Below are 115,343 nucleotides of genomic sequence, written 5' to 3'. Positions count from 1 at the left end.
TACGAAAAATCAGAATCGTTCGAAACATCTGATACATTCAATTTTAATGAAGTAGATAAAAAAGAATCTAAAGAAAATGCGAAGGGTTTTTCTAACTCTTTTAAAGATAAAGATTTTGAGGAAGCAAAAATCGAAGTTTCTAAAGAATTGGCGCTTGATTCGGAAAAATGGAAAATCAGCCGCGATAAAAAAACGGATTCTTACACGAACTTGAAGACCGTCGCGAAAGAAGAAATTAAAGCAGTTGTACTCAATCAATTTACGGAAAATTCTTTCGGAAAATCAGGACAAGAACAATCCTTTCGATCCGATTCTTACTCTTCTCTTGTAAAAGGGGTCGGAACTCCGGCCGCAAATGGTTCACGAGAAAGCGGAACTTTTAGCAAAGAATTCTTTCCTTCTAAAGAATCCAATGTGCTTTCCAAAAAAGACATTCAACAGAATTTTCAAAACCTGATTCGTTCCGCTCGTGTGCAAATCCTTGAAAACGGAAGAACTGAAGCGAGCATTCGCATGAACCCGAAAGACCTAGGCCAAATGTCTCTTGCGATTTCCACGGATAAAGACGTCGTTCGTGGTAAACTTTTGGTGGAATCGGATACCGTCAAACAACAGTTAGTTGCCGAACTTGCTAATTTAAAGCAGGATCTTAAAGCGAACGGTCTTGAACTTGAATCTCTTGTGATTGAAGTTAAGGAAGAGGTTTTCTCTTTTAATGCGGACTCGGATAAAAATGACAAAGATTCTCATTCTTTCCAAGCCGCGTTTGGAGAAGATTGGAACTCCGATTTCAAAAATTCTTTTTACGAAGAAGACGAACTTTCTTTCGAAGAAAATTTTTCCGAGCCTAATGATTTTCCTAAAAAAACCGATGGGAAATCCGAGAAATTGCTCGATCTGAAAGTATAGGATCGGAGGAAGAAAATCATGGCAGAAGCTACGGGCATTAGCCAACAAGCAAACATAAATCGTTACCTAGAAGGAGACAGAAGTTTTAATATCCGGAACCACATGGAAAATTTGGAGAAGGAAGAAAAAAACGGTCTCAAAGGAATCGAAATCCGTTCTTCGGTTAAGTCTTTAGGCAAAGACGATTTTCTTAAATTACTCATTATTCAACTTTCTTCTCAAGATCCAACGAACCCTGTTAAAGATCAGGACTTTATCGCTCAGATGGCACAGTTTTCTTCTCTTGAACAAATGAATAATATTTCCAACGGAATTCAAAAGATGGGAAATCGTCAGAGTTTTTCTCTTGTTGGAAAACTTGTTTCCGGTCCTGATTTTGTGAACGGTGAAAACATCGCCGGAATTGCAGGAGCACTTTTTTTTGATGGAGAAGGTAAAACTTTTGTTCGAGTCAACGGAAGGTCCATAGACGTGGAACAAATTTCTCTTATCAGCGATCCTGTTGTTTTAAAAGAACAAGAAGCCGCCTATAATCAAAGTCAGTCTGTTCCGGCTCGAACCCCTGCTCATTCTCCTGAAGTTGGAACTAACGTTTCTTCTCAAGAGGCACCTTTTGATATTTCGCCTAACGCTCATGAGATGGCGGCTAAACAAAAATCTATGGAATCTTCAATCAAGAATCAGAAGGAAGTCGAAATTTCTGGTACTGAACAAACTCCGGAATTACAAGAAAAAACAACTTCCGAAAAGCAAATTTCCGATTGGAAGTTTCCTGGTAAAGACAAAAGCAATTCATACGAATAAACAAAGTATAATCGAGGTAACAACTTTATGATGAGGTCACTCTATTCCGGTGTATCCGGACTTAAGAACCACCAGGTCCGAATGGATGTCATTGGAAACAACATCTCTAACGTAAACACTCACGGTTTTAAAACCGAACGGGTTACGTTTCAGGATATGATTTCTCAGGAACTCAGAGGCGCTTCCGAGCCTAAAGAGAATATTGGAGGTGTGAATCCTCAACAAGTCGGTTTGGGTTCTTTGATCGCCGCGATCGATAAAATCATGACTCAAGGTTCCCTTCAAACCACGGGTAAAAATACGGATGTCGCGATTTCAAACGAAGGTTTTTTTATCGTCAAGGATGGTGACAAACAATTTTATACGAGAGCCGGTGCTTTTAACCTCGATAAGAACGGTTACTACGTAAATCCCGCTAACGGTCTTAAGGTTCAAGGTTGGAACTCTAGACTGGACGACAAAGGAAATAAATACATCAATTCGGCGGCTTCTATTGAAGATATTATAATTCCAGTATATTCTAAAGAACCTGCAAGGGCTACTTCTCAGATAGATTTTAAATCCAATTTGAATTCTTCCGCTCCTGCGGTTCCGCCTGACGCGACTCAGGAAGAAATCACCGCAATGATCAACGATCCAGATCCTAAGATGAGAAGGGGTCACGTTACTACGATTAATACATTTGACGATCAAGGGATTCAAAGAGAATTCAAAATGGAATTTTACAAGGTTCGTGATAACACTTGGAAGGCTAGATTGAGTATGACGGATTCGACTCAACTTTCCGTTGACGTTTCCGGAACTGGCGGACAAAACACTCAACTTCCAGGTAACGTTGAATTAGAATTTGGTTTTACTCCGGACGGAAAACTAGTATACGTTTCTGATGGCGTGGATTCGATGAACAGCGGTAAGTTGAACGCAAAAGTTTCCTTTCGGATTCCCGGAAATCCTGCGATTCAAAATTTTGATCTCAACTTAGGAGAAGCAGGAATGGTGAACGGAATCACTCAATTCTCTTCCGACTTTACTACAAAAGCTGTCAAACAAGACGGTTATACAATGGGTTATCTAGAATCTTTTTCGATCGATAATTCCGGGACGATTACAGGAGTGTTTTCGAACGGAGTGCGTCAGCCTCTTGCTAGAATTGCAACTGCGGTTTTTAATAACCCCGCCGGTTTAGATAAAGCGGGTGATACAATGTTTGCGTATTCCATGAACTCAGGAGAACCTAACATCGGTGAGGCGGGAGTCCAAGGAAGAGGTAAAATCAACGCAGGACTTTTAGAGATGTCCAATGTGGATCTTTCCGATCAGTTTACGGATATGATCGTGACTCAGAGAGGTTTTCAAGCCAACTCTAGAACGATTACTACTTCCGATCAGATGATTCAAGAGGTTTTAGGGCTCAAACGTTAGACTTTTTTAAATAATTCACTCTTCGGCTGGCTGACATAATAACTGTTTCAGAATTTCCTTAAGCGATATGTTCGTTACCAATCGTTTAAGAAAATTCAAGGGAAGTTTTGTGATATGCTTTAAGTCGGAGAGGAATTTTAACTTTTCTCGTTTCAAGATATGGATTTCGTTTCCTTTTTGCAAGGTTAGGAAAAAAATTATCTTTCCCATATATTTCCTGTACGGTTTCATTGATTCCTAATCAATGAAGCAGAAATTTCCTAAATACATTGTCACTGATATAGATTCGATTGTTAAAAGATTAGATCCAATCGCTAGTCGTTTAGGAATTGAATTTTTAGATTTTAAGGAATTTTTTCAGTCCGAACTGTTTCGAAATTCTAGCGGATTTTTAAATGTTATTTTTTATTTAACGGTTTCCGATCTCAAAAAAACTCAAAAGGAAATTCATAAACAATTTCAAAGAAATCCTCTCATCTTAAGTCGTTTTATTTTGAACGAAAATTTAGATTACGTTCATTCAGAAGATTTGAAAATTGAAGAGGAATTAATTTTTTCAGTTTTACCTGAATCTTCTTCGGATATGGTTTTTAATAAAACCTTTTTGAATGCTTTCACCCAACTTCAAATGATTACGGATCAGTTTGATCTTCAACACAAGGTGAATACTACGAAGTATGAAATTTCTAAATTGACTCGGATCGGGATCAGCCTTGCCGATGAAAAAGACATTAATAAACTTCTTCGAGAAATTATTTTCAGCGCTAGGGAAATTGCGATCGCTGATTCGGGTTCCTTATATCTCGTTGAAAAAGATGAACTAGGTTTAGTTCGTAATCTTAGATTTAAAATTTCTTCTATGGATATTGATACGGAAGAGTTTTTACTTCCGATTAATAAATCCAGCGTTGCAGGTTATGTTGCAGCAACCGGTAAAATTTTGAATATTCCGGACGTTTACGATTTACCGGAAGATTCGGAATATAAATTCAACAGAAATTTCGACGTTCTTTCTAATTATCATACAAAGTCCATGCTCGTTGTTCCTATGAAAAATCATAGAAACGAAGTTGTAGGTGTCATTCAACTCATCAATAAGAAGAGAAACTTTAATCAAAAACTGACTCTTGAACAAATGAGAGGGAACGACGTATTTTCTTTCGACGATTATTCTGCTCAACTTGTGATGGGTGTGGCGGGACAGGCTGCGGTTGCAATTCAAAATAACCATCTTTTACAGGAGATTGAAGCACTTTTTGAAGGTTTTGTGACCGCGTCCGTAAATGCGATCGAATCCAGAGATCCTACAACGAGCGGGCATTCATTTCGGGTAGCGGTACTTACGGTCGGTTTAGCGGAAACGGTGGATTTAATCGGAGAAGGTAAATATAAAAATACCAAGTTTTCTAAAGAGCAGATCAAAGAAATACGTTATGCTTCATTGCTTCATGATTTTGGAAAGGTGGGGGTTCGGGAAAAAGTTTTGGTCAAATCCAAAAAGTTGGAAGACTACGAACTGGAACTTATCCGTTGGAGATTTGAATATATTAAAAAAGACATAGAATCTAGAATTCTTCAGAAAAAGACTGACTATTTAAAAAAACACGGGACGGTAGGTTTTACCGACTACGAAATTTCCCTCGAATTTGAACTTAAGGTTGAATATCAAAAGTTAGACCAGATGTTTCAGATCGTTGTTGATTCCAACGAGCCTTCTATATTAGAAGAATCTAATTTCCAAAAATTGGAAGAAATTGCAAAAGTAAATTATTCCACTACGGGCGGGGATAAATTGTCTTTAATTTCTCCTTACGAATTCGGATTTTTGACGATCAAAAAAGGATCTTTGGATTTTGCCGAAAGGAAAGAAATTGAATCTCACGTGGAACATACGTTTCAGTTTTTAAGTAAAATTCCTTGGACCGGGGATCTAAAAATGGTTCCTTCCATTGCGCATGCACATCATGAAAAATTAGACGGGACCGGTTATCCTAGAGGACTTACAGCTGACTCTATTCCAATTCAATCTAAAATTATGGCGATCTCTGATATATTTGACGCTCTTACGGATAAAGATCGTCCTTATAAAAGAGCCGTTCCTATAGAAAGAGCTCTAGATATTTTACAAATGGAAGCAAGGGAAAATCACGTAGATCAAGACCTTCTCAAAATTTTTATCGAAGGAAAAGTTTACGATAGGTTGCATTACTCTGGTTATCTTCGTTAGAGAAAGTTTGTCACTGTTTGCTGCAAAATCCATGATTTCAGACTATCATCTCTGATTTTCTAACAAACAAACTTTTCACTAGTTTACATTTTAATAATATGAATTTTGAGTAATAAAATCGCGGCGAATCCGGCTTTATCACAGGCGGCCGACCGGGCTCTTTAGTTCTGGTCAATAAATTGTATGCAGGAAACGTAATGAAACAATTGTCTTAAAACGTTCTCTATGAATCGCGTTAAAGAACTCAGCAAAACGCTTTTTACGAAAGCGTTTTAGGTCGCTCGAAGTAACTCAGTGTCTCACTCCCTAACATAACCTTACCCACAAGTTGAATAGGATTTTAGAATCAGAAGGCTCAAAAACGCACATTTTTCAAGTGTTCCGACAAGAATGAGTCTTTTTACTTGCAAAAAGTATGTTTTTCTGATAAAGAAAAGTCTTCTGAACTTCTCCACCTCCGCCCCCACCCAAAAATAAGGGTGGGAACTCAGTTTTACAGAGGATTTGTCGTAATTCCCACAGATTTAATATTGAGATCCAAATACTTGTGGAGTTAGTTATGATAGAGATTTAATTTTATAGGAATGATAATAATCACCTAACAAATGAGGAATAATAATAAATCCAGATGGAAAAGTTAGTAGTTCCCACAATTTTCAAAATTTTGAGACAAACTCGAATCTTGCTATAACATACCTTAAAACGTACAAAAACGAAAAAATACTCAAAACCATCTAAGAAAATTACTAGATTAACGTGAGCAGGACGTAAAAAGCCTATGATTCTGAAAAAGTTGGAATCCAAACTTTATAGATCGATTCTTAAATGTGGGAACTCACATAAAACTTAGGTTTGTCTGTAAAATGGTGTGGGAGCTACTACAAATCACGATTTTGTAAACAAATTCTGAAATGTAGGAACTCATACTTTTAGAAAATTCTTTCTTATAGAACGAACTTACATTAAAATAGAATTTAAACTTTGATGATGGCCGCAAAACAGCGATTTTGTGCAAAAATCGGATTGGACGATGGCTCATAGTAGTTCCCACAATTTTCAAAATTTAACTGGTCAATTCACGACTTGTAATAGTTCCCACATCTATTTTTTTACGAAAAAATTGACCTAGGATACAATAGATTTCTTACGTCCTACTTTATATTCTTCTATTTTTTATAGATAACTGTATAATAAAAATACAATAGAGTTGTTAAAAAATAAATTCTCCATCTGTTTTCGTCGCATTGAAACGGACAATCGAAGCAATTTTTCTAATCTCCACCATGGAATTTTTCAATAACTCTAATAAATTTTGAACTCACTTTTATAGTGAGATTACTATTTGAACACATAAAAATAGCACAAAAGTTGACGGCCGATTTTACCGAAGATGCAGAAGTTCTCAAAAATTGTGTCTGATCCGGAATCTTAGCTTTTTGAAAAGATCCTACATTCTAAGTTTTTAAACAAGTTTAACGTAGTATTATTTTTATGGAAACGGATAGTAAATTTGTAACTTGTCAAATGTGAAATTCATTAGTACAGGATTTTAAAGAACTGATTATAGCCATAGTTTTTGATTTTATATGTCAATCTATCATAGAAGTTCAATTTGTAAGTTGGGTTTTATGTCAACTAACGCACGTTTTATGTTAAAACTTTACGTTTACAGTATAGTTCATCTTTTTTTAGATTCGAAAGTATACGTGAATACCTGTTTAAAAATTCGAATTGTATTCTAAATACTGAACAAAAATCTAAACCTAGCAAGTTCGTTTTATTGAGAGTTTAGTGGTAAGAGTTTGCATTCGATAGTTGTAGAACTTTTTGTATTCTATTGTTCTTATATATTGCTCAGAACTGTATAAAAGAGCATCGAATATTTTGCTTTGGAATCAGGTTTTACAATAAAAATTTAAGGTTCTCAACTTTATAGAGACTATAAATTTAAAAACAGGCTCCGATTTAGAAATATCGTTTTGAGTAATAGTTTGGGTTTAGATAGTAATTCGTAAAGAGTTGTTCCATTATCTGAAATCGAAGTAAATGATAATCGCATTTTTATTGTTAGGTGCTAAATTGTTTTTTCTTTCTGGTTTTGTCCGAAGAAATTTAGATCTGTAGTTTGAAAATAGGTTATTATTCTTGTACATTTCTAAAAAAACCAAATTACAAACTGCTTTTCGTTTTAGCGAATTGATCTCCATTCTATAAGACTCTAAACGCAGAACTTCTTCAATTTATAATATTCAAAGTTTTAAAGAGAGTTAGAATCCACAAGTTCTATGATTATTGATACGTTCAGCCTGAAAATATCCCATTTTGGTATATTCTATTCCAGAATGTAGAATTTCTTCGTTTTGTTTAAATCACTCCATTCACGCGAAGCGAGAATTTTTTGTAAAAATTTAATCGCTGCCAGAAAAGATGCCCGCCTTACTCAACTCGAAGTTGCCAATCGTTTGGGTGAGCCTCAATCTTATATTTCTAAAATTGAATCCGGAGAACGTAGATTAGACGTTGTTGAATTCTGGAGAATTTTTAAGGTCTTAGGTAAATCTCTCGAGTTTTACTTTCAATTTGATGACAAACATGATGATTTTGAGAAAAAATCTAAAACTTTGAAGGCAGCTAGAAACAAACGTAAGAAAAAATAATTTTTGATTCTCAAAAGATAGAAACTACTTTAGGGTTTATTCATTTAAAAAGTCGGAACTCAAAATCTTTTATTTGTGGTAGTTCCCACATTTTTAGGATTCTTTCAGGAGTGTTTGAATCCTGTTTCTCTGACTCAGTTTTAGTAAGTAGTTAGTGTTTACATATTTTGATATGAATCGTTAAAATTGAATTATATTCAACCGTTTGAGTCGGAACTCAAAATTATAGTCGTTAAATATATCTACCTCGGTAGTTCCCACATTTTAAACTTGAGATCGATTTTTCAAGAGCTAAATCCACAAGCTTCAAAAGAAATTAGAATTTCGAACGAGTTCCGGAATTTTATCTTAACTCAGCGGCACCTTTTCCTACGAGGCGCGGGATTCGAAAAAACATTGAGTTCAAATCTACAAATGTATAAAAGAAAATACTATTAATGATAAATAATGAGTGTCTAATATTTTGCATTCAAACAGACTTGTGTAATTACTTCTAAAGTATAAAAATAGTATCAAAAATCAACAATCGGTTTTACCGAAGATGTGAAAGTTTTCAAAAATTGCGTCTGACTCGAAATCGTTGGCTTTTTTGTGTGAGATTTCCACATTTTACTACTCGGACGCATAAACAGAATACTTGGGTTAGATTGTTTCAAAAATTTGAATGTTTTGGTCCTACTCTAAAATGCCGTAAATCCCGAATTTACGTTATTTTTTAAATGCTGCTATTTTTTTTCGCAAATTCGGCCGTTAATAACTTGGTACTATTTTCATACATTCGAGTAGTAATTAGAATAATTTTTTTTCATTAAAACTCTATTATAATTTCGGAAAAGTATTTAGAGAATTATTGAAAATTCTATATCTATTAATAAAACGATTACATTCATCAGTTATATTAAATAATTAGAATGGAACTGTTGAAAATTAATTCTTTTTTTGTTTTCGTTGTATTGAAATGGACAATTGAAGCAGTTTTCTAGTCTCCGTATAGGATTTTTTAACAGCTTAGTATTTAAAATTCTACTTCTAAAAAAAGTTTGTTTTAAAATATATTATACTTATATAATGAATTTTCTAATACTTTTTGATGAAACAGGATTTTGTAATAAAAATTTATGATGTTCAATTTTGTAGGATCAGTAATAAAGTCTGTCACAATACTTAAAGGAAATTATCTTGAATTTTTCAGAAAGCGTTTTCACGGATAAGTATGTTTTTTGAATATAAGAATGTTTAAAGTTTGATATTTTTGATTCTGCGGGTCAAAGAAACTACTTTTGTATAAAACGTTTTGATTTCTGAATATTAAAAAATATAAAAGTGATCATATTCTTTTATGAGAAATTTTAATTTTATAAAAGTTTAGTTATCAGTAATCTGAATCTACAAGTTACTCAAAACTTTAAAATTGAATGCCAAAATTCGACTTCCCTATTTTTTAAGGTTTTATATTAATCGGACTTTTTTCTGGTATTTTGGCGGTTATTTTAGGTGGATTTGGAGGATTAATTCCTTGTTTATATCTAAGTACACTGCCAAATAATAGCAAAAATAATTAAGTATTCTGTTTTACTATCCAGTAAAATTTAGTTAGTAAGGGTAGAAACTTTGTCTTCATACTTTCTTTCGGAAACTATAACCACGACTCCGAATGATATAAAAATACAAGTCCAATAGAAACAAGATAAGAAATCCAACTTATCCGAATTACGGATAGGGAAAGCCTATGAAAAAAGAAATCTTATTCAAAAATCAGTATCGCACTTTGGAATAAACTTTTGAATCCTTTTTAGCTCCTTGGGTAATATAGGATTTGCGTCTAAAAGTAACCATCGTAGTTTTTTCAGTTGTCCGATTTCTTTAGGTACAGTTGTAAGTTGGTTATGCCTCAAAAGTAACTCTCGCAAATTCTTCAATTGTCCGATTTCTTTAGGAAGAGTTTTGAGTTGGTTATCACCTAAATATAACTCTCGCAAACTCTGTAGTTGTCCAATTTCCTTAGGAAGTGTTGTAAGTTGGTTATAGGTTAAATTCAAACTTAGCAATTTCTTCAGTTGTCCTATTTCGTTAGGAAGAATCGTGAGTAGATTTTTACTCAAATTCAACATTCGCAAATTCTTCAATTGTCCAGTTTCTTTAGGAAGAGTCGTGAGCTTGTTATCATGCAAACTCAAGTCGTATAAATTCTTCAATTGTCCAGTTTCTTTAGGAAGAGTCGTGAGCTTGTTATCATGCAAACTCAAGTCGTATAAATTCTTCAGTTGTCCGACTTCTTTAGGAAGAGTCGTGAGTTGATTATTCCACAAATCCAAATGTTGTAAATTTTTCAGTTTTCCGATTTCGGCAGGAAGAGTTGTGAGTTGGTTATTATTCAATTCGAACACTTGTAAATTCTTCAGTTGTCCGACTTCTTTAGGAAGAGTCGTGAGTTGATTATCACCTAAATATAACTCTCGCAAACTCTGTAGTTGTCCAATTTCGTTAGGAAGAGTTGTGAATTGGTTATTCCACAAATTCAACGTTTGAAGATTCTTTAGTTGTCCGATTTCCTTAGGAAGAATCGTGAGTTTTTGTTTACTCAAATTCAAAACTCGAACATCTAAAGGATTTTTGAGCGCTTTTGTTAAATCCTTATAAGTTCCTGGTTCTTCTGCTTGCACAAAAGTAAAGGAACAAAAAAGAAACAAAGAAAAGAGGAATACTTTTTGTAAATCAGTTTGTGTTGAATTCATTGTTCGTTTTTCAGAATTAGTTGCTTTTAATCAGAGTTAGTTTTAGTTCGCTTTTATAGAAGTTGAATCTATGTTCATCATTTAAAATCTTAAAGAGAATCTAACTCTCTTCGATTTAAATCAGGACGTTCTATCCTATGAAAAAGGGATATTATTCTTCAAAGTAAATTTGGCACTTCGGAAGAAGTTTTCTAATCCTTTCTTTTTTTTCGGATGAGAGTTGATTGTTGTTTAAATTCAACTCTTGCAAATTCTGTAGTTGTCCGATTTCCTTCGGTAGAGTTTTGAGTTGGTTATCTCTCAAACTCAACTTTTTCAAGTTCTTCAGTTGTCCGATTTCAGCAGAAAGTGTTTTAAGTTGGTTATAACTCAAATGCAACTCTCGCAAATTCTTCAATTGTCTGATTTCATTTGGAAGTGTTGTGAGTTGGTTAGCATTTAAACTCAACATTTGTAAATTCTTTAGTTGTCCGGTTTCTTCAGGAACTGTTTTAAATTGGTTATTATTCAAAAACAACATTTGTAAATTCTTTAGTTGTCCGATTTCTTCAGGAACTGTTTTAAATTGGTTATAACCCAAATCCAACACTTGTAAATTCTTTAGTTGTCCGATTTCTTCAGGAACTGTTTTAAATTGGTTATTATTCAAATCCAACATTTGTAAATTCTTTAGTTGTCCGATTTCCTTCGGGAGAGTTTTGAGTTGGTTATCATTTAAATCCAACACTTGCAAATTTTGTAGTTGTCCGATTTCAGCAGAAAGTGTTTTAAGTTGGTTATAACTCAAATGCAACTCTCGCAAATTCTGTAGTTGTCCTATTTCATTTGGAAGAGTTTTGAGTTGGTTAGCATATAAATTCAACTGTTGTAGATTCTTTAGTTGTCCTATTTCCTTAGGAAAGGCTGTGAATTGGTTAGTATTCAAATACAACTCTCGCAAATTCTTCAATTGTCCAATTTCTTTAGGAAGAGTTGTAAGTCGATTTTTACTCAAAACCAACGTTTGAAGATTCTTTAGTTGTCCGATTTCCTTAGGAAATGTTGTGAGTTGATTACCACTCAAATGTAACTCTTGCAAATTTTGTAGTTGTCCAATTTCTTTAGGAAGAGTTGCGAGTTGGTTATTATTCAATTCCAACACTTGTAAATTCTGTAGTTGTCCAATTTCCTTAGGAAGAGTCTTGAGTTTTTGCTCATTCAAATCTAAAACTCGAACATCTAAAGGATTTTTGAGTGCTTTTGTTAAATCTGTATAAGCTTTTGATTTTCCTTCTTCTGCTTGCACAAAAGTAAAGGAACAAAAAAGAAACAAAGAAAAGAGAAATACTTTTCGTAAATTGGTTTGTGCTGAATTCATCGTTCTTTTTTCAGAATTAATTGCTTTTAATCAGAGTTATTTTAGTTCGCTTTTATAGAAGTTGAATCTACGTTCGTCAATTAAAATCAATCTCAAAAGAAATTGAATTCTCTTCGATTTAAAGAGTCAAAAGTATTTCAGTTTAAATCAGAACGTTCTATCTCTTGAAAAAAGAAATATTATTCAAAGTAAATTTGGCACTTTGGAAGAAGCTTTCGAATCCTTTCTTTTTCTTCGGAAGAGAGTTCATTGTTCCTTAAATCCAATTTTTGCAAGTTCTTCAATTGACCAATTCCCTTAGGAAGAGTTTTGAGTTGGTTATCATTTAAATCCAATACTTGCAAATTTTGAAGTTTTTCAATTTCATTTGGAAGAGTTTTGAGTTGGTTATTATTCAAAAACAACACTTGTAAATTCTGTAATTGCCTAATTTCCTTAGGAAGGGCTGTGAATTGGTTATTTCTCAATCTCAAAGTTCGCAAATTTTGTAGTTGTTCGATTTCGTTAGGAATTATTTTAAATTGGTTATAACCCAAATCCAACATTTTTAAATTCTTCAATTGTCCGACTTCTTTAGGAAGAGTTGTGAGTAGATTTTTACCCAAATACAACTCGTATAAATTCTTTAATTGTCCGATTTCATTTGGAAGGGTTGTGAGTTGGTTATCACTTAAATGCAACGTTTGCAAATTCTCTAATTGTCCAATTTCCTTAGGAAGAGTTTTGAGTTGATTACTACTCAAATATAACTCTCGCAAATTCTTCAGTTGTCCTATTTCTTTAGGAAGAATTGTGAGTATATTTTTACTCAAATCCAACGTTTGCAAATTCTTCAGTTGTCCTATTTCATTTGGAAGAGCTTTGAGTTGGTTAGCATATAAATCCAACGTTTGCAAATTCTCTAATTGCCCAATTTCCTTAGGAAGAAATCTTGAGTTGGTTATTACTCAACCCCAACACTCTCAAATTCTGAAGTTGATTGATTTCCTTAGGAAGCGTTACGAGTTGGTTTTCACTCAAATACAACTCTTCCAAATTTTGAAGTTGACTGATTTCCTTTGGAAGAATCTTGAGTTGGTTATGACTCAACCCCAACACTCTCAAATTCTGGAGTTGCCTAATTTCTTTAGGAAGAGTTGTAAGTTGGTTAGCATATAAATTCAACTCGTATAAATTCTTTAATTGTCCGATTTCTTTAGGAAGAGTTTTAAGTTTGTTATCACTTAAATGCAACGTTTGAAGATTCTGTAGTTGCCCGACTTCTTTAGGAAGAGTTGTGAGTTTTTGTTGACTCAAAATTAAATCTTGTAAATTCTTCAGTTGTTCAATTTCTTTAGGAAGAATTTTGAGTTTTTGTTCACTCAAATTTAAAACTCTAACATCCAAATAATTTTGGAGCGCTTTTGTTAAATCTGTATAGGTTCCTGGTTCTTTTGCTTGCACAAAAGTAAAGGAACAAAAGAAAATTAAAGAGAAGAGGAATATTTTTCGTAAATCAGTTTGTGTTGAATTCATCGTTCTTTTTTCAGAATTAATTGCTTTTAATCAGAGTTAGTTTTAGTTCGCTTTTATAGAAGTTGAATCTACGTTCGTCAATTAAAATCAATCTCAAAAGAAATTGAATTCTCTTCGATTTAAAGAGTCAAAAGTATTTCAGTTTAAATCAGAACGTTCTATCCCTTATGATATAAAAATACAAGCCCAATAGAAACAAGATAAGAAATCCAACTTATCCGAATTACGGATAGATTAAAAAAATGCCATATAGTATATGGTGAAAATAGATTTGGCACTTTGGAAGAAGTTTTCGAATCCTTCCTTTTTCTTCGGAAAAGAGTTCATTGTTCCTTAAATCCAATTTTTGCAAGTTCTTCAATTGACCAATTCCCTTAGGAAGTGTTGTGAGCAGGTTATTCCTTAAATCCAACTCTTGCAAATTTTGTAGTTGTTCAATTTCATTTGGAAGTGTTTTAAGTTGGTTATAACTCAAATGCAACCGTTGTAAATTCTTCAGTTGTCCGATTTCGTTAGGGAGTGTTTTAAGTCGGTTACCCCACAAACTTAACGTTCGTAATTTCTTCAATCTCCCGATTTCCTTGGGAAGAGTATAAAGTCGGTTATAATCCAATTCCAACTGTTGTAAATTTTGTAGTTGTCCGATTTCCTTAGGAAGAGTCATGAGTTGACTATTAATCAAATTCAACGTTTGCAAATTCTGTAGTCTTTCGATTTCCTTAGGAAGTGTTGTGAGTAGGTTATTCCTTAAATCCAACGTTTGCAAATTTTGTAATTGTCCAATTTCCTTAGGAAGAGTCTTGAGTTTTTGTTCACTCAAATTCAAAACTCGAACATCTAAAGGACTTTTGAGCGCTTTTGTTAAATCCGTATAGATTTCTGGTTCTACGTTCTCGCAAGAAGAATTAAGGAGAATTAGAAGTCCTATTGTTATTTTTTGTAAGAGAATCAGCGTTATGCGGAAGTTCATAAAGGTTATCCAGATTGGGGTTTTATTTAATTGAAAGATAAGCTTCTAAATAAAAATAAAAAGTCATTCAATTTAAACGTTCTTTTATAAATTTCTATTTGTTTAAAGTTAAAATTGATTCCAGATTTTCTTTTTTAATAAGATTGAATTTTAAATTCTAATAATCTTTTTCTAATTCCTTTCTTAAACTCTTTAAGAATTTGATTATCTTTTTGGTTTTTGTAGAATCGTAAAACTTGAACCTTTGTTTGATTGAATATAAATTTTAAGATTGCGTGGGGGTACCTGTAAACTTAACACAAGCGCTATGAAATGAAGAAGCAGAATTAAAACCACATTCAAGTGCAATATTGAATAAATTAAAATCGGTTGTTTTCTTCATATAATTAATAACTTCTATGATTCGATGATAATTTAAAAAATCAGTAAAACTCATATTTTTGTATTCATTTAGATATTCTACAAACCCTGTGAACAGTAAGATCTAATGCAGCAGTAATAAAATCAGGAAATATATTAATTCTTAATTTCCAAAAAATGAATATGTTTATTTATGAAACATATTTAGTCGTGTATAGGAAGTTGTAAAAGCCGCAATACAAAAAAGGCCTTGTGTTTCTGTTTCCTGGAATAACTGTTTTGCCACTTAATTTTCTTGCTTTGGCGGAAAGGGTAGTCTATCGTTATTAGATCCTAAGATTAACAGTATATTGATATTTTATAAATGGATAGACAGAATTATAATGGAATTCGATGTGATTACCCTAACGGTAGTTTATGCGAAAAATGTGATTTAGATTATACTATCAGAGCGAAAGATGAAAATAATTCCGTATGAAAAATATAGCCTTAAATCCAATCTCACAGTGGAAGAAGCTATTTCAAAATTAAAGGCTAATACAGAACCAAATGAGCTATTTGGAAGTGGAACTAAAATATTTCATGGAAATATATATAACGATACATTTGATATATGTAGAATAATTTCATATCAAAATTCATTTCTACCAAAAATTAAAGGTAATATTAGATCCGAAGCAAATTCAATTATAATTGATATAAAGATGCACTTACATCCATTCGTAATTGTTTTTATGTTTATTTGGTTTTCAGGTCTACTATTAGAGTTTATAGTTTCAACCATCGCACTTATGAATAATTTAAGTGATTTTCTCCGAGAACTTCTTATTTTCTTTGGCATGCTTACTTTTAGTATTGGATTATGTACAATACCATTTTGGATTGAAGTTAAGAAAGCAAAACAAGAGCTTGAAAAAATATTGATTATGGAATAACAAAAGCGAATTCTACGAATGCGAAATTAATACCCCAGATTTCAAAAGACATATTTAATGCAGATTTTATTTTGAAAATCGAAATTGATGATAAGTTCTTTGGGATTGAGTTTGGAGAAGTTATTCGTTAACTAAGATCGGTTTTTAGATAACATTTACTTTCAAGCACGTCAAACGGTACTTATAATTGATAAAAAAACAAAACAGACGAGCCCATCGGAACAAGTATTGTTTTGGCAAAACTCCAATACAAAGATTCCTTGGCACGAAAAAATTAGCTAAGAATAAGTATCTAGACAACTTACAATTTTTGTAATGAATTCAAATAGAGTGTTAAGATCAAGTTCTAACTATTACAAATAATAATTTTTAAATTCTCATAATGAGAAAGATGAAAATAAACTACTATTGTTGTTATCTCACTCAGGCTTAACGAAATTTTCGGTTTCTTTTTTCCACCTTACGCCTAACTCACGTTAATTTAAAATCAAAAGAACTTCCGATTTCTATTAGAGTTGTTGAAAAATAAATTCTCCATCTATTTCTATTTCATGGAAAACGGTCGATTGAATCGGTTTTGTTAATTGAACTATGAAATTTTTCAACAACTCTATTTTACTTATTCAGCCTCAATTTCTTCCGTAAGAAAAAATTAGTAATGTAGCTCTTTTTGAATGAATTTGTATATTTTGAAGAGATTACGATTGTTGTTTGTCTCGAATTTGTACGAAGCGTGAGTGGGCGTATCTAAAGGGACCTCTAAAAACATACTTTATGATTCGGAAAGTAGATGGAAGGCACTTGGATGTTCATGTATTGATAAAAACCTTAAAAAAGGTTGAATACTAAATTTTTCGATTCTTCTCAAATCCATTTTGAATGTTTCAATGGTACATATTTGACTTATATTAGAGTTAATTTTAATTTTTTCGAAGTAAAAAGTGATCTGTTATTGTTATATACTCACAAAGTTTCGATTTGCTTTAAAATACGAATCTTTGAAATCAGGAGAATTTAAATGAAACAATTTTTTAGTATTTGGTTGGTAGTTTTATTGCTATTCAGCGGATGTGGCAACGAAAATGGAGGAAATGAACGTTCTTCCCAGTTGCTTTCCGGAATTGTCAATGAACAGTTGTTAAAGATTGTGGCGGATCCGAAATCATCGGAGTCGGTCATTATCATTCCTGTACTTTACGTGGATTCTATTTCCGGAAGCGATTCCAATGCTGGTACACAATCTGCTCCGTTTAAAACGATTACTAAGGCCACTTTAGTTGCCACGGCGAGCGGTATCAAAGTAATTGCGGTTGCACCAGGTACGTATGACGCTTCTCTTGGAGAAGTTTTTCCGATTTATATTCCCGAAGGCGTTAATCTATATGGGGACAGTAACGGGAAAGGTTTAGCAGGGGGTTCTTCCTCCCTTTATGCAGGACCGCCGGGAACCTCACCTAAGATAGGGCCGACTTTGATTTCTGGAGTTGGAAGTTTTCCGCCGACTATTTATCTTCCTACCGTGGTCCCGGAATCTGGTAGTCAAATCGCAGGGTTTAAAATCAACAACCCTAGATTTTACGACTCTTCTACTGTTAATGCGGGAATTTATTTGAAAAATACAGGAATTACGGTCAAGAATAATACGGTGACTGCAGTAAGAGGAACAGGAGTTAGTATTCATCCTTCCAACGGGATCGGAGGGGGACATGTCATTTCCGGTAATTTCATTACTTCCAATTCTCACGGATTGCATGAAGCGGATTCAAATTCGAATAGCCTAGTGGAAGACAATCTGATCGCTCAAAATTGGATCGGCATTTCCACTTTTAATGGCCTTCTTGATTTGGGAGGTGGAAGCCGTGGAAGTAAGGGAAGGAATACCCTTTCCTGCAATATAATGTATGACTTGGAAGTAGACGTTTCTCAAGGGTTTCATTTCTATGCTTTAAACAATTTCTGGGATCATATCCCCCTTACGATCGCTACATTTCCAGATGGAAGTGTGACGGCGGATCTTGAAAACTACAATCAGTATGCCATTGTGCATCTAAGCGGAAGTAGTGTCGTTTCTAAGCCTTGTAATCCTTGAGGGATTTTCCCCACTTTTGTAGAAAGAGTGGGGTTTTCTTTCGTTCTTTTCTAAAAGAACGAAGATTTTAACAGTAATTGAATTAACGAGTAATATAAGATCAAAATTTTCAATTTGATTGTAAAAAAACTGAATTTGGTACAAGAAAATCTGGGCGAATCCGGCTTACCAACATTATACAACAATTATCTATAGTTTCAATTTATTGCCCCGCATCGATCCTTTCGCGTTATGCGAAACTCACGTTATTTACATCCAATGTAACGAATATAGATTCAGGAAGTTTACGAATTGTAGTAATACCTGATACAAATGCTTGTTATCCAACAAGCACGTATAAGAAAGATAATCGACTTCAATCAAAATTCACAGAATCAAGTAAATTGGAGTTCATCAACCGATCGGGCCCGCTTGTGATTTTAGCACACTTTCTTTCGGAAACATAACCACGACTCCGAATGATATAAAAATACAAGCCTAGTAGAAACAAGATAAGAAATCCACCTTATCCGAATTACGGATAGGGGATACCTATGAAAAAGAAATATTATTCAAAGTAAATTTGGCATTTTGGAAGTAGTTTTCGAATCCTTTCTTTTTCTTCGGATGAGAGTTGGTTGTTGTTTAAATCCAACCATTGCAAATTCTGTAGTTGCTCGATTTCCTTAGGAAGTGTTGTAAGTTGGTTATTACTCAAACTCAACTCTCGCAAATTCTTCAGTTGTCCTATTTCGTTAGGAAGAGTCGTGAGTTGGTTAGCATTTAAATTCAACTTTTTCAAATTCTTCAGTTGTCCTATTTCTTGTGGAAGAATTGTGAACTTATTATTATACAGATCCAACTCTTGCAAATTCTGTAGTTGCTCGATTTCTTCAGGAAGTGCTGTAAGTTGGTTATAACTCAATTCCAACCATTCTAAATTCTTCAATTTACCGATTTCTTTAGAAACCGTTGTGAGTTGATTATTATTCAAATACAACGCTCGCAAATTCTGTAGTTGTCCGATTTCTTTAGGAAGAGTTGTGAGTTGATTATTAAACAAATACAACGTTCGCAAATTCTGTAGTTGTCCGATTACTTTTGGAAGAGTTGTGAGTTGATTATTATTCAAATACAACGTTCGTAAATTTTGTAGTTGTCCAATTTCCTTAGAAAGAGTCGTGAGTTGATTATTATTCAAATACAACGCTCGCAAATTCTGTAGTTGTCCGATTACTTTTGGAAAAGCTCCGAGTGGATTTTCATCCAAATTCAAATCATACAAATTCTTTAATTGTCCAATTTCTTTTGGAAGAATCGTGAGTTTTTGACCATTCAAATCCAAAACTCGAACATCTAAAGGATTTTGGATCGCTTTTGTTAAATCCATGTAAGTTTTTGGTTCTACTTTTTCCGTTTGAATCTTGCAAAAAAGATTAATGAGAAATAAAAGGCCAATTGTTATTTTTTGTAAGTGAATCAACGTTATGCGGAAGTTCATAAAGGTTATCCGGACTGAAATTTATTTAAATTGAAAGATAAGTTTCTAAATAAAAATAAAAAGTCATTCAATTTAAACGTTCTTTTATAAATTTCTGTTTGTTTAAAGTTAAAATTGATTCCGAATTTTCTTTTTTAATAAGATCAAATTTTAAATTCTAATAATCTTTTTCTAATTCTTTTCTTAAACGCTTTAAGAATTTGATTATCTTTTTGGTTTTTGTAGAATTGTAAGACTTGAACCTTCGTAAGATTGAATATAAATTTTAAGATCGCGTGGAGATTTACCGGTAAACTTAATGCAGGCTCTGTGAAATGAATAATGAGAATTGAAACCACATTCAAGTGCAATATTAAATAAATTGAAATTAGATCGAGTACTAATCGTATTGATTACTTCGTTGATTCTATGATAATTCAAGAAATCATTATAACTCATATTAAGAAACTTATTTAAATAGTAAGAAGCTTGATGAGTGGAAATCCCTAAACCAGAGGCAAAATCAGGAAGTCTAATTTCTTCGTCAATAAAACCTTTAGAATCTAAAAAATGATTCAGTTTAGTTTGAACTTTTTCAAAATCGATCCCCTCTAACAAATTTCTAGATGGATATTTAAATTTTTTTGTTTCTTTGGGTTCTGGGATTGTAATGGTCTCTAACTGAATTTCTTTGATTTCCGGAATCGTAACAGTAATCTTACCAAATAAAGAAGTGAAAAAACGTTCTAAAAGAATTGTATAACAAATTACGGAACCCGGAATAATTTCTGCAAAAAGAAAGAAATCCTTCTTATCATAAATTGTACCTAAAAAATCAAAAACAAAACAAATAGAAATAAGGAAAGATAGAAAGGGAAGGTTAAAATATAAAATAGGTTTATTGGATTTTAAAACTTTTCTTAAAGACCAGATAAAAGTAAAAATAGAAATCGCAAATCCTAGAATGTCTATGAAATATATAAAGTAAAGATCGGGAATAAAATAAGAAAATAAAATCGTAATTGGAATGATCCCTAAAAGTCTTTTACAATAAATCCAGGGATTATTAAAAGGTTCTAATAAATATTTGAAACAGACAAATACAGCCAAACTGGAATAAAGAACCAAGCCATAGTAAGAACCGAATAAAATCCTACTATCATTTCGTAAGGTTCCTTGATCGATTAGAATACCGTTATTTAAAATTAGAAAAAACGCGGCGGATTGTAAAACAGAACCGTAGGATTTATTAAAAAAATCACTCGAAAAAAGTTTCGAAAATCCTAAGACAAACCCAAAAATAACACCGGCTGCATGAAAATAAAAAATCCCTAATTCTAGAGTATTTTTATAATTCTCAATTCTGATAGTGTTCATACAAATCTATGAAAAAGAAAACTCTAAAGTAACATGAATACGACGTAATAAAATCAGAGCGAATCCGGCTTGCCTCGGGCAGCCGGACCGGGCTCTTTAGCTCTGGTCAATAAATTGCATACAGGAAACGTAATACAATATTTCACTTTAGAACGCGCCCGTAAAAAGCGTTCTGTTTAAGTTTTATCGTATCGATCCCTTTCGCGTAATACCGAATTCAAGTTCAAGTAGTTTTATCTCATTAGATTCTCTTCATGACTTTCTAAATCGAAATAATCGAGTCTTAATTTATTTTTAATTGCTATTGCCTTACGGAAACCAGTGGATTTTAAAATTGCTTCTCTGTCTTCTTTGTGTAAAGGTATACCTATGTATTTTTCGTATTCGTCTAACTCTGATTCTGTGATGTCTAAGGGTTTTATTTTAAAATAGTTGATTACCATGTTTTTTTACTTATATAGTCGTTGATTAAAATTATTTTTAATAGAGTAAGAAAGCAATTAGTTGACTATTTGAAAGTTGTAATGAATTCAAAACTTAAAGTTGAGGAATCGTAATTTTTCAAAAGATTTGAAAAAGTTAGTAGGTAAAGATTTTGAAAATTGGCTTTGGAAATGGGATCTAAGAGAAAATAAAGAACTAAATATTCTATTATAAAAAATAGCCTTCTTTCTAATGGACTTGGATTTAATTCTAAATTTAATTGTCTGATTTTTCGAATAAAACATTACAATATCCTTTGTTTATAATGAGTTGATTGGTGGGATTGTATGTTGAATTATACAATTTGTCAAATAAAAAATTGATTAATGCAATAAAATGAGTGAAATAGAAATCCGAAATCGAATCAATATTGCCTTAAAATTTCTGAAAGAAATAAGAGGTTTCAATCAAAATCAGATAGCTCAAAAATTAGCTGTTACACCTGGAACAATTACTCGTTTGCGAAATGGCGAAAATACTCTTACAGAATCAATGGCTTTGCTTTTTGAGTATATTTTTGGGATTTCTTCAAAATGGCTCATTTATGAAGAGGGAGAAATGTTGTTCTTTCCTGCAAACATTGGAGAGAAGGAGGACATTGATTTTCTGCATAAGATTTATAATCGAAAGGGAATGAAAATTCTAATCGAAAATCTTCTTCGTTTATCTGATCGAGATCTCGCAGTCATTCAAGTAACGGTTGAAAAATTGAATTCTTAAAAAAGTTTTTTATTTTAAGTCTTACGTAAATTCTAGAATAATTATTGAGTTTTTAAATAATGAGACATAATCTATGTTATGTCATATTTATTAGAACAAATTGAAGTCAAAAAACTCATCGGATTAAACGAGCAAGAAGAACTGAGCAAAATAAAATCTTTTGTTTCTAAAATATATGAAGACGCTGGTTATTCCAATTCACCTTGGAAAAATATAGATCATTATGATCTCTGGTCGACTTGGTTTTATGTGGAAGAGGATGGACAGATCTTTTCAGCAATGAGAATTACTGAAAAAAAACCGTGCAATTTTATTCCTTTGGAAGTTGCTTTATTCAAAGACGAGCAGTTCCCACCGAAACGATATGCGGTCATTGAAGAAAATGTGGCCGATTGGAATAGTGTCGCCTTTACTCAAAATGTAAAAGGAGCCAAAGCGGCAAAGGCTAATTTTATAGCTGTTGCTGATCATTGTGTAAAAAAAGGATACGATACAATTTATGGAATGTACAATCCAAAGTTATCAGGTATTGAAAGAATTTATCTGAGAGAAGGTGCGATGTTATCTGTCAAATACCCTGGTCCTATGTACTTTCCTGGTTTGTATTTAAAAGGTGAAATACCTTGGTTTGAAGTAATAGAAATCGGAAAAGAGTCTTTACAGAAAGTTGCCTCAAAAAAAGAATAACGAACACATTTTTGTTGAAGATTTGTCAACTTGATCGAAACGGGAATTGGATTATTTGTTTTTTCTCTCGGTTGTTATGTTTGGATTTTTGCTTCCAATAAACCGGTTCGAAATTCTTTTTTCTTACTTACAATTTCACTTGCTGTTTGGCTTTTTTGTTTAGGGCTGAGAGTTTACGCTCCTACTGAATACCGATCTATTTTAGTTAATTGGACATTGATACCTGTTATCTTTACGCCGTATTTTCTACATTCTCTTGTATCCTATTTGTTTACTCCACATAAGAAACTTAAAGAAATGAGTTGGAAATCAATTGTTAATATAGTTGTTCTCGTTTATCTTATGATTTCTATTTTAAATTGTAATGTTGTACATCTTACAAAACCAGAAATATTTGCTTATACTCCAACTTGGATTTATCATCTTTTGATAGGATATTGTAGTTTTTACGTATTAATTTCTTCAATTCAGGTTTTAATTTTAATTTTTCAGAAGCGTGGAGATGATCGAGTAAGATCATTTCTATTTTTTTCCGGCATTATCATTGCACTTTTTGTTTCTTTAATATTTGTTTATATTCTTCCATTACACGGATATTTTTTAGCTTCTAATTCTGCTTTTGGTATTATGATTTCTTCTTTGCTCTGGGCCGTAGCAATTTTACATTATGACGCGTTTGAAATTAGGGAACATATCATAGAAGGTGATAGTCATCTTCCTTTGCTGAATCGTATTTCTTCTATCCCTATGCTTAAATTGTTTCAGATTTTAGATCCAGAAGAATACTGTAATAAAATTGTATTGAGTAAAACTAACGTGATTCTAAATGTTACATCCGTTTTTGACGAGCTCAAAAGCAGAGAAGAAGCTAAAAAGTTGAATACTAAAGAAAGAGCGGAATTATTAGCGAGAATTTTCAATCGCCGTATTCGATAATTTTATAATAATCGATTTTCAGTTGATTTCTTTAGAATCGAGATAATGAAATAAGTAATTGATGATTTATAGAAAATATTTTATATAATAGAGTTGTTGAAAAATTCTGTAGTGGAGATTAGCAAAACTGCTTCAATCGATCGTTTCCATGAAATAGAAGCGGATGGAGAATTAATTTTTCAACAACTCTAATATGTCATTTATAATTTAAAAAATCATATATCATATTTATCATTCTCTTTATACTTAAAACGAAATATATATTACCCTGCTTTAAAAATGAAGACATTGTGGGTTGGCATCGCGCCTGATGAAACTCCCAATCAAGCTTTTTAATTTTACATATTATTTTTATTGTATTATCTTTTGCATATATTGAGAAAAAAATTAAATGGCAGGTTATTTTTGATTTCACTTCAAAAACTATTGGTCGAAGTGATATTTCCGAAAAGGACGTTTTTAATGAAATTAAATCCGTTAGAACTAAAAGAAACGCTTCTTAATGTTGAAGGCATTATTAGATACTAATATTTACATCTCTGCTATTTTATTTAAAGGAAAACCTAGATTTGTTTTCCAAGATTTAATTGATGAATTTTTTACAGGATATATTTCGAGAGAAATATTAGATGAAATAGAATCTACTCTTTCTAAAACAAAATTCAAACTCGATGATAATGTATTATCCGAAATTAGAAATGTTACAACGCTCATTAAGAATAAACCTATTCAGGATTATTTGGAATTAAGAGATAGAGATGATTACCATATTTTAGAATCTGCCTTTGTGGTAAAAGTAGATTACTGGAGACAAAGATTTATTGAGTCTTCAGAAGATTAAGAATTTTAACATTATTACTCCAGATAAGTATTAAAGAAGAAAACAAAGCTTAATTTAGTGACGTCTGTGCCGTGAAATTCTGCAATTTCGTATAACTTTGTTTTCTTAATTTATTCGAAATTTCTAATGTATTTTCTGTAGTAGAGTTGTTGCAAAATTCCATAGTGGCGTTTAACAAAACTATTTCAATTGCTCGTTTCCATGAAATAGAAACAGATGGAGAATTCATTTTTCAACAACTCTACTACAGACTAAAATCACATTTGCTTTGTATTTCGACTTGCAAGACGTTCGCCAAAGGCTCGCTCAAGTCCCGCCGCACCTAAACGCTTCGGACTGCAAATTTTTTCGTTAGTTGCAGTAGCCCGGAAATTTATAGAGAAAGTGAAGGATTTATTTTATAAATTTTAACGAAAGAAATTCATATCAAATTTGATTTTAAAAAATTAGTGACAATTTTTCAAAAGTATATACAATGTATATATATAAAATTTATGGAATCAATTATTCAAAAATGGGGTAATAGTTTAGGAATTAGAATTCCAAAATCAATGGCAACGGAATTAGAGTTAAATGACGGAAGCCACGTTGAATTACAATATGAAGGGGATAAAATTGTAATATATCCTACGAAAAAAGTTTCATTAGAAGAAAAACTTTCTAAGATTACGAAACAAAATCTTCATTCTGAAATATCTAGCGGTGACTCGATAGGTAAGGAAGTTTGGTAAAGAGTAGAAAATACACTCCTGGAAAAGGAGATATAGTTTGGTTGAACTTTACTCCTCAAGCAGGTCATGAACAAAAAGGTCGTAGGCCCGCACTTGTTTTATCGCCTAAAGTATATAATTCGAAAACTGGGTTAGCAATATTTTGTCCAATCACTAGCAAGGTTAAAGGTTACCCATTTGAAGTATTCTTTAAATCAAAAAAAATCAATGGCGTAATTCTATCTGATCAAGTGAAAAGTTTAGATTGGACTATTCGTGAAGCAGAGTTTATTGAATCGATAAGTAAAGTTTCTTTGAAAGAAGTTTTAGATAATATTAAGTTATTAGTATTTTAATAAATGGACTGCTACAACTAACTTCATCTTCTTGCTTTATTCTAAATTTCTAATATAATTCTTTACTACAGACTAAAATCACATTTGCTTTGTATTTCGACTTGCAAGACGTTCGCCAAAGGCTCGCTCAAGTCCCGCCGCACCTAAACGCTTCGGACAGAAAACACTGAAAACTCTTTTGTTAGGCGAACATTTTTGTTATGCTATGGATCATTTAGAGTTTCCTGTTTAATAGAAGAAAAGATGAATACTTTTTATTAAGTCCATTCAACAATGTTATCAATCATATAAGCGATCTACGAAATTTATTTGTCTAATCATAAATCAATTTGTAAAGTTCATCAATGCAACTATCTGAACAAGTCTAAGCCATGAAATGTTTGTGCAGAGGACGTCTATCTGACGAAAAATTTGAAATGACTATTTTCATAAAATTTGTAATATAGGCGATCAAATCGCTCTAAAAAAAGGAGAAAAACATGATAAAATCAAAGAAAAAAAACAGTCCGCTGAAACAGAAAGCTGATGGAACGAAAATTAAATTTAGGGGCGCTCCGTCGCATAGCATAACACCTTTTCTCATGTTTAATGCGAACCCCGAAGAAGCGGCGAATTTTTATGTATCGATCTTTAAGAAATCCAAAATTCTTAGTGCGAACTCGATGCAGGCTGATTTCATTTTGAATGGTCAAAAGTTTTTTTCCTATAATGGTGGACCTGATTTTCAGTTTAACTGGGGCGTTTCATTTATGATCAGTGTAGAAACGCAAAAAGAGGTGGATTATTATTGGAACGCCCTTCTCGCAGACGGTGGCAAAGAGGCTATGTGTGGTTGGGTTCAGGATAAATACGGTTTGTGGTGGCAGGTAACGCCTAAGATTCTATTACAACTTGTATTTCATAAAGATCGTGCGAAAGCCGAACGTGCAACACAAGCGATGTTGAAGATGCAGAAAATTGACATCGCCGCTCTTAAAGCCGCAGCCGGCTAAAGCGACATTCCCCACAAGAAAAAATTTCCATTCAGAATTACTAATGCGTTTTTAGTCTGGTCTTTGACACATTCTCTCGGCTTAGGGGCACGCAAATCTTTGCGTTAATTCTTTTGCAAGTTTAGACACGCTTTAGAACCTCGAACTGATGTAGTAGCCGGGATTTTAGGTTTATTGGCAATTATATTGAACGAAATGTACTATTATTCTTACAAAATTGTGTACTGTAAATTTTTATTACAAACACTATCTCAGTGTAAAAAAACTAGGTATTTTATTAACGCTAATAAGCGCGAAATGGATCGATGCGAAGTAACTAAAGCAAAACGCTCTCTTAAACTAAAGCGTCTCACTCCCTGAACTCAGCAAAACGCTTTTTACGAAAGCATTTTAGGTCGTTCGACAGATCGCGTTCTATATTATAACTTAAGATGATTGTTATATAATGTTTCCTGTATGCAATTTATTGACCAGAGCTAAAGGTCGGATTCGCCACGGTCTTTTTAGATCGAACTATAGATCTGAGTAAGGTTGCCTAATGGAGAAAGATATTGTTGTTTGTTTTTGAATCATGCCTGTCTTATCTTTCTTTTTTTATGAAGTGATGATGCGAAATCATTTTTATTTTGTTATGAATTGACCTTTATTCAAAACTTTTATAAATTTATTAGAGGAGCGAGAGAATATGAGAAAAATAATTGTTTCATCATTTATTACATTAGATGGGGTTATGCAAGCACCCGGTGGACCTGAGGAAGATACATCAGGCGGTTTTAAATATGGCGGTTGGACTGCACCGTATCATGACGAAGTTTCTGGTAAGGTCATGGAAAAACAGATGAAACCTGCAGATTATCTTTTGGGCAGAAAAACATTTGAGATTTTCGCCTCTTATTGGCCTGAACATGCAGACTTTTGGCCTGGCATTAATGATGGCACAAAATATGTCATGTCCAAGACCATGAAAAAGTCACATTGGAAAAACTCAGTATTCCTCGAAAGTTTGGCGGATATTGAAAAACTCAAAAATTCAGAAGGTTCCGACATTCAAGTTTGGGGAAGTGGAGAGCTTATTCAATTGTTGCTTAAGAATGATTTAGTGGATGAGTTATGGCTTAAAATATTTCCCGTTACGCTTGATACGGGCAAACGTTTGTTTGGTGACGGGACCGTCCCGGCGGCATTTACATTAATAGAGGGTTCTGTTACACCAAGTGGAGTGATTATTGCTAATTATAAACGAGCCGGAGAAGTCAAAACAGGTACTGTTGGAGTTTAAAAAAACGAAATGAGAAAAATATTTTATTATTAATTTAGAATTATATTAGAATATTATAAAATTAAATAGAGTGAATGAAGAATGGACTCAGGATAATGAAAAGATTATCGAACATTTCAGAGAGCTTTTATTGGATACACCATCCAGTTTGGATTTGTTTCAGAGAATTTTTTCTAAAATCGAAGGTATCGAATATTTGGATGAAAATATTAAAGTAAAACTTGTTAATGATGTTTCAATTGAACTTACCGAACCTGCGGATAAAAAAGAAATAGAACAATGGCCTGAATCAGTTAAAAGAATATTCTCTGAACATGCAACTATGGGTATCTGGAAAGGAGAAAATTTATTCGGCGGACAAATTGCTTTTGATAATAGAATTAACGTCAAAAATCTTGAGGGAACCAAATGGAAGGATGAAGATTATGATTTATATAACATACAATCACCTATAAGTGGCGGTGATGGAAATTTTGTGTTTCATCCCGCTTTTAAAGATACGAGTGGAGAGGTTCTTTGTCAAGTTATTGATGGTAAAATTAACGGACCTTTAGCAATTGGACCAGGTTCCATATTTTTATGGATGATAGCAGGTTATATGGAAATAGATCGAGACATATCATTGCCACTCATATCAAAAGATAAGTTAATAAGTATTACTCCAAAATCAACAAAGTCAGGAGTAATAAAATTAATTATGGAAAAATCCGGTTTATCAAAAGAACGAATCGATGATTTAATTAAAAAACTCGAAAATCTTTATGATTTGGAGAAGAGTTTTAAAAAAGCTAATGATAAAAACCAATTTATAAAATTAGAATTAAAGTATATAGATGATATTGAAGCTTACAAGAATGCTTTACCCGAAAGCCGACAATTAGATTTTATTATGATTCACGGGTATAACATAAGTTGTTATAAAGATGAATTATTAAAAAAGTATAAACAACGCACATAACTGGGGTTTCCCACTTTCGTAAAACCGTAGTCGTTAAGTTAAGCGGACGTTTCTGCAAATTTAAGGAAGGCATCAATTTTTCGATCTAAGAAACTTAAAAAATGATTTAATATAAATTAAATTCAAACAACCAAGCTATCGGAATAAAAATTCAAAATTGGAATGTGCCTAAATTCCCGGAAAAATTGGTAATGGATGGAGAATTTTGTAAATTAGAGCCTTTAGATTCTAAGATACATTCAAAAGAATTATATGAAGCTAATTCCTTGGATAAAAATAGAAAGCAAAAAATTAGTTTATCTAGTTTAACAAAACCACTTTAAGCGTAAAAAGACGATTTTATTTTAATCAGGCAGAAACTTTCGTCTAACATGAGATAGTCGTTTTTGTGTACCAATTTCATGATGATTGAAAATAATTTCGCTTGTAATAACTTCTTGCAAGCTGTTATTCGACAACTAAAAGGTAGGCTATATGGAAGACCCAAACGATCAAGCAGAGAATTCAACTTCACCTATTGACACAACACCAAAGGTGACAGGAATTGGCGGTATTTTCTTTTTTTCCGACAATCCGCAGGAAACCAAAGAATGGTATGCCAAAAATTTAGGACTTGAAACCAATGAATGGGGTTCGACTTTCGAATCCAGAGACGTCAACAAACCAGACGAGATAAACTATCTTCAATGGAGTCTTTTCAAAAAGGGGTCTGAATATTTTTCTCCATCCAAAAAAGATTTTATGATTAACTACCGAGTTCAAAATATTGAAGGGTTTGTGGAGAAACTTAAACAAAACGGAGTAATCATACTTGACAGTATTACGAGTTACGACTATGGAAAATTTGTCCATATCATGGATGCCGAAGGCAACAAGATTGAACTATGGGAGCCTTCTTGACTGTGTTTTAACTTGAATGGACGGTAAAAACAATCAAGTAAGTAATAATTTACTCATGCAAATGCTGGTTCTGACACAACGTTTCTAAATCGTTTTATGTTATCTTTGCTTTGAAATAAAATCTCTTTTGTTAAACGTCATAGTTTAAAAAATATTTTCATTCTAAAAACGAAAAAGAAAATCGAGGAGGAAGTATTCTGGTTTACTATCACTTATCCTACTCAGAATAATAAAATAAAGTGTAATCGTTAGAACTTGATATTACACTTCTTGAAAATTTATTTTACTAATCTCTATAAAATTGAGTACCGTTAATTTTATCACAAAACACTGATTCCACGCAAAATATTAGGTACTCTATTATATAGTTATGATTAATAACCAAAATAAAAACTGACATTCTTTAGAATTTAATTAAGAAAATTTTAAGTTGTCTGAACGCTTTTTCTTAACTAAATCTTAATATAACTTTTACTTTTTCAATTCATTGATGTTTCACTATTGATCGCGAATAGTATTCACAAAACCTAATGATGAATGAACTTTCTGTTTATTATAATAGAGTTGTTGAAAAATTCCATAGTGAAAATTCGTAAAATTGCTTCAATTGTCCATTCAATCCAATACAAACAGATGAAGAATTAATTTTTCAACAACTTTATTGATCAAAAAGTATTTCTTCCGCTTCTTGAAATCTATAAAAGTAATTATATTCCATTTCTCTTTTCAGAGAACCAAAGAAGGGCCTGGCGATTGCGTTGTCCTAAAATTTTCCTTTCTGCATGCTCTTTCAAATTTTGTTGCTGAGCAAATATTTTCGAGCTTCGTTCGGGCCATAATTGGATTCTCTGTTTGAATGAAAAACTAAATCTTTAAGAGGATTTCTGCAATAATCGATTTAGAAAGAACAGTTGCTATTCACTTAACGACTGTTCTACGTAATAATAAAATGGGGGCGAATCCAGCCTTTGCAAACAAAGGCTGGACCGGGCTCTTTAGCTCTGGTCAAGTTATTGTGAGATTTCAGAATCAGATTCAGTTTTTATAAAATACCAATAACTTGTGCTGAGTTTCCAACGCGCCTCATAGGAAGTGTTGTGCTTTAGTTCATTCATCGATCCCTTTCGCATTGTTATACTGAATTTACACTAACTTAGAATCATTAGAATTTGAAATTGACCAACTTACTACTTTCCGAGAATAAAAATCCAGTATTATATAAAGATAAATCCAATCGAAGGAAGATCTTAAAAAAACGTGAATTCGATGTAAGGAACCCATGATTCTAAAAAAGTTGGAATCCGAATTTTACAGATCGTTTTCTTAAATGTGGGAACTACTGCAAAATTTAGGTTTGCCTGTAAAATGCTGTGGGAACTACCACAATTTAAAGAATAGAAGTTTATAAAGATTGAATCTGTCGTGTTCAAGTGTGGGAACTACCACAAATCACGATTTTACGAACAAATTTTAAAATTGTAGGAACTCATACTTTTAGAAAATTCTTTCTTGCTTTCTTATGTCGAATTCACGTTAAAACAAATTTAAATATTGATGATCGCAAAACAGCGGTTTTGTGCAAAAATCAGATTGGACGATGATTCTTTTTGTATCCCAGTAGTATAGTAGTTCCCACAATTCTCAAAGTTTAACTGATAAATCCACGATTTGTGAGAGTTCCCACATTTATCTTTTTACGAAAAAATTGACCTAGGATTTCTCCACGAACTCGTATTAAAAAAGTAATATTTGAAATTAGGATTTATTAGCTTTTCTGTAAGAGTTCCTACATTTTTGTGAATTGAAAGCGTCTCACTCCCTGAACTCAGCAAACGCTCTCTATCATAACCAACCCCACAAGTATTTAGATTTCAATATAGATCTGTCGGAATTACGACAAATCCTCTGTAAAACTTACATCCCACCCTAGATTTTGGGTGGTAACTCAATGAATTGCTTTCCATGGGTCGCAATTCAGGTGGGAGGTGGAAAGGCTTGGAAGACTTTTCTCTATCAGAGAAACATGCTTTTTGCAAGTAAAAAGACTCATTCTTGTCGGAACACTTGAATCATGTGCGTTTTTGAGCCTAAAACGCTTTCGCAAAAAGCGTTTTGCTGAGTTCAATTTTGATTCTAAAATCTTATTCAATTTGTGGGGTTGGTTATGGCTCTCTACGGATCGCGTTTGAAACTCAGTAAAACGCTCTCTACGGATCGCGTTTTAGGTCGTTCGACATAGGCGTTCTAAATTTACGAAACAATAAAAAATACGCGCCTACATAAAATACTAAACAGATCCAAAAAATAATACTGCCGGGAATTTCTAGGTTACGATGAAACGCAAATAGGATCATAGCTGGAAGATTGGCGATCGTAAAAAGAAACGAAACTAAACCTTTGCTTTTAGAACTAACGGCGATTAGCTGATAAAGATGTCTACGATGAGCTTGGAAAATATTTTCACCGTTTTTGAGCCGTAAAAAAATCGTAACCACACCGTCCACGAAAAACACCGGCAACAAAAAGAACGAGGAAGAAATTTCAAACGAACCCCAAAGTTTGTCGTCTATAAAAAACAAAGGAAGAACAGAAATTGTATAACCAAGAGGAAGAGAACCGGAATCGCCTAAAAAAAGTTTTGCCTTGGGCAAGTTAAAGCTTAAAAAACCGAAAACGCCCGCGCAGATCCAAGAATAAAATAAAGGAAGTTGGGAATGAAATAAAAATGAAAACGCTAAAATGGCAAGAAGAAAATGAGAAGAAAGATATGCATCCAGACCATCCATGAAATTACAAACGTTAACGACAAACAAGACGTAAACGATCAAAATCAAGGTGGAAAGACCTGGAATGTTTTCTATACTTAAACTTAGAAAAGAAAATCGAACCGGTTCCAGATAAAAGAAAACGATTAGGAAAAAAATTTCCAAAACGAGACGAATCCCAGCACTCAATGAAAAAAGATCGTCTGCAAGACCGATTAAAAAAAAGAAAAATAAACCCGTAAAAAATAGAAAAATTTTACGATCCGGAATTTCAAAAACACTGAACCAAACGATCGATAGACAAAAAATGGGAAGTAAAATCCAAATACCTCCCGATTTTTTCGTAGTTCCGACGTGCATACTTCTTTCATTCGAGACGTCCGAGATTGCGAACCTTTTGGAATGAAGATAAATCCAAGAGAAAAATGACGTGGCAAAAAAAAGGAGAGCACACGTAAGAACTGGATTCCAGAAAAAAGAAATCTGTTTCACTACCAATCCAGACTAGAAGTAAGAAGTCTCTCTGCAATCAGAAATCGAAACGTTTTTGATTGCCAAATCCGACTCAAATCAAGAACCTAACCCTATGTTCCAGGGCGTTTATACGGCGATCATCACACCATTCAAAAACGATAAAATCGATTACGACAGTTATTTCAAACTACTGGAAAAACAAATCAAAGCCGGAGTCAGCGGAGTTGTTCCTTGTGGAACGACGGGAGAATCTCCGACACTTTCTCACAGTGAACACGCGGAACTTATACGAGAAACCGTCAAAGCAGTACAAGGAAAAATTCAAGTAGTCGCTGGAACCGGGTCCAATTCCACAAAAGAAGCCATCGAATTGACAGAGGCGGCTTGTAAAGACGGAGTGGACGGAATCCTTTCCGTAAATCCTTATTATAATAAACCTACACAAGAAGGACTCTTCCTACATTTTAAATCGATCGCGGAACATTCCACCGTGCCTGTGATGCTCTACAATATTCCGGGAAGAACTTCTGTAAATTTATTACCGGAAACCGTACTCAGACTCAGCGAGGTCAAACAGATTCGATCTATGAAAGAGGCGACGGGAGATCTGGGACAAATGGGGAAATTAATTTCCTTAGTGGGAAATAAAATGACGGTACTTTCCGGAGACGATAATTTGACCCTTCCTTTACTTGCAATCGGAGGAGTAGGGGTTGTGTCTGTGATTTCCAATCTATTTCCAAAAGCATTAGTACAACTTGTAGGATCGTTTCAACAGGGAAAAATCTCCGAGGCCAAAAAAATACATTACGATTTTATTGAGGTCTTTGCGCTTGCATTTATGGAAACCAATCCGATTCCGATCAAGACGGCGATGCACTGGTTTGGTCATTGTGGTTCGGAAATACGGCTGCCGTTGACTCCACTTTCTCAAAACGAGACAAGTTCTAAATTTAAAAAGGTGCTCGAAGGTCTGAAAGAAAAAGGATACGAATAACGAATGAGTCAACCTTCAAAAACTCAAATTGCTTTGATCGGAGCGTCCGGAAGAATGGGACGCGCTATCATCTCCGTACTTTCTACTTCTATCAAATCCACGTTATCTTCATCGATAGTCAGTCAAAGTTCCGTATTTTTAGGAATGGATTCCGGACTACATTCCGGGATCAAACAAAACGGAGTGAATTTTTCATCTGATTTAGAAGTCGCGGTGCGGAGTGCGGATTGTGTGATCGATTTCAGCACACATCAGAACTTGGATTTTACACTTAAGGCGTGTATTCAGCATCAAAAGCCGGTTGTAATCGGAACTACAGGGCTCACAGAACTTCAAAAAGATGCGTTGCAAGTGGCTTCTAAAGAAATCGGAATCGTATATTCACCTAACATGTCTATCGGAGTGAATTTATTATTCAAGTTAACCGAAATTGCGGCCAAGGTAATGGGAGAAATTTCGGATATAGAAATCCAAGACATTCATCATCGTCACAAAAAGGACGCACCTTCTGGAACCGCCGAAAAATTAAAGAACATACTTTTAGAAACGTTAGGCAGAACGTCTAAAAACGTAGTCCACGGAAGACACGGGATTTTAAAAGAAAGAGATTCTAAAGAAATAGGAATTCACACGTTTCGAGCGGGAGAAGTGATTGGAGATCATACCGTATATTTTTTTACTCCCGAAGAAAGAATAGAAATAACACATAAGGCTCAGGATCGAAAAACCTTTGCAGTAGGAAGTGTACGCGCGGCAGAATTTTTAGTAGGTCGCAAGCCGGGACTTTACGATATGTTTGCGGTTTTGGGATTGTAAAGGGAGTCAGGATTGTTTTTTTTCAAGAACATATCCCTATTCCCACTCGGTAAAAATCCGTTCATTATCATCATAGATATACTGATTGTCGGTTTTTTCATTTATCAATTTTATTCTACCATTCGAAGAACCAGAGGGATTCAGCTGTTACTCGGGGTCGCGGTCATTTGGTTTTTAGGAATTTTTGCGAGTACGTTTGAACTCGAATTATTAGATTGGATTATAGAAAGTATTCGTCCTGCACTCGTATTTGCGATTATCGTTTTACTCCAGCCGGAGCTTAGAAAGATTACAGCAGATCTTTCTAAAATGAAAATCTTTCAGCCGTTTCTTTTAAAACAAATGACAGATTTAGAGGAGATTATAGAGGCCGTAAAGGTTATGGCTAAAAATAAAACAGGATCTCTGATTGCGATTGTACGAGAAAATAGTTTGAAGGAAATTATAGATCAATCCGTGCAATTAGACGCGATCATCTCCGCGAGTTTGCTTCTTACTATTTTTAAAAAAAATTCAGCACTTCACGACGGGGCCGTAATCATAGAACAGAATAGAATCGCTTGTGCCGGAGCTTTTCTCCCAATGACTCAGAATTTGGATGACGCAAGGATGGGAGCCAGACACAGAGCCGCGCTTGGAATTTCAGAAGAATCAGATTCTATTGTGATCGTTACGTCGGAAGAAACTGGAGAAATCTCCGTATGTTACGACGGAGAAATGACTCATCCTGTTAAACCGATCGAACTTAAAAATCTAGTCAATACGATCCTTAAAAAAAGAGATAACGTTTCCGAAAAACACAATCCGGTTGTGGAAGAAAAGGCGGAGCGCTGAAGTTGAAATTGATCTTCAATAACTGGCAGGCCAAATTAGGGTCTTTGATTCTGGCGATCGTATTCTATATAAATCTACAAAATTCTAAAATACTCGTAAAAGAAATCCAGATTCCGATCGAATATCCTAAGTTAGGCGGTTCTTTGATCGTTTCTAAAACCTCCGATAAAACGGTTCCTATAAAAGTGGAAGGGGTTCGGGAATACGTAAATTATTATTCCCAGTTTTTAAAAGCTCATATTAATTCTTCCGAACTTAAGACCGGAGAAAATTTAGTTTCCGTTTATAGAATTTCGGGAGCACCCGCGGGGCTTAGAATTACAAGATTACGGGATAAAATTAGGGTAAACGTGGAATCAAATTCCGGTAAAATACTTCCCATCGAAGTGAAGTTTACGGGAGACCTTCCACCTAACTATGTAAAGACGAATCATTTTGTTTCCCCTTCTGTAATTCACGTCAGCGGTCCTCCCGGAGTTTTGGAAGGTTTGGGAAAAATTTCGATTCCTCCTATATCCCTCAAGGATAAAACGGAGTCTTTTTCATATAAACATAAACTTCCCGATTTTCCTGCTTCCGTAAAGATAAGAGATAACGTAAAAGAAGTTACGGTTCGCGTAAATATATTTGCAAGCGCGTCTAACGCAGGTGAAACTCTTCTTCTCGGAATTCCGATCAAATGCCAAAACTTAGATAAAAATTTGGAAGCTGAATTTTCCGAGCCGGAAGTTTCCGTAAAACTTCAATCTAAAACCACTCTCAAAAGTATTCAGGTAATCAAAGGACTTTCAGCGAGTGTAGTATGTTCTCATAAATACGATCCTAAAACTAAAAAAATTCTTCCGGATAATAAACCGGTATTTGCCAAAATCAAACTGAACAAATCTGCTTCTCTAAAATCCGTAGAAGTTTTAGGAGTGTTTCCGGATAGAGTATCTATTCTTTTTAAAGTAAAACCCGATCAAAATCAAAACGATGGTGTAAAAGAATCCGATGGAGAGGATGGTGAAAATACGATCGAGCCGGATTCCAGCCCGGAGATTTTAGAAGAAGAATGAAGATTTCCGTAGGAAACGATATTGTAGAAAACGCAAGGATTCGTGATCTTTTAGAAAAACACGGAGATCGTTTTTTAAAACGAGTTTTTTCAGAATCAGAGCGGGAATACTGTACTAATCGGAAAGATCCAGTTCCACATTTGAGCGGAAGGTTTTGTGTTAAAGAAGCTTTTATCAAAGCCATCGAACCAGGTGACGATGTGATTTTAGATATGAGGGAAATCGAACTTTTCGGAAAAGAATTTGGAAAAAAAGAATTGGTACTGCATGGAAAATCCAAAGAATTGTTTCTTACCAAAGGATACAGCGGTTGTTCGGTTTCGATCAGTCACGCTGAAAATTATTCCACGGCCGTCGTGGTGCTTTACAAGGAGTGATCTATGATTTCGGAAACGATGAAACAAACTCTTCAATTCTATAGCGAAGGTCTGAACTTGTATAAAACTAGAAAGTTTAACGAAGCGCTTGAAAAATTTAAAAAGGCGATCGAGTTGACCCCGGACGACGGCCCTTCTAAAAAATATATCGGTCGTTGTCAGGCATTTATCACAAATCCTCCTCCCGCAGACTGGGATGGAGTTTTTGAAATGAAAACGAAATAAGAGAATCCATGTCTAAGAAAACTGCAACTAGAACTTCTCGCCCCATTACAGAATACGGCGCCATTTCCACGGTTCTCGGAAGAGAAACTTCCTTTTCCGGAATTTTAAATTTTCAAAAACCTCTTGAAATTTCAGGCGAGTTCCAAGGTGAAATTGAATCCGATGGATTTTTACTCATCAGCGAAGGTGCAAAGATACGCGCTAACATCAAAGCAGGTACCGTGATCGTAGGTGGTGAAATTACGGGAAACGTAATCGCGACTGAAAAGTTAGAAATGCTTTCTACCGGAAAGGTAAACGGAAATATCAAAACATCTAAATTACAAATTGCAGACGGAGTGATCTTTGACGGGAACTGTGAAATGATCCAGCCCAATAAAGATTGACCCGCGCTTTCATCCGTAAAAAGTGGTACCTGCTAACCCGAAAAAGCCTAAGGATAGGGCTGAGATTGGCAAGATAGCCCTCATTCTTCTCCTCGGTTTTTTCGCCGGGGCCGTGACGGGAGTTATTCTCGATCGCCTAACAGGCGTTCCTTTTTTCTCTTCCTACCTGCTCCGAGAAGCAATCAAATTTGAACTCTACGTAATCAAGGTCGAAATACAATTTACCCCTGCTAGTCTGATAGGACTCGTAGCGACGTTGTATTTCGTACTAAAAAAGGGGTAAACCATGTCAGTGATCTCAATGAAAAATCTTCTGGAAACCGGAGTACACTTCGGACACCAGACTCGTAAATGGAATCCTAAAATGGCTCCGTATGTTTTTACGGCCAGAAACGGAATCCATATCATAGACCTTCAAAAGACCGTTCAAAAAGCAAAAGAAGCATATGACGCTCTTAAAAAATTAACTTCCGAAGGTAAAAAAGTCCTTTTTGTAGGAACTAAAAAACAGGCCAGAGGTGCGATCGAAAGAGAAGCGATTCGTTCTAACATGTTTTTTATCAATAATCGTTGGCCGGGTGGTCTTTTGACCAACTGGAACACTGTGAAAAAAAGTATCGCTCGTTTAAAAAAACTAGAGTCGATGGAAGCGGATAACAGTTTTGAAAAAGAAGTTAAAACTAAAAAAGAAGTTCTGACTCTAAGAAGAGAGCTGGAAAAACTTCGCAAGACTCTCGGTGGGATCAAGGATATGGCGACCATTCCTGAAATTATGTTTGTGATCGATCCTAAAAAAGAAGAAATTGCGGTTAAAGAAGCTAGAAAACTGGGTCTTAAAATTTTCGCGGTTGTAGATACTAACTGCGATCCTGAGTTGATCGATTATCCGATTCCAGGTAACGATGACGCGATCCGAGCCATTTCCCTCTTCCTCGAAACCATGTCCAACGCGGTGATTGAAGGAACCGGTGGTGTTGTAGAACAACCTAGATTCAGCGAAGATTTGGATTCGGAAGCTTTGGCTTTGGAATACCAAGGTGAATATGATGAAAGTGGAAAGTTCATCATGGACGAAGACGCAGATTCTAAAAAAACTAAAACCGCAGAAGAACCTTCTACTACTACGGTCGAACCTTCTTCCACTACGATCGAAGTGGATCAAAACGAATAAGGATTTCATTCATGGCAGCAGTGACTACGGACTTAATCAGAGAACTCAGAGAGAGAACCAGTGCAGGAATGATGGACTGTAAAAAAGCTCTCGAAGAAAATAACGCAGATATTGAAAAAGCGATTACCTGGCTTCGTGAAAAAGGGATCGCAAAGGCGGCTAAAAAAGCGGGAAGAGAAACCAAAGAAGGCAGAGTGGTTTCTTATATCCACGGTAACGGAAAGATCGGAGTTCTTGTAGAATTGAATTCTGAAACAGATTTCGTTTCTAAAAACGAAGACTTTGAAGCCCTTGGTAAAGAAATCTGTATGCAGATCGCAGCGATGAATCCTTTGTATCTCAACGAAGAATCCATTCCTGCTGCGGATCTAGAAAAAGAAAAAACGATCATGAGATCTCAATTGGAAGCGGAAGGTAAAAAAGCCGATCAGATTGAAAAGATCCTTCCTGGAAAAATCAAAAAATACGTTTCGGAATCTTGTCTTGTAAACCAGGCATTTTTTAAAGACGATTCTAAAACCATAGACGACTTAGTAAAGGAAGCGATCGCGAAATTTGGCGAGAACATTACTATCGCCCGTTTTGTCCGCTTTCAGGTGGGTGGACTCTAAATTTTGGCTACGGAAGCGAAGTATAATAGAATTCTAATTAAACTTTCTGGTGAGGCTCTGGCCGGAGAAGGTGAATTTGGAATTGATACAAACAAAGCCCATTCTCTCGCAGAAGAAATCAAAGAAGTTCATGATCTAGGAGTAGAAATCGCTCTTGTTGTTGGCGGTGGAAATATCATCCGAGGTACAAATCTTGCCAAAGCAGGAATCGATCGAGCTACCGCGGATTATATGGGAATGCTCGCTACGATTCAAAACGCTTTAGCGCTCCAAGACGCTTGCGAAAAAAAAGGTCTTTATACAAGAGTTCAATCTGCGATCGAAATCAATTCTATTGCTGAAAGTTATATCCGTCGCCGAGCCGTTAGACATCTCGAAAAAAGAAGAATCGTAATTTTTGCGGGTGGGACCGGTAATCCTTATTTTACTACTGATACGACCGCAAGTTTAAGAGCCGTAGAAGTGGGTTGTGACGTGATTCTCAAAGCTACTAAAGTGAACGGGGTTTATACCGCAGATCCTAAAAAAGACAACGAAGCCAAACGTTATTCTCAGATTTCTTTTATGGAGTCTATCAATCGTAGACTTAAGGTTATGGATTCTACCGCTCTTAGTTTGTGTATGGAAAATAATATGTCGATCATAGTATTTGACATTTTCAAACGTGGAAATCTGAAAGACCTCATTACCGGTAAAAACATCGGCACATTGATCTCTAATTCGGAGGACATTCAAATCGATGGCAAGTGACGCAATCATTTCTGGAATGAAAACTAAGATGGATAAAACCATCGAATTGGTTAAAAAGGATTTTGGAACCATTCGCACTGGGCGCGCTAATCCTTCCCTTGTAGAAGATATTCGAGTGGATTACTACGGTACACAAACTCCGATCAATCAGCTTGGGAATATTTCCGTTCCGGAACCTAGAATACTGGTCATTTCTCCTTATGATAAGGGAATTATGAAAGACATCGAAAAGGCGATCCAAACCTCCGGTTTAGGGCTTCAGCCTACCAACGACGGGGTAGTCATTCGAATCGTAATTCCGGAACTAACAGGGGAAAGGCGGAAAGAACTTGCAAAAGTTGTAAAGTCTAAGTCCGAAGAAAAAAAGGTCGCTATTCGCAACATTCGTAGGGATGCGATGGAAGATCTTAAAAAACATACCGAAGGAATGTCTCAAGACGAGATCAAATCGGTTCAAGATCAGATTCAAAAAATCACAGATTCTTACATCGATAAAATTTCTTCTCTAACCGCAGAGAAGGAAAAGGAAATTACTACGATCTAAGGTGGGCTTATTCGAGTCCAATCTTCCCAAACATATTGCCGTTATTATGGACGGGAATGGTCGATGGGCAACCGCCAGAGGTAAATCCAGATCCGAAGGTCATAGAGAGGGTGCCCAGGCCATAGATAGACTTATGGATGCAAGCCTGGAACTGGGCTTAAAAAATATTTCCCTTTATGCTTTTTCTACCGAAAATTGGAAACGCCCCGTCACTGAAATCCGTTCTATCTTTAGTCTTTTAATCGAATTTATAGAAACTCGTTTGGATACGATTCATAAAAGAGGTATTCGAATCCTTCATTCCGGAAGCCGAAAAAAATTAACTCGAGGCGTTTTAGACAAGATAGATTTTGCGGTAGATAAGACTCAAAAGAATAAAAATCTAACCGTTAACTTCTGTTTGAATTACGGTTCCAGAGACGAGCTTTTAAGGGCGGCACAGGAGCTTTTTTTAGAAAGAAAACGCTCTAAAGTTTCTTTGGAAAAGCCTTTGAAAGAAAAAGAGTTCGAAAAATTTTTATATACGTCCATCCTTCCTCCCGTAGATTTACTGATCAGAACCGCCGGGGAACAAAGACTCTCTAATTTTCTGCTTTGGCAATCCGCGTATGCGGAGTTGTATTTTACGGATACTCTCTGGCCCGAGTTCGATAAAAATTCTCTGGTGGATTCCCTAAAGTGGTACGAAACCAGAACCCGAAAATTCGGAGGACTTACGAATGGGTGAAACTTCCAAGAGACTCGCTTCTGCGGCCGTGCTCATACTATTTTATCTTTTTATGATATTCTATCCCGGTTTTTATTATCTGCAGACGTATTTGATTCTTCTTTTAGGTGGAGCTATCGGAATCAAGGAATTTTATAATCTTTCCGATCGAGGTGAGGACGGAAGACCGTTTCGAGGAACCGGCGTTTTTTTTATGTTGTTGATCCTCTCGTTTTATTACTTTCGATTTTTGGGTTCTCAAAATCAATTTGAAGCACCTTTGTTCTTTCTGCAAAATATAAAATATTTCATTCCTCCTTTTGATCCGGTTCCAGTTGCTTTTCTTTTATTATTTATCGTTACGTTTACTTTGCAGATCACCAGACGCCCGTTAGACGGTGCTATCTTTTCTGTTTCATCCACTTTTTTAGGTGTGTTCTACGTTGCGGTTCCGTTAGGTCACTTTTTACTTTTGCTCGGAATGGCTCAGGGAATCTATTATATTGTTTTTGTTTCGGTGGTCACCTTTTTGACGGACGCCGGTGCTTATTTTGGGGGAAGGTGGTTCGGAAGACATCCGGCCGGTCTTGCAATTTCTCCTAAAAAAACCTGGGAAGGTTATGTGACCGGAATTTTTACGGCGATCGGTTCCGTTTTTATCTTCAACATAATTTGGGAATATTCTACTGGAACTCTCGCAGCTGTCAGAGGATTGGAAGTTTTTTTGATCTCCGCGATTTTATCTTTTGTCAGCGTGATTGGGGATCTTTTGGAATCCGCAATGAAACGAGACGCAAAAATCAAAGATTCTGGTTCTTTGATTCCGGGTCACGGTGGAATTTTAGATCTTGCGGACGCTCTTTTGATTACCATTCCTGTCTTGTATTACTATCTTCAGATCAAGGGGAATCTTGGAGTCTAATCGGATATGACAACTTCCGTCTGTCTTTTGGGCGCTTCTGGTTCCGTTGGAGAATCTACTCTAAAGGTGCTTCGCGCTTATCCGGAAAAATTTAGACTTCATTCTTTCAGTGTTCATTCTAATCTCGAAAAAGCAAAAGAGATTCAAAAAGAATTTTCTCCCGATTTTATCTGTGTGAGTTCCAACTTTGCAGACGTAGGGGTTCTTGGAAATAAACTGGGTAGGACACAAATTCTTTACGGTGAATCCGCGCTTTGCGAACTCGTACGTGAACCCGAAGTAGAGATCGTGATCACTGCTGTTGTGGGTTCCGTCGGTTTACGTCCTACGATTGCGGCGATCACAGCGGGAAAAAGATTAGGAATTGCTAATAAAGAAACGTTAGTCACATCTGGGCCACTCATTCGATCTCTGATCGTAAAACACAATACAAAAGTAGTCCCCGTGGATTCCGAACACAACGCACTCTTTCAACTTTTGGAATCTTTAAACCCTAACTCTGTGGAAAAAATCATTCTCACCGCTTCCGGAGGTGCGTTTAGGGATTTGTCTGTAGAACAACTTTCCTCTGTTACAAAGGAACAAGCGCTCCATCATCCTACTTGGAACATGGGTCCTAAAATCACGATCGATTCTAACGGTATGATCAATAAAGGACTCGAAGTGATCGAAGCTCATTTTTTGTTCGATGTTGCGTATGATAAAATCGGAGTTGTGATTCATCCTCAGAGCATCGCTCACGGAATTGTAGAATTAAAAGACGGCGCTTCTTTTGTATATGCTTCTTATCCGGATATGATTTTTCCGATCGCACATTCTCTCTTTCATCCGGAACCGGTTCCTAAGGTTTTACGGTCTTATCCTGCTAAGGACTGGGGAAAATTAGAGTTTCGCGAGCCTGATCTCAAACGTTATCCTGGTTTGGGCCTTGCGTTTGAGGCGGGCAAGGTCGGAGGAACGGCACCTTGTATTTTTAACGCGGCCAATGAAGCCGCCGTAGAATTGTTTTTAAGAGATGAAATCCGTTTTATAGAAATTCCGGATTACATTCGAATAACGTTAGACGAAATACAAATTGAGTTTCCGTCGTCTCTGGAAGAATACGAGGAAGCGGATCGGATTGCCCGCGAAACCGTCCGAAATCTGAAAACAAGGAAGGTAGTATCCGCATGTTGATCATGGTATTAGGCGCCATTTTTATGTTGGCGATTTCTATTTTTATACACGAGTTAGGTCATCTTCTTTGTGGTATGCTTGTAGGAGTTAAGGCTAGAATTTTTTCGATTGGTTACGGAAGAGGAATCTGGAAAAAAAAAGTAGGTGAAACTACTTATCAGATTACTGCGATTCCTGTCGGAGGATATGTTCTATTCAAAGGAGACGACTACGGCGGGGATGTAAAAGGAGAACCGGGAGAACTTCTTTCCACACCTCCTTTAAAACGAATGATTCCAGTTTTAGGCGGTCCGCTTTTTAATCTATTTCTTGGTTTTGGAATATTATTAATTTTGAATTTTCTAGGCCACAATCCTCCCGGAAACAGAATTTTTATCGATCCCGCAGATCAGGAATTCTCGGCGGCGTATCAATCTGGACTTCGAACGGGGGATAGAATCCTTTCCATAGACGGAAACAAAACCGAAAAGTTTGAGGACATAGTGACTAACGTTGGTTTGTCTTCGGGTAACTCTCTTAAAATTTTAGGAGAAAGGGAAGGAAAATCGATGGAATGGAACGTGACTCCTAGAATTATCTATAATCCGAAACGTTCTTCCGGAATTCCTACCATAGGAGTTGAACCTTTTGGTGAAAGAAGGGTAGTCGCTACCTTTAGTTATCCGGAACAGTTCCAACACTGGTTGTCTTCTCGTTTAGATAAATCTCACGAAGCCGAAAATTATTATCAAGAACGCCTGAAAAAAGCGGTGGAAGGTAGGGACATTCCCACCGAGGTTCTTTTGGAAAAAGAGAAAGAAGAAAAAGAAAATCTTCTGCGTTCTCGCGCTTTGAGTTATTTGAACGACGGAGACGTAATTCAAACTGTGAACGGTAAAACGATTTCTACTGTGGGAGAACTTCAAAAAATTTTGGGAGAATTCCAAAATCGAAAAGTGAATATAGTAGTCGATCGTAAGTCTTATCCGTTGGTCAATCCTTGGTCTACGGAGGTGGTCTCCGTGGAGGTTCCTGTTTTAGGCGCTAATATATTAGAGTTTAAGAATATTCGAGATCGCAAATATCCTGAGTTGAATTTGGAATCCTATCAGTTTGCAAGTTATGATCCGGAACTTGGTCAAAAACTTTTGAACCTTGCCGTGGACGGGCAGACCTTTCCGAGTTTCGAAGAACTTCTCGCGTATGTTAAAACGAAGAACGGAAATACGGTTACGGTCGATATGGGAAATCTTAAGTTAGAGGCCGAGCCTAAGGTTCGTCCAATCGGACTTTTGGGATTTAGGCCAAATATGAAATTCAATCCGGAACCTATGCAGAGAGATTTAGGTTTTTTAGAATCCTTTGCGGTTGCGGGTAAGGATGTTTATGAAAACGTTGAGACTACTCTTAAAGGAATTGGAATGTTGTTCTCTGGTATTCTTTCCGTTAAAGACAGTTTGTCCGGTCCGGTGGGAATCGTTTCTTATGCTGGGATCAGTTTAGAGATCGGATGGGAAACGTATTTAGAGTTTGTCGCTAGGATCTCGATCGCTTTGATGATTATGAATTTACTTCCCATTCCGATGGCGGACGGTGGACATATCGTATTGTATGCGTATGAAGCGATTACTGGAAGACCACTTCCTGGAAAAGTAATTGAGTCCATCTTTAGAATCGGATTTTTATTCTTACTGGGGCTTGGACTCTACGTCACCTTCAACGATGTAATGCGAATTTTCTAAACGCATGAAAGCATCGAAATATATTCTTCCCACAGAAAAAGAAAATCCTGCGGACGCGGTTGTTGCGTCCCATCGTTTGATGATCCGTGCCGGTTTGGTTCGTAAGTCTTCTGCCGGTCTTTATTTTTATCTTCCTTTGGGTCTGAAGGTTTTGAAAAAAATAGAACAGATCGTTCGTGAAGAAATGAATTCTACTGGGGCTTTGGAATTTGATCTTCCGATTTTAACTCCTTCTGATTTTTGGGAACAAAGTGGAAGATGGTCTGCGATGGGTAAAGAGATGTTTCGTATCCAAGACAGACACGATCTTTCTTATGCCCTTGGTCCCACACACGAAGAATCTTTTAGTTTTTTATTAAAACCTCTTTTGAAGTCTTATAAAGATCTTCCGGTGAACGTATATCAGATTCAAACTAAATTTAGAGACGAGATCCGTCCCCGTTTTGGTGTAATTCGTTCCAGAGAGTTTATTATGAAAGATGCATATTCTTTTCATATCGATGACTCTTCTCTGGATGATACGTATCAGGCGATGAGAGCCGCTTACAGAAAAATTTTCGATCGCTGTGGTCTGAAAACCATTCCGGTTCAAGCGGATTCGGGTAGTATGGGTGGTTCTGCGTCGGAAGAGTTTATGGTGGTTTCTCCGATTGGAGAAGAAACATTACTTTTATGTAATTCTTGCGGTTATAGTTCCAACAGCGAAAAAACTCCTTTTATATTCAAAAAAGAGAATATTTCTCCGAAACTCAAGGATAAAAAAGAAATTTCCACTCCTGGTAAAAAGACGATTTCGGAAGTAAGCGCTTTGTTAGGTGTTTCCGAATCAGAGACGATCAAGGCGGTCGCTCTCAAATCGGAGAAAAAAAAGATTCTCGTTTTTATCAGAGGTGATTTGGAACTTAATCTTCATAAACTTCATTCTCTCTTAAAAATTGCGGATTCGGAACCGATGACAGACTCGGAAGTCCGCGAACTTGGTTTGGTTCCTGGTTTTATTTCTCCGATTGCACCTAACGATAAAATTAAGGTGTTATACGATCGTTCCTTACAAAAAGATTTTCCTTATGTGGTCGGTTCGTCCAAAGAAGATTTTCACACTCAAGGTTTTATTTTGGAAAAGGAAATTTCGGGTCTTCCTGAATTCGCTGATGTTGCATTAGCAAGAGAAGGAGATCTTTGTCCCAACTGTAGTTCTTCCCTAAAAGCGGAAAAAGGGATTGAAGTAGGACATATTTTCAAACTAGGAGATAAATATACAAAAGCTTTTGGTATCCAGGTTTTGGATCAAAATGGTAAATCTAGAACTCTTACAATGGGTTGTTACGGTATCGGAGTCAATCGCACGATGGCTACTGTCATTGAACAGTGTAACGACGAGAAAGGTATTTTTTGGCCGATCAGCATTGCTCCGTTTGAAGTCGCTCTGGTGAGTATTACCAAAGGAGAGGATCAGTATTCTAAAATAGAAGAATTTTATAATGTTCTAATGAATGAGGGAATTGAAGTTTTTTGGGACGATCGGGATCTTGGTCCTGGTTTTAAACTTAAAGATTCCGAATTGATTGGTTTTCCGATTCGAATTACCATCGGTAAAAAGTTCTTTGAAAACGGAGAGATTTCTATCTACAATCGTAAGAAGGATCAAGAAGATTCCTTTGTTTTTTCCGGTTTTGATGATCTGGTTGCAAGAGTGGAATCTATGCGCCAAGAACTCTTTACGGAATTGAGGTAGTTATGGGAAAAGAAAATCAACAAGGCTACTTTGGAGAATTTGGCGGTCGTTATTCTCCTGAAATTCTTCATGATGCTCTTGTCGAACTTGAAACGACTTACAAAAAACTCAAGAAGAACAAACACTTTAAAAAAGAACTCGAATACTACCGTAAGAATTATATCGGTCGTCCTTCTCCTCTTACTTATGCTGAACGTCTTTCTAAGGTTTGGGGCGGCGCTAAGATCTGGCTTAAACGGGAAGACTTAAATCATACAGGAGCGCATAAGATCAATAATACGATCGGCCAGGTTTTGATCGCTAAGGCTATGGGTAAGACTAGAATCATTGCGGAAACCGGAGCCGGTCAACACGGCGTTGCAACTGCAACCGTAGGTGCTATGTTCCAGATGGAAACCGTTGTTTATATGGGAGAAGAAGATTTAAGACGTCAGGAACTCAATGCGATCCGGATGAGAATGTTAGGTGCCAAAGTCGTAGGTGTTTCCAGTGGCACGGCAACTCTCAAAGACGCTACTAGTGAAGCGATGAGAGACTGGGCATTAAATGTTTCTAATACTCATTATATCGTGGGTTCTTCGATTGGCCCACATCCGTTTCCTACGATTGTCAGAGACTTCCAATCTGTGATCGGTATTGAATCTAGAAAACAATTTAAAAAGACAAATGGTAAACTTCCAAACGCAGTGATTGCTTGTGTTGGAGGCGGCTCGAACGCGATCGGTATGTTTTATGGTTTTATTCAGGATAAAAAAGTTAAACTTTTTGGTATAGAAGCCGGCGGTTATTCTTCTAATCCAGGTTCTCATTCTGCCACCATTCAATTTGGTAGAACCGGTTTTTTACACGGTACTAAAACTTTAGTTATCCAAGATGATTTTGGACAGATCGTTCCCGCTCATTCCGTTTCTGCTGGGTTAGATTATCCTGGTGTTGGTCCGGAACACGCTTATTTTCACAAAAGTGGTAGAGTCTCATACGTTAGCGTGGACGACGAAGGAGCGTTAGACGCTTTTATTGAAGTCTGTAGGATTGAAGGAATTATTCCTGCTTTGGAAACTGCGCATGCGTTTCGTTATGCGAAAGACTTGGCTAAATCGATGAGTAAAAAAGAGAATATTCTGATTTGTCTTTCCGGTAGAGGTGACAAGGACGTGGCAGAGGTTTCTAGACTTAGAAAAGGAGAATTTATTTGAACTCCATTTCTTCCGTTTTTTCTTCGGAGCAAAGTGTTTTTATCCCTTACATCTCTTTGGGTGATCCGGATTATGATTCCTGCGTTACTTGGGCGGATGCTTTGATTCGAGGTGGCGCCGGAATTTTAGAATTGGGAATTCCGTTTACCGATCCAGTCGCCGACGGTCCAGTAATTCAAAAAGCTTTTAAACGTTCCTTGGCTCATCCTTTTTCCATGGATAAAATTTTAGATGTTACTTCGGAAATTCATAAACTTCATCCTCAGATTCCCCTGGTCTATCTTACGTATTTTAATCCTTTATTCTCTATGGGTTTGGAATCCTTTACAGAAAGAGCTAAAAATTCTGGCATCCAAGGTCTAATCATTCCGGATCTTCCGTTTGATACCCCGGAAGCAGAGGAGTTTTTTTCGCAACTCGAAAGAAAGAAGATCGATTTTATACATCTTGTGACCCCTGCTACTACGGAAGATAGGATTCGTTCGATGAAATCTCTTGCGTCCGGTTTTATCTACTACGTGACTTCCTACGGCGTTACCGGGGAAAGAGGTTCGATTGCGTCTGGCTTGGAAGATAGGATTCGTTTGGTGCGTAAGATTGTCGGTCTTCCGGTTTGTGCTGGTTTTGGTATTTCTACTTCGGTTCAATCTAAAATCATTTCGGTTTATGCGGATGGCGTGATCATCGGTTCTGCCGTACAAAGGATCATTGAAGAAAACGGGTCCGATCGTAATAACTGTGCAGATAAACTTCTGGCCTACGCTTCTGAGATTCGTGCTTCGATGAGATAAGATTACTTTTGGTAGCGTCGTTAGTTGAAGTGGATTTGGCTTGGATGCGTCCTTACGAGTTGAATTTGGCTCTGTAAAAGTTTCCGTGGAAACAGTAATTTTCTTGTGATAACTAAATATGTTGGATCTCCATTGGATTTTGTCTTACTGGGGACTCCCTCGTTTTCAGTCCATTCTAAAAGAAGGGAAAATAAAAGACAACGGGATATTCCTAAGCCCCAGGCAAGGATTCCTAATTTACACCAATCTTCTTCAAAAGGACGAAAATTCATTTTTTGTAGATTAAGATTTTTCTCTTGATACCTAGCATAAACCAGCCTCTTTCCCAAAAAGCGTTTCCGAATCAAAGTTTCATCCCAGTTGGACAAAAGAAAATGGAGAGTTTTTCTGAGCATTTTAGGATGGAGACGAGAAGACCGGACCAAATTTTCCGGAATTAAGAACGAACAAAGATTACCAGATTTACGGATAGAGCAGAGAGCAAAATCGGACTTTAAAGAAGAATTCCTCATAACCGAAACGGTTCTTGCAAGAATCAAATTGGAGTCGAAAAAGGAACAAAAAAATCAAACGGAAGGCGAACCGGAGCCAGTAAAATCTGGAAAATATTGACGAAACACCGACAAATAGGATACTGATCCCCGGTCCAGATAGGAGGAACGTATGAGCGAAAAAAAAATTAAGATCACTCCACTCCACATACTGTCATTGTTGCTGGGGATAATGGGGATTCTATTCATATCATTTACCGCATTTTTACCTAACTTTTCGCTCAACACCGAATTCTTGCTAGGTGGATTTACGCTACTGTTGATCAGTTCATATCCAATTTATAAATTTTTAGAAGTAAACACAGCGGATAAACAAAAGTCGGGCAGTATCTGGTTGGCCGTAGTAGTATCGCTTGTGATGTTCTTTCTTTATCAGGTATTTACGCCGCTTGCAGAATTGGAAGAATCTTCCGTGTCCTGGAGATTTACATTGCTCAGGGCGGGAGTGAATAAGAGCGAAAAAGAATCCGAAGAGGGAACGATCGAATATACACGATATAATCCCCCGCCAGGAGCGAGACAGGATATACAAATAATAGGAATTACAACAACGTCCTTGGAGAAGTTACAAGGGAAATGGCCGTTACCTTGGAAATATTATGCAAATATAATAGATATATTTAAGAATACATCGAATCAGTTGATGTTCGATATTTTTTTTGTAGATTATAAGCCGGGGCAAACTGAAGAAATGGCGCAAGCCTTGGCAAAAAATCCGCAGGTAATGTTCGATTATCCGATGGAAACGAGTTTAGAATCCAAGAGTTCCATATTAAATTTAGAAAAACGGATTGAAATACTAAGAAAATTTAAACTGGAAAACGTAGAAGATCCGGGAGACGCAGGACGAACTTGGTTGAAATTCCCGCAACCACCGATTGAACCAGTGGCAGAAAAAGCTTCAGGATTAGGATTTGCGAATATTAAAAAAGATGAAAGTGGGCTCAATCGAAGAATGCCATTGGTTGCAAAGTTAATGAACGCAGGGCCGTTAAGAGAAACGGAATATTATCCATCCATTGATTTGATCATAGCGTGTAATTATCTAGGAGTCGACGTAAAAAAAGACGTGGAAGTGGTAATGGGAAAACATGTCAAAATCAAAAATATACCACAAAAAACACTGACTCATTTCGATCGAAAAACCTTGAAGATGGAAACCAAGGATATTATGAATCGACCGAATGAAACGAGGGAGGTCATTATACCGATCGACGCAGATGGACAGATGCAGATTAATTTTCCAGGAGGGCTTTATTCATTTAGGGCGCATGAGATATTTGAAGCGGCAACGGAATGGAACGAAGAAACGGCATCTCAGTTTCAAAACACAATCTTTTTAGTGGCAATGTATTATGCGACTGGAGCGGGAGCAGCCAAGGATACGCACTTGTCACCATTTGGAGATATGTCTGGGATAGAACACCACGCCGCGGCGATCAATACCATACTCAATCAGGATTTTCTATTTGAGTTACCTTTGTGGGGAGAATTTTTGATCATAATCTTCGTAGGAATGTTGGCGGGGGTTGTACAACCTAGGCTAAAGACATGGTTAGCGTTTCTATTTTTCTTAGCGATTGCGTTTATATATTCGGTCGGAACATTAATTAATTTTTCCGAATTCAATTTAGTACATTTATATCCTACGGTGATATTAGAGCAGCTATTTATATTTATTGGTTTAATAGGATTTAGGATATTAACGGAAGAGGAAAACGTAAAGTATATCCGAAGTACATTTTCCAAGTTCGTATCCAAAGACGTAGTGGATGAGTTGCTGAAAAATCCGGATAACTTGAATTTAGGAGGATCTAAACGAGACATCACAATATTCTTTTCTGATATACGAGGATTTACTACGATGTCGGAAAAAATGGGGCCGGAAGAGTTGGTTCAATTTTTGAATCAATACTTATCCGAGATGACCGAGATCATTATTGAGTTTAAGGGAACGATTGATAAATACATGGGGGATGCGATCATGGCATTCTGGGGAGCGCCTGTGCCGTTAGAGGATCATGCCTACTATGGATGTGCGGCTGGGTTGGCTCAGATGAGAAGGCTCGCGACATTAAAAGAAGAGTGGAAAAGTTTAGATCTTCCACAAATGGATATAGGAATCGGATTAAATTCAGGACCGGCGGTAGTAGGAAATATGGGGAGTTCTCACAGAATGGATTATACATGTATGGGAGACACGATCAACCTTGGGTCCAGGTTGGAAGGAACCAATAAAGAATACGGAACTCATATAATCATCTCAGAATACACTTATGAAAAGGTAAAGGACAGAGTTATCGCAAGAGAACTGGACTTAATTAAAGTGAAAGGAAAAACTCAACCCGTTCGGATCTATGAGTTATTGGATTTAGTGAACGAAGAAGACCTAAAACTATTGAGAAAACCTTTGCAGGCGAACTGAGAGATTGAGTGAAATTAGATTAGAAAGTTTGCATGCAACAGGAATCAACTCTGCTTGATAGAATTAACTATCCGGCCGAACTAAGAAACATACCACTGGAACAACTACCTCGAGTTTGTAAGGAGGTTAGAAATTATATCATCGATACACTTTCGGGGATTGGTGGGCATTTTGCGAGTAATCTGGGGGTTGTAGAACTCACGGTCGCCTTACACTACGTATTCGAAACTCCCAAAGATCGATTGGTTTGGGACGTAGGACATCAGACTTACCCGCATAAAATACTCACCGGAAGAAAAGACAAACTCAAGACTGTGCGGAAATTCAATGGGCTTTCCGGGTTTCCTAAAAGAGAAGAATCCCCGTACGATTTATACAATACCGGACACGCGGGAACTTCGATATCCCAGGCATTGGGAGAAGCCGCGGCTAGAGATCTAGTAAAAGAAAATTATAATGTAGTAGCCATCATAGGAGACGCGTCGATTGCCACAGGAATGGCTTTAGAAGCGATGAATCACGCGGGGCATTTGAAAAAGGACATGATCGTGATCTTAAACGATAATTATATGTCTATATCCAAAAACGTAGGGTCTATATCTAATTATCTTAACAACATCATAACGTCTCATTTTTACAATCATTGGAAGAGAGTATTTTATACTTTCTTAAAGTGGTTGCCGATCATCGGGCCCGCAACCGAAAGATTTTTTAAAAAAGTAGAAAAGGGATTTAAGGACGTATTAACTCCGGGTGGGCTGTTTGAGGATTTGGGATTTGGATATATAGGACCTGAAGACGGGCATGACGTGATACGACTCGTAAAGATGCTCGAAAAAGTTAAAAAGATGAAAGGCCCGATTTTATTGCATATCATCACACAAAAAGGAAAAGGATACGATCCGGCGGAGAGGGATCCAATTAAGTATCATGGAGTGACTCCGTTTCGAAAAGAAGACGGAGCGATGGATAGCGGAGATACATCTAAAATCGCATACAGTAAAATTGTGGGAAAGATGTTAACCATTTTAACGGAAACAAATCCTAGGATTGCAGCAATCACACCCGCGATGATAGAAGGAAGTGGGCTCAAGGAATATGCAGAAAAATATCCGGAACATCTATTTGATGTGGGAATTGCGGAACAACATTCGGTAGCGTTTGCGGGAGCGATGACGAACGGAAACATCATACCGTATATGTGTATCTATTCCACCTTTTTGACAAGGGCGATGGATCAACTAGTACAAGACGTATCTCTCATGAATCTACCAGTGCGGTTTGTGATAGATCGAGCAGGATGTGTAGGGCCGGACGGAGAAACTCACCAGGGACTTTTCGATTTAGGATATTTATTAGGACTTCCTAATATGGATGTATTTGTGCCGTCTAACGGACAAGATATGATAGATGCGTTACGATGGATGGAGGAATACGATAAGTCGCCGATTGCGATTCGATTTCCAAAATCGAGCGTAGATTTAAAAACGTTAGATTTTTATAAAAAGACGGAGTTACAACCTGGAACGTTTCGAGTATTAAAAAGAGGAGTGGACGTAGCCCTAATATCGATCGGCTCCATGATTGACGAAGCAAAAAAAACTTCTGAAAGATTAGAAAAAGAAGGGTTTAGTGTTACATTAATCGATCTGGTATGGTTGCGACCTCTTGGGGAGGAGGCGTTTAACGAAGAATTGATGAACGTTAGGCGTTTTGTAATATTAGACGAAAGTTATATAGACTCAGGAGTAACTGGGTATTTACTCAACCGAATGACACGGGAAAATTTATCAAAATACGTAAAAACATTTGGATTCCCACCGGAACCGATTCATCACGGAGAAAGAAAGGAAGTTTTCCAAAAGTATAAATTAGACGGGGAATCGATTGCGGAACAAGTAGCCGAGGTATTGAGGAAAAACTTAATCAAGCCTTAACCGATCCAAACCGAAAATAAAATAAAACGGGTAATGGAATTGGACAACTATACTTCTTCGGATTTTTTAGAAGCGGCAAAATACTTTTACAAAAAAGGCGATTCGGATAGAGCGGAGTATTTGTTTAAACTCTCATTAGAAAACGAAGAAAGTCACGAAGCTTATTTCTTTTTGGGATTAATGGAAAATCAAAAAGGAAATCCAGAAAAGGGATTGATGCATTTTTTTAGATCTGTGGAAATAAATCCAAATTATGGAAATCCGTGTAACGAAATCGGAATTATACTTTTAAGAGCCGGTAAGGAAATAGAAGCGGTCTATTGGTTGAAAAAATCTTTACGTTGCGAGTTAAACGACGCACCTCATATCTCTTTGTATAATCTTGCTACACTTTATAAAATTTGGAATCGCCCGGAAAGATCTTTGCAGTATTTACATAGAGCGATTTCAATCAAACCCGATTTTGAAGAAGCCAAAAAGCTCAAAGAAGAATTAAACTCTGCGTTTTAAGTTATTAAAACGAAACGTTCGTGTAGAAGATTAACTAATCGTAAACATTCTAGTAACCAGTGTAAGCTAAGACAATGAGGAGAGATTATTTTATCATAAGATACTTTCGGATTTGAAAAAACGATATGGCCTGACCAATTGCCAAATCTATCTGGCAAACTCGTTCCTCCTTGCTTGGTCATCACACTTACTATTTTCTTTAGTCGTTTATCTAATCTTTTATCTCCTAAGTTCAGTGACACATATTTTTCTATTTGGTTTTTATGAATGTTAAATAATCTCTTCGTAAGATAACGTGAGTTCGGTATACGAATGCGATTATTATGCTGCGATCTATAGTGAGCAACACCTAAGTTTGAAAAATTCCGAAGGAATTGGAGCGAAAAGAACTCAGTAAAACGCTTTTTACGAAAGCGTTTGAAACTCAGCGTCTCGCTTCTACGGTCGCTCGAAGTAACTCAGCAAAACGCTTTCCTACGGGTCGCGTTTTAGGTTGTGGGCCAGTCCACTATGAAATTTGCGAGCTGCGACGACGACCCTCGTTGCACCTGAGTTTATTATTCGCCCCAATTTTCTTACGTCGAACTCACGTTAACTTATCTTTTTGTCCCCGGAGAATCATCAGGATTTACAGCTGTGATTCAGGGATTAACTGTGAATTAGTGAGGAGCAATGTTTTACATGTTCAAGATGGTAAAGAAATACGTCCCAACAATTTGTCTACTAATCGCGATATCGGTAGGCTCCACAATTTTTTCCAGACCATTATCCATTTCCGAAAAAAATCAAGAAGAAAAAATCAAGAATGATTTTCAGAGAGAATTCAGAATCGAAAACTTCGTATTCATCCCCGCTGGAGAATTTGTCATGGGCTGCGTTGCTGGTGACATACAGTGTGATGATAGGGAGAAACCGCCCAAAGCCATGAAGATCGTCAGACCGTTCTACATGGGCAAATATGAAGTTACACAGACACAATGGCAACTTGTGATGCGTTATGATCAGAGTGATTTCAAGAAGTGTGGTGGTTCTTGCCCAGTGAACAACGTTACGTGGTTTAGTGTCCAGGAATTCTTAAAACAGCTAAATTATACAATGCAAGAGCTTGGAAAGGCGACAATGGTCTTTCGATTACCGAATGAAGCGGAATGGGAATATGCAGCCCGAGCTGGTTCGACTACAAAGTATTATTGGGGGGAAGAAATGGATCCAAATTACTTATGGTATTCCTCAAATTCTGATTATAAAATTCATCCTGCTGGTCAAAAGAAACCTAACTCATTCGGCCTTTTTGACATGAGCGGAAATGTCTCTGAATGGACCGCAGACAGCTTTGTGTATCGCCATTCGAAGCGCAATGTCGAAATGCGCATCGTCCGCGGATGCAGTTGGTTTAGTGAATCTGAGATTTGTCGTATTTCACATAGGAACGCTGGTGTACCAAGCTATGGCTCAAATATGGTTGGTTTTCGGCTTATTCTGGAATTACAGTAAAAAATTGGTCTTTAATGTTTGACTACCCATAACTGGTCATTTTGCCCTCATCATTCACTGTGGCGACGGCTTAGAGATTAACAGTATCTGAGTGAGGCAAATTCCTACATATTTGGGTCTCGGTAGTTGCCGTGCCAACACGAGGTCGGCGGATAACAAAGGCGCAATTATTTCAGATAATGATCTAAGTGATTGTCAACGTTCCGCGAGCCCGAAGAGCCTCCGCAATTGCACCTAACGAAAGAGTCTCCTTCGACGTTTGAACGAACCTTAGTGAACGGCTCGCAAACTGAGCGACAAAGCAAATGTGTCGAAGACCGGACTGAGAAGCGCAGTTAGGTGCCAAACTACTTTTTCTTTTTAATTGTGCTATTAAAAGGATTCGTAATTTGTAAACCTTTGATTTGAAGTCCATCTTGTAAATCTTCACTTAACAATGTTTTACAATTCGCTTCTATCGCAGAACCTATAAGAACAGAATCGTAAAAAGAAAGTTTATATCGGTTTCTGATTTCAATTGCATTCAAAATATTCTCATTAGTATAATAGACACTGCATAATGGAAACATAACTCTTTTCAAATATATTGCTAAGTCTTTTGGTTTGAGAGGTATCTGAAATTTTTTCAAAGCTACATTTGAAAATTCTTGAATCACTTGATAACTAATTACATAATTATTTTCTACTAAAGCCGTTAAAACGATTTCCTTTGATTTCTCATGTTTCGTTTTATTTTCTGTATCAAAATTATAAATAAATAGATTAGTATCTAAGAATACTTTATCTTTCATTCATCTCTTCCCTCGTAAACTTGCGACCAACTTTAACGTAGGCTAGTTTTTGTAATAGATTTTCATAATCAGAAACGTCTTTAACTGAATTTGAATAGTTCTTAAGAAATTCATTAAAAACGTCAGTTAAAGATTTTCGTTCACTGGCCGCACGTAGTCTCGCTTTTTCAAGCAATTGGTCGTCTGCTCTAAAAGTAATATTCTTCATAACTTATTAGAAGCACGATTTTCGTGCATTGTCAAGTGTTTTCAATCTAATACACAAAAAGTCAAATGAGCGAGGGATATGTCGAAGACGCCAGTGAGAGTTTGCGAAGCAAAACTTGAACGAAGCGGAAAGTGTATGTTAAGCGGTGTTCGAGTTTCAAAAGCACAATGCAATGGCTCTATCAATGGCGAGGCAAAAGCGCAAGTAGTAAAAATAATTATTCTCTAAAATGTTTTTATAGAAGAAAGATAAAACAACGAGCCTCTGAGAAATTAAACTCTGAAAAGTCTTTAATCACAACCGAGTCAATGAAACTCTGAGGAACTACGATTTCAAAACAAACTCATTAATTCTCGCACTTTTGCCATGTGCTGGATGTCTCAGGAGAATGACGCTTAATGTTGAATTTACAAGACGTAAAGTGCGCCCGTGTCAACTTTGCATCTCTAAAGCCGGTTCGCATCACTTTAGGTGCCTAGGTCGAGCACGTGACCCAGCCGGAACGGTCACGATGCAGTTGTTGTTTGAAGTAATTGCGCCTGTGAGTCCGTCTAAGAGACATTGCATGGGTTTATAATGAAAATGCCATTTAAATTTAGTACCTCACTTGGAAACTCAAACCTCGTTTCTACGGTCGCTCGGTTATGGGTTGCGTTTAAAACTAAAGCACACGCTCCCTACCATAACCAACCCCACAAGTTAAATAGGATTTTAGAATCAGAAGAATCCAAAACGCACATTAGAGTTGTTGAAAAATTAATTCTTGAGCTGTTTGTATTGGATTGAAATGGACAATTGAAGAAGTTTTTCGAATCTCTACTATGGAATTTTTCAACAACTCTATTATTGAAGTGTAAAAGATTGGATATTTTATTTTAAAGTTCTGGGTAGGTAGATACCTGAAGAAAAAGAAATTTTTAAATTTTAAAAAAGCGGATAACGATTTAAATTATTATGAAATTAAGCAATATACAAGAAAGGATGCTACTTTTTGCGTTGTGTATAATTTTAATATTCGTATTAGAAACTTGTGGTTTAATGGAAATGGATTCAGGTATTTCTGTAAACTCTTGGCGTTCTAAATGTGTGGCTGAGTATTTATTGTTTTCAAATATTGGGGTCGATAATTTGAACAAACCTGATAAAGAATTAAACGACTTACTGCTGACTCAATTGTATTTATGTTGGAGTTTATGCTCTGAAAACTCAGAATTGCAAGAAGTCATTTTTGGAAAAACTCATTGTGGAGAATAATTGTTTTGATAAACGGAACTCTATAAAATTTAAAAAGAAGTATTTTTAAAACAGATTGATGAATAATATTTTTATTATATACTTACCTCTTAATTAAAAATTCGTTTTATAAAACTTCCTTAAAATCATTTTCGATTTATTCAAATTTATTGAGTCCTATTAATTAAATATGTTTTTATTTTTAAACTACTTGCTGTTTACTCTCAACCATCGACTTTAAAGCAGTGCACACCTACCAAAGTGGCAGAGCGCATCTACTATCGCTTATACACTGATTCACAGAACTACTGGATGGATAATCCCCTGTGCCCCTTCTGTCTTCACTTTCTCCAGTACAGTTATTGTTAGAAATTAAGAAGTCAAAAGTATTCTGATAAAGTTCCCCTAACTGTATCGTTGTAAATCTCGTCAGAGTTCTATTTGGTCTTTCCAAGTAAGTAGTAATTACGTGATTGGGATCTGTGCTAGGTATTAAGAATTGTCTGAAGTTTTCAAGTGCGCGTGGACTATTTGTTGGAATTACTACTAACCCCTGAGAGGTTCTAAGAATTGGAACTGCATGTCTTACAAAGGTCCAATCTGGGAGTCGCCATCGCAGTAGTCCCAACCATATGCTTCCGGGAGGAAAATTGATAAGTGAACTAATATGAGATAAGATCTCAGATCGGGTATTGAATGTATTTGACGGAGTCCATTCGAATTGAGGTAACATAGTAATAGCATGTGTTAATACCAAAAGCCGGGCTGTGTTATAAGAAGGACCGAAAATGTCAATTGCATTTACTAACGTACTATCTAAAAGCGGATAACGTTGTCTAAATGATATAAATGGATCGGTATTAGGAGCCGTATCGAAAAAATAACCTCCTGCGGAAAGAGGTCCTTGAGAATGATACTCCTGTAGTTCTGCCATCATCTGGAAAGCATGAAGCAAACAAACTCCACATATTCCACTATATTGAGTTTCAGGTATAGTTGATCTCGCTATATCGTGAAGTCTTTGAATCCAAGCCTCAGTTAATTGAAAATCGGGTGGTAAGGTTCTTTTGACTCTTTTATGTAGAATACTTTCGTGATTACCAGCTGGACAATACTGATCTGTCTTTCCAAGATTAGATGACGTATAACGTGTCCAATCCAGTAAACTTTTATCGACTACAAACAAAGAAGTGGGGCTATTCTTAGTATCCTTTTTGACAAAATCAGGTTTAGCTGCATAGGCAACTCCCCAATTGCTTCCATATCTGGTTACTCTGAGTAAATTGCCTTTATAATCTGTGATGATTCCTCCTTCTTCGGTTTGAAAAGAGACGTTCCAAAAAGTTGGATTCTCTTTACTGATCGCTGCGTCACTACACGATGCCCAAGTCACCCAATCCCAATTCGATTTACCCACGTTAGAATACATACAATAGAGAGAACTACTCACCGGGTCATACTGAGCAATATGTCCACTTTCTGGATTGTAGTAGAGAGGAGTTGTATTCTTATCCGAACCTCCTCGGCGAATAAAATAACGTTCATTTCCCTCGGTAGTTTGCAAATCCCAAGCGATAGAAGTTTGAACGCTGATGTTTCCAGGAGTGGCTATTGTTTGAATCCAATCTTTCATGGAAGGATCTAATGTATGGTTGTATGTATCTTTAGAATTTCTTGATATATAGGCATACCAATTTGTATCCTTCAATCGATAACGCTCATCTGCAGTCCAAAACGAGTTGTCTTTTACGATCCATCTTTGCAGAGGATCGTTGGTTGTACAAGGTCTGAGATGTACATAGTCCCAGTTTTTTTCCCCTCTAATGACTGTCTCCGGTGCAGTGATACATAACCACGTATTATTGACGTTATACGAAATTCTTTGGAACACGTCATATCTTGCATTCATAACGTGCATTTGCCAACACTGTTCAATTACGATGTAACTTTCACCGCCGCTAAAAGTAGGACCATAACAAAATGTTCCTCCGCCACTTACATTGACTTTGATTGGTTTATCTTTTGGTGGATCGGTAGGTTTTTGAATGATCGAGTCAACGGTCTTTGAGGAAGAAGACGCGTGTACAAATGTATGATCCATTTCATACTCCAAGTAAATCATGATAGAGATTAACAGAACCACTATAAAAATTTTCTTCCAATTGTACATTTTCAATTTACCTTCTTTTTCATAAGATTGAATTGTAGAACTATATTTTCTAAAATAGTAATCAATTATATCGTAATACTTTAAATTATTTTCAGAAGACATATTGATTTCTAATAAATTAATATTAGATTTGTTGAAAAATTAATTCTCCATCTGTTTTTTTTTTTTTTTTTTTTTTGGATTGAAATGGACAATTGAAGCAGTTTTGCAAATTTCTACTGTGGAATTTTTCAACAACTCTATTCTGTAATTTTATTATATATATTCTTCTATTGTTTCTCCGAGGTTAAGTTATTGTTGATCTTATATAAAAGTATCATGAATTTTTAGATAAATCCGTATTTAAAAACAGAATTTTAGCGTTCTACTGATCTCTATAAAATTGAGTGCCGTTAATTCTATAACAAAACGCTGATTCTATGTAAGATATTAGGTACTTTATTATATAGTTATGAGTAATAATGGTTCTGAGTAGTAAACTCAGTGTATGTCTTTGATCAGACATTCTAATAAATTAAAATGATAATTTGTTTATTTTAGACTTAAATTTGAATTATAGCTGAATTCTAATCCTTATTTTTTAAGTTTTGAAGATAGATTTGTTTTGATTTTGGCACAGTGTATAAAAAGAAACCTAAAATCGATCTCCTTTTAATCCCCGATAAAATGTGGTAGTTTCCGCAAAAACTGTCGTATTGAATGATTTATGATTTTTTAACATTCTTTTGTTATTAGAGTTGTTGAAAAATTAATTCTTGATCTGTTTGTATTGGATTGAATGGACAATTGAAGCAATTTTACGAATCTTCACTATGGAATTTTTCAACAACTCTATTGTAATTTCTCTATAAGTTACCACATTTTTTGGTTTTGGAACAGATTTATAATCATATATGTGAAATTGTATCTAGTTGATTTTTTGTGATTGTAGGATTTATTCTTTGGTTCTTGTCGATATTAATTGTAAGATCAAATTCCTGAAGCTAACTCTATTGGAATAGTTTAATAATCTTATGTACTAATCAAGGATTCTCTTAGGATGGGAGTATCATTTTCTTTGTTTATGAGTGATGTTAGAAGATTATACAATGAAATATTGCTATAGAGTTTTCTTCGGCGGACGTTTATATCTGGATATGTGATAGGCACTTTCGATCTTAATCGCATCGGTATGTGTAGGTTCAAACAAATATCTTTGATTCGGGTTTTCGGAGATGATATAGGAGCCATCGTTTTATAATTGTATAGTTCTTTTTTTATAGCATATATTGTATTCACATTTATGTAACATTGTTTAATGCGAGCCAGTTGAATCGTTAATAAATATTCTAATTATTTTTTTAAGTAATATCATGGAGTCTGCGTTGAAAAGTGGGGTTCGCCTTTCCTTATCTTCGTACAGATAGACACTCCAAAAAGAGTAATAAGTTTGTCCAATTGGAATTTGTAGTTCCACGAATCTCTCTTGATTATATTGACCTTTATCAAAAAAAAGGGGGACATCTGCTTTATGAATTTGAATATTACTGATTGGGAATTTATTTTTCTTCCAACAGATTCCGATTCCTCGATGCTTACGAAAAGACGTTTGTTTACAAAACAGGAATAGTCTTCCGAAAGAATATTCAAAGCCTCGGCTTCGTTTTTTAAATTCTGGATCGCTAAAATATCTGCATCGATCTGAAGTAAGATGTTCTCGGATTTTTTGAAAGTCTAAATCGGATCTTGGATCTTTCTACTTGAAACTCCGTTTTCGTCTTTGATTTCTTCTATTTTCGTAAGATAAAGTGTTAGTGTGTCATAACTTGCGGTCTTCAGTTTGAAATTTTCCGCATTCAAAGTAGAGATTATAAAAAGCAAAAGAAGATAAATGAATCTTTTAAAGAAGAAATGTATTTCTAGTTTCTATATTCAGAAGTCATTTAGTGATTTATAGTTGGAAAAAATACTATAATTTTTTAACTTCTATATAAGGATCTGTTCCAAAGGCAATTTCAATAGCACTGCTCACTATGGATTACAAAAGAAACTCAATAACGCTACTTCCACACGGGCGTAGAGTTAGGAACAGAACGCCAATAGAAGTGAGACTCTTTAGTTGCCGCAGCTTAATCTTCTGATAAAGTAGAGTAAGTGTTGGTACACGCTATAAAAAATTGGGGAAAGCCGAAGTGCGCTTTTACTGAGTTTTAAATGATTTGAATTCGGTGGTTGAAACAATTTTCTAAAAGTATGAGTTCTTACAATTTAAGAATTTGCTCGTAAAATCGTGATTTGCAGTAGCTCTCACATCATTTGATGGACAAACCTAAGTTTTGTGGTAGTTCCCACACTTGAATACGGCAGATCCAATCGTCTTTACATCGATACTTACTTTATTAAAATTCAATTTCTAAAAAAATTGCAGACTTGAAAGTGTTTTTAAACTTCTAGGTCTGAAATTTTTTTCAAAATTTTAAAAATTAATTTGCTGTTTATGAAACTTTTCTAATTGATATTAATTCTCAAATAGGTTTCAAAAAATAAATGGAACAGAAAAAGCCTTTCTTTTTCGTTTACTTGCAATTTTTCACATAACCAAAAATCCTGTTTCCAATACCAAATTGTAGGGACTTCATACGAATGAATAACAGAGCACTGAAACTTTCGGTAACGCTCATCACAGTCGCGGCCGTTGCGTATCTGATTTTCTCTCCCTCCAAGTATGTTGGGTATGCGCCCGATCAGCCTATACCCTTTAATCACAAGATACATGCCGGAGATAATAAGATAGATTGTAAATACTGTCATACCGGAGTAGAAACCTCGGCACACGCCACAGTCCCGTCCACTTCCACTTGCATGAACTGCCATTCTCTCGTAGCAACCTCTAAACCATTGATCAAAAAACTCACTCAATCGTATAACGATAATAAGCCGATCGAATGGATTAAGGTTCACGATATGCCTGACCACGTTCAGTTTAATCATTCTCGACATATATCGAGAGGAGTGGATTGTTCTCAGTGTCACGGAAACGTAGCGGAGATGGTGAAAGTAAAACAAGTGGCGTCCCTCAATATGGGATACTGCGTGGATTGTCATAGAGAGAACAACGCACCTACAGATTGTTCTACCTGTCACAGATAACCGGGAGTAATACTAAAATATGGATCAAAAAAATTTCCAAAAAGAAAAAAAGGCTCACTGGCTGTCTTACGATCTGAAAGACAAAGACGAAGAAGTCAAAGAGATGCAAAAATCCGAATTCTTTACTTCTCCCGATCCCTTGATCGAGAGAATTAAATCCGGAGAATTCGATCGTAAATCTTTTCTCAAGCTGATGGGCGCGGGAGTCGCTATGACTTCCTTAAATTGTATCCGTAAGCCGGTTGAGAAAATTGTTCCCTATGTGGATCTTAACAAGACGGATGAAAATTCTCAATACGACTTTGTAAAACACGGACATTCTTATTATTACGCATCCGTTGTCGCCGGAACTGGGGTTCTTATAAAAGCAAGAGACGGTAGACCTCTCAAGTTGGAAGGAAATCCGGATCACCCGGTTTCTCAAGGTGCACTAAGCGCTGCCGGACAAGCTTCTATCTTTGATCTTTATGATCCAGATAGAGCTCAAAATCCTGCGACCATTGAAGGTGGAATCGAAGTTAAATCCGATTGGGCTACGATTGACGCTAAAGTAAAATCTGCATTAGCGGCTAACAAGGGCAAGACGGTTGTAGTAACAAAACCTCTCGATTCTCCTTCTACTCAGTCCATCATCGGTGACTTTCTTAGAACCGTAGGTGGAGGAAAACACTACGAAATTTCTCTTACTTCTGCGGAAGAAGTGGTTTCTAAGGGACAAGCCGCTTCTTATGGAAAGGCAATCGTTCCCAATTATCACTTCGATTTGGCGAACGTAATTCTCTCTATTGATTGCGATTTTATGGGCAATTGGTTGTCGGGAGAAGAGCATCAAAAAGATTTTTCAAAACGTAGAAATCTACGCCCGAACGGTTCTATCCATCAAAGTAGTTCTGCGGACGTAAATCTTTTTGTAGCAGCCGAATCTGTTCCTACGATGACTGGTTCCAACGCGGATCTTCGTCTTGCAATTCGTCCAGGAGATCAAACCAAACTTGCACTTGCGGTTGCGGCGGCTCTCGGTGAATTAGGGGCGAACACAAAAGATCTGTTAAACGGAGCTACCCTTTCCGGTCTTGTTTCCGAGTTAGGTGTCAGCGAAGAGAACATCCGTAAAACCGCAAAGGCTCTTTGGTCCAACAAAGGAAAGTCCCTCGTGGTTGCCGGAAGTCTTGCCGCCACTACGAAGGATGCGGTGGATCTTCAAGTTCTCGTAAATCTACTCAATAGCGTATTAGAAAACGACGGTAAAACCGTAGATCATTCTAATCCAAAGAAAGAAGGTCTAGCGGATTCTTCCGGAAACCTAAAGTCTCTCGCGGCGGAATTAAAACAGGGTAAGGTAGGAGTTTTATTTATAAACGACGTAAACCTAGTTTATCAAGCGGGAGAAGAATGGAAAAATCTACTTCATCAAGCGGCTTTGGTAGTTGCATTAAACGATCGTGCCGACGAGACCGCTCTTTCGTCTAACGTTCTTGCTACTACTACACATTTCTTAGAATCCTGGGGAGATGCCGAAGTTACAAAGGGAATTTTCTCGATCCAACAGCCTGCAATTCGTCCGCTTTTTAATTCTAGATCTTTCGAGGATAGTTTGATTGCGTTTGCGGGAGGTTCTCTCGGAGGAGAAGCCAGTTTCTACGAATACGTAAAAAATTCCTGGATTAAAAAATTAGGTTCTAAAAGAAATTGGGAAGATCTGTTAAGAACAGGTACAACCGTAACTGCTTCTGAGCGTAAAAAAGTCGCTGGTCCTTCTAGAAACTTCAATCGTTCTTCTATTAAGAAAATTGAATCTTCTTCTGCGGGTTTAAAACTTTCTTTGTTCGAAACCATTGCAATCGGAGACGGAAAAGCTGCGAATAATGCGCACCTACAAGAACTTCCAGATCCTGTTACCAAACTGACATGGGATAATTGTATTCTACTTTCGCCTGCTTTGGCAAAAGAGAAAGGGATTTCGTCTAACGATGTTTTGGTTCTAAAAACCGCAAAACAGACGATTGAACTTCCGGCGCAGATTCAACCTGGAATGCACAAGGATGCGATCGCGATTGCGGTAGGTTATGGTAGGACTGCAGCGGGTACTGTAGGAACCGGAGTTGGTAAGAACGCATACGTACTTTCCGAAAATGGAGTTTATTCCGGAATTTCTGTAACTTCTCTCGAAAAAACGGGTAAAAAATATAAACTGGCTACTACACAACACCATCATATGTTGTCTCCTGGTTTTAGTTATCCGGATCGTCCAATCGTTCAATCTACTACCATCGAAGAATATCGTAAAGATCCTGCTTCCGGTAAGGCTCCATCTGAAATTCCTAAAATTTTAAAAGATGGTAAACTTGTAAATGCGGTCGGTGCCAATCCTACTTATCCTTACCCAGGTTACAAATGGGGAATGAGTATTGACCTTACTTCCTGTACTGGTTGCGGTTCTTGTGTGATCGCTTGCCAAGTGGAGAATAACGTTCCTGTGGTTGGAAGAGACGAAGTCCGAGTAGGACGTGAAATGCACTGGCTGCGGATCGATCGTTATTACATAGGAGATCCGGATCAGCCAGAAACTTTACAAGTGGCTCATCAACCTATGCTTTGCCAACAGTGCGACAATGCTCCTTGTGAAACCGTTTGTCCGGTTCTTGCTACCGTTCATAGTTCCGAAGGAATCAACGACATGGTTTATAACCGTTGTGTAGGAACTCGTTATTGTTCAAACAACTGTCCTTACAAGGTCAGACGTTTTAACTGGATGCAACACTGGTACAACGATTTTGGTTGGAAGAACAACCAAGCGAAAGAGTCAAAAGCACCTCGTTACTTGGGACTCAATCCGGAAGTTGCGGTTCGTGGTCGTGGAGTAATGGAAAAATGTAATTTCTGTTCTCATAGAATCGCTGCGGCTAAAATCGCTGCGAAAAACGAAGGTCGTGTCCTAAAAGACGGAGAGGTTAAAACCGCGTGTCAACAAAGTTGTGCAGCGGATGCAATCAGCTTCGGAAATACGAACGATAAAGACGCGGAAGTTTCTAAACTTTCTTCGGATCCTAGATCGTTTCGAGTACTCGAATATCTGAACGTCGGACCTCAGGTTGCTTACCTGACCCGGGTTAGAAACTCAATTTAATGGAGTAACGTAAAAAGCTATGTCAATGTCCAACGCAGTCAAAGAAGCCCTGGATATCCAGCCTCTCGTAACCGGTGGTAAATCGGTTCGGGACGTTACCGAGGATATCCTAAGACCCGTAGAAGCGTTTCCTACCTCTCTCTGGTGGAAGGCTTTTCTTTTAGTTCTTACTATAACAGTAGTAGACTTAGGTATCATAGGATACTTAACTTGGGAAGGTCTATATATCCTAGGGATCAACAATCCGGTGGCCTGGGGATTTTTTATTGTAAACTTCGTCTTCTGGATCGGTATCGGTCACGCAGGAACTCTGATTTCTGCCGTTCTATATTTGTTTCGTCAAGAATGGAGAACTGGAATCAACCGTGCTGCAGAAGCGATGACCATCTTTGCGGTGTTAACCGCAGCCTCCAACCTGATCATCCATATCGGAAGACCTTGGGTAGGTTATTGGTTATTCCCTTATCCGAACGAAAGAGGACCACTTTGGGTGAACTTTCGTTCTCCTCTGATTTGGGATACTTTTGCGGTTTCTACTTACTTAACCATTTCTCTCGTTTTCTGGTATATCGGTTTGATTCCGGATATTGCAGCGGTAAGAGATCGTTCTAAAGGAGAATTCAAACGTAAACTTTACGACATACTCGCACTTGGATGGGTCGGTTCCAATAAGGCTTGGTCTCATTTGGAAACGGTGGCAATGATATTGGCAGCACTTTCCACACCACTTGTGCTTTCTGTGCATACGATCGTATCCTTTGACTTTGCGGTTTCCATACTTCCTGGATGGCATACAACGATCTTCCCGCCATACTTCGTAGCAGGGGCGATTTTTTCCGGGTTTGCGATGGTGGTCACTTTGATGGTGATTGCGAGAGAAGTTTTCAATCTTAAAGATTATATTACCATGAAACACTTGGAAAATATGAACAAGGTGATTATGGTAACCGGTTTGATCGTAGGTCTTGCCTATTCCACAGAGTTTTTTATGGCCTGGTATTCCGGAAACGAATACGAAGGTTTTACTTTTGTAAACAGAGCCTTCGGTCCTTATGGTTGGGCTTACTTTATCATGTTCAGTTGTAACGTGTTTTCTCCACAGGTATTTTGGTGGAAAAAACTCAGAACCAACATTCCGGTTATGTTTATCATTTCTATCATTGTAAACATAGGTATGTGGTTTGAAAGATACGTGATCGTGATGACTACCCACGCGGACTTCCTTCCTTCCAGCTGGGATATGTATATCCCAACCGTTTACGACTTTATGATGCTCATCGGAACGTTCGGAATCTTCTTCACGTTGTTCCTTCTGTTCTGTAGAATCATGCCTGTTATCGCGGTAGCGGAAATTAAAACCGTAATGCCTCACAAAGACGGAGGACACCACTGATGTATAAACCACATAAAGAACAATTTCATAAGTTCGAAGAGACAAGTTCTGGAGTATTCGGACTTTTTGATACTCCAGCGGAAATCATTTCGGCTGCGGCTAAAACAAAAGAGAAAAATTATACTGACTTTGATTGTTTTACTCCGTATCCGGTTCACGGATTAGATGACGCGATGGGGCTTCCACGTTCCGGACTTCCTTGGGTAACTTTTTTTATGGGACTTTTTGGGTGTACTGTAGGATTTTCAATGCAGTATCTGACTCATAAGTTTGATTGGTCTTTGAACATTTCCGGAAAGAATCTGAACGCGTGGTTTGCATATATTCCTATTACGTTTGAATTCACTGTATTTATGGCAGGTGTAGGGACTGCCGTCGCCATGTTCTTCCTGGCTAGATTACCAAAATTGAACCGTAAAGTTTTACATCCGGATATAACCACGGATAAATTTGCACTTTGGATTCCTTCTTCATCCAAAGGATACAAAGAAGATGAAGTGTTGAATTTTATCAAGGGACTCGGCGCAAAATACGTCGAGGTTGTAAAATAGGAGCAGGGACAAGAATGAAATATTACAAATCTCTAATTTTCCTTTTGGCCGCTGTTCTTTTTTGGAATTGCGAGTCCAAAACTCCTCCTCTGGAATATTTTCCCGACATGGCTGATTCTCCTGCAAGAGAAGCGCAGGAAGCCGATCCGATCGCACACGACGGGGCAGCTTCTAGAATCCCTCCAAAAGGAGCGGTGCCGGTAGGATATTATCCGTACGAATATTTAGGATTGGATGTATCACAATTACCTAATAAAGGACTTGGAAATCCTTTTAAAGACGATTTAGCAAACCTTCAAAGAGGAGAGGCAAAATATCAGACGTATTGTTCTCCTTGCCACGGTGTGAGAGGAGCGGGGAACGGAACCATCGTAGGTCCGGCTCCAAGAATCGGATTTCCGGTTCCTGCCGTGATTTCTCCTAAAATCCAAGGATATTCCGACGGACAAATTTATCACGTAGTTACAGCCGGATGGGGAAGAATGAAAAGTTACGCTTCTCAGGTTTCTCCCGAAGACCGTTGGAAGATCGTTCTCTACGTGAGAAAACTCCAAGAATACGAAAATAGAACTAAAAAAGACGTGGTTAGGAATTAAGAATCATGGAAGTCAAAATCGAACAAAATCTGATTAACTTCAAACTCGACTCTAAAACTCGAAGTGCCCTTTTTGGGATGATCGGGATCGGAGTTTTGAGTTTACTCATTGGGTATTTTACCTTGTCCCACACACCGCCTAGACATGAAGGTGGGCATTCCAATCCGGCTTGGTCTGCATTTTTAATCGGAACTTTCTTTATCACTGGAATTTCGCTTGCGGGAGTTTTTTTTACCGCGGTCAGTCATATCACTGGAGCACATTGGGCCGTTACAGTTCGTAGAATCGCAGAAGGATACGGATTGTTTTTGCCGGTGGTCGGGGTGTTGTTATTGATCACTGTTGTTGGAATTCATGATCTTTACGAATGGAGTCATTCAGAAGTAGTTGCACATGATCATTTACTTCAGCATAAAAAACCTCTTTTGAATATTCCGTTTTTTGTGGCTAGAATGATTCTTTTCGGAGCGGCTTGGTCCACGTTTGGTTGGTTCTTTTACAAACGTTCCACAAAACAGGACGGGGACAAGGACGTTTCGCATACACAGTTTAACGCTCGTTTGGCGGGAGGATTTATTGTATTCTTCGCGCTTTCTTTTTCACTCGCTTCTTTTGATTTGATCATGTCTTTGACTCCTCACTGGTTTTCTACAATGTTCGGAGTGTATTGTTTTGCAGGAGCGTATCAGACCGGGCTTTCTACTCTTGTAATCATGATCTACTTTCTAAAAAAGAAAGGTTATCTTGGAAATCTGGTAAATGAAAACCATATCCACGATATAGGAAAGTTTATGTTGGGGTTTTGTACCTTCTGGGCTTATGTTGGGTTCTCCCAGTTTATGTTGATCTGGTATGCGAACATTCCGGAAGAAACTTTCTTTTACGAACAAAGATTAACTGGTGGTTGGGAAGTGATTTCTTATTCTCTTCCGTTTATTAAATTTGTATTTCCGTTTTTATTACTTCTCAATCGACCCAATAAGAGAGATATAAACGTTCTCGTAAAAATTGCACTTTGGATCGTGTTTACTCAGGTGATTGAAATTTATTGGTTGGTATTTCCGGCAAACTTTGAAAATTTTCATCTTTCCGGATTGGTTTTGACCTTTGGTACCGTAATTGGATTTATCGGATTGTTCGGGTTCGTGGTTTTAAAAAGATATGAATCCGCTCCTTTGATTCCTGTCGGAGATCCTAGGTTAGATCAGGCTTTGCACCATCACCAATAAGAGGAAGAAGAATGAAAAGAAATATTACACTCATCGTTCTGTCAGTTGGGGCCGCTCTTCTTTTGGGAGCGTGTTCTAAATTAGCCCAGGTAACCAATCATAAAAATTGTGATCCTTCCTTACTCAATGCATCTCTGGAGCCGACGGTTCCCATTTTTGCGGATGCTGATTCTACTTCTGTAGTAAAAGAAAGGGTAACTCCAGGTTCAATTGTAAGGGTTTATGATTATAGAAATCACGAAGCAAACCCAAAACCTTTTGTACGCGTAAAAACTGAAAAAGTAGAAGGATGGATGAATCCTCGTTGTTTAGTAGTAGGACAGGACCCAGAAAAGTCTGTTTTTACTTGGGGTTATCGTAAGGACTATGTTCACTTTTACAGTCCGGATGATCATGAACACTATCCTAATGGATACGAATTTGAGGATTATGCATCTCTTCCAAAGGATAAGGTTCCGTTGGCGGAGCTTGCTCCTGAGTTAAAGAAGTAAGTTTAATTTTTAAGTTAAAAAATCCATGCCGCTTCGAAATGGGGTATGGATTTTTTTTATATTTACGAAACATCATAGAACGTTTCCGTAAAAAATTTAATGGCCGCGTCCCTCCCCGGTTTTTTCTATAAAATATTATATTTCTCTAATGCCAATAACTTGACCTCGAATTGCTCGCGGTTGTATTGAATTTTGAAAGGGATAGGACTTACGAGTTTCCGTTTGATGATTTTCTAAATTACGGAATTTTAACATTATAAAATAACTATATCGATTTTTTGTTCTACTTTGTTTTTTTACTACGTAATTGAGATTTTATCCTAGATGGCAATTTGCAGGAGTTCCCACGTTTCAAATGGTTAGGTTTTAGGACGTTACATTACAAAAGTTTTTCCGATTTTATCATAACGATAACGGCGCGGAAGAAGTTCGAGTTTTACAGTTTGTTTAAAAATGTGGAAGTTCCCACATTTTCAGGTTTTGGGACAAGATCTGAAAATAATACTGATCTCTAAAAAATTGATTACCGTTAATTTTATCACAAAACGCTGGTTCTATACAAAATGATAAGTACTTTATTATATGGTTATAATAATAGGAGTTCATCGTTTATGACGATAAGTTTAAAGATTCAAAGAAAACAACCCATAGTGTTTTTGCTCGTTCTATTTTCTGCGATATTGGTGAGTGCAGAGATCGTTGCACATCCTCCTTGCGGCGATTTTTTAAAACTACATAATAAAAAGCCAAAGTATCTGGAGTTTATCCAATGCAAAAAAACTCAGAATGCTCAAATTCCGACGCTCCAAGCTGCGTATCGTGTAAAAGGAAAATACGCCTCCGAAGTGGAAAAATATTTAATCAATATGTTTGGAATGCAACCTCTTAAATTCGTTTGCTGTATCTGGGAAAGTGTCCCGAATCAGAAAGGAGAACGTTACGGGCATTATAAAAATCTTCATTATAAAAATGATTCGGAATCGTATTATACGGTTAGTATGGGTACTGAAGACACTTTGCACAGTGAACGCGAGGATTGGTACAAAATCGATTGGTTTTATGTTACAGTTGAGTTACTTCTGGAGTCTCCATAAAAATTATACTTTGCGTAAGTTATCAGATTAAAAATTCATTTTATAGAAATTTCTGCAAGTATCTTTAATTGTCGAATGGATTTCGACATGAATACAAGCTTAAGCGGAGTCATCAGTTGGACTTTGATCTGTTTTCCCGGAATTCCGAAGATGTTTTTTATCATTGATGATTATATACAAAAGAATTATGAGAAAAATTTCTTATGTTTAATTTAACGTGAGTTCGGTCATAATTTATTTTTCTGAAAAAAAAGTCGAAATCTGAACTTTATAATCGATTTAGACTATAAAGATTTTATGCTCGTTAAAAAGATGAGCGAAACATACCTTAGATTATAAAATGGCTATTTTATTTATATTCGAGTTATTATAGTCATTGGGATAATTTTAAAAATGATTTATAAATTCGATTTTTTATAAAAACAAAATAGTTGCTTCATTAGAAATTTCTATAAAATGGATTTTTAATTTTGTGACGGTTTTACAAAGCAGATCTTGTTCAAAAAACTTTAGGACGATGATTCTTTTTAGATTTTGCAAAATTATTTTTAGAGAATATTTTGAATCCTTAAATTTCTGCTGATTCTTATCAAATTGAGTGTTCTATACTTTTATTATAAAGTTATGTTTTATTGCAAAATACCGGGTGTTTTATTTTATAGTTTTGAGTGAGATTTATCATAAAAAATGAATATTCTTTCTTTTGAAATCAAGTTGTGGTATTAAACTAAATATATAAATTCCACTTCTTTTCGCAGTTTTTTTTGAAATTTTTGGAAAAGAAACGCGTCTGTCTTTGGTCAAAAATCCTGTATCTAATAAAAAACAAAAGCGTAGATGTTTACAATAATTTGTACAAGGAAAATTTGCAGTATATGGGCAAAGACAAAACAGGAGTTAGTTTGAATCTAATCAATCGTAATTTTATAATTTCTATTTTTATTCTTTTCTATTCTACTTGTTGGGTACAATCCTTATTTTCTAAAACTCCAGTACGTTTAAAAATATCTGCAAATTCTAAAACGGATCAGCCTGTACAACTTTTAGTGAGGGGAAAAAATTTTGAAAAGAATATTACTTTTTCCGATGTTCGGGAAACTACGATAGAGTTACCGGATCAAGGAAATTACGAAACCGTTCTTATTTGGAAAAGCGGGTTTACCGAGAAAAGAACGGTTAATGTAACACAAAATGATTTTAATATAGAATTCACTTCTAATCCTAATAGTTCTGCAGATTCTATCAATGTAACTGCAAAAAGACCGGAGGCTCCTCCAAACTATACGCTGAGTCAAGAAGATGCGGTTAGAATGCCGGGAGGTTTTGGAGACGCTCTTAAGGCGGTTCAATCCATGCCGGGGATTTCTCCTATGTATCAGATGTATACGGGTGCGAGTTTTCAGTCTGCAATTCAAACTTTTAGTCAAGTAACGAATCCGGACAAACCCGATAAACCGAATGGCGAAAAAGGTTTTTTAGTAATGCGCGGAGCTGGGTCCCGTGCAAATCAGTTTTATTTTAACGGTTTACCTATGAGTTATCCATTTCACGCGGACGGGCTCACTTCTGTAATTAACAACAACGCCATTCGTTCCTTGGAGTTGTATTCTGGTTCTTATTCTGCTAGATATGGGTTTGCTACGGGAGGAATCATCAATATAGAAGGGTTTCAAAAAAGAGATTCAAATTTATCGGTCGCTCATTTGAACGCTTTTTTAACCGATGTATACACATATCGTAATATTACAAAAAACTTTAATGTTTCCGTATCTGGTAAAAAGTATTATCCAAACATCGTTTTTGGAAGGGTTCCCAATTTGATTCCTACGGAAACCTTTTTATCGGATTACAACGATTATCAGGCTAGGATTGGTTGGGATATTAATGAAAATCATTCCATATCGTTTCAGACTTTTGGCGCAAAGGATAAACGTTATCCGTTTAAAGAACTCAGTCAATACAATCCTAAGGAAACCGCTCAATCGTTTGCCAATCCTCCTTCTGCTGCGGATGCCGCTAGGCTGGATCGTATTTTTAGAACCGACGGAATTCAGCATATTTGGAAACCTAAAAGTTCCATTACAAATACGTTTAACGTTTCCAGAAACTATTTTAACGAAGTTACTGAAAACGGTTTGGATATGTTGGTTCTAGACATCGCTAAAATAGGTTATCCACCTTCTTTATACAAAAGGGTTCAAACGATTCAAAACGAGTACTTTAACGATTTAAGACAGATAGAGAATGTTTCCGAAGTTGAATTATTAAAACGAAATTGGAAGATTGTTTTCGGTGGTCAGTATAGAGAAGTAGACACTGGTTACAAGGGGAAGGTTTCTCAGATAAATCTGGATCCTACGTATAATTTTATCCATCAACAGTTACTCAATTCTTCAGATGTAAAATCTGTTTTGGAAGGTGATTCCGTTAGAACTAGGCAAATTGGTACTTTTTTTGAAAATAGATTTAAGTTTTATGATTTCAATTTAAATCTAGGAGTAAGAAGGGAATACTACGATAAATCGAGAGAATGGAAAACGGCTCCTCGAGTTGCGATCAGTAAAGAGATTGCTTATACACAATCTAGAATTTTTGCGGGATATGGTAAACACTTTCAAGCTCCCGCGGACGTGAGTCGATATTCCGCCAGAACTGGAAATCCAAATCTAAAAATGGAAGAATCCGATCACGCTGAAATTGGATGGGATCAGAAAATAGACAATTTTTGGAATATTAAAATAGAAGGATATCAGAATACGTTTTCTAATCTTTCCATTGCGGATCCTTATGCAATGGATCCTTTTTCAAGAAATAGGGATCTAATGCGGGAAAGTTTAGATCCTAACGCTGATCTTTCTTTAGTTAGGCGTTCTAATTTAAATTATTCTAATTCGATGACTGGTTATTCCCGCGGGGTGGAAGTTTTTATTAAAAAGGAACCTTCTGCCGAGTCTGGTTTGTATGGATGGATTTCTTATACAAAATCGATTACAAAAAGAAATCGAAACTTGCCTGAGCTTACTAAACAGGAATATTCCTCCTGGCTTTCGGAAAGTTCAGCAAAAGATTTGATTCATCAGGAAAACACGGATCATTATTATGCGAACTTTTATAGAGACGGCAGCTACGACGTTTTATTCAAAAATTCTAAAGAAGAGTTATACGATTTTGATAGAACTCATATGTTTAACATGGTGATCGGTTGGAAATTTGGAGAGAAGGCGCAAATCGGTTTAAGGGGTACGTATTTAACAAATTATGCATATACTCCCGTGGTCGGATCAAAAACTATCACTTCTGAACAGCTTTCTTCTCAGTTATTTCCTTCTGCCGCCCCACCACCTCCTTCTTCGAGTTCGAGCTCCAGTTCCTCCCTTTTTTCTATTTATCAACCGGTTTATTCGGACATGCTTCGTTCCGCTAGACTTCCTCACTATCATCAATTTGATTTAAGATTTGATCGTTTTATTCCTACTAGCTGGGGAAGGATCACTGCTTATTTTGAACTTGTGAACATTACCGGAAGTAGGATTGCGGTAAGCGCAGATACTTTTGTTCTGATTTTTCCCTTTGTGCCTGGAACCAATCCGGAAACTCAATATATTTATTTAAATGGTTTACAGTCTTTAAGAACTGAGAAGAATAAAATTCCCTATCTGAATTTTGGAATTGAATTTAGATTTTAAATTTAACGTTTGGTTTTGAAGTTTTACTGTGAAATTTAGATTTGTTTTAAGTTCCCACATTTTATTTTCTGCGTAAAAATCGGGTTCTATAAAACGAAGACTTTGCATCAAACTCAGATTATTCGGAATTATATAATAAAGCACTCAATTCTCTACACATCTATCCTGTGAATTCAGAGCAATAAAAGTTTGGGCGAATCCGTCGTTGCCGGACCCGCGCTTTCAGCTTCAGTCAATCAATTGCATGAAAAAAACGTAATACGATATTTCGCCTTAAGTTATAATATAGAACGCGACTCGAGAAACTAAAGCGAATGCCTCTCTAGGGATCGCGTTGGAAACTCAACACAACGCTTTCCTATGGGTCGCGTTGTGGGGTGGTTATGATGGGAAGCGATGCATTGAGTTTAGGAAAGAGTTCTGCTGAGGTCTCAATCGCTTTCACGTTGGATTATACCGAAAACGCGTTAACCGATACATAATCGCAGCATTTACGAGTATTCAATTTTGTAGAAATCAGTAGGAGGTAAAAAATTTCCAATCTTTAGTAGTCAGGTTTCGTGAAGAACATAAAAAAAGACGACTTTTCAACGAAAATAAAATAATCGTTCCTAGATTTTAAAAAGTGAATGGAACTAATTTTAAAATTAGTACTTTATTATAATAACAATTAAACAATGGAATGAATTCAAATATTTTTTATATCAAACTAATGTAGGAACTACTGCAATCTCGATCTTGCGGTTAAGTTTTGAAATTGTGGGAACTACTACAATCTTGATCTTGCGGTTAAATTTTGAAATTGTAGGAATTACTACAATCTTGATCTTGCGGTTAAGTTTTGAAATGTGGGAACTACTGCAATCTCGATCTTGCGGTTAAGTTTTGAAATGTGGGAACTACTACAATCTTGATCTTGCGGTTAAGTTTTGAAATGTGGGAACTACTACAATCTTGATCTTGCGGTTAAGTTTTGAAATGTGGGAACTACTACAATCTTGATCTTGCGGTTAAGTTTTGAAATGTGGGAACTACTACAATCTTGATCTTGCGGTTAAGTTTTGAAATGTGGGAACTACTACAATCTTGATCTTGCGGTTAAGTTTTGAAATGTGGGAACTACTACAATCTTGATCTTGCGGTTAAGTTTTGAAATTGTAGGAACTCTCACGTTATTTCCGATCATAGAACTCAGACCGGTTGAAAAAAAACTATGGTTTCAGTAGAAAGTTTTTAAAATAAACTAAAAATTTGCTAAAAAAACAACGTTCTTTGCCATCGAAAAGAAAAAGAATGGAAAATGATTCTACTTTAGAGGATAATCGTTAACCTATGGGTCAAAAGAAAAGTCACTTACCTGAGACTAGAAATCCGGTCGAATTGATGGAATTTCTCTCGAAAGAAATGGAACATCCTTCTTTTGACGAATGGCTTTCTGAACTTGCAGATAAAGCAATCGAAAACGACAAATTCGTGTGGAGTTTTTTATATCAAGTGATGCGTGATGTGGATTCAGGTAGGCTTTCATGGGGTTACCACAAACGATTGCTTTCCGGTGTTGTTCAAATTCTTTCTAGGGTGGGGGACAGCCGTGCTTATCGTGTGATCATCAATTACGTCAAATCTCTGGATCGCCAAATTCCGATTGGAGCGTTAGAATTGATCAGCGATTTGTTGCCTTCGTTTTCGGAAGTGGATCTGGATGAGATTTTAAAAATCGCTACTCATCAGGATTCACTTAAATCCGCATTTGGAATTTTAGCAATTTTGCAACTGATTGTTCAGGGAAAACTTCCGACCGAAAAGGTGGAAGAGACAAAATTGTTTCTTAAAAATTATAAAAACTATGTTTATTATTTGGATTCGGCGATAGAACAGTCTTTGGATTATCTGGAAGCACAAGAGGAACCGAATCTACTTACTTTCTTCAACGAAATCGCAGTATAAGCCACTAAATTTTAAAATTTGTGAGAACTCATACAAAATTCTTATCATACATTTGAAATTTGCCAGGAATTCCAGACTTTTAAAAAGAATCCCTGTTCTATTCGGCAATATGTTCGGTGTAAAAAATCCATAATTCTAAAAAAAAGTTAGAATCTGCACTTTGCAGATCGATTCTTAAAATGTGGGAACTACCACGAATTTATAAAATAGAAGTTTATCATAATTGAATCTGTCGTAGGGAACTTCTCACGAAATTTAAGTTTGTCCGTAAAATGATGTGAGGAATTACTACAAATCACGATTTTACAAACAAATTTTAAAATTGTAGGAACTCATACTTTTAGAAAGTTCTTTCTCATTTCCTTACGCTGCTTGAACTTACGTTATTTACAAATCCGATTGGTTTTTATTTTAACGTGAGTTCGACGCAAGAAAATCAGGGCGAATCCGGCTTGCCATAGGCAGCCGGACCAGGCTCTCAGCTTCGGTCAAGTTATTGTGAAACTACAGAATCAGATTCAATTTTCATAAAATACCAATAACTTGACCACGCATCGATCCCTTTCGCGTTACGCCCTGCTCACGTTATTTTAGTATTTTTTAATATTCTATTTCTAATTTTTGGTCTGTTTATTTATTCGGATGTATGAAAATAATACAACGTTGGGCTTGTTTAAAAACTTAAAATGTAGCCTCTCTTTCAAAATGCCAACGATGCTGGGTCAGACTTAATTTTTGAGAATTTTTGCATCTTTTATAAAATTGACCATTCACTTTTGGTCTTATTTTTATGTGTCCGAATAGTAAATGTTCGCAGATTTTTGAATCATTTACTTTTATTGATTCAATTTTTATAATGCTCTCTAAAGTTTTAGAACAATGATTTAATATAGTTTGTGGAGGAAAAAATTTCACTATAAACTATATTTGTGAGAGTTCCCACAGATTTTGGTGCCTTGCAAATTTTTAAACGTTCATTTTTTGCCAATTGAGTTGTTGAAAAAATCCATATTTACAAACGATTTTCCCCATTCGTTTTCATGAAAAAAACGGAAGAAGATTCATTTTAACAACTTTATTGGAGTTCTTACATTTTATTTTTTGCGGAAAAATTAGGTTTCATAAAACAAAATCTTACGCCCTGCTCACGTTATTTAACGTAGAATAGATGGTCTTTCTAAAACTCTAATTCAGAAAAACGATTGAAGTAAATAAAGGTTTGGATTTAAATTTAGGAAAGAAGGAGCCGATTTTATGTATTCAAAGTTTTTCATTTGGTTTATGACTTTAGGAATTTTTTTTCCATTAGCCGGGGTTTTTGCAAAAGAAAGCTTTTATGATTTTAAAGTAAAAGACATTAAAGGAAACGAAGTGTCTCTTTCTAAATATAAGGGAAAGGTAGTAATGGTGGTGAATGTAGCTTCTAAATGTGGTTATACCTATCAATACGAACATCTCGAAAAGGTTTATAAGAAATATAAGGATCAAGGGTTTGCAGTAGTAGGATTTCCTGCTAATAATTTTGGAGGCCAAGAACCAGGAACTGATCAAGAAATTGAAACGTTTTGCAGAATTCAAAAAGGAGCCAGTTTTGATATGATGTCTAAAATTTCCGTCAAAGGAAAGGACATTCATCCTTTGTATTCTTATCTGATTCAAAACTCTCCGAATCCGGGAGACGTGGAATGGAATTTCGAAAAAATTCTAATATCAAAAAACGGAACGATAGAAGCGAGATACCGTTCTTCTGTTGAACCTGATAGTTCCACAGTGGTTCAAAAAATTGAAACCCTATTAAAATGATCACATTGAGTTTGAAAAAATCTTCTTTAATAAAATTTTTAAATTTAAGATCTTTATAAAGTTCTAAATTACTGAAAACTTTAAAATGAGATCTTTGAGTTTATGTTTAAGATTAAATTATATTTCAAGGTTATAGAATGAGATCTCCAGTATTTTGTATTGAAACAGGGCCTTGCGATTAAAATCCATGATACTTAATTTATAAGTATCTGTATCTACAAAGCAAGTTATTTGATTGTCTTAAAATTTATGGAAAGTCCATTTTATTTAAATTTTTATAAGTTATCTTGGAAAAGATTTAATTTAGAACTTTGGTTTGACAATAAAATAACGTGAATGAACGCGAAAACGATCGATGGTAGGAGACTTAAGCATGCTCTTTCGAACTAAAGCGCTTCACTTTCTGAACTCAAATACATCGCGGGGCGCTCTGGAAACTAAATCAAAACGCTTTCTTAAACTAAAGCCGTCTCGCTTCTTGAACTCAATGTATCGCTCCTACGGATCGCGTTTTAAATTGAAACTATATACGATATGTTGTATCATGTTTCTTATATACAATTTATTGACTATAGCTGAGTTCGGCTTGTTTGTAGCAGCCGGATTTGCTCCGGTTTTCTTACGTTAAAATAAGAGAATTTTAAGATGATACTACGTAAAGTCTTTGTTTGGTGATAGTAGGAGGTTCAGTGGGTGCTACTTTAAAAAAAACTTTCATAGTATTTATGTTCATTACGTTAGGGAATATAAATCCTATATTTTCGGATAAAAAATCGGAGACTAAAGAGATCCCAGTGCCAGTGTCCATCCAAAACGGGTCGACCGGAAAAATTGTAGATCCGGAAACGATTTTTAAAACATTAGAAAATTATGATGTTTTGATATTTGGAGAGGAGCACGATGACGTCGTTGGACATAAAATTCGTCTGGATTGGTTTCAAAAGATCGCTTTAAGAACTCCTATCATTTTATCTTTGGAAATGTTGGAAAGGGATCAGCAAAAAACTTTGGATGAATATCTGACCGGTCAGATCACGGAAACTGCTTATTTAAATTCTCTGACTCTTTGGCCCAATTATATTCGAGATTATCACCCTTTTATCAAATTTGCAAAAGAACATAAAATTCCAGTGCTTGCGTCTAATGTTCCTCGAAAATATGTGAATTTAGTAGCTTCTAATGGACTCGAAGCGTTGTTTCGGATTCGTTCTGTGTTTTTACCTCCTAAATATCTGATCCGCAAGTTTTCCCAAGAAGGTTACGAGATTAAAATTAAAAATGCTCTTAAAAAACATCCAGGAACCGGTTCGGAAAATCGATTTATAGACGCTCAATATCTTTGGGACACAGGAATGGCTGATTCGATCGCGAATATTTCTTTGATGAGAAATAGAAAAGTGATTCATATTAACGGCCGTTTTCACAGTGACGAGGGATTTGGCGTTCCTCATAGGCTTAGAGAGTTCGGTTTGAAGATTCTGTCGATTTCAATGTTTCCTTTGAAGGAAGGTGATGTAGTTCCGACCGAAATACTAAAGGGTTGTGATTTTACAGTGGTTACGGAAAGGAGAGAAAAAGAGAATTAAATTGCTTGTCTGGAATTCGTAAATTTTCCGACAATTATGAGGATGATGGAGACTGGAATTCAGACTCTAAAAACGACTCGATTTTTATGTCCTGAATGTGGAACTACTTCTAGGCTTCCGGAAGGAGTTCCTACCGGTTCTGTTTTTAGACTTACCTGCTATCAATGTGGGCATAAGGTTTTGGTAAGAACGGATATTCCAAAAGTTCCGATTCCAGTTCAGTCATCCGATAAAATTTTACGTCATCCGGAATTACCTAAAAATGTAGGAACTCCTAAATTGCAATCTGCTCCGCGGCTTCAGCCTGAGCCGACGGTTCCCCAAACATCCGGTCCCGGAATTTTTGAAAAACTCTCCGAGATTCAGAATCTACTGCGACAGAAATTGTGGGAACTAACACAAAAATTTAGGGAAATAAAAAGGAATCGAATCGAATCCGATGTGAGTTCACATTCACTTCTTCAAAAAGAAAAGATTACATCCGAAAAAAAACCGTTTTTAACTGTTAGGCGAGAGATCGGGGCAAATGGACAACATACAGTCAAAACACTTGCTGAAAGACTCAAGGAACAAATAGGCAGACGTAGTATTCGGCTTCCGAACGTGATTTTACTTTCTTCAGGAGCGGTTATTTCTCTACTTCTTTTGGGAATGATCCTTTTTTGGGTGGGAGTCATCACTCGAGAATCGGAACTTAAAGAGATGATTTCTCTATTCTATAATCATCAACCTTCAGTGATCTATGATCGGGATGGAAAAAAGGTCTCTGAGATTTTTGCAAAAAAAACGAGTAATCTGGAATGGGATGCTTATCCTGAAAATCTGAAAAAGATCGTGCTATTGGTAGAGGATCGGAAGTTTTTTTCCCACGGCGGAATCAATTATATGTCCTTACTCCGCGCAGTTTTTGTAAACATTACGAGTTTTCGCTTTAAACAAGGAGCTTCTACAATCACACAACAGCTCGCAAGAATTTTGTTAGACGATAGGGAAAAAAGCCTTGTCCGAAAGATCAAAGAGGCGCAGCTCGCCTTTGCGTTAGAATATTCATATGAGAAAAAGCAAATATTCTTATATTATTTAAATAACGTATACTTGGGGCACGGAGCGTTCGGGTTTGCAAGTGCAGCGGAATTTTATTTCAAAAAAACTCCTTCCGAACTCAGTACGGAGGAAATGATTGTACTTGCTTCTTTGGCTTCCGCTCCGAATCGATTTTCACCTTTGAAAAACCCAGATCTTTCTAGACAAAGGGTCAACGCGATCATTCACTCTTTTAGAGAAGACCAGATTTTAAAGGAAAATCCAAAGACAAAACTCGACGAAATTTATCTTTCCTTTCATATGAGATCGCCCGGCGAAACCGTATTCGGAAATCGAAAGGATCATTCTCCTTATGTAACCGAACACGTGCGTAAATTTTTGAACTCTTTATACCCAGATTCCAATATTTATGAAACCGGAGGATTTTCTATTTATACGACTATTTCCGAGCCTGTCCAAGCGGAACTTCCAAAAATCGTGAAAAACTACGTAGATAACGTGCAAAAAAACGGATTGGTTCGAAAGACAAAACTTACGGATAATAAAAATTCCAGTGAAACCGCTGTTTTTAGAAGATATATACAAGATCTTTCGCCGGCGTTGGAATTATTTATAGATACGGATTCTTTCGGCGGTCAAAACGAATCCGGATTGCAAGTTGCGTTAGTCGCTGTTGATCCTTCTACAGGAGAGATTCTATTGATGCACGGTGGTTCCGAATTTAAAGCGGATAATCAATTGGATAGAACTACTGCGATGAAACGTCAGACCGGATCTTCTATCAAACCGATTTTATATTCTGCGGCGATAGAAACCGGAATGATCAACGCTTCTTCTCGAATTTTAGACGCACCGTTAATTTATAGAAATCAAACCGGAAACTGGATGCCTGAAAATATTGGAAATCAATACGACGGAGATATTAGCGTTAGACTTGCATTGGCAAAATCCAAAAATACCGCAGCGGTTCAAATTGCTGAAAAGTTAGGAATATCAAAGATTCAGGATTTTTTTCAGAAGTATTTCTTTCCTGATTTGAAAGTATTATCCTCTCGATTTAGAGGGGATCTTTCATTGGCATTAGGTTCTTTGGAAATTTCACCATTGGAAATGGCGCTTGCGTATTCTGCGTTTGCAAATGATGGAGTGATCAAACGTCCTTATCTGATTCAAAAGATCACGGATCGATCTGGAAAAATTGTATTTGAAAGGAAATCTACGGATGAGTTTGGTTTAAAGGTTCCAGAAGAAAGAAAGGTATTATCCTCACAGGTTGCGGAAATAATGATCGACCTACTTCATGGGAGCGCCAATTCCGCAGGAGTAAGAAGTACTGGATATAGAGGAGAGGTCGCTGGTAAAACAGGAACTACAAACGATAACAGAGATAACTGGTTCGTGGGAGTAAAACCCGGAATGTCGATGGCGATTTGGCTAGGATACGACGATCCTAGTTACGGACTCGGCTCGTCCGCGTTAGGCGGAACTGTTGCCGCTCCTCTTTGGGGAACCGTTGCCAAAATTTTCGAAACGGCAGAAGGTTCGGACGAAAGAAAAAAATATCTTATTAGCGAACATGCGATTAGTGCGACCGTTTGTGAAGAATCCGGTAAACTTCCCGGTCCTTCTTGTAAACATCCTAGAAAGGAACTTTTTAAGAACGGGACTGTACCTTCCGAAGTTTGTCCTCTAAATCACGGAACAGACGTAAAACGGGAAGTCCTTCGTAATGTATTTTAAAATTTATTATTATATTATTATATTCTTAATTTTTATACATAGTTTGCATTCTGTTTCTTACGAAGAAGCATATGCAATGGAAAAAGAAGACCCACTGTTTTCGATTCCTTTATATGAAGAGTTGGTTCGAACCTCTCAGAAATCGGATATACGTAAAACGGCGTCTTCTAGACTTTTTTTCCTTTATGAGAAATATCGCAAATACATCCCCGCTATTTTAATCATGACTCGTTCCGGGAAAATCACGGATAAAAAAGGAAAATATACCACGATCGTAACCGAACTTGCAAACGGTTTGAACGTAAGTCCCTTTGCGCTGGTTTCTGTTGTTTCCGGTTGTAGTAAACCGATTCCAAAACCGGATGTTTTTTTTCAGGAAGTAAAACCGATAGAATCAAAGGAGGAATCCGTCGAGGAAGAAGTATCTTCAACACAGACGCTCGAAATTCCCGAAATGCCACTACTGTTTAAAATCCTTTCAAAAAAGGAGAACTCTTCGCTTTATAAGGTTTGTTATGCGGTAAAAATCAAAACGGGCGATTTTGACGGTTGGGAAAAAATACATGCTTTCGGAGAGATGAAAGAAATTTTATCTCCCGAAACTTCTTTGGCTTTGCGTATCAGTTTTACTCTTCATTCAGGGAGAGGTAGCGCCTATAAAAGAATTTATTCGGGCGGTAAACTGAAAATGTTAAGCGAAGAGGGAAAATCGGATCTTTTGTATCTCTACGGAAAGTTTCTTAGAAATTTAGGAAAATATGATTCTTCTGCGAGATACTTTTGGATGAGCGGTTCTTACGCCAATAAAGAACGAAGTGAAATTGAAACTGCAAAAACCCTTTTGATTTCCGGAAGAAAACAGGAAGCTTGTTCTAATCTTTCGAAAAAATTTTTTCCGGGAGATGAATCGGAAGAACTTTTATCCAGGGTGTGTTTTAAAAATTTTGAAAGTAGTTCTGGACTGTTAAAAGCTATAAGTCTTTTAAACTCTGATACTACCGATCCTGTATTTGAATACTTTTTAGGAAAAAACATTTTAAACAAAACGGAGGAATCCGATTCAGATGAATCGGATTCTAATTACGGTAAACTTTTAGATGAAAAATTGTTTTCCGGAGAAAAAAATCCCACTCCTTTCTGGGATTATCGAAAAATGAGAACTGAGTTTAATATTTCTAGCCCACCTTCATTTATTTGTAAGTATGGAAAAGGTCCTCTATTTCAGAAAAGTTTAATACAACCTCAATATTGTGTTCCTTTTTCGGAATTTTCTTCGGATGCGATTTTGGCGACTCCTTTGTTTACTTCGGATCAAGAAGAGTTAAGTTTGGTTTTTTCTAATTCTTCTTATAATCCGATACCGGTTCAAATTGTTTTTGTAAATTCGGACGGTTCGGAGTTTTCGTTTCAAATGACAAATTTAGTATATCGTAAATCTCTAAATCGTTTTTTTGTAGAAGGATTTTCAAGTGATAAACAGTACAAATTTTACTCAGTCGATTTAAAGAAAATTTCTGTAAACGTATTGGATTTAAAATAGAGTTTTTGAAAAATCCATCTAGTATCGGTAAGACGGCGTTATTCGTTTGTTTTAAAACTTGTTCAAAAAATCATAAAACTAATGTGAGTTCGTGGAGAATAAGGAAGGAATTTTCTAATAGTATGAGTTCCTACAATTTTTAGAATTTGTTCGTAAAATCGTGATTTAAGTGAGCTCCCACAGATTAAGTCTCTTAGAGAGATTTATAGACGTTCGAACAATTTTAGAAATTGTATTAGTTCCTACATGTATAGATTTTGAAACGACCTTGGAGTAAAAATTCAATTTAAAAAATGGAATTCTACTTGAGAAAGTAGAAGAGTTCGATAGGAAGAGACGGAAATTTTTAAAATTAAGGAAAATTCCGAACGTGATCCAATCTAATTTTAATCATCCTAGGTTTAGAGAAAACGATTCAAAAGGACATTATGAAAGTTGGTTTGTCAGGGCAAATCACCCTAACGCTTGTAAGGCGATATGGATTCGTTATACAATTTTTTCTCCAAAAAATATTCCCGAAAAGGCGATCGGAGAACTTTGGGCGATTTATTTTGACGGTGAAAAAAATACCCGGTTCGTTTCTAAGTCTGAATTCCCAATCGATAAATGTAAATTTAATACTACTCCTTTATCTATAATGATAGGAGATTCAGAACTTTCTGATTTTCATCTTAAGGGAAGTGCCGGAAATAAAAAAGGTTCCGAAGATTTTTTCTGGAATTTAAATATTTCAAACGGCAGCCCTCCGCTTTTTCTTTTCCCTGAAAGTTTATACGAGGAATCTTTTCCAAAGGCGAAAGTTTTGGTTGGAAATCCTTTGGTGAGACTTAACGGAAGTTTAAAGTTAGGTTCGCAAATCATACAAATTTCAGATTGGGTTGGAAGTCATAATCATAACTGGGGATCAAAACATACGGATCGATATGCTTGGGGACAGGTTGTAGGTTTTGAAGAGGATGCGGATTCTTTTTTAGAACTCGCCACCGCCAATTTAAAGATAGGGCCTTTTTGGATTCCTGCAATTACTCCTATCGTATTCAGGTTTAGAGGAAAGGACTATAAACTCAATCATCCTTTTACAAGCTTTGGAAGGGCCCGGTATCGTTATTTTGATTGGAGTTTTTCTGCGAGTTCAAAAGAGATTCAACTCAAAGGTAGAATTTTTGCGGAACCAAATGATTTTGCATGTCTGCAATATTGGAATCCTCCCGGTGGTTGGAAATATTGTCTCAATAGTAAGATTGCAAGTGCTGAACTAATCGTGAAGAGAAAAGAAGATCTGACTTTTTTAAAACTGACTTCGAGTCGTAAAACCGCGTTTGAAATTCTTACAGACGATTTTTCTCATGGAATGAAACCGGAAGTTTAGAAATGGAAATCTGTTGATTCGTTTTGTTTTTTCTAAAGTTTAAAAAATGTTTTTTTAATTATAATGATTCCGAGTTAGTGTACTTCACTAATCAATATTATTATTGAGTAAGTATGATTTCTTTTCACTTTATGAAAGTTATGTGTGTTGATATTTCATTTTTCATAAAGTTTATTTTTTTGTTTTTTTACTTAGATGATACGTCAACGCTAAAGAAATGCAAACTTTCAATTCTTTATTTGGAATTGGATCTTTGACGTTTAGCTGAATGGAACGATTTTCCTTCGAACTCAAACTTTTTGGGAAAAAATTCTTTAAAAGTAGAGATTAAATTTGTCTGACAATGAAAATAGATCGCATATTTATCTTCTTTAGATGGAACTTTATCGATTCGAATTGTACTTCCACTTTTGGTTTCCGAAGTTAGATAACTAGGCTGACCCCATTTTAAGGTTTCTTCCAACTTACCAACACCTTCGGTTAAATCCGCAGTGTCGAAAATGAGTTTTCTTAAAAAAAGTAATTTTTCACGAACTTCGTTTAGATAGTTTTTAAATACTTTGGCAACGTTCGGGTCTTTAAATTTTATCTTAGACATTATAATGATTCTCTAAAGAATATAATGAAATATTAATGTATTTCTATTTTACTGAGATCTTTATAATAAAACACCTAGTTTTTTGCATTACTCAGAACTACATAATAGAGTACCTAATATTTTGCACTAAAACAGTGTTTGCAATAAAAATTTACGGTATAAGATCGGTAAGTAAATTCGTCGTAAGAAAATCGGGAGTGAATCCGGCGTTGTCGGACTACGCTTTCAGTTCTGATCAACAAATTGAACTAAAAACAAAATTCTTTCGATATTTCAATTTGTTATAGAACGCGATCTGTCGAATGACCTAAAACGCTTTCGTAAAAAGCGTTTTGCTTTAGTTCAATTTTGATTCTAAAATCCTATTCAACTTGTGTGGTTGGTTATGATGAGAAGTGAGACATTAAATTTGAAATAGAGTTCTGCTAAGTGTCCCGCGCCCCAATTGCTTTCGCATTGGATTATACTGAATTTGTGCTATTTAACGTGAGTTCGGCGTAAGAAATCTATGATTCTGAAAAAAGTTGGAATCTGAACTTTATAGATCGATTCTTTAAATGTGGGAACTCTCACAATTTAAAAGATATAAGTTTATAACAATTGAATCTGTGGTATTCAAGTGTGGGAACTCATACTTTTAAAAAAGTCTTTTTCAACTGAACTCACGTTAAAATAGGATTTAAATTTTGATGATGACCACAAAACAGCGGTTTTGCGCAAAAATCGGATTGGACGATGGTTCTTTTTGTATTTCATAGTAGTTCCTATAATTTTTAAAGTTTAACTGGTAATCCACGATTTGTTTGAGTTCCCACATCTATTTTTTTACGAAAAAATTGACCTAAGATTTTCTTACGTTCCTGCTCACGTTAAATATAATTTTTTGAAAATTTCTGAGTCTTTGTAAAATCGCCCATTCATTTTCGAATACTATTTTTATGTGTCCGAGTAGTAAGTTCTTAAGTAGAATTTACTACAATTGGTTGTTAATTTGAAATCGATAGGACTGTAAAAAACAAAAGAAATATGGCTAATATAGAATATTCTAAAAAACTGAATTTATAAAATAAGTTATAACAAAAGTCCTAAAATTTCCAGATGGTTCTGATCTTTACAGATAAACGATTGAGTTATATTCCTTTATGGGAAGCGGCACGAAAAGTCTAAGCTGGAACTACGTCGGTAGGAGTTAAAGATTCGATATTATGTGTAAATCCTTCTTTGTCGTGAAATAAAACGACTAATTTTTCGTTCTCGAAGGAAATTACTTCTACGATCGTATTTGTATGAACGAAAATTCCGTTATGTAGAAAAGTGCGTTTTACGATTTTAACCTTGTCTCCCGGTTTCATTTGTTTAAGTAAATATCTTTACCTTCTTTTTTCATGACGGAAAAAAGATGAATTTGTTTTTGATCAAGACGGGTTCCAATGTCGTAGATTGCGTCCGTAAAATCAGCGCCTTCTACGTTTGCGCCTGCTAGTTTTGCCCAACGAAGATCGGCGCCTCTGAAATTTGAGTTTCTAAGATCCGCGTTGTTTAAAAAAGAACCTCTGAGTTTGGCTCCGGAGAAGTTAGCTCCTACAAAGGAAGAGTTTTGTAGAAATGCGTGTCCTAAATTGGCGCCTGAAAAATCGACTCCATCAAATTTAAGTTTCTCTAATATAATACTGGAAAGGTCTTCGTCTTTGAGAGAACCTTTTACTTTCAAAATTTCTAATGCTTTTCCGGCGGTGATTCTTTTTTCTTTGGGAATGCCCGCTCCGCTTTCGTAATCTCGCACCGCTTGTAGTAGGGCTGCGACCGCGGATTCTGGATAGTTTTTTCTACGTTCCGGAAATTCGAACATGGATTCGATGTCTGTAGAAGTGATCGATTTGAGTTGTTCGATTGTTTTTCCTTTTGCGAATTCCGTTGCCATCGCAAGAGCCACAATTCCGAACCCGCAACCGGTTGTTGTATAACTTGCGTCCGTGACCGTTTCTGAAGAATCAATTTTTAAATAAATTCGATAACCGTCTCCACAACCAACGTTTCTATAATTAGAAACGACGGTCGCGTCTTCCATTTCACGATAGTTGACTCGATCGTCGTTGATTTGTTTATACCGCGTGAAGTCCATTACACTCATGAAAGTTTTCCTGCTCGGTTTTTAGACGGCATAAAAAGAAAGAAGAGTTTGTAAACTTTTACTGCATCTTATATTTTTTCTTGAACTTATCTACCCGACCAGTGGTATCCACTAGTTTAGACTTTCCCGTAAAGAAAGGATGGCAAGCGGAGCAGATCTCGATATTAATATCGCCGATAGAAGTTCTGGTTTCGTATACGGTTCCACAGGATGCACAGCTGATTTTAGCTGCTCTATAGTTTGGATGAATTTCGGTTTTCATAAATTCCCTTGTTGAAACGTTTACTGTGTGTTCATACTGGCTAAAAAGGCGTCGTTTGTTTTAGAAAGCCTCATTTTTTCCAGCAATAATTCCATGCTTTCCGTGATACTCATAGGAGAAAGTACTTTTCGTAGAACAAACACTTTCTGAAGAACGTCTTTGGTGATTAATAGTTCTTCCTTACGAGTTCCGGATTTATTAATATCGATTGCGGGAAAGATCCGTTTATCGGAAAGTTTTCGGTCCAGATGGATTTCCATATTTCCCGTTCCTTTGAATTCTTCAAAGATCACCTCATCCATTTTGGATCCAGTATCTATCAAAGCAGTGGCGATGATCGTTAGAGAACCGCCTTCTTCAATGTTTCTCGCCGCTCCGAAAAATCGCTTCGGTTTATGAAGTGCATTGGAATCCACTCCACCGGAAAGAATTTTACCGGAAGTAGGAATGACTTGGTTATAGGCTCGAGCCAAACGGGTGATTGAATCTAAAAGTATAACCACGTCTTTTCCGTGTTCCACAAGACGTTTTGCTTTTTCGATGACCATCTCCGCGACTTGAACGTGTCTTTGTGCAGGTTCGTCGAATGTGGAAGAAACTACTTCTCCACGAACGTGTCGGGCCATATCTGTCACTTCTTCGGGACGTTCGTCGATTAGAAGTACAATTAAAGAACATTCCGGATGATTGGATGTAATCGCGTTTGCGATATTCTGCATCAGAATCGTTTTACCGGTTCTAGGAGGTGCTACTATCAAGGCCCTTTGTCCTTTTCCAATCGGACACATCAAATCTAAAATTCTAGTATCCAACATAGATGGATCGTATTCCATCTTGAGTCTTTCGTTTGGATAAAGAGGAGTTAAGTTGTCAAATAAGGCGCGTTTGCCGGCTACGTCCGGAGTATAACCGTTGACGGTTTCCACTCTAAGCATTGCAAAAAATCGCTCCGATTCTTTGGGTGGACGAATCTGACCTTCGACTGTATCTCCGGTTCTAAGACCGAACAATTTGATCTGAGAAGGAGAAACATAAATATCATCTGGACCTGGAACGTAGTTATAATCCGGAGAACGTAAAAATCCATATCCATCCGGAAGTTTTTCCATAACTCCAGCAGCATGAACTTGTCCGTCTCTTTCCGCTTGCGCTTGTAGAATGGCGAAGATCAAATTCTGCTTTTTTAAACCGCCAGTGTTTTCTACTCCTAAACTTTTAGCGACTTCGATCAAATCCGCGATCGCTTTTTTCTTCAGTTCTACAAGGTCGATGGGCACCGGCGCCGGGCCTTCGTACCCCCCTCGTTTGCGTTTACGAGATCTGGGATCTGAATTTTCAGAAGAATCAGATTCTTGAGATTCTTGATTTACGTTTTCTTCTTCGAAAGAATCTCCAGAGTCGTTTTGGTTGTTATGATTGTGGTTTGAATGTTGGTGTCTGTTTTTATTGTCTCGTCTTGCTGTTGCCATATTAAAGAACTACTTGATTTTTAAAAAGGGAGAAGGATTTCGCCTTTTTGAGATTTTATTTTTGAGAATTCAGAGTGGAGAAGAGATCAGTTAGATCGGCTCTAACCATGAGATAACGGATAAGAAGGATGGTTGTCAACGAAATTATTCAACGACGGTTTCTTTTTTTTACAGTGGTTTTAGAAGAATTTTTTTTAGATGCAGAGTTTGTTTTGGGCCCGTTCTTTTTGGATTTTTTAGAGTTAGGCGTCTGAGAGTTATTGTTTTCCGTATTTTTAGGCGACTTTTCTGAAGAACCAGAAGCCGAAGCCTTTTTACGAGGAATCGGATTTTCTCTCGAAAGGGAATAACGATTTTGTAGATCTAAAAATTTGATTCTATTTTGAAGTGTGGTTCTAGGAACTCCTAATTGAAGAGCGGTATGGGATATATTATCTTGGTTTGCTTTTAAAGAATAAAAGATAAACGAACTTTCCACTTCTTTAAGCATAGTTTCTAGTGGAAGTTTTTGTAAAAACGCGTCCCGAATGGAGGGAAATTCCAGTCCATTTTCGTCCTGACGTCCTAATACGGCTTTAGGCGTTATGAAATGATAGAGATATCCTGCTATTTTGGAGTTTTGTTTGAGAACGATAATTCTTACGTTACATTCTAGTTCGGACACATAGGTTTGTAAAGAAAAGGTAGAGTTTCCGTCTAATCGAAGTTCGTTGGTTTTTAGATAATCCGCTAAAAGGTTTTTACTCATTTCCTTAAGTAATCTTTCCGCTTGTTGGATTGAATCCCGAAAATACTTTTTAGGTAGAATGTTTTGTTCAAAGGTTTCGTTGTAAAATAGGGAACTTCCTTCTAAATCGGTTGCTAAAAGTCCGTCCGGAAAGTTCTGAAGTATGAGTTCCATAAACCAAAAACGGGAGTTTTGTTCTTTTTCTTGTTTTTGAGTTTCGGTTGTGGAAGGTAGGCTTGGACGATTGGCTGAGACGAGTTGTCCTAGTTCCGCCATCAATTGCACCTTGTCCCATTCTTCTTTTTTTTCGCCTGTTATAGATAAAACCGGAATTGATTTTTGTCTTTGAAAGTATTGAAAGAAAGATTCTGGAATGTCCGTTTCTAAAAATGATTCTGGAATTTGTGCATATTCTTTTTCGGAATTACTTAAATCAGCCATTTCCATTTGGATCAACTTACGAGATAACAAGCCGATCAGTTTTCCAGAGTCGTCTACAACGGGTAGATGTGTCGAGGGTGTAAGTAGAAAATATTTGTAAATGGTTTCTATCTTCATGCGAGTAAATTCGTGCCGATTTTACGTCAGAATACTTTTATTTTTTGGTCTGTAGGAAAATTCTTCTCTTTTTTGAAGCGGGAAAGCCGGTTCCACGAAAAAGATTTCCGGAGAATGTGGGAGTTCACACATCAACGGAAAAAATCGATGACAAAATCAAGTCTCGATTTAGGATTCACGAGGGGTTCCACTTCGAATTACGGCGGTTAACGGATGAAACGCAAAAACAAAATCTCGATCCCCGAAATTATCATCTTTCTCATTTTCATTCTTGTCCTATCCTTATTCACAGGATTTAGCGCACTCGGTCTTTACGCATTTGGAAAACAAATTCAAAAATCATGGGAAAGTGTTTCCTGGATGCCCTCCACTGCGACGATTATTTCTCATCCTTCGGAAGAAGAAAAGTTAGACGAAATCATAGCAAAAAAAAAAATTTCTCTACGGGTATATCGTAAACGGAACTGACTATAAAAACGATACGATTCGTTTTGGACTGAGTGAAAACGAAATCGAAAGTAGAATTCAAAATTTAAAAAAAAATCAAAATATCTCCATCTACTACAATCCCGATAACCCCAAAGAATCCGTAGTAGAGAACGCATTCGAATTTTCCAATCTCATTTATCCGATCCTATTCTTCGTATTCTGTTTCTTACTCAGCATTTTATTCTTTTCCGTCGAAATCTCTTCGATCCTTTTTCTGTTTGGAAAAGAAAAAATCGCCGGCTCCACGATAAAGATGTTTTTTGGAACACTCCTTGCGATATTTACATTTATACCGCTTTCGTTTGTTTCGTTTTCCGCGCATGAGATTTACAAAGGAATACAAAGTAATACCTGGAAAAAGACGAACGGGAAAATTCTTTCGATAAGGACAATCTACGATAACCATAGCACAAAACATTCGAACACAAAAGTCTTTTATCAATACGCGTCGGGAGGAAAAACATACACCAACTCAAAAATCAGTTATCTCAAAGAATTCCCTTACATAGGAGAAGAATTCGATACGTTCAATCTTTACAATTCTTCCGATTCGGTGTCCGTGTTTTTGAATCCCGATACAAAAGAAGAAAGCGTATTAATACAGGGAACGGGGATCTTTCCTTTTTTTGTTTTGCTTTTAGGCGTTTGTTTTTCGAACATATTCGGATTTTGGTTTGCCATATATATCGATTCCCACAAAACCTTAACGAAAAAAATTTCACCGCAAAAACAAAGGAGTGTGCTCTTCACTTCCTTCTTTCTTCCTTTTTTAGCAGTCGCTTTGCGGATCAGTTTTTTAGGATTTCAAAATGTCTACATTTATCATTTGGCCGAAAACTGGCCGATAACGGAAGCAACAATTATAGGAGCACACGTTCACGTTCAAGACAAAAACGGCGTACACCAAAATATATCGGATAGAACACGTCTCTCCCAATATATTCCTAAAATTGAATATAGCTATCGAATCGAAAATAAGGAATACATCGGCAATCGAATTCAAATCGGAGGAATATGGAGCTCAAGCAACTCTTCCGTTGCGGAAGAAATATTAAAAAAATATGAGAACCGCTCCGTTTGGATCCATTACAACCCTAAAAATCCGACGGAATCCTATCTGGAACGTTCCGGTGTTTTTAGTGCTTACTCAATAGGAATCATTTCCGGCCTTTTTTCCGTTTTCATTTTTCTGATTCTGATTCGAATCTGGAAAATAAAGAAATGAATTTGAAAAATATATTAAGAATATGATATTATGAATCGTTCATTTACTCCTTGAAAAGTCCGATTGTTTTCATTCACAAATCGGAACTCGGCACAAATTCGCCAAAAACAAGGATCATTAGTTTTAGAACCTATCTCAAAAATCCTTTATCTTTTCTTTACTTAAAATGCCGAATCGGTGTCAGAATACTTTTATTTTTTGGTCTGTAGGAAAATTCTTCTCTTTTTTTAATTTATGAACTATAAGTGAGAATGACTTGGATTGATCCAAACTTTCTTATTCAGAATCCACAATATTTACGTCCTCAATTTATAATCTTTCGGATAAAAAGTGATATGACTTTCTAAGTCGTCTGTTATTTTACCGAATACTTTTGATTGAACCGTAATATATGATTTTTAGACCGAAAGACTTTCCAAAAAAGACAATTCCAAAATACTACTCAGACTACTTCGAAAAACTGAATCATTTTGATTTTGAAGGAGCCATAAAACTTCTTGAGAAAATTTTTCAAGACGAACGAAACCAAAATAAAAAGGGAATTTTAAAGGAAGAGAAGAAATACAAAAGTTTATCTGTTCGTTTTCAGGAGATGTTAGATGGATTTCATTTTTCTGAACCGTTATCTAAGAAAGTGGATCTGGTCTTAAAACATTTAGAAGAAAGTTTCAATCCGGAAAATTTAAGAGTTCATCGATTTAAACCTTTCAACGGTTTTCTTTTTAAGATGTCCGATGATGGATTTTCTAGTGCGGTTTTAGAATCGATTCATTTTGATCCGGAAACACAAAGAATTTCGAATGTGTTCGGACTCAATCACGAAATCATCTTTGAAAAAGATTCGTATCCTTCTGGAGAAGATTTGGAGGAAACAGAAGAAAACAGTTCCGAACTCTATGATTTTATCTACGATATGGAAGAGGGGGAATATTCGATTTATTATCAAGAAGAAAAAATCGACGGACGGGATTTACACGTTCATATCAAACTACTTCTATTTACAAAAATGATTCGTGAAATTGTAGATAAACTTTTGTTAGACGAAAGGTTCGCAAAGTTTCCGAAAGTTTTTCCTTTTTACGTTCTAGTAAACTCGGAAGAATGTTACAATTATACTCAGGATTCGTTTTTTTTAGAAATTTTGCCTCCGATTGAATTACAATCTATTCGAGAGAATCCTTATTTCACGTTGTATGAAACATCATCTAAAATCGAAAATTCCATTTCTGCAAAGGAAGAATTTTTATTTCATCTTAAATTTTTAGATCAACAGGATTCCAAAGAATTTCAGACCTTGCTTAAAATCGTAAATTCTAATCCGGAATTTCAATCTATTTTGGAAAAATCTGCCTCAGATTCTCTCAATTATAACTTCGACGAACAAGACGAACAAGACCTTCTTGCAAGAGTAAAGGATTTTGAGCCTCATCTATTTTCTTCGTTTTTTTGGAAACTGGCGCAATTCAATCCCAAATCTCATCTAGAAAACGCGCGCAATTTTCAGAACAAAGTTTTTTTCCGTCTTCCACCTCCGTTGGTTGATTCATACAAAATAGCAATTCCTAATATTAATGATTTTTCATATGTTTTGTTTCATTCTTATTTATCTATTCCGGAGGAATATAGGTCTGAATTTTATAGTTCGTTTGAGGAGACTTTAAATCGAATGAAGTCCTTGGCTCATCCCGGGTTTAAGATCCGAGCTATGGAGATCGAGGCCAGATTTAAATCCAATCAATTCGATTCTAAAGAGAGTCCGATATATTCAAATCCACCAGAAGAATTTATAGATGTGATCATCGATCTGATTCACTGTATGCCGAAAAAATTTCCTTGGTTTGGGGAAGCGTGGGATTTTATTTTTAAAGATAGACTTTTGCCTTTAGGGAAAAAGGCAAAAAGGGCGGTTCCCGCAGTGATTGAAGTGATGGAAAGATATAACTATGAGGACTCTACGCGAGAGCTCGCTACTATTTTGTACACCATCGGATGTGATGATATTCCTTCTCTCGTTCATGAATTGCATAAAGAAAACGAATTTTATATGGAGGAATTTTACGATCAGTGGTCTAAGCAAGCTCCTGTGGTACGTTGGTCATATTTTCTGGATCGGTTCGAACATTTTCCGGAAGATTTTGCGCGTTCTGAAATTTGGGAAGATCTTCTTTATGATAGCGAGCCTGGTTTTTTAGTATATTATGAAAATATTGAAAAGGATATAAATCGAAATCGGATTTTTTACGCGCTTTTAAAAGCTTTAAAAAACGATCCTCAAGACGTACCTTCACGTTTTGCTTTATTTTACGCCGAAAAGTTAAGGAATAAGGCTAAAAAAAATAGAGAAAGTTTTTTTCAAATTATATCCGAAATGACGGAAATTCTAAAGTTATTGAACGTACATGGAAAACTAAACAGTGGACAAAGGGTATATCTTGAATGTGGAATTGCGGCTAAGTCGATCCAAGCGTTTTTATTAGAGAAGACGGATGTGTTGGATATTTTAAATGAAACGTTATCCGAAATATCTATAAATCCTCTGTTGCTTTTTTTGAAAGTAAATTATATAGAAAAAAAAGAAGGGATCAAACGGGGTATGGAAGAATTAAGACAAATTCTTCCGGTTCTTTGGAAAGATGATTTTATACTTTCAAAAGCGTTCTTTTTATATCTTTTATTTCCAGATCAGAACTGGGACGAGATTCCTTCCGGAAAGTTATATGCTTTTTATACAAAAGTTCGTTCCGTTTTTCAAAATCATTTTTTTCGGGACGGTAATTTTGTAACTGATTTAGAATCCTTTGATATGGATTTGTTTATAGATGTATTAAAAAAAGAATATTCAAAACTTGAAATAGAGTCGCATAAGGTATGGATTCAAAATCAAGCCGAAGAATACTTGGTTTTCGAAAAGTTGGGTTCTATTTCCGAAAAGGAACTGGCTACATTTTTAAAACCTGGCAATTTATCTCTCAACCTTTCGATTGCGCCTAAACTTTTAAGAAGTTCTAAAAATTTTTCTAAGGAACTTTTACAACTTTTAGAATGGGAAACTGAGAAAAATTCGGTTTTTCAGATTTTGAAACTGTATTATCCAAATGAGTTTTTAAAAGAAGAACTTTTGCAAAATTCAGTTTTTCATACTCATTTGTCATTTTTTATTAGAGAATACGATGAGGTTTCTTCTAGAGAACTCGCTAAATTCATTTTTTCTAAACTTCAGGAAAAACAAAATTCATTAGTAATTGTAGAGACTGTAAAGGATTTGGATCCGGATGCGATCATATATTGTTTTTTAACTGTTTATTGGGCGTTTCAAAATGAAAATCGTTTAAATGAGTTTGAGTCGATTCTGATTCAATTTCTGAAAGATTCGGATCAGACAAGACCTGAATACGTTTTGATTGCAACTAATTTAGGAGTTTTGCAAATAGAAATAGGCAAGTTAGAAACGGCTAAAATAACTTTTGATTCAATTTTTTCTATGGATTGGAGCCGTTTTGATTATAAAAAAGAATCTGATTTTATGGATAAGATTTTAGGCTATGATTTAGATAAACAATACTCAGATATTTTTCGTAAATATTATGCACATGCAAAGTTTAACGCTGCCTGTTTGTATTCCAAGTTACAAGATCCCGAAAAAAGTGTATCTTATTTAAAAGAAGCAGCGGGTCTTGAGCCAGAAATTTACAATAGAACTAAAATTCTTTCTGAAAAAGATTTTTTATCTATAGAACACCACGAGATATATAAGGAATTTATAAATTCTTTAAATTAAGGATCAAGATGTTAAGTTTTCATTTGGAATTGTTGGATAAAGTTTTCCTAAAGAATGTGAATCAATTTGTAGTTTATAAAGATTATGCGTTCATATACGGAGACTACGGCCGAGCGTATGAAATTCATATTCTTAGTCTTGAAATTCCAGAAAAGCCTACTCATGTTCAATCTATCTCGTTTCAAAACGTGATAGTAAAAGTAGAAATTAAAATGGATACGTTATATGTGGCCGAAGACAAAAGAGCGATTCATACATTTGATTTGTCTAATATATCCGAACCGAAACGTGTAAATTCTTTCGTATTATTAGGCTACGACATTTATGACATGAAGATTATTGGCGAAAATGCAATTCTTGCTATGAATTGGGAAGGAATTGGATTGGTAGATTTGAATTTATCTGATCAAATTCAACCAGTTCAAAAAATAAAAATTGAAAATGGATGTGTGGAATATTTCGTTTCGTTCGGTGATAGATTTTTTACCGTAAGCAGTTTGAAAAACGATCCGTTTTTATATGAAATTTCTATTATAAACGGGTATTTAGAAATCAAAAATAAAAAAGAGTTTTCTGATTTTAATCCATCCAGCGTATTTTGTGGTACGTCCGAAGTCGTTTTATATGGCGAATTTAAAAAGGGAAAGAATAATAGAAGTGGAATTTTGCTTTTGGATGACAACTTACAGCCTTTAGGTGAGCCGATTCGTTTGGAACGTTCTCCGATTGTTTGTTTTCAGCTTTCCGACGGTAATTTTCTTTTTGGTTTCGATTATTCCTACGTTTTATTAGATAAAACACAATGTACAATTGTTCCTCTGTTTGCACAATTTAAACAAAAAAGTTCTAATAAATACATTGAAATTGCGAGCAACTCTGATTCTAGATTGGAGCCTCAGGATACTTCCACGTTAGTTTCTATGGATTCTTTACAAAACGCTCATAAGCAAGGAGATTTCTTTTTTGCTTTACACGGTAACCATTTTACATCCTTTAGAATATTAGAAAATTCTTTATTTCAAGATATTGTTTGAAGATGGGCTGGCTGAGGCCAGTCGTTTTTCTTCGGAAAACAGTTCTTTTGAATGTATCAAGGATTTTTAATGTATTGTACTTGTTGGATATATTGAATGTTTAGTGGTGGGTCGTAACTACGTCTAAATTTGTAAACTGTGGGAACTCTTACAAATCACGAGTTTTTAACAGTTGGGAGTATAGTTGATTTTTTTAGAGAGATTTTAAGAAATTAAAAACTGCATTAACTTGTGCCTACAAACTATTTCATACAGAAATTTGTTTACAAAAAATTTAAAGATAAAATCGAAAATGCCAAGTTTTTAAGAAAGCGTTTGAAACTAAAGTAAAACGCTTTCTCAAACTCAGCGTCTCACTCCCTGAACTAAAGCAAAACGCTTTCCTGAAACTCAATGCATCACTCCCTGAATGCCGATCCTTAGAGAGGTATTCGCTGAGTTTTCTGGGTCGCTCTGCAGGTTGCGTTTTAGGTCGTTCGACAGATCGCGAGTCTTTTTAGATATAAAATTCACGAGCGATTCGCCAAAGTCTTCTCCATAAATTCATCTTATTTATAGAATCGCTCTGGCATAAGAAAAATATAGATTTAAAAAATTATATTATAATAATATTATAACATATAAAATTTATTTTTAAAAACCAAAAAATGAAATTCTCTTTGGTCGCAAAATTAATGATGATAAATTAAATCTTGACTCCAGTCTTTGGGTGGGTTGGGGTCTAGATATAAGTAAAAAATTTCTCTTGCGCTAAGAAAGGATTGTACCCAAAGAAACAAGTATTCCTTCCAACTTCCTCTGTCCCAAACCGTTATGTAATGATAACCACCACCAACCGTATCCCAATCATAAAAGGCTACTCTGCTGCCATTTTTTAGACATCCATTGTCTAAATTTCTAATACCTAAGTTATTAGAAGCGTCGTTAAACTTTGTATGGTAGCCATAGTCGCCGCTGGCTGCGCCAATAAACCAATTCCAATAGTAATTTAAATAATAAGAAGATTCAATTCTGACTGATCCATTATTCATCATACAAGATGGATTAGATTCCGAAACACTCTCTTGCAATAAATTGAATTTAGTAAAATCCGTTTTTGTTGTAGCATCCGCTTTTAGCCAACCGTCTTTTCTATTAGGATCTGCTTGAATGAATTTACCGTTAGCAGTCGATTGAAAAGAAACTTGATCGTATGTTCTTTTATGTCCGGACTTTGTAGGAGTAGAAGAGTCCGCATATACAAAGCCGTATACCGGATAACGATCTGAAAATTCATAACTTGTATATCCGTCGGATCGTTTCCAGGTTGTGCTTGAAATTGGATCGTAAGCTAAATTTTGCCAAACCGAAGGTTGAGCGTGTGATTTTGAAACAAAAATATAATCCAAGTAAATCGGTTCTTGATTTTCGTAATAGTAAGAGGCAATAGCGTTTGTTTTCGTATCTAAAGTAAAAGGGACTCCTACATATTTGGGTTCGTTAACGTTTAACCTGGAAATCATATCGAAATATTCATTACTTCCTTTGACTACGTTTAAATCTCCCGCAATCAAAACGGTTTCATCTTTTGGAATATTTTTAGAATATATGAAATCTTTAATATTCTTAATTTGAAGTTTACGTATAGTTTCTCCAGAATTAAAACAGTCAGATTCACGAGTTTGTAATTGAGTTCCTATGACATGAAATTTTTTTCCATTTTTATTAATTTTCACATATGCGAATCCTTTGTTATAATACTGATCTTGACCACAACTTAAATTATTGAATATATATTGTATTTTTTCTTCGATAGGCCATTTACTAACGATGATTACGCCTCCGTCTTTCATTAAATGATTTGTAAAGGCGCCAAAAGTTGTATTCCAACCATTTTTTGTGCTGCCTACTACGTCGGTTTGATACGGGTATTCGGAACGAATTTTTTCTAAGAGAATTTTTCTTGCGTCATAATGGAATAAGCCTTCAAACACGATAATGTCTTGTTTTTTTATATAGTTTGAACTCGCAATCCTCTGCGCCCTTGCTTCTTGCCCCAAGTCTTCCTGATCTGTAGGTACCATAAATACATTTTGGCTTAAAATTTTAATTCCTACATCTGTAGAATCCAAGTTTACATTTGAATTTGAGGAAGTGGGACTTATAAGATTTTTGTTTGGAGGAAGTGGGCCTGAAGAATCGGAACTCGAAGAAACGTTTACATTTTGGTTAGGATCTGCGTTTATTGAGTTTTCATTTTCCTCGTCGTTAGGATTTGCATTTGTTGAATTTTCGCTTTCCGCATTTATATTTTTGTTATCTAAACTATTAAGCAAGAGCAACAGAAGATTTATGGAGTTTTGTTTGCCCGGTTTACAGCTTGTAAAAAAAAGAAATACGTAACAAACTGTAATCAGTGTTAAACTTATAAATTTTTCTGTATATTCCCAGTTTTTTTTTCGAAGTACGTTTCGCTTTGTGATCATTTCATATCTCCGCTGTTTTTTTATATATATTATTTTAAAAAAAAAGAAAGTCATTTCTAGAAAATATATTTATTTCTATGATTTTGAATGTCATACTTAGGTAATATTCTATATATATAATGTTATACTTTTACTAATCGTTGTTAGCTGATCTATTTTTTGAAATTATATTCTAGAATTAAACACCAAAGAAACTCTATATATATGATTTGAAATTTACCTGAATTGAAACTTGTCGTAAAAATTTTAAATCAATCGATTTTGAAGTTTTATTGATGTACAGTGATTAGAGTGTTTTTAATTTTGAAGAGAACTTTTGTTTTGGATATGAAATGAATAATATTTTTATTGATAATAAACTGTGTTAGTTTCAACAGATGGTTTGGTTTTGGTGATTTGATAGTTTTTGGAGTTGGCTTTTTATTTTTTAAAGTTCCAGTATGAGTTTCCAGATCAAGGTTTTAAGAAACCCTGTTCAATGTTTGTATTGAGATGTCTTTGTTTTTTATTTTGTGGTTTCTAGAAAATATCTTATACACCATTTAAAGCTCTTTTTATGGAAGACGATTTTCTTACTTTTTACTACTCAAAAACTATAGAATAAAGTTTCTAAAAATCCGTCTCTAAATAAGAATTTGTTTCAAAATTTATGGCGTTTATTGTATCGGATTGGGAAAATTTTTTTGAATATATTATTTTTTTAATATTTTTTTTCGAGGAAACCTGGCCTCCGGGTTTAAGAGGCCAGAAAGAGAAATTAGCGATAAATAAGATCTGTATTCCAATTTTTTGCCGGAGTAGAATTTAATCTGAGGTAAAATATTTCCCTCTGGCTGATGGAATCTTTCCAAAGATAAAGATGTTCATTCCAATTTCCTTTGTCCCAAACAGTAAGATAGTAATGGTCTTTAGAATAAGTATCATAATCTTTGAATACGATTTTATTACCGTCTTCCAGACATTCCGTACTCAAATTGATAATTTCAAGTTGGTTGGAAGCGTCATTAAACTTAGGATAGTAGCCATAGTTACCGGAGCCTCCGCCTAACCACCAATTCCAAAAGTAATTTAAGGAATGAGAAGATTCGATTCTAACGAGACCACTTTTTATACAGGAAGGATTTAAATTCCCTTCTTGCAATAAATTGAATTTAGTAAAATCGGTTTCTATTGCTGTATCCGCTCTTAGCCAACCGTTTTTTCTATTAGGATCTGCTTGAATAAATTTACCGTTAGCAGCCGATTGAAAAGAAACTTGATCATATTTTCTTTTATGTCCGGACTTTGTAGGAGTAGAGGAATCTGCATATACAAAACCGTATACCGGATAGTGATCTGAAAATTCGTCGCTTGTATATCCGGATGTTGTCCAGGTTTGTTTAGAGACCGGATCGTAAGCTAAATTTTGCCAAACCGGAGGTTGAGCGTGTAATTTTGAAACAAAGATATAATCCAAGTAAACCGGTTCTTGGTTTTCGTAATAGTATGCGGCAATTTCGTTTGTTTTTGCATCCCAAGTAAAAGGAACTCCCACATATTTAGGTTCGCTAACGTTTAACCTGGAAATCATATCGAAATATTCGTTACTTTTTTTGATAACGTTTAAGTCACCCACGATCAAAACGGTTTCATCTTTTGGAATATTTTTAGAATATATAAAATTTCTAATATCATTGAATTGATTGGCCCTGTTTGGTACTCCTAAATTTGAACAATTCTGATCCTGAGACTGAACGTGGGTTCCGATGACATGAAATTTCTTTCCTTCTTTATTGATTTTTACGTAAACAAATCCTTTATTTGCAAACCAATCGGCTCCACACCCTGAGTCGTTAAAGATATATTGAATCTTTTCTTCGATAGGCCATTTACTTAGGATTACAACTCCTCCGTTAACGAGAGAGTAAGATCTGAAATTGCCTAAGCTTGCGTCCCAATTATTTTTTGTTCTTCCGACCACATCTGTTTGATACGGATATTCTTTTTGAAGATTGTCTAAGAGAATGTTTCTTGCGTTTGTGTCGAAAGCTTCTTCGAACACGATAACGTCCTGATTTTTTACGTAATCCGATTGTGAAATTCGTTTTGCTCTTTCGTCGTGTCCCCAATTTCCCCACCCTGGAAGATTTGTAGGCAACATAAATAGGTTGTGACTTAATACTTTTATTTCTACATTTTTAGAATTTACTTTTGTAGGAATGTTATTTAAGGAATTTTCATTCATCAAACCATTGTTAGCTGGAACTGCATTTGCCTGATTATTATTTGCAGGTGCAGAGTTGGCTAGATTTAGATTTGCGGGTTCGTCATTTACGGGAATAGCATTTACTTGATTGTTATTTGCAGACGCAGGGTTCGCTGGATTTGCATTTGTAGAGTCGTTATTTATAGAAGCCGAATTTACTTGGTTATTATTTGTTTGGTTAGAGAGAAATAATAACGAAATAAATAAATCCTTATATGAGGATTTATTTTCGGGTAAACAACGCATCAGGGAGAGTAATAATAGGCAGTAACCTATAAGTAATTTTAGTTTTGTTATTTTATTTATCATTATTCACTATCTCCATTCTTTATGTTTGTATTTTATGTTATCATATAACATAAAAATGAATAGTATTTTATAAAAAAATACTAATAAAGACAAAATATATAAAAATACTTAGGTAATCGGGCTAAAGACTTAAGGAGCGTTATTTTAGGGATGTTTGAAATTTGGATTTCTACGGATTTTCTGATGATGTTTTATTTGTGTGATTTAGTATTAACAAATAATTATAAATTTATTTTATTATAATATTTTTAATATTAAATATTGTTTTAACCACTTCTGGAGGATTGAGGGAGAAAGTTATTTTTTTATAAATGTTTTTTGTAATGATTGGGTTTTGGGGAGAGTTATGGTAACGCGAAAGGGATCGATGAATGAACTAAAGCACAACGCTTTCCTCAAACTCAATGCATCGCTCCCTGAACTCAGCAAAACGCTCTCTATGGATCGCGTTGTAAACTCAGCAAAACGCTTTTTACGAAAGCGTTTTAGGTTGCTCGAAGTAACTCAGCGTCTCACTCCCCATGGGTCGTTCGACAGGTTGCGTTGGAAACTCAAGTTATTGATATTTTATAAAAATTGAATCTGGTTCTGGAATTTTACAATAACTTGACCAGAGCAAAAGAGCCCGATCCAGCTTGCCTGTAGTAAGCTGGATTCGCCCCGATTTTTTTTATATCGAACTCATTTTATAGTATATATTTCTGTGTTTCGAATCGATTTTGAATTTGGATTAAAAAGAATTATTTTGATCCGAAGGATTTCCTGATCGAATTAGGGATCTTCTATTTCAACATTTTCTAATGTATCAAAAAAGCCGGTTTGAAGAAGAGGGGCAAAGTCGATCATATCTTCGGCGTTGAGTTTAAGACCGTTTTCCATGGAGTAAGCTTGTAAAAGGGAAGCACAGGCCAGATGATTTTCTCCGAGTTGTGCGTGAGCTCTTGCTTTGATTATGAGAATATCCGAATCAGATTCTCCAAAATATTGAATGTATAAGTCTATAAACTTAAGTGCGTTTTTATGGTCGGCTACTTTTAGATAACACTGAGCGATCATGTCGTAGTGAAGAAAGTTTTCGTCGCTGTCCATACGCATGGAAGTTTTGAGAGAAACTAAAGCGGAGTTATAATTTCCCCTTTGATAGTAAAGATGTCCCAGTTCCGCCCAAATATCTTTGCGTAGAATTCCCTTACCTCTCGAAAGTTTTTCCTGAGCCAGTGCTTGTTTTAAAATCGTGATGGCCTCATTGGAACGATCGGTATCTTTCAAAAGAGAAGCCAAGGTGAGATAAAGTTCTAATTGATCTGGATAGAGATCGATTCCTTTTGTGAGAATCTTTTTAGCCTGTTTGAAATTGTTGATCTTAATGAGATAGTTGGAATAATAAAGATAACTTTCCGGTTCTTTTGAATATTTGGAAATGATTTCTTGGAATAGACTCAAAGTTTCTCGAGTGTTTCCTATATGATATTGACACCAGGCTTGGCGATTGAGTATTTTAAGAATCGTTTTAGGATTTTTGGTGAAGGAAAGAGCTTCTTTATATAAATTGAAAGCTTTGGTAAATTCTCTTTGATGCTCCTCTGAATCGCAGATCTGATCAGTGCGGGGAAATTCACAGTTTAGACAGATTAAAAATTTTCAAAAAATAATCAAGTTTTCTATTGATCATCCGAGAATAGAACCGGGGTAAAAAAAAAGAAAACCCCAAATTCTCGGAAGAGGGAATTTATGAATATCAACGGAAATACAAACCAGAGTTTGCTTTTGGAAAGGGTAGCGAATCTGCCTAAAGAAATCTTTCAGATACAAAACGACCTAAATCGAAAAATGCTGAATCTTGCCGTAGAAGCTGGGGTTCAGAATTTAAAAGAAGAAGGTCAGAGAAAGATACTAGACATTTACGCATAAATTAAGATTGGTTATAGACGGGGCGTTTGCGTTCCCGAAAAGATTGTATTGCCCCTCTAAAATCTGCGGAATCTAAAAAGCTAGAATTCCAAAGAGCAACATAATTTAAACCGGCGTCTAACGGTTTTCCTTCGGAATATCTCATCACGTCTTTGATTCCAGAAACGACTATTTTAGGATTTTCGGCGATTTCCTTTGCAGTTGCAAGAGCCGCGTTCATCATTTCTTCTTCGGTTGGAAATACTTTAGTAACGAGTCCGATTCTTTCCGCTTCTGGTCCGTCTATGTCTTTTCCGGTTAAGGCCAATTCTCTTGTATGACCTTGTCCGATGATAGAAGGAAGTCTGTTGATGGAACCCATGTCAGCGACAATCGCAACTTTTGCTTCTCTAAGAGAGATGGAAGCGTCTATGGTAGCGTAACGAATATCGCAGGCGGAGATCGGATCCAAACCGCCGCCGATACAATGTTTTTGAACTGCTGCGATGGAAGGTTTAGGAGAACCGTAAACTGCATTGATTCCTTTTTGCATTTTTAAAATGAGATCAAAGAACTTTCTTCGATCACTACCTAAGGGGGCTTGGATTACCGTTCCGAATTGTTGGATAAATGAATCCAGATCTAAACCGGTGGAGAAGGATTTGCCTCTTGCGGCGATCACGAATGAATGAATGTCCGGGTTCGAATTGATTTCTTCGATTGTATCCGGCAAATCCCTCCAAAAAGGCCAGTTCATTGCGTTTCTTTTTTCGGGTCTATTGAGATAAAGAATAGCGGTTTTGTCTTCTGGTCTTGGAACGATTTCAAAAAATTCAAAATGGGTTTTCATCCCGGCCAGTCTGAGGAGTAAAAAAATTCTTACAAGTCATTCCTGATACAAAGAAATGGTAGACAATTTTCTAATTATGAGAATGATTCTCATAATCTTTGGAGGTAGGAGGTTTGAATTGATCATCAGTTGGGAAAAAATTCGTCATCAGCATCCAAAAGAAGAATGGAAGGAGCTTTTAGAGAGAGTGGAATGTGGTAGTTCCCACATTTTTACAGAAAAACGATTTTGGTATAATTCTACAGACGAAAATCATTCTTATTCGATTTTATACAGAGCAAAGCAGATTCGAAAAAAACCTAAGTAATACGAGTTTCAGCGTAAGAGATTTGTTTTATCTTAAGTCAATTTTTTCGTAAAAAATAAATGTGGGAACTACCACAAATCGTGGATTTACCAGTTAAACTTTAAAAATTGTGGGAATTACTATAAAATACAACAAGAATTATCGTCCATCCGGTTTTTGCACAAAACCGTTGTTTTACGACCATCATCAAAATTTAAATCCCATTTTAACGTGAGCCGACTGAGAAAGAATTTTTTAAAAGTATGAGTTCCTACAATTTTAGGAATTATTTGTAAAATTGTGGTTTGTGAGAGTTCCCACACATAAATACGACAGATTCAATTATTATAAATTTCTATTTTATAAATTGGTGTAGTTCCCACAGATTAAGTCTCTTTCTTGCGATTTTAAATCATACTTTTCCAGATGAAATTTTGCAGTAGTTCCTACATTTTAGAAATTAATCTATAAAGTTCAAATCATAACTTTTTTCAGAATTATGGATTCCTTACGTTAAGTAATACGAGTTTATAGAGAATTTTACTAGGTTGTTTCAAAACTAAAAACTTCGCGAATGTTTACCGACGAGTCAGTCTATTTTGTTGAGTTTAAATTCAATTGTTTTTGAATTGATCCTTTCAAAATCTCTAAAATTCGTAAGGCCTAAAAAACATTTTTTTAAAATTTTGATTTGAGATAATTTCTAAAGAATTCTTCCGTTTCTTTTCTGAAAATTTCAGTTAGGTGAACATTGACTCATTTATAGTTTTAAATCTATTTTTCCTGGAATCCTATTATAAGTTTTTGCCTTTGATTAGCCGATCTTTTACAATGAATTGTTCTTTGCGAACCTGTTTTTCCCGATCAATTGTGGATCTTTCGCGCTCTTGTATAGATTTCGTTGTTTGGCGATGGAATAGATTAGCTTAACAATTGTACAGTATGGTAAAAATAGGTTCGCGATTATTATGTCTAGAAAGCTTAATAAAGTATTTTATAATACATTATTTTCAGTCCTATCAAGCCGCTGTTTCTTCCTCTTCTTTAAGAGGAAGCGGATTGAAACGTGAATACGGTAACTTTTGTTCCGCGTGGGAGTAGTTTCTTCCTCTTGTTTGAGGGAGACCTTGGAATAAAGTGTTTAAAATTTTGTTCCTGAAACGGAGATTTTTTTCAAAAGTTATGATACTCTAATATATGAGAAATGACTAATCGATAGGGATTGATTGCTTGGAACAATGATTTCTAAGTTTTGTGAGAGTTCCCACAATTTTAAAAAATTGGAATGTTTTGTATATCAAACATTACAGGTTTTTATTTAACATAAATTCGAAATAATAGAAATTAGGAAAAATCTATTCTAAAAATAGGAGTTCCTTTTTATTTTTACGGACTCAAGTTTCTCTTTCGGAGAATGCCTGGTTTGGTAAATTCTACCGTGAAAATTGAGTATTCGTGGTGGTAGTTCCCACAGATTAAGTCTCTTTGTGAAGTTTATAGATTTATAAATCGTATTTTCATTGTTAAATTCAGTGGTAGTTCCCACAAATTAAATCACATTGTGAATGTATAGGTTTTAAATGCATTTTAACGTGAGTTCGACGTAATAAAATTAGGGCGAATCCGGCTGCGCTTTCGCGTTAGTTAATAAATTGTATAAAAAAAACATAATATGATATTTCGTCTTAAGTTACAATTGATTATAGAGCCCGCGATCTGTCGAGCGACCGTAGAAGCGAGACGTTTGAGTTACTTCGAACGATTCGTAAAACTCAGCCAATGCCTTTCTAAGGATCAGCATTCAGGGAGCGATGTATTGAGTTCAGTAAAACGTTCTGCTTGAGTTCCTTCACTTTAATCGCTTTTGCATATAATTATAACGAAAACGCGTTAACCGGCACATCATACGACATTTATAAAAACTCGATTTTATAGGGATGAGTATATAAATCACCTAACAGGTGTTTCTTTTTTGACTAGAACAAATTTGAAACAGAAAATTTTTTTAAGCCGAAACGGGAAAACGAAGTTGAACGCAAGCGCCTTCTTGATTGAGAAAATCGATCTTACCGCCGATTTGTTTTGCAAGAGATTCCACAAGGGATAGACCAAGAGAACTTGGATTTCTTTTTCGAATTGATTCTTCGGGAAGACCGTTTCCGCTGTCAGAAACCTCAAGGATTAAAATGTCGTTTTCCTTTGTAAAATGAACTCGAATCGAGCCGGATTCAGAATTAGCCAATCCGTGTTTTAAAGAATTTGTAATGAGTTCATTGATGATCAAAGCGAGATTCATACCAATCTCGGCTTTTACTTTACCTTCTTGAATATTGAGTTCCAGACTAACCTTTTCTCTATTTACTTGATAGATTTGAAAAAGTGCGTCCGTAAGTTTTTTTACATAGAGTTCAAAACTGATCAAAGAAAGGTCCTTACTTTCATAGAGAATTTCGTGAAGAAGAGCCACAGCTCTCAGACGATTTTGACTTTCTCTAAGAACGTCGTTAGATTCTCCAGTTGTTTGACCCGATCTAAGACTAAAAATAGAGGAGATGATCGTAAGATTGTTTTTGATTCTATGATGAATTTCTTTGAGATAAGTATCTTTTTCAGCGTTATTTGTATGTTGTTCTTTGGTTCTAAGAATATTAAAAGTTCCGGTTAATTTTTCTTCTCCCCCAAAGATAGGAGAACTTTGAAATTGAATTTCATGACTACTTCCGTTTTTGGAGACTAAAAATAAATTTCCATTATCTTTGGGAAGCCCGGATTTGAGCACTTCTTCTACTAAGTTTTCGACCGTATTGCCAGATCCATTTCTGAAAAACAAAATTTGTCGAATCGGTTTTCCTAAATAATCTTCATATTTACAACCAATCAATTTTTCAGCAGCCGGATTCATAAAAAGAAGAAGCCCGTTTTCGTCAGTGGTTACAATTCCTGCTCCGAGTTGATCCAGAGCGCCTTTTAATTTTTCTTCTGTTTGTTTTGATCTTTGTTCAATTTCATTTTTATAAAGGGCGACTTCGATGGATGAGCGGAGTTGATCCGATTCAAAAGGTTTTACGATATATCCTAATGGCTCCGTTTTTTTAGCCCTGTCTAAAGTGCTTTCGTCTGCGTATGCGGTTAGATAAATAACGGGTGTATGAAACCGATTTCGAAGTACTTCGGCGGTTTCGATTCCGTCCAAATTTCCTTCTATGTTTATATCCATGAGAACTAAATCCGGATGATTTTCTTCCGCTTTCTGGATTGCTTCTTCGCCAGATGATGTGATTCCTACAAGCTCATAACCTAGTTTTTTTAGCTTTTGTCCTAGATTGACGGCAACGATGATCTCGTCTTCGACCACCAATATTTTGGGTTTATGAAGCATATCCATTAGTTACTAAAAATATTCCCGAATTCAACAAGTTATTTGTCGGAATGTACAAAAAGTCATGGTAACGGTATAATTTTCATTTCGGTTTATGTTCACGTTTACTTTCTATTTTTTTCAACCTTTTTAGTAAAAAATGAAATATTGATAATCGTATTTGCGAAAATACGATTTTAAAAATATTTTTTAGATAAAGAACTTATATTAACGTGAGTTCGACATAAGAAAACCGGGGCGAATCCGGCTTGCCACAGGCAGCCGGCCGGGCTCTCAGCTCTGGTCAATAAATTGCATACAGGAAACATAATACAACAATCGTCTTTAGATTCAATTTATTGACCCTAAAACGCGACCCTTAGGAGAGCGTTTTGCTTTAGTTCATTCATCGATCCCTTTCGCGTTACGCCCTGCTCACGTTACATTAAAATCAATTCCTTACTAATTTCTTAAAATGAAATTTTCATTTCCGAAAGATTTTTGGATAAAAAGTCTCTTTTTGACTTTGATTCCGAGAAATACTTGATAAATGTCCGTTAACAAAGGTCTAGACGAGTAGTATCCATGCCCGATAGAAATTAGGGAAGAATCTATAGGATTTACATTTACCACGTCGAAATCCTCGATGGGAGCACAAGAACCGAGTCTACTTCCTTGATTTAAGGATGCAGAAATTTGAAGTGCGTTATCTCCGGGAGAACAATAGAGAGTGATTCTTTTGGAGGATTTTATTAGAGAATCTGAAATGAGTCTGAATTCCGTAGAATCGAAGTCAGGCGCGTTTAGAATCAGTTCTTGGATTAAGGGTTTGTCCGTTTCTTTTCCAATTTCGGATAACGCAGTAAGTACGAACTGATGTCCCATTGAATGAACAATCAGATGGATTTTTTTTCCGGCGTTCTGTAAATATTTTTAACAAGTGGAAAGATCACTTTCAAATTCCTATCGTCCACATTTTCAGGAGGTTTCATAAATGATAATATTTCACCTCGATCATTTATGATTAAATGCAAGTTAAAGCTGTAAAACCAGCCTGTGCTTGATCTTTCTCACTGTGTAATATCTTTAAATACTTTAATGTTTCTTGCATACAATTTATTCACCAGCTAAAAAGTCTGGTCCGGCTTACTACAGGCAAAGCCGGATTCCCCCAGATTTTTTTTACGTCAAATTCACTTTAAGTAACACTAGTTCGACGTTAGAAAACGAGAAAGATTTTTTTAAAAGTATGAGTTCCTACAATTTTAGAATTAGTTTGTAAAATTGTGGTTTGCAGTAGTTCTTATATTTTAAGAAACTAATCCTCAAAGTTCAAGTCCTAACTTTTTTTAGAAAAATGAATCATGCCAAACTCACGTTAATGAAGGTCGTAAAACAACGATTTCATGCAGAATTAGATTAAACGATCATTCTTTTTGAATTTTATAAATAAAAATTTGATTTTTGCTTTTTATAAAGGTTCTTTTTACTACAAAACCGAAACACTTAAAAATAAAACGATGAATTTTTGCGAAATATAAAAAGCTTTATCGATTGTGTTTATTCCTGAATTTACTGTTTATTTTGAAGGAGGTCTTGCATTCTAACTTTTGAATAAACTCAAGTAGCTCTTTCATGGACTTCTGGGTAATATTTCTTTTAATTAAAAATTTTATTTAAAGAGGTCGGTAGACCGCCCTCTTTAAATAAAAGAAAAGTTTTTATTTTTTTACTAAAGTTATAAGGAAAAATCACTTTTTCAAATCGGTATAAACACCACCCGCTGGAGATTTATAATTGATTTCAAAAATATCATAATCCGATTTCCTCCAACCCGTTGCAAAGGCGACGGAAATACCTATGAAATACTTTGTTCCAAATTTCATCGTGTTCCAAGCAAATTCGGCTACTTGATCGTTCGTAATCGAAAAAGGATGAACTTTTCCACGGACTTCGTCCAGATATAAACCTTCATAAGTTCCAATTGCAGTTCCTTGATAATCCAATTGAAGAATTCTACCTGAAACCGAAAAATTTCTTTTAGATCCTGTTTTATCTACAATGATTTTCTCGGCAGCTTCCTTAGGAATAGTAGGGATTTGTCTTTGAGCAGAAATGATTTCAAAATCGGTTGAAAGCGCGACAGGTTCAATTTTATGGATTTTGTATTGAATCAAAATTTCTTGATTTAAACTATTACTTAAAAAATTTACGGTTTCTGCATTTTCGGGACGAACAGAAAATTCTACTTTTTCTTTTAATGGAGAAAAACATTCGTCCTTGGATGACTCGCATTTTTCGGATTTGTCATAGGTAGTAAATTCTAAAATTCCCTCATAAGAATCAAAAATAAGTCCGCGGCTTTCAAATTGTACCAATTTTACTACTGCCCAACCTTCTGAGTAAGTCCCTAAAGCAAAAACTGAAGAAGAAAACAAGGGACTTATAAGGAAAAATAAAATACTCATTCTTTTTAAATTTTTGAACATTATACACTCCATAACTTTCTTAATTAAGTTCTACTGATTTCTACAGAATAAAATCCATGAATTTTGAGTCAAGTTTCTGATAAACATGCAAAATTTAGGACACTTTCATTATGCAGTAATTAGTAAGATTCAAACACTGTAAGAATTTAATCTTCATTTTCAAGAAATATTTAACCAATTTACTACGAAGGCGTATGAAAGTGGAATCGAAAATTAACTGTCGATTTTGTAAAGATGATTCTGACCCGGATTATGGCTTATTGTGAAGAGGTTTACATTCAAATTTTTGAAACAATCTAACTCAAGCATTCTATTTATGTGTCCGAAGTAGTATCTTATTTTTTTTCTTCGTGGTAAAAAATAAAATTCTTTGCTGAGAGGAATTAACTTTCAAAAATACTACTGATTCCTGTATAGAGAATAAATTTTCAGATGAGTCTATTTTGAAGGAAGAATTTTAAAAATTCTTTTATAGAACTCTGATTCGTAACGGTTTCAAAATCAAAACCTTCTACTCATTCCTATAATAAAGTATTTCAAACAAATTCAAGTTTAAAGGTAGAGTTTTAGCTATTCTATTATAACCTGAAATTGGGCGTAAGAAAATCAGGGCGAATCCGGCTTGCCATTGGAGCCGGACCGGACTCTCCCCTCTGGTCAATAAATTGTATGAAAGAAACTTAATACGATATTTCATCTTAAGTTGCAATTTAAAACGCGATCTGTCGAACGACTCATGGAGAGTGAGACGGCTTTAGTTTGAGAGAGCGTTTTGCTTTAGTTTCCTCGCATCGATCCCTTTCGCACTACCTCGAATTCGTGTTTGTTTAAAAAACTGAGAATGTAGTACCCTCCCGCAAAAAGCAAACAATTCCCAGCCAAGCTCAATTTTTGAGAACTTTGCATTTTTGGTAAAATTGCCCATCCATTTTGAGTAATTTCTCAGTTTTAAATGTTCATTTAGTTTCTAGTTTTTTGAATTAAGGTCGGATCTCCGATATATTCTTTAAATTCATCTAAAATTAGATTTTCCACATATCTAGATTCCGGATAAAGATCTGTCTCCAATAATAGTGTTACAAACATTTTGCACATCGAAACTCCGTGTAGAAAGGCGAGTCTTTTAAGTTCTATCCAATCATTCTCAAATGGCCGAAAAGAATATCTCTGCAATTCGAGCTTTTGTTTTTGGTAACTGATTTTGTTCCTTAAAGTTTGTTTTGGAACCAATATTAGAAATGGTCTTTGATGGATACATTGATTTAAAAGTAATCTCAAAGAACCTGCTCTTTGGATTCTTTTATTCAAATAAGAAACCAACTCCTTAGGAATATTGACATCCGATGGTGACCCCAATTTTTTTAGATTTTTTGGAAAATCTCGGAGTTTCTGCTCGGTTCGATCTTTTCCAAAACGGTTTGGCTTGAATAATTTTAAATGTCTGAATGGTTGTTTTGATTTTTTAATTTTCATACCGTTATCAGTTCCGATAATGGAACCGTCGGCTCTGTTTTTTGAAATTTTTTTCCTTTATCCTTATTTTTTTTGAATATTCATTTTTATATTACAAACAAATATTATAATTTTTTGAAAATTGAATATTTAAATTGCTGAATTTTCTGTAGTTTATGTCTTATTTCGGGTCGGAAGACCGCCATAAAATCAAATTACGGTAGAATTGAAAGAGTTAACATTTTAAGCAGATGATTTTCGTTCGAACCCATGAAAAGTGTTAAACCCGGTGACGATAGAAAAAAATAGAGTATTCCTCTTGGAAGAAATCAATTGGATAAGTAAAATTTCTGAATTTTGGAATTTTCGATTTTTAAAATCATTCCAAAAGGATTTTGAAGAACCTTTATTTTCATCAAAAGTAAGAAGCATTACGAAAAAATTACAAATGGAAACACCGTAGTAACGAGCAGCAAGTCTTAATTCCGCCCAATCCGCAGCGTTAGGTCGAAAAGAAAAACGAACCAGTTCAAGTTCGGTTTCTTGATATAAGGTCTTTTCTTTTTGAGAATGAGCAAAAGGAGAATGTAATCGATGGCGGTTTTTCTTTAAAAGGAAATGTAACATACATTTTAAAGATTTAAACTGTGAAATTCGTTTTGTTAAATGTGGAATTTTTACTCTTGGAATCCAAAGATCGGATGGAGAATTTCTTTTTAAAATCGATTTTTTATCAGTAATCAATTTAGAATTTTTTTGTTCATTACTGAGATTACGAATGTGTCGAGAAGAAGTTTGATCTTTTTTTACCATACTTCTTACAGTTCTTGATTCATTGCAATCGTTCGTATTTTTCAGAGTTTTATGAAAAAATAATTCATAATTTTAAAAATTTTTTAATCAGCCGGAGTTCCTACCATTTTTTCATGAAACGGTCGATTGAAGCAGTTTTGTTAATTGAACTATGGAATTTCTCAACAACTCTATTTTGATAAAGCAAACTTTTATCAAGTCAGGTGAGTTCCTCGAAATAAAACTGCGGACCACGCTCTTTTAGCTCTGGTCAATTAATTGCATGAAAGAAACGTAATACGATATATCATCTTAAGCTACAATATAAAATGCGATCTGTCGAACGACTCATGGGGAGT

The 115,343-nt window shown here is 35.8% G+C and carries 85 protein-coding genes and 14 pseudogenes (1 of these 99 running past the window's edge); 64 read left to right on the top strand and 35 right to left on the bottom strand.

Annotated elements, in window-relative coordinates; translation table 11 throughout:
• The 3 genes in view from LEP1GSC049_RS223965 to flgE are tightly spaced (at most 27 nt apart) and all read left to right on the top strand, a layout consistent with a single transcriptional unit that may run on beyond the window.
• Positions 1-909: the 3' portion of a flagellar hook-length control protein FliK gene (locus LEP1GSC049_RS223965; protein ID WP_016560324.1), read on the top strand. The gene continues 633 nt to the left of window position 1, outside the view; only the last 909 of its 1,542 coding nucleotides appear in the window; its start codon lies beyond the left edge, outside the window; its stop codon occupies positions 907-909.
• 18 nt (positions 910-927) lie between these two features.
• Positions 928-1,713: a flagellar hook capping FlgD N-terminal domain-containing protein gene (locus tag LEP1GSC049_RS223970; protein WP_016748159.1), complete on the top strand. Its 786-nt coding sequence runs from the start codon at positions 928-930 to the stop codon at positions 1,711-1,713.
• A 27-nt stretch (positions 1,714-1,740) separates the two neighbouring features.
• Positions 1,741-3,135 (top strand): flagellar hook protein FlgE, encoded by a 1,395-nt coding sequence (gene flgE / locus LEP1GSC049_RS223975; protein WP_032828372.1) that lies wholly within the window; start codon positions 1,741-1,743, stop codon positions 3,133-3,135.
• A gap of 15 nt (positions 3,136-3,150) precedes the next feature.
• Here flgE and LEP1GSC049_RS223980 read toward each other — a convergent pair whose 3' ends face one another.
• The gene (locus tag LEP1GSC049_RS223980; protein ID WP_004754938.1) at positions 3,151-3,345 is read right to left on the bottom strand and encodes a hypothetical protein; all 195 of its coding nucleotides are present in this window, start codon (positions 3,343-3,345) and stop codon (positions 3,151-3,153) included.
• A gap of 34 nt (positions 3,346-3,379) precedes the next feature.
• On the opposite strand from LEP1GSC049_RS223980, the gene LEP1GSC049_RS223985 reads away from it, so the two are divergent.
• Both LEP1GSC049_RS223985 and LEP1GSC049_RS223990 read left to right on the top strand, forming a co-directional pair.
• The gene (locus LEP1GSC049_RS223985) at positions 3,380-5,362 is read left to right on the top strand and encodes an HD domain-containing phosphohydrolase (RefSeq protein ID WP_004762889.1); all 1,983 of its coding nucleotides are present in this window, start codon (positions 3,380-3,382) and stop codon (positions 5,360-5,362) included.
• Positions 5,363-7,722: 2,360 nt separating this feature from the next.
• Entirely contained in the window at positions 7,723-8,019 is a 297-nt protein-coding gene (locus LEP1GSC049_RS223990) for a helix-turn-helix domain-containing protein (protein ID WP_004755246.1), read from the top strand.
• Positions 8,020-9,767: 1,748 nt separating this feature from the next.
• On the opposite strand, the gene LEP1GSC049_RS223995 is transcribed toward LEP1GSC049_RS223990, so the two are convergent.
• The 5 genes and pseudogenes from LEP1GSC049_RS223995 to LEP1GSC049_RS2000000225290 form a co-directional block, all read right to left on the bottom strand.
• Positions 9,768-10,754 (bottom strand): leucine-rich repeat domain-containing protein, encoded by a 987-nt coding sequence (locus LEP1GSC049_RS223995; RefSeq protein WP_016560317.1) that lies wholly within the window; start codon positions 10,752-10,754, stop codon positions 9,768-9,770.
• Positions 10,755-10,905: 151 nt separating this feature from the next.
• Positions 10,906-12,111 (bottom strand): leucine-rich repeat domain-containing protein, encoded by a 1,206-nt coding sequence (locus tag LEP1GSC049_RS224000; protein WP_004759185.1) that lies wholly within the window; start codon positions 12,109-12,111, stop codon positions 10,906-10,908.
• Positions 12,112-12,290: 179 nt separating this feature from the next.
• Positions 12,291-13,626, bottom strand: a pseudogene (locus tag LEP1GSC049_RS2000000227235) (leucine-rich repeat domain-containing protein).
• A 223-nt stretch (positions 13,627-13,849) separates the two neighbouring features.
• Positions 13,850-14,596, bottom strand: coding sequence for a leucine-rich repeat domain-containing protein (locus LEP1GSC049_RS224005; protein ID WP_016560320.1), 747 nt, complete (start codon positions 14,594-14,596; stop codon positions 13,850-13,852).
• A gap of 204 nt (positions 14,597-14,800) precedes the next feature.
• Positions 14,801-15,053 (bottom strand): annotated as a pseudogene (locus LEP1GSC049_RS2000000225290) (helix-turn-helix domain-containing protein); the annotation flags it as partial.
• A gap of 361 nt (positions 15,054-15,414) precedes the next feature.
• Here LEP1GSC049_RS2000000225290 and LEP1GSC049_RS0204480 point away from each other — a divergent pair.
• Complete coding sequence (locus LEP1GSC049_RS0204480) at positions 15,415-15,891, top strand: hypothetical protein (protein ID WP_016748157.1); 477 nt, start codon at positions 15,415-15,417, stop codon at positions 15,889-15,891.
• Between the two features lie 356 nt (positions 15,892-16,247).
• Here the strand turns inward: LEP1GSC049_RS0204480 and LEP1GSC049_RS2000000228620 are convergent.
• Positions 16,248-16,350, bottom strand: a pseudogene (locus tag LEP1GSC049_RS2000000228620) (IS982 family transposase); the annotation flags it as partial.
• 559 nt (positions 16,351-16,909) lie between these two features.
• Here LEP1GSC049_RS2000000228620 and LEP1GSC049_RS224010 point away from each other — a divergent pair.
• Both LEP1GSC049_RS224010 and LEP1GSC049_RS2000000228135 read left to right on the top strand, forming a co-directional pair.
• Positions 16,910-17,980, top strand: coding sequence for an LIC10774 family surface protein (locus LEP1GSC049_RS224010; protein WP_004755048.1), 1,071 nt, complete (start codon positions 16,910-16,912; stop codon positions 17,978-17,980).
• Between the two features lie 245 nt (positions 17,981-18,225).
• Positions 18,226-18,461: pseudogene (locus LEP1GSC049_RS2000000228135) on the top strand (hypothetical protein); the annotation flags it as partial.
• 66 nt (positions 18,462-18,527) lie between these two features.
• On the opposite strand, the gene LEP1GSC049_RS224015 reads toward LEP1GSC049_RS2000000228135, so the two are convergent.
• From LEP1GSC049_RS224015 to LEP1GSC049_RS224025, 3 genes are all read right to left on the bottom strand, one after another.
• Positions 18,528-19,460, bottom strand: a complete 933-nt coding sequence (locus LEP1GSC049_RS224015; protein ID WP_016560315.1) for a leucine-rich repeat domain-containing protein — start codon at positions 19,458-19,460, stop codon at positions 18,528-18,530.
• A 204-nt stretch (positions 19,461-19,664) separates the two neighbouring features.
• Entirely contained in the window at positions 19,665-20,816 is a 1,152-nt protein-coding gene (locus LEP1GSC049_RS224020) for a helix-turn-helix domain-containing protein (protein WP_016560346.1), read from the bottom strand.
• Positions 20,817-21,049: 233 nt separating this feature from the next.
• A complete protein-coding gene (locus LEP1GSC049_RS224025; protein WP_004754355.1) occupies positions 21,050-21,259 on the bottom strand; it encodes an LIMLP_19325 family protein in 210 nt (69 codons plus the stop codon).
• Positions 21,260-21,635: 376 nt separating this feature from the next.
• On the opposite strand from LEP1GSC049_RS224025, the gene LEP1GSC049_RS224030 reads away from it, so the two are divergent.
• The 12 genes and pseudogenes from LEP1GSC049_RS224030 (at position 21,636) to LEP1GSC049_RS224070 (ending at position 29,678) form a co-directional block, all read left to right on the top strand.
• Entirely contained in the window at positions 21,636-22,019 is a 384-nt protein-coding gene (locus LEP1GSC049_RS224030) for a transcriptional regulator (protein WP_004755080.1), read from the top strand.
• Positions 22,020-22,097: 78 nt separating this feature from the next.
• Positions 22,098-22,706, top strand: a complete 609-nt coding sequence (locus LEP1GSC049_RS224035) for an LBL_2463 family protein (RefSeq protein WP_004755036.1) — start codon at positions 22,098-22,100, stop codon at positions 22,704-22,706.
• A 30-nt stretch (positions 22,707-22,736) separates the two neighbouring features.
• Positions 22,737-23,642, top strand: coding sequence for an LIC10906 family membrane protein (locus tag LEP1GSC049_RS224040; RefSeq protein WP_004758433.1), 906 nt, complete (start codon positions 22,737-22,739; stop codon positions 23,640-23,642).
• 368 nt (positions 23,643-24,010) lie between these two features.
• A pseudogene (locus tag LEP1GSC049_RS2000000225275) lies at positions 24,011-24,145 on the top strand (CopG family transcriptional regulator); the annotation flags it as partial.
• Positions 24,145-24,517: pseudogene (locus LEP1GSC049_RS224045) on the top strand (putative toxin-antitoxin system toxin component, PIN family). The pseudogenes LEP1GSC049_RS2000000225275 and LEP1GSC049_RS224045, both read left to right, overlap by 1 nt.
• 460 nt (positions 24,518-24,977) lie before the next feature.
• Positions 24,978-25,214, top strand: coding sequence for an AbrB/MazE/SpoVT family DNA-binding domain-containing protein (locus tag LEP1GSC049_RS0204465; protein ID WP_004778016.1), 237 nt, complete (start codon positions 24,978-24,980; stop codon positions 25,212-25,214).
• Positions 25,208-25,549, top strand: a complete 342-nt coding sequence (gene mazF / locus LEP1GSC049_RS0204460) for an endoribonuclease MazF (RefSeq protein WP_016748153.1) — start codon at positions 25,208-25,210, stop codon at positions 25,547-25,549. Before LEP1GSC049_RS0204465 ends, mazF begins: the two co-directional genes overlap by 7 nt.
• 479 nt (positions 25,550-26,028) lie before the next feature.
• The gene (locus tag LEP1GSC049_RS224050) at positions 26,029-26,541 is read left to right on the top strand and encodes a VOC family protein (protein WP_004762466.1); all 513 of its coding nucleotides are present in this window, start codon (positions 26,029-26,031) and stop codon (positions 26,539-26,541) included.
• 685 nt (positions 26,542-27,226) lie between these two features.
• Positions 27,227-27,820, top strand: coding sequence for a dihydrofolate reductase family protein (locus LEP1GSC049_RS224055; RefSeq protein ID WP_016560347.1), 594 nt, complete (start codon positions 27,227-27,229; stop codon positions 27,818-27,820).
• 70 nt (positions 27,821-27,890) lie between these two features.
• On the top strand, positions 27,891-28,778 hold the full coding sequence (locus tag LEP1GSC049_RS224060) for a hypothetical protein (protein ID WP_016560316.1): 888 nt from the start codon (positions 27,891-27,893) through the stop codon (positions 28,776-28,778).
• 191 nt (positions 28,779-28,969) lie between these two features.
• Positions 28,970-29,101: a hypothetical protein gene (locus LEP1GSC049_RS224065; RefSeq protein WP_004754764.1), complete on the top strand. Its 132-nt coding sequence runs from the start codon at positions 28,970-28,972 to the stop codon at positions 29,099-29,101.
• Positions 29,102-29,252: 151 nt separating this feature from the next.
• On the top strand, positions 29,253-29,678 hold the full coding sequence (locus LEP1GSC049_RS224070; protein ID WP_016560340.1) for a VOC family protein: 426 nt from the start codon (positions 29,253-29,255) through the stop codon (positions 29,676-29,678).
• A 664-nt stretch (positions 29,679-30,342) separates the two neighbouring features.
• Here LEP1GSC049_RS224070 and LEP1GSC049_RS2000000228615 read toward each other — a convergent pair.
• Together LEP1GSC049_RS2000000228615 and LEP1GSC049_RS224075 are read right to left on the bottom strand one after the other, a co-directional pair.
• Positions 30,343-30,596 (bottom strand): annotated as a pseudogene (locus tag LEP1GSC049_RS2000000228615) (IS3 family transposase); the annotation flags it as partial.
• A 1,289-nt stretch (positions 30,597-31,885) separates the two neighbouring features.
• Positions 31,886-32,935 carry an MraY family glycosyltransferase gene (locus LEP1GSC049_RS224075; protein ID WP_004758452.1) on the bottom strand — a complete coding sequence of 350 codons (1,050 nt, stop codon included), beginning with the start codon at positions 32,933-32,935 and terminating at the stop codon, positions 31,886-31,888.
• A gap of 94 nt (positions 32,936-33,029) precedes the next feature.
• On the opposite strand from LEP1GSC049_RS224075, the gene dapA reads away from it, so the two are divergent.
• From dapA to trpA, 19 genes are read left to right on the top strand one after another with little or no spacing between them, the layout of a single operon-like run.
• Positions 33,030-33,914 (top strand): 4-hydroxy-tetrahydrodipicolinate synthase, encoded by an 885-nt coding sequence (dapA, locus tag LEP1GSC049_RS224080; protein ID WP_004753995.1) that lies wholly within the window; start codon positions 33,030-33,032, stop codon positions 33,912-33,914.
• A gap of 3 nt (positions 33,915-33,917) precedes the next feature.
• A complete protein-coding gene (gene dapB, locus LEP1GSC049_RS224085; protein ID WP_004754978.1) occupies positions 33,918-34,730 on the top strand; it encodes a 4-hydroxy-tetrahydrodipicolinate reductase in 813 nt (270 codons plus the stop codon).
• Between the two features lie 12 nt (positions 34,731-34,742).
• Positions 34,743-35,564 carry a diadenylate cyclase CdaA gene (cdaA, locus tag LEP1GSC049_RS224090; RefSeq protein ID WP_004753592.1) on the top strand — a complete coding sequence of 274 codons (822 nt, stop codon included), beginning with the start codon at positions 34,743-34,745 and terminating at the stop codon, positions 35,562-35,564.
• Between the two features lie 2 nt (positions 35,565-35,566).
• Positions 35,567-36,622, top strand: a complete 1,056-nt coding sequence (locus tag LEP1GSC049_RS224095; RefSeq protein WP_004753563.1) for a CdaR family protein — start codon at positions 35,567-35,569, stop codon at positions 36,620-36,622.
• Entirely contained in the window at positions 36,619-36,999 is a 381-nt protein-coding gene (gene acpS / locus LEP1GSC049_RS224100) for a holo-ACP synthase (protein ID WP_004754466.1), read from the top strand. Before LEP1GSC049_RS224095 ends, acpS begins: the two co-directional genes overlap by 4 nt.
• A gap of 3 nt (positions 37,000-37,002) precedes the next feature.
• Complete coding sequence (locus LEP1GSC049_RS224105; RefSeq protein ID WP_004755189.1) at positions 37,003-37,224, top strand: tetratricopeptide repeat protein; 222 nt, start codon at positions 37,003-37,005, stop codon at positions 37,222-37,224.
• Positions 37,225-37,232: 8 nt separating this feature from the next.
• Positions 37,233-37,610 (top strand): bactofilin family protein, encoded by a 378-nt coding sequence (locus LEP1GSC049_RS224110; protein ID WP_004754134.1) that lies wholly within the window; start codon positions 37,233-37,235, stop codon positions 37,608-37,610.
• A gap of 22 nt (positions 37,611-37,632) precedes the next feature.
• Entirely contained in the window at positions 37,633-37,893 is a 261-nt protein-coding gene (locus LEP1GSC049_RS0204455; RefSeq protein WP_000248821.1) for a hypothetical protein, read from the top strand.
• Between the two features lie 3 nt (positions 37,894-37,896).
• Positions 37,897-38,781: a 30S ribosomal protein S2 gene (gene rpsB / locus LEP1GSC049_RS224115; RefSeq protein ID WP_004754551.1), complete on the top strand. Its 885-nt coding sequence runs from the start codon at positions 37,897-37,899 to the stop codon at positions 38,779-38,781.
• A gap of 11 nt (positions 38,782-38,792) precedes the next feature.
• Entirely contained in the window at positions 38,793-39,392 is a 600-nt protein-coding gene (tsf, locus tag LEP1GSC049_RS224120) for a translation elongation factor Ts (RefSeq protein WP_004754895.1), read from the top strand.
• A 3-nt stretch (positions 39,393-39,395) separates the two neighbouring features.
• Positions 39,396-40,142: a UMP kinase gene (gene pyrH, locus LEP1GSC049_RS224125; RefSeq protein ID WP_004449539.1), complete on the top strand. Its 747-nt coding sequence runs from the start codon at positions 39,396-39,398 to the stop codon at positions 40,140-40,142.
• Positions 40,132-40,686, top strand: a complete 555-nt coding sequence (gene frr, locus LEP1GSC049_RS224130; RefSeq protein WP_004754595.1) for a ribosome recycling factor — start codon at positions 40,132-40,134, stop codon at positions 40,684-40,686. The genes pyrH and frr overlap by 11 nt, the downstream gene beginning before the upstream one ends.
• 46 nt (positions 40,687-40,732) lie before the next feature.
• A complete protein-coding gene (locus tag LEP1GSC049_RS224135) occupies positions 40,733-41,413 on the top strand; it encodes an isoprenyl transferase (RefSeq protein WP_004778023.1) in 681 nt (226 codons plus the stop codon).
• A complete protein-coding gene (locus tag LEP1GSC049_RS224140) occupies positions 41,406-42,314 on the top strand; it encodes a phosphatidate cytidylyltransferase (RefSeq protein ID WP_004762477.1) in 909 nt (302 codons plus the stop codon). The genes LEP1GSC049_RS224135 and LEP1GSC049_RS224140 overlap by 8 nt, the downstream gene beginning before the upstream one ends.
• A gap of 6 nt (positions 42,315-42,320) precedes the next feature.
• Complete coding sequence (dxr, locus tag LEP1GSC049_RS224145; protein WP_004754493.1) at positions 42,321-43,490, top strand: 1-deoxy-D-xylulose-5-phosphate reductoisomerase; 1,170 nt, start codon at positions 42,321-42,323, stop codon at positions 43,488-43,490.
• Positions 43,484-45,211 carry a site-2 protease family protein gene (locus LEP1GSC049_RS224150; RefSeq protein WP_004753662.1) on the top strand — a complete coding sequence of 576 codons (1,728 nt, stop codon included), beginning with the start codon at positions 43,484-43,486 and terminating at the stop codon, positions 45,209-45,211. The genes dxr and LEP1GSC049_RS224150 overlap by 7 nt, the downstream gene beginning before the upstream one ends.
• 4 nt (positions 45,212-45,215) lie before the next feature.
• The gene (locus LEP1GSC049_RS224155) at positions 45,216-46,946 is read left to right on the top strand and encodes a proline--tRNA ligase (protein ID WP_004754783.1); all 1,731 of its coding nucleotides are present in this window, start codon (positions 45,216-45,218) and stop codon (positions 46,944-46,946) included.
• 2 nt (positions 46,947-46,948) lie between these two features.
• Positions 46,949-48,142, top strand: coding sequence for a tryptophan synthase subunit beta (gene trpB / locus LEP1GSC049_RS224160; protein ID WP_016560325.1), 1,194 nt, complete (start codon positions 46,949-46,951; stop codon positions 48,140-48,142).
• Positions 48,139-48,933, top strand: a complete 795-nt coding sequence (gene trpA, locus LEP1GSC049_RS224165) for a tryptophan synthase subunit alpha (protein ID WP_004758438.1) — start codon at positions 48,139-48,141, stop codon at positions 48,931-48,933. The genes trpB and trpA overlap by 4 nt, the downstream gene beginning before the upstream one ends.
• 20 nt (positions 48,934-48,953) lie before the next feature.
• Here trpA and LEP1GSC049_RS0204450 read toward each other — a convergent pair whose 3' ends face one another.
• The gene (locus tag LEP1GSC049_RS0204450; RefSeq protein WP_025186017.1) at positions 48,954-49,472 is read right to left on the bottom strand and encodes a DUF1564 family protein; all 519 of its coding nucleotides are present in this window, start codon (positions 49,470-49,472) and stop codon (positions 48,954-48,956) included.
• Positions 49,473-49,596: 124 nt separating this feature from the next.
• Here LEP1GSC049_RS0204450 and LEP1GSC049_RS224170 point away from each other — a divergent pair, with 124 nt between their 5' ends.
• From LEP1GSC049_RS224170 to LEP1GSC049_RS224180, 3 genes are read left to right on the top strand one after another with little or no spacing between them, the layout of a single operon-like run.
• Positions 49,597-51,909, top strand: coding sequence for an adenylate/guanylate cyclase domain-containing protein (locus tag LEP1GSC049_RS224170; protein WP_032829089.1), 2,313 nt, complete (start codon positions 49,597-49,599; stop codon positions 51,907-51,909).
• Positions 51,910-51,941: 32 nt separating this feature from the next.
• Positions 51,942-53,846, top strand: coding sequence for a 1-deoxy-D-xylulose-5-phosphate synthase (dxs, locus tag LEP1GSC049_RS224175; protein ID WP_004754016.1), 1,905 nt, complete (start codon positions 51,942-51,944; stop codon positions 53,844-53,846).
• A gap of 33 nt (positions 53,847-53,879) precedes the next feature.
• Entirely contained in the window at positions 53,880-54,356 is a 477-nt protein-coding gene (locus LEP1GSC049_RS224180) for a tetratricopeptide repeat protein (RefSeq protein ID WP_004754194.1), read from the top strand.
• A gap of 74 nt (positions 54,357-54,430) precedes the next feature.
• Here the strand turns inward: LEP1GSC049_RS224180 and LEP1GSC049_RS2000000227705 are convergent.
• A pseudogene (locus tag LEP1GSC049_RS2000000227705) lies at positions 54,431-54,625 on the bottom strand (IS4/Tn5 family transposase DNA-binding protein); the annotation flags it as partial.
• A gap of 412 nt (positions 54,626-55,037) precedes the next feature.
• Here LEP1GSC049_RS2000000227705 and LEP1GSC049_RS224185 point away from each other — a divergent pair.
• A complete protein-coding gene (locus tag LEP1GSC049_RS224185; RefSeq protein WP_016560339.1) occupies positions 55,038-55,850 on the top strand; it encodes a formylglycine-generating enzyme family protein in 813 nt (270 codons plus the stop codon).
• A gap of 347 nt (positions 55,851-56,197) precedes the next feature.
• Here the strand turns inward: LEP1GSC049_RS224185 and LEP1GSC049_RS224190 are convergent, their stop codons facing one another.
• On the bottom strand, positions 56,198-56,641 hold the full coding sequence (locus LEP1GSC049_RS224190) for a PIN domain-containing protein (protein WP_004754411.1): 444 nt from the start codon (positions 56,639-56,641) through the stop codon (positions 56,198-56,200).
• Entirely contained in the window at positions 56,631-56,849 is a 219-nt protein-coding gene (locus tag LEP1GSC049_RS224195; protein WP_000790422.1) for a hypothetical protein, read from the bottom strand. The genes LEP1GSC049_RS224190 and LEP1GSC049_RS224195 overlap by 11 nt, the downstream gene beginning before the upstream one ends.
• Before the next feature lie 954 nt (positions 56,850-57,803).
• Here LEP1GSC049_RS224195 and LEP1GSC049_RS0204435 point away from each other — a divergent pair.
• Positions 57,804-58,103: a hypothetical protein gene (locus LEP1GSC049_RS0204435; protein ID WP_016748148.1), complete on the top strand. Its 300-nt coding sequence runs from the start codon at positions 57,804-57,806 to the stop codon at positions 58,101-58,103.
• 232 nt (positions 58,104-58,335) lie between these two features.
• Here the strand turns inward: LEP1GSC049_RS0204435 and LEP1GSC049_RS224200 are convergent, their stop codons facing one another.
• From LEP1GSC049_RS224200 to LEP1GSC049_RS2000000228130, 3 genes and pseudogenes are all read right to left on the bottom strand, one after another.
• Complete coding sequence (locus LEP1GSC049_RS224200; protein WP_025186016.1) at positions 58,336-60,252, bottom strand: DUF1561 domain-containing protein; 1,917 nt, start codon at positions 60,250-60,252, stop codon at positions 58,336-58,338.
• A gap of 934 nt (positions 60,253-61,186) precedes the next feature.
• Positions 61,187-61,584: pseudogene (locus tag LEP1GSC049_RS2000000225245) on the bottom strand (hypothetical protein); the annotation flags it as partial.
• Between the two features lie 381 nt (positions 61,585-61,965).
• On the bottom strand, positions 61,966-62,112 hold the full coding sequence (locus tag LEP1GSC049_RS2000000228130) for a hypothetical protein (RefSeq protein WP_004762478.1): 147 nt from the start codon (positions 62,110-62,112) through the stop codon (positions 61,966-61,968).
• A 762-nt stretch (positions 62,113-62,874) separates the two neighbouring features.
• On the opposite strand from LEP1GSC049_RS2000000228130, the gene LEP1GSC049_RS2000000225240 reads away from it, so the two are divergent.
• From LEP1GSC049_RS2000000225240 to LEP1GSC049_RS224270, 15 genes are all read left to right on the top strand, one after another.
• Complete coding sequence (locus LEP1GSC049_RS2000000225240; RefSeq protein ID WP_001064927.1) at positions 62,875-63,381, top strand: cytochrome c3 family protein; 507 nt, start codon at positions 62,875-62,877, stop codon at positions 63,379-63,381.
• A 19-nt stretch (positions 63,382-63,400) separates the two neighbouring features.
• A complete protein-coding gene (locus LEP1GSC049_RS224205; RefSeq protein WP_004776710.1) occupies positions 63,401-66,508 on the top strand; it encodes a TAT-variant-translocated molybdopterin oxidoreductase in 3,108 nt (1,035 codons plus the stop codon).
• Between the two features lie 25 nt (positions 66,509-66,533).
• A complete protein-coding gene (gene nrfD / locus LEP1GSC049_RS224210) occupies positions 66,534-67,901 on the top strand; it encodes an NrfD/PsrC family molybdoenzyme membrane anchor subunit (RefSeq protein ID WP_000063677.1) in 1,368 nt (455 codons plus the stop codon).
• A complete protein-coding gene (locus LEP1GSC049_RS224215) occupies positions 67,901-68,452 on the top strand; it encodes a DUF3341 domain-containing protein (RefSeq protein WP_000277764.1) in 552 nt (183 codons plus the stop codon). The genes nrfD and LEP1GSC049_RS224215 overlap by 1 nt, the downstream gene beginning before the upstream one ends.
• 14 nt (positions 68,453-68,466) lie before the next feature.
• Positions 68,467-69,048: a c-type cytochrome gene (locus tag LEP1GSC049_RS224220; protein WP_000878639.1), complete on the top strand. Its 582-nt coding sequence runs from the start codon at positions 68,467-68,469 to the stop codon at positions 69,046-69,048.
• A 5-nt stretch (positions 69,049-69,053) separates the two neighbouring features.
• Positions 69,054-70,277 (top strand): hypothetical protein, encoded by a 1,224-nt coding sequence (locus LEP1GSC049_RS224225; RefSeq protein ID WP_004756124.1) that lies wholly within the window; start codon positions 69,054-69,056, stop codon positions 70,275-70,277.
• A gap of 11 nt (positions 70,278-70,288) precedes the next feature.
• The gene (gene lsa16 / locus LEP1GSC049_RS224230) at positions 70,289-70,768 is read left to right on the top strand and encodes an E-cadherin-binding lipoprotein adhesin Lsa16 (protein WP_004756147.1); all 480 of its coding nucleotides are present in this window, start codon (positions 70,289-70,291) and stop codon (positions 70,766-70,768) included.
• 611 nt (positions 70,769-71,379) lie between these two features.
• A complete protein-coding gene (locus LEP1GSC049_RS224235; protein WP_004758169.1) occupies positions 71,380-71,862 on the top strand; it encodes a DUF4952 domain-containing protein in 483 nt (160 codons plus the stop codon).
• A gap of 875 nt (positions 71,863-72,737) precedes the next feature.
• Complete coding sequence (locus LEP1GSC049_RS224240) at positions 72,738-75,548, top strand: TonB-dependent receptor plug domain-containing protein (RefSeq protein ID WP_016560321.1); 2,811 nt, start codon at positions 72,738-72,740, stop codon at positions 75,546-75,548.
• 1,332 nt (positions 75,549-76,880) lie between these two features.
• Entirely contained in the window at positions 76,881-77,495 is a 615-nt protein-coding gene (locus LEP1GSC049_RS224245) for a hypothetical protein (protein ID WP_000529881.1), read from the top strand.
• A 1,254-nt stretch (positions 77,496-78,749) separates the two neighbouring features.
• Positions 78,750-79,298 carry a glutathione peroxidase gene (locus LEP1GSC049_RS224250; RefSeq protein ID WP_004756160.1) on the top strand — a complete coding sequence of 183 codons (549 nt, stop codon included), beginning with the start codon at positions 78,750-78,752 and terminating at the stop codon, positions 79,296-79,298.
• Positions 79,299-80,023: 725 nt separating this feature from the next.
• Positions 80,024-80,884 carry a ChaN family lipoprotein gene (locus LEP1GSC049_RS224255; protein WP_016749759.1) on the top strand — a complete coding sequence of 287 codons (861 nt, stop codon included), beginning with the start codon at positions 80,024-80,026 and terminating at the stop codon, positions 80,882-80,884.
• 36 nt (positions 80,885-80,920) lie between these two features.
• Entirely contained in the window at positions 80,921-83,668 is a 2,748-nt protein-coding gene (locus LEP1GSC049_RS224260; protein ID WP_004758176.1) for a transglycosylase domain-containing protein, read from the top strand.
• On the top strand, positions 83,658-85,208 hold the full coding sequence (locus LEP1GSC049_RS224265; RefSeq protein WP_004756154.1) for a hypothetical protein: 1,551 nt from the start codon (positions 83,658-83,660) through the stop codon (positions 85,206-85,208). The genes LEP1GSC049_RS224260 and LEP1GSC049_RS224265 overlap by 11 nt, the downstream gene beginning before the upstream one ends.
• Before the next feature lie 370 nt (positions 85,209-85,578).
• Positions 85,579-86,577, top strand: a complete 999-nt coding sequence (locus tag LEP1GSC049_RS224270) for a hypothetical protein (RefSeq protein WP_004758166.1) — start codon at positions 85,579-85,581, stop codon at positions 86,575-86,577.
• Between the two features lie 171 nt (positions 86,578-86,748).
• On the opposite strand, the pseudogene LEP1GSC049_RS16895 reads toward LEP1GSC049_RS224270, so the two are convergent.
• The 6 genes and pseudogenes from LEP1GSC049_RS16895 to LEP1GSC049_RS224295 all read right to left on the bottom strand — a co-directional run bounded on the left by LEP1GSC049_RS16895 (position 86,749) and on the right by LEP1GSC049_RS224295 (position 92,322).
• Positions 86,749-87,175 (bottom strand): annotated as a pseudogene (locus LEP1GSC049_RS16895) (DUF1801 domain-containing protein).
• A gap of 1,163 nt (positions 87,176-88,338) precedes the next feature.
• Complete coding sequence (locus tag LEP1GSC049_RS224275) at positions 88,339-88,527, bottom strand: hypothetical protein (RefSeq protein ID WP_004762480.1); 189 nt, start codon at positions 88,525-88,527, stop codon at positions 88,339-88,341.
• Positions 88,524-89,306: a pentapeptide repeat-containing protein gene (locus LEP1GSC049_RS224280; protein ID WP_004756151.1), complete on the bottom strand. Its 783-nt coding sequence runs from the start codon at positions 89,304-89,306 to the stop codon at positions 88,524-88,526. The genes LEP1GSC049_RS224275 and LEP1GSC049_RS224280 overlap by 4 nt, the downstream gene beginning before the upstream one ends.
• 58 nt (positions 89,307-89,364) lie before the next feature.
• Positions 89,365-89,568 (bottom strand): 50S ribosomal protein L31, encoded by a 204-nt coding sequence (rpmE, locus tag LEP1GSC049_RS224285; RefSeq protein WP_002152427.1) that lies wholly within the window; start codon positions 89,566-89,568, stop codon positions 89,365-89,367.
• A gap of 20 nt (positions 89,569-89,588) precedes the next feature.
• Positions 89,589-91,037, bottom strand: coding sequence for a transcription termination factor Rho (gene rho, locus LEP1GSC049_RS224290; protein ID WP_016560337.1), 1,449 nt, complete (start codon positions 91,035-91,037; stop codon positions 89,589-89,591).
• A gap of 148 nt (positions 91,038-91,185) precedes the next feature.
• Positions 91,186-92,322 (bottom strand): CBS domain-containing protein, encoded by a 1,137-nt coding sequence (locus tag LEP1GSC049_RS224295; RefSeq protein WP_016560326.1) that lies wholly within the window; start codon positions 92,320-92,322, stop codon positions 91,186-91,188.
• A gap of 213 nt (positions 92,323-92,535) precedes the next feature.
• On the opposite strand from LEP1GSC049_RS224295, the pseudogene LEP1GSC049_RS2000000228610 reads away from it, so the two are divergent.
• The 3 genes and pseudogenes from LEP1GSC049_RS2000000228610 to LEP1GSC049_RS224315 all read left to right on the top strand — a co-directional run bounded on the left by LEP1GSC049_RS2000000228610 (position 92,536) and on the right by LEP1GSC049_RS224315 (position 98,848).
• Positions 92,536-94,036 (top strand): annotated as a pseudogene (locus LEP1GSC049_RS2000000228610) (DUF3592 domain-containing protein).
• Positions 94,037-94,427: 391 nt separating this feature from the next.
• Positions 94,428-97,814: a TPR end-of-group domain-containing protein gene (locus LEP1GSC049_RS224310; RefSeq protein ID WP_004758180.1), complete on the top strand. Its 3,387-nt coding sequence runs from the start codon at positions 94,428-94,430 to the stop codon at positions 97,812-97,814.
• Between the two features lie 8 nt (positions 97,815-97,822).
• Entirely contained in the window at positions 97,823-98,848 is a 1,026-nt protein-coding gene (locus LEP1GSC049_RS224315; protein ID WP_004776713.1) for an LVIVD repeat-containing protein, read from the top strand.
• A gap of 671 nt (positions 98,849-99,519) precedes the next feature.
• On the opposite strand, the gene sph (LEP1GSC049_RS224320) is transcribed toward LEP1GSC049_RS224315, so the two are convergent.
• The 3 genes and pseudogenes from sph (LEP1GSC049_RS224320) to LEP1GSC049_RS224330 all read right to left on the bottom strand — a co-directional run bounded on the left by sph (LEP1GSC049_RS224320) (position 99,520) and on the right by LEP1GSC049_RS224330 (position 105,486).
• A complete protein-coding gene (gene sph / locus LEP1GSC049_RS224320) occupies positions 99,520-101,313 on the bottom strand; it encodes a sphingomyelin phosphodiesterase (RefSeq protein WP_004776718.1) in 1,794 nt (597 codons plus the stop codon).
• Between the two features lie 757 nt (positions 101,314-102,070).
• Positions 102,071-103,867, bottom strand: coding sequence for a sphingomyelin phosphodiesterase (sph, locus tag LEP1GSC049_RS224325; RefSeq protein ID WP_016753241.1), 1,797 nt, complete (start codon positions 103,865-103,867; stop codon positions 102,071-102,073).
• A gap of 771 nt (positions 103,868-104,638) precedes the next feature.
• Positions 104,639-105,486, bottom strand: a pseudogene (locus LEP1GSC049_RS224330) (tetratricopeptide repeat protein).
• 112 nt (positions 105,487-105,598) lie between these two features.
• On the opposite strand from LEP1GSC049_RS224330, the gene LEP1GSC049_RS224335 reads away from it, so the two are divergent.
• On the top strand, positions 105,599-105,778 hold the full coding sequence (locus tag LEP1GSC049_RS224335; protein ID WP_004756138.1) for a hypothetical protein: 180 nt from the start codon (positions 105,599-105,601) through the stop codon (positions 105,776-105,778).
• 1 nt (position 105,779) lies between these two features.
• Here the strand turns inward: LEP1GSC049_RS224335 and LEP1GSC049_RS224340 are convergent, their stop codons facing one another.
• The gene (locus tag LEP1GSC049_RS224340) at positions 105,780-106,607 is read right to left on the bottom strand and encodes a crotonase/enoyl-CoA hydratase family protein (RefSeq protein ID WP_016560328.1); all 828 of its coding nucleotides are present in this window, start codon (positions 106,605-106,607) and stop codon (positions 105,780-105,782) included.
• 76 nt (positions 106,608-106,683) lie between these two features.
• On the opposite strand from LEP1GSC049_RS224340, the gene LEP1GSC049_RS224345 reads away from it, so the two are divergent.
• Positions 106,684-106,914, top strand: coding sequence for an LIC12628 family protein (locus LEP1GSC049_RS224345; protein ID WP_017858930.1), 231 nt, complete (start codon positions 106,684-106,686; stop codon positions 106,912-106,914).
• Positions 106,915-108,898: 1,984 nt separating this feature from the next.
• Here LEP1GSC049_RS224345 and LEP1GSC049_RS224350 read toward each other — a convergent pair.
• The 6 genes and pseudogenes from LEP1GSC049_RS224350 to LEP1GSC049_RS224365 all read right to left on the bottom strand — a co-directional run bounded on the left by LEP1GSC049_RS224350 (position 108,899) and on the right by LEP1GSC049_RS224365 (position 115,005).
• Entirely contained in the window at positions 108,899-110,278 is a 1,380-nt protein-coding gene (locus tag LEP1GSC049_RS224350) for a histidine kinase dimerization/phosphoacceptor domain -containing protein (protein ID WP_004758197.1), read from the bottom strand.
• Between the two features lie 435 nt (positions 110,279-110,713).
• Positions 110,714-111,181 (bottom strand): annotated as a pseudogene (locus tag LEP1GSC049_RS02000000224380) (alpha/beta hydrolase); the annotation flags it as partial.
• Positions 111,175-111,348 (bottom strand): annotated as a pseudogene (locus LEP1GSC049_RS2000000229205) (transposase); the annotation flags it as partial. The pseudogenes LEP1GSC049_RS02000000224380 and LEP1GSC049_RS2000000229205, both read right to left, overlap by 7 nt.
• A 654-nt stretch (positions 111,349-112,002) precedes the next feature.
• The gene (gene lsa26, locus LEP1GSC049_RS224355) at positions 112,003-112,740 is read right to left on the bottom strand and encodes a surface adhesion protein Lsa26 (RefSeq protein ID WP_004755491.1); all 738 of its coding nucleotides are present in this window, start codon (positions 112,738-112,740) and stop codon (positions 112,003-112,005) included.
• Between the two features lie 960 nt (positions 112,741-113,700).
• Complete coding sequence (locus tag LEP1GSC049_RS224360) at positions 113,701-114,213, bottom strand: DUF1564 family protein (RefSeq protein WP_016560334.1); 513 nt, start codon at positions 114,211-114,213, stop codon at positions 113,701-113,703.
• Between the two features lie 222 nt (positions 114,214-114,435).
• On the bottom strand, positions 114,436-115,005 hold the full coding sequence (locus tag LEP1GSC049_RS224365) for a DUF1564 family protein (RefSeq protein ID WP_016560335.1): 570 nt from the start codon (positions 115,003-115,005) through the stop codon (positions 114,436-114,438).
• Between the last annotated feature and the right edge of the window lie 338 nt (positions 115,006-115,343).

Source organism: Leptospira kirschneri serovar Cynopteri str. 3522 CT (assembly GCF_000243695.2).
Classification (GTDB): Bacteria; Spirochaetota; Leptospiria; order Leptospirales; family Leptospiraceae; genus Leptospira; species Leptospira kirschneri.
Note: the sequence above shows the minus strand (reverse complement) of the source record. Positions and strands in the feature narration are given on the sequence as shown.

What these genes read in the sequence shown, in the direction of transcription:
- LEP1GSC049_RS223970 (WP_016748159.1), top strand. Translation starts at nt 928, where the DNA reads ATGGCAGAAGCTACGGGCATTAGCCAACAAGCAAACATAAATCGTTAC.
- flgE (WP_032828372.1), top strand. Translation starts at nt 1,741, where the DNA reads ATGATGAGGTCACTCTATTCCGGTGTATCCGGACTTAAGAACCACCAG.
- LEP1GSC049_RS223980 (WP_004754938.1), bottom strand. Translation starts at nt 3,345, where the DNA reads ATGGGAAAGATAATTTTTTTCCTAACCTTGCAAAAAGGAAACGAAATC.
- LEP1GSC049_RS223985 (WP_004762889.1), top strand. Translation starts at nt 3,380, where the DNA reads ATGAAGCAGAAATTTCCTAAATACATTGTCACTGATATAGATTCGATT.
- LEP1GSC049_RS223995 (WP_016560317.1), bottom strand. Translation starts at nt 10,754, where the DNA reads ATGAATTCAACACAAACTGATTTACAAAAAGTATTCCTCTTTTCTTTG.
- LEP1GSC049_RS224000 (WP_004759185.1), bottom strand. Translation starts at nt 12,111, where the DNA reads ATGAATTCAGCACAAACCAATTTACGAAAAGTATTTCTCTTTTCTTTG.
- LEP1GSC049_RS224005 (WP_016560320.1), bottom strand. Translation starts at nt 14,596, where the DNA reads ATGAACTTCCGCATAACGCTGATTCTCTTACAAAAAATAACAATAGGA.
- LEP1GSC049_RS0204480 (WP_016748157.1), top strand. Translation starts at nt 15,415, where the DNA reads ATGAAAATAATTCCGTATGAAAAATATAGCCTTAAATCCAATCTCACA.
- LEP1GSC049_RS224010 (WP_004755048.1), top strand. Translation starts at nt 16,910, where the DNA reads ATGAAACAATTTTTTAGTATTTGGTTGGTAGTTTTATTGCTATTCAGC.
- LEP1GSC049_RS224015 (WP_016560315.1), bottom strand. Translation starts at nt 19,460, where the DNA reads ATGAACTTCCGCATAACGTTGATTCACTTACAAAAAATAACAATTGGC.
- LEP1GSC049_RS224020 (WP_016560346.1), bottom strand. Translation starts at nt 20,816, where the DNA reads ATGAACACTATCAGAATTGAGAATTATAAAAATACTCTAGAATTAGGG.
- LEP1GSC049_RS224025 (WP_004754355.1), bottom strand. Translation starts at nt 21,259, where the DNA reads ATGGTAATCAACTATTTTAAAATAAAACCCTTAGACATCACAGAATCA.
- LEP1GSC049_RS224030 (WP_004755080.1), top strand. Translation starts at nt 21,636, where the DNA reads ATGAGTGAAATAGAAATCCGAAATCGAATCAATATTGCCTTAAAATTT.
- LEP1GSC049_RS224035 (WP_004755036.1), top strand. Translation starts at nt 22,098, where the DNA reads ATGTCATATTTATTAGAACAAATTGAAGTCAAAAAACTCATCGGATTA.
- LEP1GSC049_RS0204465 (WP_004778016.1), top strand. Translation starts at nt 24,978, where the DNA reads ATGGAATCAATTATTCAAAAATGGGGTAATAGTTTAGGAATTAGAATT.
- LEP1GSC049_RS224050 (WP_004762466.1), top strand. Translation starts at nt 26,029, where the DNA reads ATGATAAAATCAAAGAAAAAAAACAGTCCGCTGAAACAGAAAGCTGAT.
- LEP1GSC049_RS224055 (WP_016560347.1), top strand. Translation starts at nt 27,227, where the DNA reads ATGAGAAAAATAATTGTTTCATCATTTATTACATTAGATGGGGTTATG.
- LEP1GSC049_RS224065 (WP_004754764.1), top strand. Translation starts at nt 28,970, where the DNA reads ATGGATGGAGAATTTTGTAAATTAGAGCCTTTAGATTCTAAGATACAT.
- LEP1GSC049_RS224070 (WP_016560340.1), top strand. Translation starts at nt 29,253, where the DNA reads ATGGAAGACCCAAACGATCAAGCAGAGAATTCAACTTCACCTATTGAC.
- dapA (WP_004753995.1), top strand. Translation starts at nt 33,030, where the DNA reads ATGTTCCAGGGCGTTTATACGGCGATCATCACACCATTCAAAAACGAT.
- dapB (WP_004754978.1), top strand. Translation starts at nt 33,918, where the DNA reads ATGAGTCAACCTTCAAAAACTCAAATTGCTTTGATCGGAGCGTCCGGA.
- acpS (WP_004754466.1), top strand. Translation starts at nt 36,619, where the DNA reads ATGAAGATTTCCGTAGGAAACGATATTGTAGAAAACGCAAGGATTCGT.
- LEP1GSC049_RS224105 (WP_004755189.1), top strand. Translation starts at nt 37,003, where the DNA reads ATGATTTCGGAAACGATGAAACAAACTCTTCAATTCTATAGCGAAGGT.
- LEP1GSC049_RS224110 (WP_004754134.1), top strand. Translation starts at nt 37,233, where the DNA reads ATGTCTAAGAAAACTGCAACTAGAACTTCTCGCCCCATTACAGAATAC.
- rpsB (WP_004754551.1), top strand. Translation starts at nt 37,897, where the DNA reads ATGTCAGTGATCTCAATGAAAAATCTTCTGGAAACCGGAGTACACTTC.
- tsf (WP_004754895.1), top strand. Translation starts at nt 38,793, where the DNA reads ATGGCAGCAGTGACTACGGACTTAATCAGAGAACTCAGAGAGAGAACC.
- frr (WP_004754595.1), top strand. Translation starts at nt 40,132, where the DNA reads ATGGCAAGTGACGCAATCATTTCTGGAATGAAAACTAAGATGGATAAA.
- LEP1GSC049_RS224135 (WP_004778023.1), top strand. Translation starts at nt 40,733, where the DNA reads ATGGACGGGAATGGTCGATGGGCAACCGCCAGAGGTAAATCCAGATCC.
- LEP1GSC049_RS224140 (WP_004762477.1), top strand. Translation starts at nt 41,406, where the DNA reads ATGGGTGAAACTTCCAAGAGACTCGCTTCTGCGGCCGTGCTCATACTA.
- dxr (WP_004754493.1), top strand. Translation starts at nt 42,321, where the DNA reads ATGACAACTTCCGTCTGTCTTTTGGGCGCTTCTGGTTCCGTTGGAGAA.
- LEP1GSC049_RS224150 (WP_004753662.1), top strand. Translation starts at nt 43,484, where the DNA reads ATGTTGATCATGGTATTAGGCGCCATTTTTATGTTGGCGATTTCTATT.
- LEP1GSC049_RS224155 (WP_004754783.1), top strand. Translation starts at nt 45,216, where the DNA reads ATGAAAGCATCGAAATATATTCTTCCCACAGAAAAAGAAAATCCTGCG.
- trpB (WP_016560325.1), top strand. Translation starts at nt 46,949, where the DNA reads ATGGGAAAAGAAAATCAACAAGGCTACTTTGGAGAATTTGGCGGTCGT.
- LEP1GSC049_RS224170 (WP_032829089.1), top strand. Translation starts at nt 49,597, where the DNA reads ATGAGCGAAAAAAAAATTAAGATCACTCCACTCCACATACTGTCATTG.
- dxs (WP_004754016.1), top strand. Translation starts at nt 51,942, where the DNA reads ATGCAACAGGAATCAACTCTGCTTGATAGAATTAACTATCCGGCCGAA.
- LEP1GSC049_RS224180 (WP_004754194.1), top strand. Translation starts at nt 53,880, where the DNA reads ATGGAATTGGACAACTATACTTCTTCGGATTTTTTAGAAGCGGCAAAA.
- LEP1GSC049_RS224185 (WP_016560339.1), top strand. Translation starts at nt 55,038, where the DNA reads ATGTTCAAGATGGTAAAGAAATACGTCCCAACAATTTGTCTACTAATC.
- LEP1GSC049_RS224190 (WP_004754411.1), bottom strand. Translation starts at nt 56,641, where the DNA reads ATGAAAGATAAAGTATTCTTAGATACTAATCTATTTATTTATAATTTT.
- LEP1GSC049_RS224195 (WP_000790422.1), bottom strand. Translation starts at nt 56,849, where the DNA reads ATGAAGAATATTACTTTTAGAGCAGACGACCAATTGCTTGAAAAAGCG.
- LEP1GSC049_RS0204435 (WP_016748148.1), top strand. Translation starts at nt 57,804, where the DNA reads ATGAAATTAAGCAATATACAAGAAAGGATGCTACTTTTTGCGTTGTGT.
- LEP1GSC049_RS224200 (WP_025186016.1), bottom strand. Translation starts at nt 60,252, where the DNA reads ATGTACAATTGGAAGAAAATTTTTATAGTGGTTCTGTTAATCTCTATC.
- LEP1GSC049_RS2000000225240 (WP_001064927.1), top strand. Translation starts at nt 62,875, where the DNA reads ATGAATAACAGAGCACTGAAACTTTCGGTAACGCTCATCACAGTCGCG.
- LEP1GSC049_RS224205 (WP_004776710.1), top strand. Translation starts at nt 63,401, where the DNA reads ATGGATCAAAAAAATTTCCAAAAAGAAAAAAAGGCTCACTGGCTGTCT.
- nrfD (WP_000063677.1), top strand. Translation starts at nt 66,534, where the DNA reads ATGTCCAACGCAGTCAAAGAAGCCCTGGATATCCAGCCTCTCGTAACC.
- LEP1GSC049_RS224215 (WP_000277764.1), top strand. Translation starts at nt 67,901, where the DNA reads ATGTATAAACCACATAAAGAACAATTTCATAAGTTCGAAGAGACAAGT.
- LEP1GSC049_RS224220 (WP_000878639.1), top strand. Translation starts at nt 68,467, where the DNA reads ATGAAATATTACAAATCTCTAATTTTCCTTTTGGCCGCTGTTCTTTTT.
- LEP1GSC049_RS224225 (WP_004756124.1), top strand. Translation starts at nt 69,054, where the DNA reads ATGGAAGTCAAAATCGAACAAAATCTGATTAACTTCAAACTCGACTCT.
- lsa16 (WP_004756147.1), top strand. Translation starts at nt 70,289, where the DNA reads ATGAAAAGAAATATTACACTCATCGTTCTGTCAGTTGGGGCCGCTCTT.
- LEP1GSC049_RS224235 (WP_004758169.1), top strand. Translation starts at nt 71,380, where the DNA reads ATGACGATAAGTTTAAAGATTCAAAGAAAACAACCCATAGTGTTTTTG.
- LEP1GSC049_RS224240 (WP_016560321.1), top strand. Translation starts at nt 72,738, where the DNA reads ATGGGCAAAGACAAAACAGGAGTTAGTTTGAATCTAATCAATCGTAAT.
- LEP1GSC049_RS224245 (WP_000529881.1), top strand. Translation starts at nt 76,881, where the DNA reads ATGGGTCAAAAGAAAAGTCACTTACCTGAGACTAGAAATCCGGTCGAA.
- LEP1GSC049_RS224250 (WP_004756160.1), top strand. Translation starts at nt 78,750, where the DNA reads ATGTATTCAAAGTTTTTCATTTGGTTTATGACTTTAGGAATTTTTTTT.
- LEP1GSC049_RS224255 (WP_016749759.1), top strand. Translation starts at nt 80,024, where the DNA reads ATGTTCATTACGTTAGGGAATATAAATCCTATATTTTCGGATAAAAAA.
- LEP1GSC049_RS224260 (WP_004758176.1), top strand. Translation starts at nt 80,921, where the DNA reads ATGAGGATGATGGAGACTGGAATTCAGACTCTAAAAACGACTCGATTT.
- LEP1GSC049_RS224265 (WP_004756154.1), top strand. Translation starts at nt 83,658, where the DNA reads ATGTATTTTAAAATTTATTATTATATTATTATATTCTTAATTTTTATA.
- LEP1GSC049_RS224275 (WP_004762480.1), bottom strand. Translation starts at nt 88,527, where the DNA reads ATGAAACCGGGAGACAAGGTTAAAATCGTAAAACGCACTTTTCTACAT.
- LEP1GSC049_RS224280 (WP_004756151.1), bottom strand. Translation starts at nt 89,306, where the DNA reads ATGAGTGTAATGGACTTCACGCGGTATAAACAAATCAACGACGATCGA.
- rpmE (WP_002152427.1), bottom strand. Translation starts at nt 89,568, where the DNA reads ATGAAAACCGAAATTCATCCAAACTATAGAGCAGCTAAAATCAGCTGT.
- rho (WP_016560337.1), bottom strand. Translation starts at nt 91,037, where the DNA reads ATGGCAACAGCAAGACGAGACAATAAAAACAGACACCAACATTCAAAC.
- LEP1GSC049_RS224295 (WP_016560326.1), bottom strand. Translation starts at nt 92,322, where the DNA reads ATGAAGATAGAAACCATTTACAAATATTTTCTACTTACACCCTCGACA.
- LEP1GSC049_RS224310 (WP_004758180.1), top strand. Translation starts at nt 94,428, where the DNA reads ATGATTTTTAGACCGAAAGACTTTCCAAAAAAGACAATTCCAAAATAC.
- LEP1GSC049_RS224315 (WP_004776713.1), top strand. Translation starts at nt 97,823, where the DNA reads ATGTTAAGTTTTCATTTGGAATTGTTGGATAAAGTTTTCCTAAAGAAT.
- sph (WP_004776718.1), bottom strand. Translation starts at nt 101,313, where the DNA reads ATGATCACAAAGCGAAACGTACTTCGAAAAAAAAACTGGGAATATACA.
- sph (WP_016753241.1), bottom strand. Translation starts at nt 103,867, where the DNA reads ATGATAAATAAAATAACAAAACTAAAATTACTTATAGGTTACTGCCTA.
- LEP1GSC049_RS224335 (WP_004756138.1), top strand. Translation starts at nt 105,599, where the DNA reads ATGAATATCAACGGAAATACAAACCAGAGTTTGCTTTTGGAAAGGGTA.
- LEP1GSC049_RS224340 (WP_016560328.1), bottom strand. Translation starts at nt 106,607, where the DNA reads ATGAAAACCCATTTTGAATTTTTTGAAATCGTTCCAAGACCAGAAGAC.
- LEP1GSC049_RS224345 (WP_017858930.1), top strand. Translation starts at nt 106,684, where the DNA reads ATGAGAATGATTCTCATAATCTTTGGAGGTAGGAGGTTTGAATTGATC.
- LEP1GSC049_RS224350 (WP_004758197.1), bottom strand. Translation starts at nt 110,278, where the DNA reads ATGGATATGCTTCATAAACCCAAAATATTGGTGGTCGAAGACGAGATC.
- lsa26 (WP_004755491.1), bottom strand. Translation starts at nt 112,740, where the DNA reads ATGTTCAAAAATTTAAAAAGAATGAGTATTTTATTTTTCCTTATAAGT.
- LEP1GSC049_RS224360 (WP_016560334.1), bottom strand. Translation starts at nt 114,213, where the DNA reads ATGAAAATTAAAAAATCAAAACAACCATTCAGACATTTAAAATTATTC.
- LEP1GSC049_RS224365 (WP_016560335.1), bottom strand. Translation starts at nt 115,005, where the DNA reads ATGGTAAAAAAAGATCAAACTTCTTCTCGACACATTCGTAATCTCAGT.